The following is a 115,343-nucleotide window of genomic DNA, read 5'->3' on the forward strand; positions in this document are numbered from 1 at the left end:
TGTCGTAAGAGCCTGCCTGGTACCAAAATGGACTATAACTTCGGCTAACATCAAAGAAACTATTTCTGGTTATGTTAAGCAGTGCGTTCACATTTAAACCCTTTGTAATGCCCGACAGATCTTGTTTGGCTTCAAATTGCGCAGACATCATTGATCTGGATGAGTTTTTATAACCCTTTACCAATTCCGAATAAGGATTTAAAAGGTAGCTGCCACTTCCATCATCATAATTACCAAACATAATATGTTTCACATAGGAGTGATCTTCATCAACAGGATAATAAGCAGGAAAATAAACCGGATTGGTACGCATTACCCTTCTGTAAATAGAAGCACCATCACTAATAGGCCCTGTATAATCATCAAAACTACCGCTCATTCTAACGATAACTTCTGTACTTTTAGTCAGGTTTACATTCACATTAGAACGTAGTGTATAACTCTTTAAATCAATATTACTGTTAARRWWAWKTCKMTWNTMNASCKWMMRRMTGSMRWWMTCMNTKWYTRMASSARCMAGCAATRWWRWAMCTGGCTACACCACCACCTCCACTTACGTTTAAATTTGCACGCTGGTTCATGGTATAATCGTTAAAAAGAGCCTTCTTCCAATCTGTAGCCGGATACATATAAGGATTTACACCAGCAATCGTATTGTCTATTTTTTGATCTGTGTAGGGTAAAACACCCAAGGGGTCACGTGTAAGTACGGCCTCATTATTTAAACGCATATAGGTGATGGGGTCCGCAATTTCAACATTGCTTGTTGGTGCTGAAACTGAGTTCTCCAGCCGTACGCTTATAGCGGCTTTTCCTACTGTTCCTTCCTTTGTAACGATTAAAATAACGCCGTTTGCAGCCCTGCTTCCATACAATGAAGTTGCTGTAGCATCTTTCATAATTGAAAAACTAGAAATATCATCGGCCTGTAAACGGGCAAGATCGGTTGTAGCAACCTCAATTCCATCTATCAAAATAAGGGGGTCCTTTTTATATCCAAAAGAGGTCACACCACGAATAAAGAATTCGGCATTATCTGCCCCTGGTTCCCCACTTCGCTGATAGGCTATAATACCTGCTGCCTTGCCGGCTAAAGCGGTGGTAAGATTACTTGAAGGCACCTTTAATTCCGACGGTTTTATTGAGGTAACAGAACCAACCATGTCGGTTTTCTTTTGCTTACCAAAAGCCACCACGACAACCTCATCCAAACCATTATCGGACGATTTAAGTGTTACATTAATTACGTCTTTTCCTTTTACCGGTATTTCCTGAGTCTGGAAGCCTACCATTGAAAATATGAGGATTGCATCATCGTTAGGAATGTCGAGAATGTATTTGCCATTCTCGTCTGTTGTGGTTCCTTTTTTTGAACCTTTTATCGTTACAGATACACCGGGCATTACGCCAAGAGAATCCCGGACTGTTCCTTTAATATCCTCTCTGGGTGCTGTTACTATATTTACGGGTTTAACAATAGCAGGTGGCTCTTGTACTACTATTGTTTTTCCATTGATAACATAGGTTAAACTTTGGCCTGTAAAACACTTATCCAAAGCTTCTTTGAGGTAAACGTTTTTTACCTTAATACTAACTGGTGCAGACTGTTTTAATAGACTCGAACTGATAATAAAACTATATCCCGTTTGTGTTCTTATGTCATCAAAAATCTCTTGTAAAGAGGCTTTTTCTTTATTTAAGCTTATTTTCTGGGCATAAGTAGTGCCATAAGCATGTATAAAGGTGGTGATCATTAATATACAAATTAGCTTCATTACTAAAAGGAATTTAAATGGCATGCGGGGTTTATTACCGCAAGGGATTACATTATAAAATTTATACATTTGAATGTCAGCTTTAATTATAATTGGTTTACGCGAATTGATTTAAGTTACCTCTGGCACAATGCCCCGGGTGCTTCGAACATCCGGGGCTTTTTATTAGGGTAACTGTTATGATTTGATAGTGTACTTATTTTGCCATAACAATAACCCTCCTTCCTTCGATCTTAAATTGAACTTCTCTTGTTAATTCCATGTTTTTCAGTAACTCACTTATATTATCGTAGCGATTAACTTTACCAAAAAAACCTTTATCCTTCATGTTACCCCTGAATTCGACCTCAACATCGTACCAACGGGCGACTTTTGCCATAATGCTATAGATGTCTTCATCCTGAAAAACGAAGTATCCATTTTTCCAGGCAACAGCATCTTCTACATCCACATTCTTAACTTTCATCCCACCGGTTGCCGAAGAGATGCCAGATTGACCAGGCTTCAACATTGCTTCTTTTTTGCTATTCTTTAACTTTACTGAACCTTCTAATAAGGTAGTATTTACATCAGCTCTGTCATGGTAACCATTTACGTTAAAATGGGTACCCAATACTTCTATTTCAGTACCTTCAACCACTACTCTGAATGGCATTTTCTGGTTATGAGCCACTTCAAAATATGCTTCTCCGGATAATTCAATTTTTCGTTCCCTGCCATTAAAAACCGCAGGAAATTTTATCGTAGATTCAGCATTAAGCCAAACTTTTGTATTATCTGGCAATAAAAGCTGATATTCTCCACCCCTTGGTGTACTAATGGAATTGTATGGAACAGATTTAGGGTCTACAAAGCTTGATTGGGATGAGTTATAAATTACCTGCCCCTCTCTGGTTTTTGTAATTACCGTATTTGCCTGGTTTGCAACAATTCCATTTTGAGAGTTATCAAGTATGATTTGCGAACCATCCTGTAAGGTTAATACAGCTTTTTTGCCGCCTGGAGGAATGCTTTTTTTCTGCACGGCTACATCTGTTGGCGCAGAGTTAGTCTTTTGTGATGGATTTATGGATAAATAAACGCCAATTCCAAGCATTATAAGAATAGCAGCAGCGGCAGAAAACTTATGTCTGTTGAACCAGCTAAGCTGGTGTCTTGGATGGATTTCATCATAAAATCGCTTGTACATTCTTTCTGATACTTGCTTCTCATCTCCCAGTTTATTTTCATCCCAGGGAGCGTTATCAATAGAAAATTCATCATTGTATTGCTCAAAGAGTTTTTTTTCCTCCTCAGTGCAAATACCTAATGTGTACTTTTCATACAACAAAACGTATTGTTCTTTTGTCATGGTTTATAGTTGGTAACTCTATAGTGTATAATTATGATTGGCACACACATACTTTTAAAAATTATTTTTTTTTATTTTAAAATGTATAGCTTAGTGACTACCAAATTAAACCAACCTAGTGTCGTTATGGACCATGAACTGTGGGAAGCTATTCAAGGAAATAGTGAGCGGGCTTTTGCTGCATTATTTCATCGCTACTCAGCTAAAATTTATAGCACTGCGTATTCCTACATAAGGGATTCGGTTGTTTGCGAGCAAATTGTTCATGATATATTCATCACACTTTGGTCCGGTCGACATACACTTCAGGTACAATCTTTTAAAGCCTATTTAACATCTGCAGCCCGATACAGAGTGTACAAGCATATGGCCACCAGTAAAATATATCCAATTGATTATAAAGAAAGTATGGAAGATGGTTTTTATGAAGACTGTACCTCCCAAAACGAGGGATATAACAACTTAATCAACAAAGAGATGGAATTGGAGGTGGATTCTTACCTGGCTCACCTGCCCCAAAGATGCAGACAGATTTTTTTGATGAGCCGCAGGCAATTCCTAAGCAATGAAGAAATAGCAAACGAATTGGGTATTTCTAAACGTACTGTAGAAAATCAGATTACATATGCACTTAGACATTTACGTTTCTCATTAAAAGATGTATCTGTTATCCTGATTATTCTTGAAGGATTATCCCGTTTAAATTCTTAGGCTCAAGGATTAAAGCTTGTACCCCAAACAATGAAACTTTTCCAATACTTACCGAAATTGCTTAACCGAAAAGTGATGTACATCATAAATAGTTAAGATCACCATCACTTTTGCGTTTTACTTAAATGCGGAACTTTGAAGCATACTTTCAATATAGATGCTAAAAGAAAACGTAACTTCATCAGAGACCCATTGTTTTCATTGCGGAGAGGATATTATAGTCCGGCAATACACACATAATGACAAACAATTTTGTTGTTCCGGATGCAAAACTGTCTATAACATCTTAACAGAGCATAACCTATCAAACTACTACGTTTATAATAAGATTCCCGGAAAAACTCAAAGTAAGATTACCTCAAATTTTGATTATCTGGAAGTGACACAGGTTGTCAGTAAGCTGGTTGATTTTGAAGATCAATTCAGAACAATTGTAACGTTATATATACCTGCCATTCACTGCAGTTCATGCATTTGGTTATTAGAACACCTCCATCTTTTGCAATCAGGGATATTACAGTCAAGAATTGATTTCCTTAAAAAACAGGTTTCTGTTACCTTTAAAAACGACGAAATTAATTTAAAACAGCTGGTACAATTGCTCTGTTCAATTGGTTATGAGCCATTGATAAGCTTTCAGGATATCGTAAAAAAAGGGCAATCGCGGAAAACCGAAAGAAGCCTCATTACCAAAATTGCTGTAGCGGGATTCTGTTTTGGTAATGTGATGCTTTTAAGTTTCCCTGATTATTTTGGTCTTGGCGATTTCGAACGCGAATTTAAGGATTTCTTTGGATGGCTTAATCTTTCATTTTCTTTACCTGTTGTTTTGTATAGCGGTAAGGAGTATTTTGTTTCTGCGTGGACAAATTTAAAAGCAAAGAGACTGAACCTTGATTTTCCACTAGCGCTTGGTATCCTGGTTATGTTTCTACGCTCAGCTTACGAGATCATCTCGCAAACCGGAGCTGGGTTTGTAGATACACTTTGCGGACTGGTTTTCTTTCTGTTAATAGGAAAGTGGATGCAGGAAAGAACTTTTCATCACATCTCATTTGAAAGAGATTACCGGTCCTACTTTCCTGTAGCTGTAACTACAATCAACCACGGCGTTGAAAGGCCAATACAGCTTAGTGATTTAAAAACGGGCGACAGAATTCTTATCAGAAGTCATGAAATTTTGCCGGCAGATGCCATTTTGTTGAAAGGCGAAGCTGAAATAGACTTTAGTTTTGTAACAGGAGAATCTATTCCGGTAAAAAAGACTCTTGGAGAGATTATTTATGCAGGCGGCCGACAACTATCAGGTTCAATTGAAATGGAGGTATTAAAACCTGTGTCGCAAAGCTACCTTACGCAACTCTGGAATAATAATGCTTTCATTGAATCTAAAAAGCGCATCAAAACATTTAGTGATACCGCCAGCAGGTATTTTAGCATAATACTATTAATTATTGCATTAAGTGCAGGTATTTTCTGGATTTCGACAGACCCTTCTAAGGCATTGGCATCCTTTACGTCAGTTTTAATTATTGCCTGCCCATGTGCTCTGGCCCTAAGTTCGCCGTTTACGCTGGCAGCTGTATTATCAGTTTTTGATAAAAACAGATTTTTTCTGAAGAATACCTCAGTGGTTGAAGAGCTGGCACGTATTAATACGTATGTGTTTGACAAAACAGGTACTATAACTAATCCAAACGCGGCAGGGCTTCAGTTTAATGGGACTATTATCGATGGCCAAATGCAATTAATCAGCGACCTGGCAAGAAATTCTGGACATCTCCTTAGTCGAGAGTTAACAAAATTTATACATAAGCCTGCGATCTATTCAGTGCAGGAATATACCGAGAAGATTGGAAGAGGTATCAGTGGAAAAGTTAATGGAAATTATGTAAAATTGGGAAGTTCTACCTTCCTTAACCTTCCACTGAAAAGCTCTTCTTCCGGCAGTTCTATACATGTAATGATCAATGATGTATATGTGGGTTTTTTCACCATCAGACAGCAATGGAGAAATGGTTTTAAAGAATTGATGCTAAAGCTAAGTATCGAAGCCGATTTACATCTGCTGTCGGGAGACCATGACCACGAAAGAAAGCAGCTCATCCCCTTTTTCGAAGATAGCCGCAAACTACATTTTGAACAATCTCCTCAAGACAAACTTGATTATATCCAGCAACTTCAAAAAGAAGGAAAGAAAGTTTTAATGTTTGGCGACGGACTAAATGATTCAGGTGCACTTAAGCAAAGTGATCTGGGTATTGCCATTACAGACAACATAAACAATTTTTCTCCAGGATGCGACGCCATACTGGATGGCTTATCATTTCATAAAATCCCTCAATTTATTCAACAAGCTAAAGATGGGGTAAAAGTAATCAGAATGTCCTTTATCATTTCCCTGATGTATAACACAGTCGGACTATATTTTGCCGTACAGGGACTTTTATCACCATTGATGGCGGCGATACTGATGCCATTAAGTACCATCACAATAATCCTGTTCACTTCTGTTGCAGTAAGATTATTTGCACATAAAAACAAACTATTATGAACATGATCTATTTACTTATCGGCTGTAGCATTTTATTAGCCTTGTTGTTTCTTTTGGCTTTTTTTTGGGTAATTAAATCGGGCCAGAATGACGACACATTTACCCCCGCAGTAAGAATTCTCTTTGATGATGAGGTAGCCGAAAAGGAAATAGAAATAAGTGACGAAGATCATACTTAGCTAAAATTTTGATCACGTATTGCCAAATCCGGCAGGATTAATTTTACAACCGTTAACTATATTTTTAATATGACTGAAAAATTCTATTACGACAATAAGATCGTCAGGAACTTTGCCGTAGCCACCATTGTTTGGGGCATCATTGGCATGACTGTCGGGCTTTTGGCTGCAATGCAGCTTTTTAAGCCCGAGCTAAACATGGGTTCACAGTATACAACTTTCGGACGCATCAGACCTTTGCATACCAATGCTGTAATTTTTGCATTTGTAGGCAATGCAATTTTTATGGGGGTTTACTATTCCCTGCAACGGTTGTTAAAAGCAAGAATGTTTAGTGACCTCCTGAGTAAAATTCACTTCTGGGGCTGGCAGCTTATTATCGTTTCTGCAGTAATTACACTTCCATTAGGCTTTACATCATCTCATGAATACGCTGAACTGGAATGGCCAATTGATATTGCCATAACAGTGATTTGGGTGATTTTTGGAATAAACATGTTTGGTACGATTATCAAAAGAAGAGAACAGCACATGTATGTTGCCATATGGTTTTACATAGCAACCTTTGTTACCGTAGCTGTTTTACATATCGTAAATTCATTTCAATTGCCAATATCATTGTTTAAAAGCTATTATTTGTATGCTGGCGTTCAGGATGCTTTAGTTCAATGGTGGTATGGCCACAATGCTGTAGCCTTCTTTCTAACTACTCCGTATTTGGGAATGATGTACTACTTTCTTCCAAAAATGGCTAACCGCCCGGTATATTCTTATAAGTTAAGTATCCTGCACTTTTGGTCGCTAATATTCATATACATTTGGGCAGGCCCTCACCATCTCCTATATACTTCTCTACCATCATGGGCACAATCCTTAGGCGTTGTGTTTTCTATTATGCTCATCGCGCCCAGTTGGGGAGGTATGATTAATGGCTTGTTAACCCTTCGTGGAGCATGGGATAAAGTGAGAGAAGATGCCACATTGAAATTTATGGTTGTAGGGTTAACTGCATATGGCATGGCCACCTTTGAAGGCCCCATGCTCGCTCTAAAACAAATTAACGCTATTGCACACTACACTGACTGGATTGTTGCCCACGTACACGTAGGTGCATTGGGTTGGAATGGCTTTTTAACTTTCGGTATCCTGTACTGGTTAATACCTAGAATTTACAGAACACCCCTTTACTCAAAAAAACTTGCTGCATTTCATTTCTGGATAGGAACACTGGGAATTATTTTCTATGCAGTACCCCTTTACTTTGCCGGTTTCACACAAGGATTAATGTGGAAACAGTTTACCGAAGATGGGATGCTTAAATACCCCAACTTCCTTGAAACCTTATTGCAGATCATTCCAATGTACGTATTAAGGGCTGTGGGTGGCGCCATGTATTTGATTGGTGTAATCGTAATGACCTATAACATTATTAAAACCGCCAGGACAGGAAAATTACTTGCAAACGAACCCGCTGAAGCGCTTCCGCTTTCAAAAACTTACGAAGCTGTAGGTTCAGACAAAAAAATTCACAGAATATTAGAACGAAAACCAATGGTATTTATGGTATTGTCTTTAATAGTGATCCTAATTGGGGGGATGATTGAGATGATGCCAACATTTACCATAAAATCAAACATCCCTACTATTAGTAGCGTAAAACCTTATTCGCCGCTCGAATTGCAGGGAAGGGATCTTTATATACGGGAAGGTTGTGTTAGCTGCCACTCCCAAATGATAAGGCCTTTCAGGTCCGAAACAGAAAGGTATGGTGAGTATAGTAAAGCCGGTGAGTTCGTATATGACCACCCATTTCTTTGGGGTTCTAAACGTATCGGCCCTGATTTGGCAAGGGAAGGCGATAAATATTCCAATGCATGGCATTTTAATCACTTACTGGATCCACAAACCATGTCGCCGGGAAGTATTATGCCCCCCTATGATTGGTTGATCAATCAAAAACTCGATACGACTACAACCATTGCTAAGATTAATGCTATGCGAACCCTTGGTGTTCCATATGAACCTGGATTTGAAAATAAGGCGAATAGTCATCTTAACAATCAGGCACAGGAGATTGCTGCAGACCTGGGCAAAAGTAATGTGCGTGTTCAAAGCGACAGAGAAATTATTGCAATTATAGCCTATCTGCAAAGATTAGGTACAGACATTAAAGCTAAGTAGACCTAAAATTCTTAAAGATGTTTAAACAATTTTTAAATCAGGTAGATGGTAGCCAGGTGTATTTAATAACATCACTTGGCATATTCCTATTATTCTTCATTATGGTAGCAGCATTGCTTTTGGTAATGAAAAAGGACAAGATTAAGTATATGAGTGAATTACCTTTAAAAGATGATATACAATGACAGATATGTTTATCTGGGCCTTACTGATTACCGCAGTATTGCTCCTGGCAGTATCAATGCTGCTTCTAAAGGTAATTAAAGTGTATGTGCATGAAAGCCTGAACCCGACTCAGTTCGCAACGCCTGAAGAAAAAAGACTAAGACGTATTGCTGCTGAAAAGGCCGAAATCGCACGACCTAAAAAACCATCAATATGGTTAAAATTAATGGGCTTGCGGCCAATAGCTGAGGAAAAGGATATTGTAATGGAACATCAATTTGATGGAATCGCAGAGCTCGACAATCCTACTCCTGCATGGTTTATGGTTCTATTCTATGGAACCATCATTTTCGCCATTATTTATTTATTAAGCTACCACGTATTTGGCTTAGGCAATTTACAGGAAGAAGAATATGCAATAGAGTTAAGACAAGCTGAAGATGCTAAAATTGCTTTCCTTCAAAAACCAGGAAGCGCTGCAAATAAAATAAATGAGAACAATGTAGAGCAATCCAAAGATGCCGGAGTTCTTACTGCCGGAGCCGGACTTTTTAAAACTGCCTGCGCTCCGTGCCATGGTGAGCATGCAGAAGGTTTGGTTGGGCCAAACTTAACTGATGAGTTTTGGATTCATGGTGGTACTGTGAAGAATATTTTTAAAACCATTAAATATGGAGTACCTGATAAAGGGATGATTGCATGGGAAAAAACACTTAAACCTCAACAAATTGCCGACCTGGCCAGCTACATTATCTCTCTTAAGGGTACTAACCCTGCCGGAGCAAAGGCACCACAAGGTGTAAAACAGAAATAAGAATGTCACAAACACCAGCACATTTTAGAGATCAGGTATCCACACTTACTGATGATGGCCTGAAACGAAAATGGATTTATCCAAAGATAATAAAAGGAAAACTGTACAAATACCGTTCTGTGGTTAGCTATTTTTTCCTTTTATTGTTGATTTCTGCTCCGTTTATAAAATTGAACGGCGAACAACTTGTGCTTTTAGACGTAATAGAAAGGAAGTTTGTTTTTTTTGGAATTATTTTCTGGCCACAGGATTTTTATCTGTTTGCTTTTGCTCTTCTGATTTTCATCGTATTTATTGTTTTGTTTACAGTAATATTTGGAAGGGTATTTTGTGGATGGGCCTGTCCGCAGACCATATTTCTTGAAATGATATTCAGAAAAATAGAAAACTGGATAGAAGGAGATCACAATCAGCAAAGAAAACTCGATGCAGCACCATTAACCTTCAGTAAGTTCCTTAAAAAGACGTCAAAGCATTTTCTTTTTTTCTGTATCTCATTTCTGATCTCAAATGTCTTTCTTGCATATTTGATAGGATCCAATAAACTGATCAGCATTATTACTGAACCCGTAAAAGACCATCTTTCAGGATTTATATCGATATGGTTATTTTCATTAGTATTTTATCTTGTGTTTTCGAGAATGAGGGAACTGGTTTGTACTGTAGTATGTCCCTATGGCAGATTGCAAGGGGTTCTACTGGATAACCAGAGTATTATTGTTGCTTATGACTATGGGCGTGGTGAACCCAGAGAAAAAATAAATAAGGGGCAGGATACTCACTCAGGTGATTGCATTGATTGCAAATTATGCGTTCAGGTTTGTCCTACTGGCATTGATATTAGAAATGGTACTCAATTGGAGTGCGTTAACTGTACTGCATGCATAGATGCCTGCGATATGGTTATGACAAAAGTTAATAGGCCTTTAAGACTTATTGGCTTCAAATCGGAAACTGAGATTAAGGAAAAAACCACCTTTAGGATTAGCAAAAAAATATATGCATACAGTGCAGTACTTACAATTCTGACAATTATTCTATCTTTTATGATAATAAGACGATCAGATGTGCAAACAACCATTTTGCGCGCAAGCGGAACATTATACCAGCTTAGAGATAAAGACCAAACCGTAAGCAATCTGTATACTGCAGAAATGGTAAACAAAACAAATAAAATTGTAGAATTTGAAATAATACCTGATGATGAACATGCACACATTCAGTATATCCAAAAACCAGATGCTATTGGTTATGGAGGTAGTACAAAAGCAACTTTTTTTGTGGTCCTGCCCCAAAGAATAATCAAAAAATATAAAACTAAGATCAGTTTCAAACTGCGATCTGAAAAGAAAGTGGTAGATAGATTTGAAACTACATTTATAGCACCTGCTAACGATTAAAAATATGAATTGGGGAACGAAATTAATTATTGGAATGCTGTCATTTATGGCTTTTATTGTAATTCTGGGTGTACTAATGATTCGTAGCGAAAATGATGCTTTGGTTGATAACGATTATTATGAGAAAGGATTAAGTTACAATGACGAATACCTGCAAAAAGAGCAGGTTATAAAAGATAATGCAGCGCCGGATATAGAATTGTCCGGTGATCATTTAACAATAACGTTTAAGACCCAAGCTACAGGCACATTAAAAATAATGCGTACAGCAAAAAAAAGCATGGACAGGATGATGAATTTTAAGACTGATAGTACCAGCAGTATAATTCTGAAATCTACGGACCTGGCAAAAGGACATTGGAAGTTTATCGTACAATGGAAGACAAACAACGGGAAAACATATTTAGATGAACAGGAGGTTTTAATGCCATGAGTAATGAAAAGCTTGCATTTTTTATTGGATTATTAGGCTCTCTTCATTGCATTGGGATGTGTGGACCATTAGCTTTTGCGGTACCATTAAGGCATTCAGGCTGGGCCCATTTGTTGTGGAATAAATTGATTTATCAATTAGGCCGTCTCATTTCGTATTGTTTGCTGGGCGCATTAGTTGGTTTGGTTGGAAAGCAAATATGGCAGGCAGGGATTCAGCAAGGCATTAGTGTGCTCAGTGGAGTGCTGATCATATTAGCTGCATGTTCAAGATTGTTTAAGTTTTCTTTTCTTAAAGAAACTCCTTTAAAAATATTAAATCCATTCAATAGGCTATTCAACTATGCCTTTAAACATAAATTAAACCACCTAATAATTGGAATGATAAACGGTCTGTTGCCATGTGGATTCGTTTATCTTGCATTAGCTGGAGCATTAAATACAGAGAGCGTTCAACAAGGTGTCATTTATATGTTTTGGTTTGGAGTAGGAACAATACCATTAATGCTGGGGGCGGCAATTATTGTCGGGTTTTCGGGTTTTACTTTTAGAAGGTCGCTTAATAAAGTTGTGCCATATGCTATGCTAATTCTGGGTTTCTGGTTTTTATTAAGGGGATTCGAATTAGACATCCCCTATTTAAGTCCGCAAAAACCAAATTCCAATACAGTAGAATGCAGATAAAACGATATTAATCTGCCAGGCTAAACAATTGAGTGTTGGGTTCATTTGCCCAAAGTCTGGCATCAAAAGCCATGCATATATTCCTTAAAAATCTCTTTCCATACGCTGTAACCCTGACATCATGGTCTGAAAGCATTACCAAGCCATCCTGGGCCAGCCATTTCAATCTTTTAATGCCTTCGTCTACTTTCTCATTCATTTCCTCTGGTTTTTTCCAGGATGTATACCCTCTACACATCAAATTCAAAATATGCTTTCGAATTACAAGATCGGTATCATTTAAAATGTGGCCTTTTGTAATCGGCAATTCTCCATTACTAACAACACCCATATATTCTTCAACATTCTTTATATTTTGCGCAAACGCCGTCCAGCAATCGCTTATAGATGAAACCCCTAATCCAATTAAGACTTTGCTAAATTGTTCAGTATAGCCCATAAAATTCCTGTGTAACTGGCCATTTAATTCAGCATGATATAAACTATCGGTTTTGAGTGCAAAATGATCCATGCCTATCTCCGAATACCCACCCGCAATCAGGTTACGTCTTCCCATCTCATATAAACTCTTTTTCATTTCTGCCGATGGCAACTCTTCTTCTGTGTATTTGCGCTGCCCGGGTTTTACCCATGGAACATGGGCATAACTATAAAATGCAATTCTATCCGGCTTTAACCTTAATACAGATTGTATTGTTTTGTCCAGACCAGTTAAAGTTTGAAGCGGAAGTCCATAAATCAAGTCATAATTAATGGATTGATAGCCAATCTCCCGTGCTTTCTTTGTTACCAGTTCAACTGATCGGTAAGACTGAATTCTGTTGATTATAACCTGTACTTTTTTATCAAAATCCTGAATACCCAGACTTAACCGTCTGAATCCGAGTCTATATAAAAGGATCAGATGTTCTTCGGTAGTATTATTTGGATGACCTTCAATGCTAAATACAGCATCTTTATGTAAATCTGATGTACTTACAAGGCCGTTAATTAATAATTCCAGATTCTGAGGACTAAAAAAAGTCGGTGTTCCTCCACCCAGATGTATTTCCTTAATTACCGGCTTAATTCCAAGATGGTTACGGTAGATTTCCCACTCCTTTAATACAGCAGTAATATAAGGGATTTCTACGCCGTGATTTTTAGTAATCCTGGTGTTACATCCACAATAAGTACACAAACTTTCGCAGTAAGGCAAGTGCACATATAAACTCAGCCCTTCTTTGCTATTCTGAACTGCTGCAATGAGGTTATAGATCCATTTATTCTTATCAAAACGCTGCGCATCCCAAAATGGCACAGTAGGATAGCTGGTATATCTTGGTGCAGCAACGCGGTATTTATCGGTGGTCAAGCTGCTATTTATCATCCCTGTCAGATTTTACGTTAAGTTCTTTATTATGCTGATCACAAGATCTGGAACATATGCAGGCCTCTCCCAAGCATTTGCTACCTTCCCACTTATCCAAATTGTTGATAGTTTGTGATGCAAGTGCCATTGGAAGTTCATTTTCGGGAATACCACTTAGCGCCCAGGGCGGAACGCTGGCAATTTTAATATTATGACTAGAAGCCTCCTTGTGATCTATATGTGAACTATCTATTGATCTGGTTGCAATATATTTAATACCCAGATCAGCTAACTTATGGATTACATTGGCTGAAACATCATCATCAGTAAACACAACAACGGCGTCCTTACCCTCTGCATAAAACACCGTTTCTGCACACAGTGAATTGGATATAAGTGTAATTTCGTGTTTCTTGCGATTGGCTATCGCCAATGGCTCCTTTTCAGTTGACTTAATACTATACGCTACAACTCTCATTCTATTGATTTTATCTATCAAAATTAAGCCGTAGCTTACTTGCAAAGAATGAGGTTAATCACATCAAATTAGTGATCTTCGTCAGTTTTTCATGGTATGTAATTTTAAATGATCAAGAATTAAGATCTGACTCCCCTTTCGTTCAATCAATCCTTCATCCTTAAAATCGCTTAAAATTCTACTCACAGTTTCAGTCGCCATTCCTGCCATTGAAGCCAAATTATCCCTAGACATACTTAGTATCACAGTATCCACTAAAGTTTCCTTATTAGCACTTAACCTGATCAATACNTCKGMMNATSCRNNNTCTCASTKWATSAKASKCYAGCTGAAGCAACTGTTCTTCCTTATCCAATATATTATTGGCTAAGAGTCTGATAAACTGAGATGCAACTGCAGGGTATTTATTTAACAAGGGTTCCAGAAAACCCTTTGGAAGAAGACACAGGGAGGTATCTTCCATAGCCTCACTTGTTTCCCGGTAGTTCTCATTCGCTAATAAAGCGGCAACACCAAAATACTCATCTGCGCTATATATTCCGGTTAATAATTCCCTGCCGTCATCAGCAATTTTAAAAGTTTTTATACTTCCGGAAATTACGAGATAAATACCATTTACTGGATCTCCGTCATAGTAAACAACCTGTTTCTTTTTGATTTGCCTCACCTTTCGCTCAGCAATTAACTTTGAAAGTTCCTCGAGTCCTCTATTACCACTCAAAAGATGATCCAATTTATCAAGCGACTGACTGTATAATTGCTTTTGCAAGTCTCTTTTCTTAATCCGGCTCTCTATGGCATTTAAAAGTTCTACATCATCAAATGGTTTGGTCAAATAATCATCCGCGCCCATTTCCATCCCTTTTCTTATATCAATCCGCTCGGTCTTGGCGGTTAAAAAGATGAAAGGTATAGCTGATGTCTCAGGGGTCTTACTTAACAGATACAATACTCCATACCCGTCAAGTTCGGGCATCATAATATCACATAATATCACATCAGGTACATATTTTATGGCAAGTTCTATCCCCTGCTTGCCATTTTCTGCCTGGAGCACTTCATAATTCCCAAGCATTAAAATTTCAGAAGTGCTTTCTCTGATATCGTTGTTGTCTTCGATAATAAGTATCCTTGTTTTCTCCCTCATCGCTATTTATTGAATGATAATGTGAACTTAGTTCCCTTATTAAGCGTACTGGTGAAACCCACAGTCCCCTTCATTAACGTTGCATACCTTAATACAATATTTAACCCTAATCCGGTGCCGGGAATATTTCCGGTGTTGTTAGCCCTGAAAAAGGGCTGAAAAAGATCTCTTTGATCCGATTCGGGGATCCCGATGCCGTTATCGTTAATCGTTACGATGCATGTTTTATCCGTAATTTCGGTGTTAAATTCAATAAAGGTATGTTCACCGGAATACTTAATTGCATTTGAGATCAAGTTGATCATGCAGTTCTTAAGCAAGTTTTGATCAAGATAAACTATACTATCCAGGCCGGTATGCTGATAAATTATGTTTTGTTCTTCTTTAGCGATCATTTGCATCTCTTCGGTTATTTCTTCAGCTAACTTAACCAGGTCAAATGACTGGAAAGAAGGTTCGACGTTGCCTGCTTCAAGCCGTTCAAGAGAAAGAAAATCATTCAAAATGGTCGTAAGATTACCTACGGCATTTTTTATCTTGCTTACATGCTTTCTAATGTTTTCATTATCATAGGGTGTGGCATATTTTTCGATAAGAACGGAAGACAATTGTATGGAGCTTAAAGGAGTTCGGAATTCATGAGAAGCCATAGAAACAAAACGGCTTTTCATTTGATTCAATTCCTTCTCTTTCACCAGAGAAATACTCACCTCTTCTTTTGCAACTCTTAATGCCTGAACCAACTCTTTTAATGATCTTGTACGCTCGTCAACAAGGCTTTCAAGCTCAGCTGCATATTCCTTTAACCGCTGTTCTGCTTCTTTTTCCTTTGATAGATCATGGATAAAACCAGTGTATATCGTTCGGTGGTCATAACGCACTTCACTTACTGCCAAGCGAAAAGGAAAGGTTGTACCATCCTTGCGCAATCCCCTGACTTCTCTGCCCTTGCCAATGATACGCTTTTCGCCAGTGCTTTGATAACGGTGAAGATACCCATCATGTCCACTTTTATCAGGCTCAGGCATTAGCATTGAGATGTTATTGCCAATAACTTCTTCAGCTGTATAACCAAAAAGCTTTAACGCGGCAGGATTAAGACTTTCTACTATTCCTCTGTGGTCAATMNTKANGAWKKYCANCWATTKNASTMTSAWTWWKNTKMYKTWAGNNGCYTNGMTNCSGTNNATANTYWTYSKTTGTAYMNNTRTWRTARATGNACGAWCWKRNCTRASMKAAYSMRRAWSNTAKYAWRYWSWRWYCAYYGTSRTMTTYWRNAATNYKSTRWYWTAAKNTCWSYYWKCYRMWTAWWWMTTWRTTTATGCAGCACACTTTCCACATTCCAGTACTTGGATTAGGTTATTCTATTGACACTCCACTAAAAGTCGCCAGATACGGTATATCATCGGTTGTATCTATTGTAGATGACGAACTTACTGAGCGAATGCGGAAGTATCATGCTCAATTAAACGGAGAAACTTATGATTTAATAGCTAAAGATGTGCCTGATAGCCGTTCACTAAGAATAACTGAATATTTAAATCTGCTTCATAGACTAATAAATAAGCAGATGGCTGAGCTTAAGACACAGGATTTTGAAGACCACAGTGAATTGAACAACTATTTTGAGTTGTTACCTGAGAATTCTATATTAAAATCAAAATTCAGAGATATGCAGCAATTGGCTCAGGGTGATCAAAAGCAGCAACTTCAAAATGAGCTAAAGGAGCATATTGTCCCAGGGAATATCGATGTAAACATCATGTCAAAAGTAGATAAGGCAAATTATCAGAATGGCACGTATCTCGGCGAGCAAAATACTGATGCTTTGGCTGCACTACGCGGTTTTGCAAAAAGCACGCTTACCTCTTCTGTAATTGTATCGGCCGGTTTAAATCAAAGATTATATGCCTACATGGAAACTTTTAGCGATTTCTTTCCTAATGCTGACGGCTTGTTTACAAAACAAATAATATTGAAGGTAAGTGATTACCGATCAGCAATCATTCAGGCTAAAGTACTTGCTAAAAAAGGGCTCTGGGTATCAGAGTTCCGAATAGAATCAGGTTTAAATTGTGGAGGGCATGCTTTCGCAACAGATGGATTACTTATAGGGCCAATACTTCAAGAATTTAAAGAGAACCGAACAGAATTGTTCACAGAACTATTTGAAATATATCTAGATGTCCTTAAGATGAAAGGAATGGATCATGATAAAAATTGGAAGCCTCAGCAACGTGTTACCTACCAAGGAGGTATCGGAACTGCGCAGGAGCATCAGTTTTTAATTAATCACTACCACCTTGACGCAGCCGGATGGGGAAGTCCTTTTCTTTTGGTGCCAGAAGCGACAAACGTAGATAAACAAACCTTAATTGATCTTGCAAGTGCCTCAGAAAGTGATTTTTATCTAAGCAGCGCTTCGCCACTAGGCGTACCATTTAACAATTTTAGAAAAAGTAGTGCAGAAACCCAAAGAATAGAAAGGATTGCCAAGGGACGTCCGGGTAGTCCGTGTACCAAAAAATATCTTTGCAGCAATATTGAATTTACTGCGGAGCCTATATGTACTGCTTCCAGACAATATCAAAGGCTTAAAATTGAGCAGCTAAAAAATTTAAACCTTCAACCAGATGTTTTAAAGAAAAAAACAGATCTAATTACAGAAAAAACTTGCTTGTGCGAAGGCCTCTGTGCATCTAATTACTTAAAATCAGGTATTCTTAAGCAAAAAGAAAATAAAGCCGTGAGCATTTGCCCTGGGCCTAACATCGCGTACTTCTCCAGACAGTATAGCCTTGCCGAGATGATTGGACATATATATGGGCGAAATAATTTGCTAAATGGCATCAACAGGCCCAATGTTTTCATTAAAGAACTTGGGCTGTATGTTGATTATCTTAAAAAAGAGGTAGAAAATTTCTTTTCCGATTTAGATTTGCAGCTCGATGATTACAGTGCGCAATTACAGGCATCAAATGCTAAGCGAACAAAATACTTTGCCAAATTTTGCAGTCAGCTAATGGAAGGAATCGGTTACTATAATAAAATGTTAGGTATGCCTGATTTAAAACGCAAACTTTGGGATGGAGATCAAGTTAAAAAACTTGATGAGATCATTGACAAACTTGTGCTTCTAAAGATTTAGATAAGGAACATTATCTACAAAATACCGAGTCCCTCACTTATCTCATAGAGGGTACTTAAACTAAAAGAATAGGTTCCGCTTAACCATTTATTGATCACCGATTTATCTTTGCCCATTATCATTGCAAATTCCTCTACAGATATCTGACGTAAGTTCAACACATTCTTAATGGCTTTGGCTAGTTTGATAGAACGGACCTGTTCTTTATATTCTTCCAGATCTATGCTTATTCTTAAGAAGCGAGACTTTGTATGTCTGCGGTGGTTTTTCATAGGTGTACTTTATACTTAAGAATATGTCAGTTATAGTACCAAATAAAAAAACAATTATAAAACAGCCTTTTACCTATTTAAAACGCAGAAGCTTAATTTCTGCCAATTGCTTTTGTGAAGACTTATGAGGCAAATGAACAACTATTTGCGAAAAAAATTGCCATATGTAAACAAGTTATGCGGCTGGACTGCTACCAGTTAAGAAAAAATACAGCTCAACCTCATTGCCAACAATATTTTGCTGCAATTGACTCCCATTTGCCTTGGTGTATTCCCGGCATAACTGCAGTCCAAGACCAGTTCCTGATTCATTGGCTGTCCCAATTGTATCCATCTGGTGTCTATCATCTTCTCCACTTTCTATGGCATTTTTCGCGGCAATTGGGTTTAAAACTACATTATGGACTGCAACTCTCAATCCTTTCGCTTGCCGAACAAGATTTATAGATATCTTATTGTCCTCAGGCGAAAATTTAACAGCATTGTCAATCAAATTTCTTAAAACAAGTCTAACCTGATTTTCATCTGCATATACCGTACTTTCATCACTTGCATTAAGCTCTAGCCTGATGTTCTTCGATAATGCAATTGGTTCATATACTAACATTAAAACCTCAGAAAGTTTTTTGAGATCAAATTCTGTAAATTGTACCCTTACTTGCTTCATTTGATCTTTTGCCCAAAACAATAAATTATCAAGTGTAAGCCTCATTTGATCTATATTTTTTCGGTTCGCATTAAGCAACATTTTCAGTTCTTCAAAATTCAGCATACCCATGTCTTTCAATGAAAATATGCTTACCAGGCTATTAAAAGGAGTTCTTAAATCATGGGCAATAATAGAAAACAATTTATCTTTCACCCTATTTGTTGATTCAAGCTCAACTATAGTTTCACTTAATTTTAAGGTTCGTTCTTCTACCACATATTCTAACCGTTGATTTTGAGTTTGAACAAGCTGCATGAGCCTTTCTCTTGCCTCACGTTCACTGCTAATCAGTATGCTGTAGCGATCACCTAATGCGAATGCAAGCAATAGCATTTCGATAGTTGTAGCAATTGGAAAAATCTGAAAAGTATAATCCCTTAATTCAAGTATGCCAAATAGATTTAAGTTCACAAGAATTACACCCGCTACTCTAAAAAGCCATGCAATAATATAAAACTTAGCCGGCCTATGTCCTTTTCTCCACGACATTATTCCTGCTATTGCTAAGCTTATTGAAATAAAAAGCGCGGTATATTGTATCATAGAGGCTGCTACGCTTTTATAGCCCAATAAGCTTACAATCATCAGGACTGATCCAAAACCCATCATGAGATAATAAACTGGCTTTATACGAGGAATTAATACTTGCAGATTCAGAAATTTCCATGAAAACAAGATGCCTGACATTGATGACAATGCCAGAAAGAAATGAGGATATTTATATATTATTGTTCTGAAATCGTAACCAAATAAATAACCATACCCTCTTAAATACAACACTAAATAAACAAAGCCAGCAAAAAGGTATAATCCATAGAAGAGATACATTTTTTCGTGCAGACTGATATATAAGAAAATATTAAATAGAAATAAAGTTATAAGTACCCCAATATAAACTGATTCAATATGTTCTTTAAAGGATGAACCTGCTATATAACTTTCATGAGTCGCAAGTTTAATCGGGACCAGCATGAAATTATTTGTTTTAACACGAAGATAAACTTCGTTTAAATCGTTGGTATGGGACGGTTCTGGTAAAGAAAATATAAAATTATTACTTGCTATTACGCCTTTCGTTTTCTTGCTAAGGCTGCCGGATCTTATTACCTGTACATTTCCATTAATACCCGTGGTATAACAATCAACGAATTCCAGATTTGGTGCGTCAACTACAAGAAAACTGCCCGAACCCGTATTGTTTTGATAGACTATCTTTATCCAAAAGGCGGATTTACTATTACCAAAATTAAGTATGTTTTCTTTAGAGGGTCTAAATTTACCTGCCTGATATAAATCCTTAACATCTTTAAAATTAAGTTGGCTAGTTGCATCTTCGAGGTAAACTAATTTCTTGCCAATATTTGTATAATCCTGTTGGTCAAGTTTAATTATATCTTCTCTTGCAGCCGAAGATAATGAAAGGGATAATAACAGGATTAAAGTAAAAAATCGCATGAAGGATTGGTTATTAGCCGCTAAATTATTTCAACATTAAGATGTAAAGAAAAATTCAATAAAAAATTCACAGTTAACAACTGTTAATTTTGCGACTTAAGTCCAGATATACCAGTTACTGGTTCTTCCTCCTTATTTTTGCCTTTTTTTCCCTTCTTTTTCTTATTATCTCCGTTTAAACGCTCTTCTTGTAATTTATCAAATTCAGCTATCTGATCCCCTTTTAAAATATTCTTAATGTTATCATTTGTTTCATTTTGAAACTTATAAAATTTGGTAACATCTTCTTCTTTAGAGGAACCCGCCTGTTGCTTTTTCACCAGCTCCAATTGCTGGCGATACATATCAAATACGTAATTATATATCACACTTTTCTGAGTTGGGCTCAGTTCTAATCTTTCATTCAGCTCTTCTATATTCTTCACGGTCAATTCTTGAGCAGTTGGAATCTTCTTTTGAGCATTTGCTACCGTGCTAACGCCTAAGCAAAACAATATTAGTAAAAGGTATATTCTCATTATTTGAATTTATAATGGTGCAATTTAAAATTTTTTTATCAAAATAACGTTGGCACTCATATCAATATATTATATTAATTATGCGTTGCCTGTTTACATTCTTTCTTTCTCTTAATTTTGTTTCAAATATTTTCGGACAATCAAACCCGGGTTTAAAAATTTCACATCTGACTGGCGACTTTTACATTTTCACATCTTACTACTCCTATAAGGGCACTGTTACTCCTGCAAATGGCATGTATGTCGTTACCAATGATGGAGTTATCATGATAGATGCACCCTGGGATTCCGCTCAATTCCAACCCCTACTCGATAGCATACAAGTTAAGCATCATAAAACTGTTAAAATTGAGATTGCCACGCATTCACATGAGGATAGAGCTGGGGGATTAGATTTTTTAAGGAATAGTGGTGCTAAAACCTTTACAAGTGATAAAACCGATAGCATTTTAAAAGAAAGCAACAAGAAACGTGCAGAGTTTACTTTTAAAAGAGATACGACAATAATGCTTGGTCAACACAAACTCAGCACATACTATGCAGGAGAAGGCCATACCAAGGACAACATTGTGGTTTGGTTTGAGAAAGAAAAAGTACTTTATGGGGGCTGCCTGGTGAAAAGTACAGATGCTAAAGATTTAGGCAATACAGAAGAGGCAAATCTTAGTCAATGGGCACTAACAATAAATAAGATCAAACAAAAGTTCCCGAATCCAAAATTTGTGATCACTGGTCATCAGAACTGGGATCATGTGGATGCGTTAGATCATACCTTGAATTTACTAACTAATAGTAAGCGATAGAAACAAAAAAAGCCCTTTATCAAGATAAAGAGCTTTTTCTTACTAATTTTTTATAGTCTTCCAGTAAGGCAATATATTTTTCCATCCAGTAATAAACTGACCCCGGATGGTCAGATTGAATGTCGTTTTTAGGAATCACAAATTCTTCTTTAAAACCAAAACCGTTAAGTTCGCCTTCGAAATCATGAGAAAAATCATAATTTATGACCTTTCCGATTTCGAAAATCACATCTGTATGAAGCTTCTTTTGCCGAAACCAATTATACAAGGTTCGTCTGTTTACATGTAAACGCCTGGATAATTCACTAATATTTACGTTTTGGCGTCGAACAGCCAATTCAACGATCTCTCCGGCATTATGTTCCATAACTTTAATTTAATTTAGTAATCCGTATATTAAACGTTAGGGACGTTTTAATGGTAGCGTATAGGGTAAAAAAAATGGAAGTTTTTTGGATTTGAGCATCAATATAAAAGTTTTCGGCATCTTATAATCAAAGATATTTAACAAAAAAAAATACGTGAACCTACTGATTGTCATAAACTTACTTTTAATGTTCAATAATTTACAATGAAGCAACGTAAATAATCACACCACTCACTTCCTTATTTTCATTATGCCAAAGATTTACAATACATTTAATCACATGTCCATTATTGTAAAAGTCGTAACTCCCTGCACAATCTTCTATCTTCCTGTTATCTATTTTGTTCTTTAGTGTTTCAAGGTCAGGGCTGGTTTCTGAAAATGCATCAAAAAAATTCAGACCAACAGGGTCCGCTTCAGGGAAATCAAATTCTTTCATCCATTGCGCTGATGCCAGTAAATAATTCATGCTCAGATCAAACATTGCAACTGGTAATGGAAATTGGGTGATTAGAATTTTATTCTTTTCATCAATATCTGGAACAAAAGTTCGCTTACCTGTTTTTTCTAGTTTACTGCTTTTATACCGGTTATAACACAGGGTATAGTTTGCCGGGTTTGAAAAGCCTAGCATAAAGGCCATCTGCTTTTTACTGCAGCCTGTTCTGCTTATATATTGTTCTGCAAATTCCATTTGCAATCGTCTGAAATAGAGGTACGGGCTTGTTTGGTATGTGGTTTTAAAATCGCGCATTAACTTAGAAACCGAAATGTTATGCAAAATCGAAAGGTGTTCAACCTTAGGAAAACCAGAAAGAATTACTGTGCCAAGGTAATCCGCAATCTGGTGGCTCTTATTACTTGCTGTGTCATGCCCCAGCATTGCTTCATGGTTAATATTAAATTGATCGTCCAAAAGTTTCWSAYSMYNGCRAAYSKRATWWGYMKWWNAWTATAWAWRYWKRMSARRMWRNCNASTAMAMWSCMGWTTTCAACATCAGGATAATAGATGATGGTTACTGAACATTTTTGACCATTAATCAGCTTAATCTCTGAATTGTACTTTTGTACCTGTCCACCAAGAWCTTWRNTTNCACATATGGCAGGTGATGTTCATGATAGCTACCATTAAACAAAACTCTTAGGCTTATAATGCCTAACAATTCTTCAGGAGTCTTACCGCACCATTTAAAAAACTCCTTATTTGCAAAACGACATACTAAGTCCATGTCCCAATAGGACCATAGACTAATTCCTGCACAGTTTTGCATTATGGAAATTTCATTAATACTTGATCCCATATAAATTCGCTTTTATTTTTTCGCATATTTCTAGGCAGACATACAGATATTAAAAGCAGCAATCTTAGCTCACACCCGGTTCAACACTAACATCCATTAGATCTCCCGTTTCCACATTCACTACATCGATACTCTGATAAGTAGAATTTGCACTGACATATTCAGGAACAATCTCCTTCATTTTCCGAACAACTTCTTTGTCATCGTTCGAGCGGTTCAATGCTAATAACTCCTCTATTTTTCGTTGTACATAGTCGTAGGGGTAATAAATTACGTTCGATATTTTAATTTTCTCATGATAGGTTGGAACAACCTTTTCGGTTTTATTCAACAGCTCTTCATACAATTTCTCTCCCGGTCTTAATCCAGTAAAGCAAATTTTTATATCGGTATAAGGTAAAAACCCAGCTAACTTGATCATATTTATGGCCAAGTTCAAAATTTTGATAGGTTCACCCATATCAAAAATAAATATCTCTCCTCCCTTACCCATTACAGATGCCTCAAGCACCAATTGTACTGCTTCAGGAATCGTCATAAAATATCTTGTTATGTTTGGATGGGTTACCGTAACAGGTCCTCCCATTTCAATTTGCGCCCTAAATCGTGGAACAACTGACCCGTTTGACCCCAGCACATTCCCGAACCTGGTAGTGATAAACCTTGTTCTGTGAACAACATCGGTTTGGTAATTTTGCAGCGACTGAATATAGATTTCTGCGATCCTTTTGGATGCTCCCATCACATTTGTTGGATTAACAGCTTTATCTGTAGATATCATGATAAATTTTTCCACGTCATAATCAATTGCCAGATCGGCAAGATTTTTAGTACCCATTACATTGGTTAAAATGGCCTCAGATGGATTGTGCTCCATCATTGGCACATGTTTTAAAGCTGCTGCATGGAATATTATTTCTGGCCTGTATGTCTCAAATAAGCTTTTAAGTCTTCCATAGTTTTGAATATTTACAATAACCAATTCGCAAACACTATCCTTAAAATTGTCTTCAATCTCTAACTGCATTTGGTGTAATGGTGTTTCTGCCTGATCACATAGAATCAATAACTGTGGATTACACTTTAACACTTGACGAACAATCTCTGATCCTATGGAGCCTGCGGCACCGGTAATCAAAATCCTCTTGCCTTTTAGTTCAGATTTAATATTTTCTCCCTCCATGTTAATAGGTTCACGCTGTAACAGGTCTTCAATTCTTAAGTCAGGGAGTTGACTCAACCTAAGTTTACCCTTTAACCAATAATTTGAAGCTGGTACAGAAATAACTCTTATTCCACATTCCATACACTTTTCTATGGCAAGCTTCCTTCCTTCAATGTTTATGCAATCCTCCATCACAATCATTTTCTCTACTCCATACTTATTTTTCAAGTAATGAATAGAATGAGAACCATAGACTCTTTTTTGTTCTATGTGTTTATTCCTGCGATCGGGATTGTCGTCAACAAACCCCAATATTTCAAAGTTGTTTTCTGAAGATGCATCTAAACCCTGCTTAATTAGCAAAGAAGATCTGTCAGCTCCATAAATCAGCAGCACCTCTTTAGAAACAACCTCCAGATCCTTAAGGTAATGGAACAATTGTTTTACTGTTATCCTCAGCGCGATAAGCATAGAGGCAGAGATAAAGAAATTAATGATCAGCATAGGGACAAACCAATGATTATCGAACCCAAAGTAAGACGATAAAAATAGGTAAGCCACTACTTCAAATAGCAAACTGGCTAATAGCACCGCTTTGAACACACGGAAAATATCGTCAACACTAGAGTATCTGATTATTCCGGTATGTATTCTCATACTCACAAAAACCACCATTGTGATTACATTGTAAACGATCAGATAAAGGAAAAATTTATTGTTAAATATTTCATTAAAATTCTCCTTTTGTATAATCATTAATGATGCAGCAAGAGCAATTGTTACAATGAACTGATCAATTAAAAGAATCAACCATCTAGAGTATACTTTTTCGCAAAATAGAATTTTTTTCATGTCATTAAACGTTAAATAGATGAAGAGAGGTTAAGCTTTGTTAGCTTGCAATCTATAAAGTGGGAAGAAATCAATTTCAGAGTTGAGATCGATCTCTTGTTGAGACAACAATGAGGTATATACTTCCGGATTGGCTATGAAACGCCAACTATGATAATCGAAAGTAAGATTTGAAAAATTAGCTTTCCACCTGAACAAAGAATCTTCTTTAAAACCTAAACCTCCACCCAGATTGTAATATTTCACACCAAGTCGTCTCCCAAGAATCGTGATTTCTTCCGTTAACAATTTGGCAGGAGAATCTCCCAGGTATTCTTCTCTGGTCCCCAATAAATGCGCTTGCATAATCCCGTGTGTGATTACTACTATTGCACCACATATTGGATAATCATTGTGATCATATACAAAGACTAACCTTGCATCGTATTCTTCTGAATCAAGTAACCGCTTAAAATATTCTTCATCAAAATAATAGGTGTTCGACGCATCCACCCTAAGCATATTCGATGTATAGATAGCACTAAAAATTTTTATATCTTCCCCTGTATTCGCCTCCCTAACATAGTACCCCTTTTTTCTCAGGGTCCTGATCTTTCTCAATACCCTTTCCTGGTAAGCGCTTCTCTGCTGCTCTATAGGGAGGCTTAAATCCAGTACCACCACTTTTCCGTTATCTACTACCCCTCCAAAATCTCCCATCAGTTCTACCTGATCAAAGAAAGGATTCAGTCTCGAAAATACGGTAACGATCTTTTCGTCTTTTAAGAAGTCCAGAAGACAACTCCTGAAATTATATACAAGACCTGAAGGAAGTGTATGAAAATCCTTATTAGAGATTGGACCGCTATACCCATATACCGAACTCATATCGTAATATTCAGAATCCCGAATATCCCTTTTCAATAGAGGTATAGCAATAAAATCATTGCCTTCTTCATAAACAAACAACATTGGAATTCCAGAGGTGTTGTCTAATGAATGATAGGTCCATGAATGATAAAAATCATATTTCAAAGCTCTTTTGACAAGATCCTTCCACTCAGTCTCTTGTTCAAGTCTAACGATATACTTCATGCCCGGTAATTTATTTTTAGTTATATAATCCTCTTTTATTACTTCCATTTTCAGGTATTTATCACTACCTGGGATACCAACAAAACCCTGCTTACTATATAGTTTTATGGCCGTATTATGTTCTTTGTTTACTTCAAGTGTTACCTTTTTCAGGTTTAAGGTAGAAAAAGCATAATCAAGAATAAGAGATGTTGCCTTTTCCCCGATCCCTTTGCCCCAGCAGCTTGAATCGCCTATAAAAAGATGAAATTCGGCCTGCTCCTCTGAAATGTCAAGCAATTGCACATTCCCTATATACCTCTTACTGTTTGTTAGGCAAATGGCAAATCTCTTTTGGTCAGTACGCTTTAATACGCCCCTGAGCCAATCCCTCTCTACTTTTAATGTAATGGGCTCCGATGGATTGAAAGGTGTATACTTCCATATATCGGGATTATTTCGCCATTTAAAGGATATCATAGCATCCTCAAGTGCCAAGGGCCTTAAAAATATACTTTCGCTCATAATATTGTTTTTAATACATTAAGTATGCGTTTCATTTCAGAATGTGTATACCTATGGTCTATTGGTATGGCGATAAGATGTGTTGTTAAATAATATTCATACATCTTTTTTGTAGTCCATTCCAGAACATTTGGCCAGTATGTAGCCACATATATTCTTTTTTCAAATAGCTTGTTTTTAATTTCTGTAGAAGAGATCAGGAGTGGATAGATCATCGGTCCGTTCACAGAAGAGGCATCAAATGAATAGTCGTTATAACTCTCCAGAAAATCATGAAGGTACATGAAGTTGGAATTCCTCCTGTACTTACAGGCTTTATAATCTATACCTGATAAAATCGACTGTGATAAGGAAGACATCTTACGTATTGGATTGTTGGAAAGAACAATATTATTTACAATAAAGTCTTCGTATCCGCTTTCAATGCCCATATCTATGCTTTTTATCAGGTGAGAAAACCTGTCTACCGACACATCTTTCTCGAGCTTTAGCCTTACATCACTGGTACATTGAAGATATGCTCCATCAGGTACACCAAAGAACTTTCGGCAAGAATAAAAAGTATCTACACCTTCCAATGGTTCAGAAAAAAAAGCCTGGGAATTATCTACTATCAGATTTTCGAACAGCTTACTCAGTCTTATAACGGTATCCTGTTTTAATCCAAAATAATTGGTATACAGCAGTCCATCCTCAGGGCCCACCTCAAAATCGAGAACCGGATCCATATTTTCATCAATGGTATAATACTGAAATTGAACACCCAACTTCTTAAGTGGCTCCAACATCACCTCACACGTGTAGTAAGGTATGTGAACCAATTTGTAGCGCTTTACTTTGAGAATATATTCAAATGCATTCCTACCAGTATTTAATTTTAACAGCGAGGGATAAAATTCCTCACCTCTGGATAATTGTAATTCTAAATATCCTCCAATAGATTTCATTTTGTTTGAATATTGATTTTGCATTTTGAAAATAAGTTAACAATGGGATTGATATATTTATTCCTGGCCCCTTTGGTACATTCTTTTATGAACTGGCTGGTAATACTCATACAGATCCGTAGGAGTTCTTGCATTGTAGCCGATAACCTGCTTAAGGTGGTCATTAAGTTCCTCACCGAAATCATAGCCTAATAATCTTGGATAATCCAGTTGTTGTTTCATAAAAGGTTTTGTAAAGGCCATTGTAAGGGTCCTCCTTGGCTTATCGGTATAGTTTTTACCGGCAGCATGCCACAGGTTGGCGTCAAATAAAATGATGCTGCCTTTTCTTGCTACGGCTCTGTCGGCATAATCATAAAAATATTGGTCGTCCGGTTTTTTATCATGTTTATGCGATCCGGTAAGCATATAGGTTGCACCATTCTCTATAGTAAAATCATCAAGAATAACCATCATCTGGATCATCAGCTTAAATGATCCTGTAAAAGTTCTAACATCCCGGTGAACATTCTGAACGTATGGTTGTGCGTTTCTTACATTAATTACCGCTCCTAATGAGTTCAAAATATAATTGCCTTTTAAGAAGTGTATAATTTGCTCATGTGCATATTTTTGTTCTAAAAATTTTAGTGTAAACAGCTCCTTCTCTACAAGGTGATGTAAGGTGCCATCCATATTTTGTGCAATACCGTTGGCTTCCTGTATTTTATGCCTTACTTCGTATGCAGGCAATAGCGAGTCGTTGATCTCATCAAGTAATTCATTACTTAAAACATTTTCATATACGATCCAGCCATATTCGCTGATCACTTTATCAAATATTGTAATATCAGCTTCCGAATAATCAAATTTATTGTTCATAATAGTACGTTTTATTTGTTATGCTTTGGTTTGCCTGTAGGCAGGGAAGAAAGTAGACTGCTGATTTAACCCTACACCTTTTTGACTTAAAAGCGCATTATAAGACTCCTGATCATTAACATAGCACCAGATCCTGTCATTAATTCTTAAATCAGAAAAATGACTTTTAAACTTAAACAGCGAATCTTCTTTTCCTCCTACACCACCACCTAAATGGAATATCTTTTTACCCAATCTTCTGCCAATCAAACTAATCTCATCCGTCAATAACTTACTGGGAGATACCTTCAGGTATTTTTCAGAAGTGGCAGATAAGTGATTTCTCACCACATTTTCGGATACCAGGATCAAGGCCCCGCAAATCATTTCAGCGCCGTCATAAATCAGCACCAGTTCATTTTCAAATTCACTTGAATTAAGCAATCCGGTAAAATATTTTTCGTCAAAATAATAGCTTTTACTGGCTCCCAACCGATCCATATTCTTATGGTACATTTCTGTAAATGCGGCTATTTCGCTGGGCCCGGCGGCACTTTTAATGGTATACCCTGTTTCCCGAAGTTTCTTTATCTGCCTTTTTAGCCTCTTGTCGTAGCGTGATCTTTGTTCTTCAATACTTAATGATAAATCCATATAAATGGTACTACCATTAGGAATAACCCCGCCAATATTTTCCAATAAGTAATGCTGATTAAGAAAAGGATATAATCGCGTAAAAACACTTATACATTGTTCGGATTTCAGAAAATTACTGAACTCTTCTTTAAAGCTTTCAACCGTTGATTGCGGAATATCCTTGAAATCGATATTAGATATTGGCCCTGCGTATCCATACACAGAAGTCATATCATATTGAGATGACTCTGCGATATTTCTTTTTATTAGTGGAAATGCTATAAATAAATCTTCTTTTTCGTAAATAAAAAGAATGGGCTCTCCTTCCATATTTAAGGAGTGGTAATACCAGGTGTGATATACTTCATAATTATGAGCCCGCTTAACATAAGCATCCCACTCCGCTTTTGTGCGGACAATTAAGCATTGATAAGACATGTATATTTTTTCTTTAAGGTGCGCTAGTGATCTGATTTTCCTAGGTAGTAGGATTATGCTCCTTCCAGAATATTAACCATAGTCTGGTTCACTTTATTTACGTCAAATTTTTCGCTTGCATATTTTCTTCCATTTAGTCCAAATCTTGCAACATCATCAGTATGCCTGATATAGTACTCCATTTTAGAGGCCAATTGCTGAATGTCTTTTATCGGAACCAGGAAACCATTGGCCTTTCTTAAAAGTGGGTTAATCGTTTCACGGCATCCAACTGAATTGCAGGTAATAACGGCCCTTCCCATTGCCATCCCCTCTAAGAGGCACCTCGGCACTCCCTCTCCATAGTAAGAGGGCAACACAATAACAGAAGATTGATTAATATAAGGTCTTACGTCATCAACCAGCCCAAAATACTGAATGGTTCCATCCGATTTTATTTTTGAAAACAGATCCGCACTAATGGCATCAATATTCTCGTCATATGGTCCAATCAGCTTAAAAACAACTTCAGGGAATTTTTCTTTGATCTGCTTTGCAGCATAATAATATTCTTTAATTCCCTTTGCGTTAATTAATCTGGAAATCATTAAAAAGCTTATGTTATTTAAATCGGGAGGGGAATATTCATAATGAGAAAGGTCTACCCCTGACCCGTTCACTACATGAGCTATATTCTTGTCTGTAATAATATTTGCACGGATCAGCGTATTGTAATCATCCTTGTTCTGAAAAATGATCTGTAATCTTTTACTTGCCCTCAGGCTTAATTTTAACAGAATTCTTGTTATTTTTTGAACTACCGTTTTTCTTGAACCTATGTTTAAAAAATTATACCCGAGCCCGGTCAGCATTGGTGTAATGTGATTTACTCTACAAAACCTGGCAACAAAAGCGCCGTAAATAACTGGTTTAAAGGTGTAAGGAAAAAATACGTCGGGCTTGGTTGCTTTGATCAGCCTGCGCAATTCGAAGAGGTACCGAAGGTCAGAGAGCACCGAGACGTTACTGGGGTTCAATCCATTTTCGTATACCTTTACCCCCATTTCACTTAGCTTACTTTTAATCTCCGGATGCTCAATTTTTGGAGTAAAAATGATCACTTCATGTTTTACAATTAATGCTTCTATCAATTTGCCTCGGAAATCCAGTAATGAACGTGGAGAGTCGCATGAGATCAAGATTACCTTTCTTTCTTTTACCATGTTGATTTAAATTTATAGGTAAATATTTAAGGGCCTGTTTAACAACTGAGTTGCTAAACAGGCCCTTAATACTATGACCATCAAAAAAGATGTTTGTTAAATCAAAAACTATTATTGCTTAAAGGTTCAGGATTGCTCCGGCATTTGCCATCACAGTTGCAGGAACATTTGCTGCTGGAATAAGTTCTGACTTGTATTCATAGGTTGGTACCCATGATGATGCTGCTGTTGAAATTTTGTTTACGCCACCTTTAATAATATTGGTGCTTGCACCGCTAACAAATCCTGGTTTTGAATTAAAATCAGTATAAATCGCATAATGCTGGCTCTCAAAATAGTTATTATCTGTTCTTACTGTTGCACCCATAGTTACACCGATACCGTATCCGCTGCTATTTTGCAAATAGTTGTTAAATACGTGCATCGTTCCAAATCTTGTACAAGGTTGTCTTTCAGAAACGTTATAGAAATAATTCTTATAAACAGTAACACGAAGTTTACCAATATCGTTAGTGTTTGCATCTCCAAAACCGATTAACATCGCGACATTATTATCATGTAATCTATTGTACGATAAAGTAACATAATCTGCTCTGTTGCCAACGTCTAACAGACCATCATAATAGTCCCATCCGTGATTTCTATCAGATGATAGATCGCAATGATCTACCCACACGTGATGCGCACCTTCTTTAATAACTATATTTGAATAGGTTACCACATTTCTGATGGTCATGTTACGGATGATTACGTTACTGGTTCCATAAACTAATAAACCAACACCTTCCAAACTCGAACCTTTCATACCAAGGATTGTTTTGTTGGAACCTACGTTTAAATAGCCTGTACCAGTAATTTTTCCGGACACCTTAACAATCGTAGCTGTATTTGATGAAACAGCATTTTTTAAAGCAGAATAACTGGTTACCGTTATGGTTTGGCCACCTGTACCGCCTGTGGTTTTACCGTCAACCATAGCATAACCAATAATAGCACCGCTTGTTGATGGAGGCGCTACAGGGCTCGTTACCGGAGGGCTAACCACCGAACCTCCAGTACCATCTAAGGTGTAAGTATACTTACGTCCATTGGTCCTTGGATCGCTATTATCTGAAGCAGATATATATACGCTGGTAAGCCAATGACAAAAGCGTCCTTTACCTATGTTCCTGATGTCTGCTGCACTTGAATGCGCAGGACCAAGCTCTTTTCCATCCTCAAAGACCCTCATTGTTGAGAGTTTAGGCTGGCTCTGTGAATCTCCTGACACCGGAAGCTCATACACTCTGTAAGAGAAACCGCCGTCGCTTGCAACTTTAAATACTTGTAATGATTTAATACCACTTGTGGTGCTCGTAGCTGCTAAACCAGTGTCAGTCTGCGTAAGTGGGTTTTCAGGGGTTGCCGCATCCGAGCCTTTTTTACATTTACTAAAAGTTAATACAACTAACAGTAATAGAAGGCTCATGGGCAGTCGATTTGATGTTTTGTTTTTTCTTTCCATTTGATTTTTTAAAAGTATACAATGGTAACGCGAAAAATCGCGTCACTATACACTTCAAAAATTATGGAAAATCGATGATTTTATATAAAGGAAACCGTTTTTCAGGTGCTAATCCAATTTAGCAAATCTCAATGATTTAATTATTATAATGAATAAATTATCACTCAGAAATCAGAATATCTTTTAGCTTAATCAAATATTACTTATTATTATCTCCGGCACTAATTGGTTAAAATATTTTCTGACTACAAATTTTAAATTAATTTAAAATAGTAGTATATTATTAATATCAAGGTATATTTTAACTACAAAAAGCATGTTTAAACATATGAATAAGTGTAATTTTTTTGTCACAAAACACATATCCGACATCAAACTCACAATATACTTCGCTAAAAATTTATAATTATCGATATTTTTTAGTATCGTTTTATAAGAGAAACATCAATGATAAACCACACTTTCTATCTGAGTCTGTCCCTTTTTTGTTACCAAGTAAAAATCCTTATACCAGTTCACGAAATTTCTTACACCTTCTGATACGGAAACCTTTGGTTCATATGCCAGCATTTTCTTCATTACCGATATATCGGCCCATGTTTCTGCAACATCACCATTTTGCATTGGCATAAAATTTTTATCGGCAATCGCACCAATATTTTTCTCTATCTCAGTTATAAATTCCAGCAGGTCTACAGATTCCCCTCTTCCTATGTTAAATACCCGGTAGGGCACATTTGAGCTTGATGGATCTGGAACCGAAGCATCCCATAAAACGCTTTTTTTGGCAGGATGATCGATCACACGAACTATTCCATCTACAATATCATCTATATAAGTGAAATCCCGTTTCATCTTCCCATTGTTAAATATATCAATCTGCTTATGCTCCAGAATTGCTTTTGTAAAAAGAAAAGGGGCCATATCCGGTCTTCCCCATGGACCATATACTGTAAAAAAGCGCAAACCTGTTGTTGGAAGCTTAAATAAATGGCTGTAAGTATGCGCCATTAACTCATTGCTTTTTTTAGTAGCAGCATATATTGACACCGGATGATTTGCCTGATGACTTGGAGAAAAGGGCATTCTTTTGTTTAAACCATAAACGCTTGATGAACTTGCATATACAAAATGTTTAATATTGTGTGTGCGGCAGCACTCTAAAACATTCAGAAAACCAGTAATATTTGAATCAATATAAGCTCTGGGATTAGTTAAACTGTACCTTACTCCCGCTTGCGCAGCTAAATTACATACCGCATCAAAATGGCATCCTTTAAAAAGTTTCTTCATCTTGCCATGATCTGTGAGATCTAGCTTAACAAACTGATAATTTGGATATTTATTGCTTCGAACGGGTTTTCCATATTCTAGCGAAACCCCATTAATTCCAGTTTCCGCAAGCCTGCCGTATTTTAAATTTACATCATAATAATCATTAACATTATCAATTCCGACTACTTCATCCCCTCTTTCCAATAAATATTTTGCCAGATGATACCCAATAAAACCGGCTGTACCGGTAACCAATACTTTCATAACGATCGCTTTAAATTTAGATTTATAGATTTTGGCCTAAAGGTTTTTATGCCACACTTCCAGACTGAATACGCAAAAGAGTATTTTGGCCCTTCTTTCATCAGAAATTTTAATCTTTCTGGCTATAAGGTCCATTATGAAATCTTTTTTTATGATTTTGGAATACAAATTATCCGGAGCCATCAAATAGGTATTGATAATCTCTTTAAGCTCATGATCAACCCATTTCTTTAGAGGTATTTCAAATCCTCTTTTAGGCTGATCAATGAGCTCTGCCGGCAGATATTTCTTCCCAAGCGTTCTCAAAATATCTTTGGTCTGAAGTTTCTTTATTTTAAAATTGTCTGGTAACCCAGGCGCAAATTCAAGAACTTCCTTTGCTAAAAAAGGACTTCTTCCTTCTAAAGAATGGGCCATTGTGGCAATATCCATTTTGGTAAGTAATCTGCTGAATAACATCGAATCAAAATCCATCAGCAGTAATTTCTTTAGGGGCGATATTGAATAGTCATTAATTCTTGCAAGATCACTTGAAATAACCTTCATTTTTGGTTTTTCAATAAAGGCATCTTCAAAGCCTACAAAAAGATCTGAAGAGGCCGAGCAATAGATTTTAACCAGATCAGAATAGCCGCCAAACTTCAATAACCTATATATATACGTGTAGTTACTTTGTTTCTGATTAGCTACGGGCAATAAACTGGTTAAAATTCTTGAACTAATCCTGGTAAACTGGCTTGGATTAAAAAAATCTACGTGTTTAAATGGTACATATCTTCTATAACCACCAAATAACTCATCTGCACCGTCACCATTTAAAACAACCGTTATATGTTTTTTTGCTTCCCTGGCCACATAGTAACTCGGTATTGCGGAATTATCAGAATTAGGCTCACCATGGTTAGATATGATCTTTTCTATATCGTTGGTTAAATCAGAAAAGTCTATTTCAACCACAGTGTGGTCAGTTCCATATTTCTTTGCCACCTTCTCTGCAAGGGCCGATTCATCAAAAGATCCCGGAACCTTAACCGTAAAGGTTTTAAGTTTTGAAGTCTGTTCAGCGGCCATTGCTGTTACTAATCCGCTGTCAATGCCTCCACTCAAAAAAGATCCTACATCTAAATCAGAGCTGTCTATTCTACTTTTAACCGCGGTCTTCAGTATGCCATCAAGTTGCGTTACCGCATCGGAGTAATCTGGGTATCTTTCCGCTTTATAATAATCTTCAATTTTAAACCAGCATTCATCATCGCAAAGGCCTGTTAATGTATCAATCTTTAAATAGTGTCCATTTTCCAATTCGTTAACAAAAAGATATGGTGTAGCTTTACGGTAGTGATGCCCTACATACAGATAATCGGCAAGTGAAGAATAGTCGATCTCAGGTCTGCACTTCTTATAAAGTACATTTAGTTCTGATGAAAAAACAAAGGTCTTTGCTTTATTATAAACATATAAAGGTTTTTTGCCAGCCCTGTCGCGTGCCAGGTACATTCTAAAATTGAGGGTATCGTATAATGCAAATGCAAACATCCCATCAAATTCCTCAAGCATATCCATGCCCATCAACTCAAACATCATCAGTATGGTCAATGTATCAGAATTGGAAGAAGCTTTAAGACCATACTTCTTTCTAAGCTCCATATGGTTATAAATCTCACCATTAAAAACAATCACCAGTCCATTGTGTTCCATTGGTTGCTGCCCGGTTACACTTAAATCCTGAATTGCCAGTCTGGTATGGTAAAGGTTTACATTATACAAGCTATAATGTCCCTGTTCATCGGGGCCTCTATGTAATAAACCATTAAAGATCATGCTGTTCTCTATTGGATATTCATAGTTTATCGTTCCAAATATTCCGCACATATTATGTTAAATCTAAATCGCACTAACCGGCTAACCCGTCAATTAATTGCATCCACTCTCCCATCACTTGTTCTTCACTAAATCGTGCCTTAATGTGTTGCTGCCCTTTGTTTCCAAGAGCTGTTCTATCGGCAGCAGACATATCCATTATCTTTAACATATTACTGGCCATATCATGCTCATTTTGCTTCTCGCATAACAAACCACATTGTGCCTTTTCAATCAGTTCATGATTTCCATCAATATCTGTTACAACCGTAGGTCTCGCATACGCCATGGCTTCCAGGATTGCATTCGGCATCCCTTCTGAAAAAGAAGAAAGCACAAAAGCATCTGATTGACCTAAAAAACTATGTGCTTCTTTCTTAAAGCCTATAATGTTAACATAGTCCCCGATATTTAGCTCTTCAATAGTTTTTTTGGGCCACAACTCTCCATTTAAATCTCCAACTATATCTACGGTAAAATTTCTATGTTTTAAAAGTGCTATTGCTTTAAAGAGCGTTAAATAGTCTTTGTTCCATCTAAAGTGACCAATACATATCCATTTGAAACTCCCGTTTACCAATTCTCCGTCGCTCTTAGTATGTTGCGGTATAGTGATTCCGTTATGAATAACAATACCTCTTTTGCTCACCAGCTTTTGCTTTTCAAAATTCATCATTGAAGCAACCGAATTGTAAACAACAGCATCGTCAAGCCCATCTGTAAGCTTAAAGGGCATGTACCATTTTTTTGGAATTACAGATATTCTAATGGTAGAGATCAGCTTAAATTTAAGCCTCAGCTTTAATAGGCGTGCAAATATGATTGCAATGAACATAAAAGCAATAACCACATCCGGTCTGAATTTTTTAATGGTTTTATAAAGCAACTGTATGTTCGAAAACGGAGAACTAGACCAATTCCTTAAAAACAAAGCTTCTACTCCTGCTTTTCTGATATCACCATTAAATTCATCAATGGGTTTTAAAGAAATGATTAATACCTTATGATGCTTTGATTGCAGAAATGACGCAATTTTTAGCAGCTGGGTTTCAGCTCCGCCCTTGCTCATAGATGGGGTCATCAAGATCACCCGCTTATTCACTTTCATAAACTATTTTATTTGAGAGGAAAATTAATCGAGAACTTAATTAGCTAAGGAATCTTCCAGGTATGCCTTTACCTGTTTATGCTTAATATCAAAAACAACGTTTACGTACTTCACATCCCATGAATTAAATAAGCTGAAATGCTGCTTATAAAAGGCATATGCTTTCTCCTTTAATTCCATTTTAGGGTTCGGCTGATAAAACGGGCTGACTTCAAGATAAATAGGCTTCGTATTCAGGTCGTCATTTTCCCAGGTAACATCAAAAGCACCGGTAGTAATCTTCAATGACTTAAAGGTTTCTATAATATGTGCTCTCCACTGTTCGGGAAAAAAATCAAAATCCACCTTACTTCCATAACTTGTCGAAGTTGGTTTCCATTCTTCATTTAAATTTATTCTCCAATAATGGAGCAAAATTTCGCCTTTAACCAAAATAACCCTAAGGTCTTTTCTCATATTAATCAGCTCCTGTGCTATAATATGCTTGTTCTCTGCCACAAATTTCTTGTTCGAAACAAGGTCTGAAAGATCTCCCGGAGATGCTATTTTATATAACCCTTCTGAAGAAGAAGAATGCTCTGCTTTGATGAGAAAAGGGAAACGGATGTTGGCCTTTACTAAGTCTTCAACTGATTCAAAAATTCTTGTTTTAGGCTCATTGACACCTTCAACATAAAATACCTGATGCATATAGGTTTTATTTTCCCATAACATGGTTTCGCTATGTTTGGGAAATACTGAATTTCCCTGCTGTTCAAGTTGCATGGTAATATGCGACAATATATGGGTATAGTTATCGAACTTATATATATTGTATCGATTGCTAATAGAAAAAAAGATCTTCTTGTTATGGTATTTCCCGATGGCCAGGCTAAACACAATTTTTATCCTTTTATTTTCTGCTATCAATCCCGCAATAGTAGCCATATCCCATATAAATGCATCTGATCCAAAATATTTAATAGACCTAAAGGGTATCCAAACTAAAATATCACTGTTGGCATCATGCAGTCTCCAGAGTTTTAGCCATTTAATTGCTACGATAATTCTGATGATACGCGCTATTCTCTTTAGTACCTTGGTTACTGGTTTCATATGCTGAATTGATTAGTTCTATTTCTTTAATACCTAAGTATTTTATTGGCATTTCCTTCAGTTTCAATATTACTTTTTCGTATAATTTCATCACTCCAGACTCATGACCATAACTCAAATCGTCTATGTAAACAACAGGTACGCCTCTGCTTAACAGTTCATTTATATAGTCAAGCTTGTCTTCAGCCCTTCTAACCAGAATGACACAGTCGGCCTTTAGCCCATTTGCTGCTAGCCATTTACGCGTCGAAAAGTAGTCGAGGTAGCTTCTTGCAGATATAAATATTACTTTCTGCCTGGTCCTGGTTTTATCCAGTATGAAGTTGCGCATCCCGATAAAAATCGATAAAGATCCATATCGATGGTTTTCATTCCTATAAACATAATCTTGTAGTGATGGCCAGGTATCGGCAAGGGTGTTATCTATATCAACAAGGTATATCTCCTGGTTCCGGACGGTATCTTTTATAGACCTTCTAAAACGATATTTGAAGTACAAATTACAAATCCCAAAAACTACTGTCTTAAACAACCGTTTCATTTACCAATTTCAAAACGTCATTCATCTGAATACATGCTTTTATGCTTTGAATTACATAATCGTTCTCATCCTTTGAACGGGATGCTAGTCTTATAAACTGTCCTTTTAATCCAATTTTATCGTCACACGTTCTTACGTAAATACCGTAAGTTATAAGCAGTTTGGCTACAAACTCTGTTGATTTTATGCCCTCTTGCAACTCAATGAGTACAAAATTGGCCATACTTGGATATACCTTAATATTTGGCAACTGCCTCAACTCCTGGATAAACTCCAATGTCTCAACAATATATTTAACCCTTACCTTATCATACCTAAGAGCAAAATCGGCTCTTGTATACAACCGAAAGAAATATTCGGCAAAACCATTTGAATTCCACAAATAACCATTCTTTAATAAAAGATCCACATATTCCTTTCTCATCACACCATATCCGGCTCTTACCCCGGCAATTCCAAAATCCTTCGACATGCTTTTTAAAACAATAACATTAGGATGTTCTTTAACAAGATGTGATAATGATACCAATTGGTAGGATTCACTTTCATATGCGAAGTGAATAAAGCTTTCATCTATGATAATATTGTCTACAAATGAAAGCTCTTCTATAATTCGCTGTACATCAGCAGCTTTTGTATAACCACCATTTGGATTATTCGGATTAATCAATACTATCGTATCTGGCTTATTTAACTTAACAAATGCAATGTATTCCTCTACATTAAGGTTATAATTATTATTCTTAGATAGATTATAATAAACCACCTCTACTCCATCCTTAACATACTCATAGTAAGATGAAAAGGTAGGTATTGTAATGATAATCTTCCTCTTGGTGAAATTATGGATGACAGCCTGAATGATTTCAATAGCCCCATTGCCAATAAAGATATTCCCTGAATCAATTTTTAAAAAATCAGCTAAGATCTCAGCAATTACGCCATTTTGGGAGGGATAGCTCTCCAATAAATCTCTGATATTTCCAGTATGCAGGATTTCCTTATTAAAATATTCAATAAACAGCTCAGTTGCATAAGGATTAGATAAAAAGCAAGCATCTACTTTAATGTCTACCTCTGGGAGTTTCTGTTTAAAAGTAAAGAAACTTGGTGAATGGGAACCCGCCTCATTCTTTAATGCTTCAATTTTCTTTACAACTTTGAGTTCGTCACTAGTAAATTTTATCATCTCTATTTAAGTTAAATCTTAGTAATCATCTGGTATCCTTTCACCATGTTGCTTTTACCCGACATCAACATTGTAGAATAGGTTTTTAAATGGGCATTTGCAGATGCCTGGATGTGGTAATTTAATTTGAAGAATAACCTCCCATTTAGTTTGATCATTTTTTTATCAGGATGATAAAGTGCTTCTTTTAACACATCGTAATAACTTTCTACGCTTACATCTTTACTTAAGAATCCTGTTTTTCCATGTCTGATCATCTGACTAATACCTCCTACAGGTGTGCAGATTGGAATACAACCAACCGATAAGGCTTCGATTAAAGAAATGGGCATCCCTTCAAATATGCTCGAAAGACAAAATGCATCAGCTATACTCAAATAGTCCACAACATTATGTTTTCCACCTATAAATTCTATGTATGGATCGTTATTAACCATTTCCAGTAAATGCTGGTACAAACGCTTTTCTTTAACCTCTCCAATAATGACCAGTCTGCATTTCTTCTCTTCAGTCACATTAAATTTCTTTACGGCCCTGATTAATAAATCCTGATTCTTTTCCGAAACAATCCGCCCTACATGTATTAAGATAAAAGTGTCTTCACCTTCCTTGTATTTTTCATTTAATACAGGATACTCATCAGTTGTCACCAAATCCTGTCTTCCATTTTCAATTAAAATGTCATTATCGAGCTGATAATAATCTCTATAGGTTTTTTTGCCGTCAAATGAGATCGTAACAGGCTTCACCTTATTTAATTTGTACCATAACCTTCTAAAGGTTTTAAGTATGAAATTTGGACATTCGGCTACAGCAATATTATGAATGGTATGAAAGAAAAGTGTGTGTTTATTAGCCAATAGGTATAGAGCCAGATATTCAAAGCCATTTAAATGGGAGTGTAACACATCAGGTTCCTCCCTATTCAGCCATTTGGTTAAGGCCAAAAAAGCTCGTAGGCTAAATCCCCTTCCTTTGTTGAAAGAAACATACCGAACATTCTTATGAACATCTTTTACAAATGTCTCCTGCGGATCATTTGAACAGATGGAAACCAAATAAACTTCACATTGGTCATCCTTGGCAAGTTCATTACACAAATCAACTACGAAGCGCTCTGCTCCTCCTTTGGTTAAATCACCTATAAGGTGCATTATTTTGATTTTCTCCATTGTTATATGTACCTGGAAATCCGATTCAAAAAATTATTTAGTTGCAATACCACTTAGTATATATCTTTTTCTCTTTGGGATGATGAATTCCAATAACCCATCAAGGTGTCCTAAAAGGATCCTTTGCTTTTCGGTCCTGCCAAAGCATCCAAAAAATCCTATTGTTGTATATTTAATTGATTCGAATGCACTAAATAGCTCTGCTACTTCAGTTATTTCCAGATAATTCCATCCAGGAGTACCATATTTGCGTCTTAGGAATCGATGGAGATTAGTAGCAGCCAAATTTTCTGTAAAAAGAAGCATTCCTCCAGGCTTCAAAGCGCCATAAATCTCATTTACTGTTTTTGCTTTATATTCATTTCTATTATTCTGGCTAATTCCACCCAGTATCGATTTGAATACGATGATGTCAAATTGGTTCTTAAAGGGAATATCAGTTGCATCCAGGGCCGCATAATTTATATTAACACTACATTCATACTTACAATGAATTTCACTTGCTATGGGCTCCGGATTTTTAAGGTCTGTACACAGTACAGAATTGCCCCTAAGTGCAAGCCAAAGTGATAACCCACCCCGTGCTGCTCCTAATTCCAAACATTGCTTATTCCTCTCGTGTATCGGCGCATTCTTGTCCAGATACTCAATTGCCCTCCACCAGTTTGTGGTATCCCAGTCTATGATATCTCTAATGATTTCCTTATCCATATCTTCTGTTTTTAAATACGGGGAACAACTACATCTTCGTCCAGCTCAGCTTCTCTGTTCAACAAAAAGTTTAAGTGCAGAATCGCGAAATACAGGAAAAAAGTAGGGCCATTTGCGCTAACAAGCCATGAATTGTGCGATAATGAGTTGATGGAAACGGCTATAAATGAACAACAAAGACAAATCATCAAGGCATATTTCTTCTTCTTAACATTTCGAAATGCATTGATAATGATCTTTGCAATCTTATAATACAATCCGGCCAATATCCCCAGCCCCAAAAAAGGTCCAACATATGTAAGAAACATCAGGTAAGCATTGTGCGAAGTAATCCCTGACGAGAATACCTCATTACGATAAGTAACATCCGACCAATCCTTCCCATAAAATATAAGCCCGTACGGATAATCCGAATAGATTCTTAAATTTTCAGCAGCCAGGGTTGATCGATTATACTCTTCCATATTATGTTCATTCTTGGTAAGAATATTATTATACGAATCTGTATTATCTTTCAAAATGTATGTATAGAATACAAAAGCTGCACATACAGCAAACACCACAATAAAAATCGCTTTGTAGTTGTAATACAATATTAAAAACAAGAAAACGGAAAAAACAAAACCTACAAATACCGAGCGTTGCATACCCAGATAAATAAACAGTAAACAAGCCAAAAGACTAAGTATTTTAATCACAAGGGCTTTATCAAATATTAATGTGAAAATCAATAGAAATGGAACCAGTGCGGCCAGCTGATATCCAAAATTAAATTGGTATGTGGCTATTCCCGAAGGACTCTGTACAACCGGCTCTCCCATTAGCATTGACCTCAGGTTATTTATTTCTGATAAATAAAATGGATTAAGAACCATTACAATTGATGAGAATGTCAGCAAAGCAATAAACACATATACACTAATCGTAAATCGCTCTTTATCTGCACCTACAAAATAATTAAAGTAAAGTGCACACATTCCAATACATAAGGTATTGGCCATAAATACCATGTAATCCGAAAAACCAATTGCATTGTACAAGAAAATGGCACCTCCAAGAAGAAGAAGCTCTCTCTTGTACAAAAATCCCAACCCATCTTTTTCCCTAAATAGAAAAATAAGGGGTAAGCAGAAAATAAGAGGCGTAGGGATTCTAAAGAAATTTGTCATAAAAACCCCGAACGACAGGCTGTATAAGTACAACACTATAAATACAACTGCAATTAATTTCATATGCGTTATAAGCTATTCTATGTTTTGTTTGAAAGTTTTTATGAAGTCTTCGGAATCATTAATCGCCTTAAAAAATTTCTCCTGACCATTTTTTGCGATGTGTTTATAATCATCATAATGAGCTGCCATATGCTCCAGACGGGCTTCAAGTTCTTCTAAATTCCAATTAACAGGAACGTAGGTTTCGTTTTCTATAAACAGATTTGGATAAGTTTCCAGATGATTCATAAGCGGCTTAATCAGTACAGAACCGGAAATAAATGTCTCAAAATCCCGATAGCAGATTTCTCCCCAGCCAAACGGGCTAATACTAAGTTTCGAAGCCCTTAGCTCTTTCCAATATCTTGCCTTACTCACATTTCCGCCACTTGCAATTTGCAGGTTCAACCGATCAAAAAGACTTAAAACATGATTTCTTTGATACGAGATCATGTTCCTATTCCCATTATCTTTATGAATTGTCCCGCGAAAAGCCAAGTCATATCTCCTGTCTTTATCATAAGTAGATAAATGAGTTGGGTAAACCCTATAACTCAAATAATTACTTAGCCTGCTCATTTTATATCCAAAGTACCTGTAATCATTAAACCCGATATTCCAGCCTAGTTTAATTTTATGAAGTTCGGCTTCAGGGCAGGGTACAAAAGTTGTTTTTTGATCATCCGAAATCGTGTTTAACCATATCCTTAAGTCATTAACCTTATTTGAAACGGTGTAATAATCAAGATTTTTTAGTCGCTGTTTCTTCATAAAAACATCAACAAAAGATATGATTGGAAAATCGCTGGATCCAGAAGAGTCCGCAGCATCAAACCAAATCAGTCTACCCGCTGTTCGTTTCATTTCTGTTAAATACGCAATCAGCTCATCTTCATTTTTAGAAGATCTGGTATGTATGTTCTGCCAGCCATCTGCAAAATACCGCGAATGCAAGAGCAAATAATCTGCGCCTCTTAATCCTTTGTCAGCATGATCATAATAAAACTCTACTTTCAAATCGTGTTCAAGAAGGTTCTTTTTCCAGCGATAAAAATGATGTGTCTCGCCATAAAATCTTTTTGATGGCCAATCCAAAATTTTCAATATTTTCATCTTCTAATTATACTTTTCAGGGTATATGAAATGATCTTCAGGTCAACCCAAAGGTTGTGGTGATCAATGTATTTTAAGTTCTGAGTAATTTTTGAAGGAATAATGGTGTTAATATAAAAACTCTCTGGGTCCTCAGCAGCTGCAAGCAGTTGATTTTCATCAATATACTGAATGGATGCCCAATCTGTAATGCCAGGTTTCACGCTAAGTACCTTTATTTGAGAGGCGTCATACAATTCAACATATTTAAGTACTTCTGGCCGGGGGCCAACAAAACTCATTTCTCCCTTTAGAATATTCATAAGCTGTGGAAGTTCATCTATTTTATATTTTCTTAGCCAGCATCCAACTCTGGTAATACGCGAATCATGATCCCCAATAGTCAATAAACCGGCTCTATCTGAATCAGTATACATCGTTCTAAACTTTATCAGTTTAAAATTCTTCTGATTTAAGCCTACCCGAAGTTGCTTGTAAAAAATACTCCCTTTCGAGTCTAACCTTAAAAGAATAACAATCACAATAAAAATCGGCGACAAAAAGATCATACCACCCAATGAGAACACTATGTCAAACACCCTTTTCGCAATCATGTTAGATGATTTTATGACAACACTTTAACTAATTTATTGACTTCCACAACCTGATGAACAGCACCTATAACAGATTCTATGATGAAGTCGACCTCAGGATCAGATAACTGAGGGTATATCGGCAATGAAATCTCGCAGGCAAACTGTTTATAGCTATTAGGGTAATTTTCTATAGCATATCCAATGCTTTTGAAATATGTAAGCATAGGCATTGGTATAAAATGAACGTTCACGATCACACCCCAGTTTACCAGGCTTTCAATAATCTGGTCCCTCTCAGCTTCGGTAATTCCTTTAATACGCAATGGGAAAAGATGGTACGAACCTTCCCTTATCTCGTCTTTTCCGGTGGGTTCAATGAACCAGTCATAAGATTTAAATGCAGCACAATATTTTAGAAATATATTTTTACGGAGCGGAAGTAATGTATTACTGTATTGTCTTATTTGAGCCAACCCAATTGCAGCACAGATATCAGGCATGTTCATTTTGAATCCCTTAAAAAGAATGTCATATCTCCAGTTAGCGCCTTTTGATTTTGCAAATGCATCTTTATTCTGGCCATTTAGCGAGAAGATCTTCAAAAAACTATATTCTTCCTGATTGTCAAAAGGTGGAGGTAAATTCAAACAGATACAGCCTCCTTCAGCAGTCGTAATATTTTTAACAGCATGAAATGAAAAAATAGTTACATCGCATTTCTGAGCAGCAGGCAGTCCTTCGTAGGTTGCACCAATAGAGTGCGCGGCATCAGACATCAACAATATCCTTCCCAGTTCAGATTGCTTTGCTGTAACAGGTTTAAAAATGCTTTTTATCGCAGGATCATTTACAATTTCACGCAATTCGTTATAGTTACAGGGTAGCCCTGCAATATCAACTCCAATTATTGCTTTCGTTTTTGACGTAATCTTACTTTTCACCATTGCCGGGTCTATAGTAAAATCGTCTAAAATATCCACCATTACAGGTATTGCTCCGCAATGTAAAACACATAAAGCGGTGGCGCAATAAGAGTATGCCGGTACAATAACTTCATCTCCATCACCTATGCCGAACCATTTCAGCATCATAATTGCTCCCGAGGTCCAGGAGTTCACACAAACAGTGGCTTTAGATCCCGTTAAATTCAACAACTCATATTCCAGGGCCTTAACTTTTGGTCCCGAAGTAATCCAGTTGGTACGAAGAGAATCAAGCACTTCATCAATCACTGCCTGATCAATAAATGGAGGAGAGAAAGGTATGTTCATATCTTTAAGATTTTAATATTTGGTAAGCCTAATAAATTGATTATTAAATCTCTATGGATTTAAATATGAGTTAGTATTAACTTTTCCCATTTTGCGAAAGTGTTTTCGAGGGAGTTTGTCTGATTGATCAGCTGAGCATTTGCAGACAATTTTATTTTAAGAGCGGGATCACTCATGGTTCTTTCTATTGCTTTAGAAAGATACTTGATACTGTTTGCTTCAACTAGTAAGCCATTTTCCTCATTCTCTATAATATCTGAAGGCCCAAATTCGCAATCGGTAGCCACACAGGCACAGCCTAAACTCATGGCTTCAACAAGTACATTGGGATATCCTTCGTTCCGCGATGAAAGCACAAACATTTCTGCCTGTCTGTAATAGTCCTGAAGATTTTTCTGGTAGCCAATTAGTTTCACCCGGCCGTTAAGGTTTAAATCTTTGATTTGTCTTTCCAGATTTTCGCGCTCACCGCCCTCACCCGAAATCAAAAGATCTACATCCTGCATTTCAAGTTTTTTATAAGCCTTTATTAATAAATCAAATCCTTTCTGATGGTCTAGCCTACCCACACTAAGAATAAATTTACGAGGGTAAACTCTTTCTACACAAGCGGCACTAAACTGACTGACCGGATTATTTATCACTTCAAAATTGCTTAGCGCACTAAATGATTTATTCTTTCTGAAGCCATCAACCATTCCTTTTGAGGGAACAACAATGGCTTTGGATTTACTATAGACCCTGGCCGACAACCACCTTAAGAAATGGTTAAGCTGATGTACGGTATAGTCTGGAGTAATGCGTTCAGAAACCAAGTAAGGTGTCTTTAAAATATTACAGGTAAGGCCCATCCATATATTCGCAGAAGTCATAAATGACACCACACAGCTTGGTTTTTCTTTTATCAGGATAAACAACAGCTTAGAAAGAGTTACTCCCCCATACCATAACCGGNAAAAAAAAGACTGGTTTCGGATATTGCTGACAAGCGAAATAATTTTTATTCCCTTCTCCAGGTGATAAGCAGGTTTAGCCTCATTCAGGCAAACCATTGTTACATCAAAACCTTTATTATAAAAATAATTGCCAAGGTTCGAAATTACACGCTCCGCTCCACCTCCGAAAAGGCTATTTATGGCAAAAATCAGTTTATATTTTCTTACCATAATGAGGTAATTGTTTGGTATGCATTATTGAAATTGAAATACCGGATATCAAATAGAAAATATTGTTTAAAATAGATTTTCAATAATTCTCTTTTTTGAAGCGAGGAGTATTTGAAGTTCTTTATGGTAAGGTTAAAATCGCTTATCATTCTTGATTTCCTAATCTTCGGATCTATCATACTCCATATTCCACCGGTATGGTGCCTGTAGCATGACATCACTTCTGGTAATACATAAATCTTTTTACCTGTATTTGCAACCGCATATAATTTTAAGAGCGTATCTGTACCATAAGTTTCGAAATACCAGCTTTGCTCCGCTACACCCGTTACCTGTTTAATATTCCTCATCATCAAAGAACAGATTCTCGTTTCTTCCCTTTTCCCCAGCAACACATCTTTATAATCAAACTCCAGACTTACGGGCGAATCTTTTACATAAACAAGCTTGTCAAAATCATCAATCACTTCACTATGATGGCAACAGATCACATAATCATCATGGGCTTCCAAAAAATCTACTTGTTTCTGCAGTTTAGACGCATCTGTCCAAAAATCGTCCCCATCACACATCGCTATGTACTTTCCTTTTGCGCGTCCTACTACATCAGTTTGATTCCTTATCGCTCCAATATTTGGGTCATGACTAATCAGTTGGATCAAACCTGGATACCTTGTACAATATGTTTCGATGATTGCTTTTGTGTTGTCTGWMKWMYKATCYTNCACCAATCAGGATTTCAAATTTAAAATTAGTTTCCTGCATCAAAAAACCATCTAAAGCCTGAGCAATATATTTTTCGTGGTTATACGTGATACAACATACTGATACCATTATTTCATGTGTAGGCATAATTATATTATTTTGTTATTATAAGGATTAGACAGCTCCATTTTGTAAGCCGGCGAATACTGGCTTCAGGTTATTTACAGGAATCATATGATTCAATTTTTCGATCTCAGCCGGACGGTCATAATTTTGCACCCTTAAAATTATCCTTGTAATCAGGTCAAGGTCACTGGATGTTAACGTATGATAAAGTGGTAAACAAAGAATCCTTCTTGATACTGAATCGCATACCGGCATATGAGGTGATGTAACAAAAGGTAAGGTTGAAAGAGATGGATAAAAGTACCTTCTGCAATACACCTTTTCATTCTCCAGCGCTTTTAGGCATCGCAGCATTAAATCTTCACTATCAAACAATACAGGGAAATACGCATAATTGTAATCAAGGTTTTCATTAAGTTTTGGATATCTGGCTTCCAGATTAGCTAAAGCCTTCCAGTAATAAAATGACAGCAACCTTCTTTTGTCTAAAATTTCATCAATCTCTTTTAGGTTACATAAACCCATTGCCGCATGGAATTCGCAATTTTTGCCATTTATGCCCAACTCAGAAAATTCATCCGGACCATCGTGTCCAAAATTTCTCATCAAAGCCATCTTTTTCAATAAGTCAGGGCATTGAGTAAATACTGCTCCCCCCTCGATCGTATGAAACACTTTAGTTGCGTGAAAGCTTGTTGTGCTCACATCTCCATAAGCAAATACCGATTTGTTTTTATATTTCGTGCCAAAACAATGTGCAGCGTCATAAATCACCTTTAATGAATACCTGTCTGCAATTTCCTGTATGGCATCAATATCACATGGGTTACCATATACATGGGTAGCCAGAATGGCTGATGTTTGAGGCGTTATGGCAGCTTCAATTTTTTTCGGATCTATATTAAAAGTTTCCTCGTCAATATCTACAAATACCGGTTTGCAGCCTTCCCATACAATACTATTTGTAGTTGCAACAAAAGAGAAAGGTGTTGTAATAATTTCACCTTTCAGGCCAAGTGCTTTAATTGCAATTTGCAATGCCATTGTACCATTCGAAACAAACAGCAAATGTTTAATTTCTAAATAGTTCTTGAGCTTCAATTCAAGTTCATTTACCAATGGCCCATTATTGGTAAGCCACTGACGTTCCCAAATGCTGTGAATGTACTCTTCAAATTCGTTAACTTTTGGAAGAAAAGGTTTGGTTACAGGTATCATCTCTTTAGGATTAATTGTTTAAAATCATGAATTGGTGCAAGTCTTAAAATTGAACTGCTGGCCAGGTAAATCAGAGAGAAAAACAGGCCGTCTATTGTAATTCTGGTAATATCTAATAACTGGAGTGTGCTGAAGCATAGCATATCAGCCAGATAGCATAATATCCCTGCAAAAACAGAAGTTGCAATCATTGGAATAATGTCGATAATTTGCTCTCCTATAGGGTAATTGATCAGTTTTCCGCTATAAATTGAATTGATGTAATACCCTATAAAATTGAACATCAACTGAAAATATAGTAAGCCATATATTCCAAATGGAAACACACACAAAATGCCAACTACACAAATTGATTTTTTAATAAATTCCAGTTTCAGTATCAGATCGCTCCTGCCCTTTACTTTTAATATGTTAAGGTTATAAGCGTGCAAAGGATACATAATACCAGCAATGCATAAGATTTGAAAGTATGGTACTGCAGGCAACCATTTATCAGTAAACAAAAACCTGAATAGAGGTTCTCCTATTACAGCAAGCAGAATTAAGATAGGCGTATTCCAGAAAATAACCTGCTGCATTAGTCTTTTATAAACCATTTTCAACCTCAAATCGTCATCGGCAATCGATGCGAACATTGGGTAGGTAACTTTATTTATTACAGCAGATATGTTTGCAATTGGCAGCTGACTTGCTGAATCTGCTCTCGAATAAAAACCCAGCTGTACAACCGAATAATACTTACCAATAATTAATACATATATATTTCTATAAAGGATATCTAGTAATCCAGTCAAGGTCATTTTATAGCCAAAATAAAAGTGCTTTTTAAAGCATCGTTTACTGAACACAAAACTTGGTTTCCAACCAGAATAAATCCAATGCATTACAGTCGATAAAAAAGACTGAAATAAACCCATCCAAACCAAGCTCCATACACCATAACCCTGAAGCGCTAAAAAAACTCCTAATAGTCCACCTACCAATACTGCAGGGATCTGAATTTTCATTTGAATTTTAAAATTCATCTCCTTGGTTAACCGTGCATTCTGCACTCCGTAAAAGGCATTTATGATAAAGTCTATGGCATAAACCCTAAGAATCAGCGTCAGCACATCCTGATGATAAAACGACGCAATCAGAGGTGCAAGCAGGTAAATAATGGCATACAATACAATACTTCCACCCAGGTTAAAAAAGAAAACCGTAGAGTAATCTTCTTGCCCCAAATCTGACGATCGTATTAGCGACGATGCCAAGCCGCTTTCTAACAAAGAATTACCTATGGCAATAAATACGGTTAGCATTGCGATCAGGCCAAATTCTGCAGGCAATAAAATCCGGGCCAGTATCATGGTAATGCAGAAGCCAATTAACTGCACACTAAACTGCTGCGTAAAATTCCAGATTAACCCTGAAATTGTTTTTTTCTGTAAAGACATGGTAAAGGGTTTATTTCTGAAAGGAACCTGAATACCTGGGTTTATGGAACCTATAGTTCCTTAAAAAATGAAGTATTGGTTTTTCCAAAAACCGGGTTACCAGCCATGCTATGGTTATCATAGAAATGATGCCTATAAAAATTACCAGAAATTCATTAGAAATATATCGCCCTATTTTTCTCATGAGCACAAAACCTATGTTTTGGTGCAGCAGATATAACGGATAGGAAATATAACCCAGAAACACAAAGGGTTTCCAGGTAAGCAGCGTAAGCCTGTCGTAAACAAATAAGTAGAACAAGCAAAATATCGCAGAGAACACACCAAAACAAATCAACGTTGGGTTTTCTATCACTCCAGCTAAAAAACAGAAGCCAATCAAAATGTGTTCTCGCCAGTCCCCTCCATCAAATTTTATTTTGTAAAAAAGAATTCCTGCAAGGAAAAACATCCCATATTGTAAATTCAGCAGGTAAGCGCCAAAAGGTAGTGTAAACAAGCTATTGCTTATCATTAAGGTTAGCCATATTACTGCTATTGTCCTCATTTTAGTTAACAATCTGAGTTGGAACAAAGCACCCATAAAAGCATAGAAAAACAGTTCCGGTACCAGCGACCAGTAAGCCCCGTCAACATTCTTAATTCCGAAAACCCCTTGTATCATACTCATGTTCATCAAAAGAACCGAGATACTGTTTGTCTCCATTTTAGGATCCTGAGAAAGGTTTACAATTAAAAATGTTATAAATACACAAATCCAATAAGTTGGATAAAGCCTCGAAAACCTTTTATAAGCAAAATCCTCCAGTGAGGTTTTCCCTTGCAGAGACATAAAGATTACAAAGCCACTGATCATAAAAAACAGTTCTACTCCGTAACGGCCAATCTCCCAATCGAATTTCGAAGGATAATTATGGCCAAAATTCATTCTGAACTTAGATGTATAATGGAATATAACTACGTTAAGGGCGGCAATTCCTCTTAAAACATCCAGTTCTTTTAAGCGTACCATAATTCTGGGATTTGTCTTAATTGATTAATTCAAGACTGTTAATAGCAACTTTAGTGGTTAAAACACAGCTCAGGCTTTCAATTACTACTACTACTGTTCTTTCCTGAATTTTAATAACCCTGCCTTCTTTAAGGCTCATCAATCCCTCTTTAATTTTTACCCGGTCGCCAATTTCTAAATATTGAAAGGCCATAACTTCAGTGTCAGGGAATATTTCAAGACAATGTTTTATATCCTCTATAACACTGTCTCTAACCTGTGCCGGTTTTCCCATGTAATACACAAAGTTCATTACCCCTAAAGTAACCCTCACTTTAAGCTCTTCTCTGGGATCTATGTAAACAAAAACATAAGAATTAAACAGAGGAAGCTCTACTTCTTTTATCCTGTCTGCCCATTTGTTCTTTACCTTTCTTACCGGACAGTAACTGGTAATACCTTGCAGTTTAAGCAACTCATCAACCTTTTTTTCCCATCTAGGGCGAGTGTAGATTACATACCACCTGCGTGGCATATTGGTTCTGATGGTGGACAGATTTTCCATAATTTTGATTTGAGATTATTAATTAGATTATGACCGGATACAGCTTCGCTACCTCACTTACATGATAAATTGCAGTTTTAGAGAAAAATCCTGTTGCACACCGTCCATTTCTTGAATATATCGGCCCTTTTACCGATCTTTCACTACATCCAACTCACTTAAACTTAATGTATCAGCTAATCCCTATATTAGCCTATCCCGGATAAGCATAGCCCCCATAGCGGTAGGCATTCTTATTCTCTTTTTTAGCATCATTAAATACAATCATAGGATTTATCAATCTTCGGTTCTCACAGATCTCTTCAAATATTGCCAGATCTGCTTTGTTTGTATAATTGTACCGAACCAGATAAATACTCGAATCAGCATACTCTGCAAGCGTAAATGCATCAGCTACATGCCCAATCGGAGAAGTATCTACAATAACATAATCAAACCGTTTTTTAAGCTCATGGAACAAAATTTTCAGTTTATGGCTCATTAGAATTTCAGCCGGGCTCTCAGATATCTCCCCACAACCAATCACATATAAATTATCCGATTGAGGAGCTTTTATTAAAATATCATCAATAACCATGCTGTCAGATTTTAAATAATCAGATAAGCCCAATTTCGTTTTTAGGTTCATGTTATTCAGCAAATCTGGCTTCCGCAAGTCAAACTCCAATATGGCTACCTTTTTTTCAACCAGCGACAAGGTGATGCCCAGGTTGATGCTAAAAAAGGTCTTACCTTCACCTTTTGTGGTAGAAGTTACCAACAGAACTTTGTTGCTTTTATTTGTATTCATGAATTGCAGATTCGACCTTATGTACCTGAACAGTTCCGATATAGTCGTGCTTTTATCTTTATGAACTACAATAGACTCTCCTATTGGTTTATGACTAAGCTCTCCCAGAATCTTTCCATTTATAGCGATGTATTCCACATCATAGATATCTTTCACCTTATTGTTCATTTTATCTTTAACGTAGATTACAGAAAATGGAACAAATAAGCCAGCTATCATCCCCAGCATGTAAATCATTTGTACTTTTGGTTTTGCAGGAGTAGGATTGTAAGCAGGTCTGTCTATGATTTGAGAAGTTGGAATAGTGGCAGACAATGAAAGCTCTGTTTCTTCTCTCTTTTGTAGCAGGTACTGATAAAGTGTTGTCTTCACACTCTGTTCTCTACTTCTTTCCAATAGGCCCCGTTCAATAACAGGAACACTATTTAATTTAGCCGCAAATTGTGATGACTTGCTGTTTAATTTATTTTTCTCTAAAGTTAAACCTCTTCTTATCATGCTAAGGTTCTCTAGCAAGCTGCCTTTTAAGCTGCTTAATTGCTCGGTAAGGTTTATCACCAAAGGATTACTAACGCTACTATTGCGTAACAGCTTTTGTCTTTCAATCTGCAGATTATTATATTTTTCTGTCAGGTTTAGCAAGGTTGGATCCTTTAAGCCCAAAGTGCTGGGAACCAATTCAAATTCACTATCTGCATTTTTCAGGTAAGAAATTATAGACTGAATAAGGCTCAACTGTACTTCGCTTGTCGAAAGCTGATCATTATAATTACCCGACGACTGTAAGCTCATCTGTGCATCTGCACTCAGTTCAGTAATCCTATTGTTTCGTTTGTAGTTTTCTACGTCTTGCTCAACTCCCGATAAATTACTGGTCAACATTTTTAATTTACCGTCAATAAATTTGATGGTATTTAAAGCCATTAAATTTTTATTGCTTACGTTCTCCAGGTTATACCTGTAGATCAGCGTATTCAGTATGTCAACTCCACGTTGAGGTATAGCATCTAAAACACTAAGGACAATGGTGTTGGCATCTTTAATTACTGGCAAAATAACCAGGCCACTAGAGCTGTATGCCTGGGCCAACTGATAAAGATCTACAAAGCCAAAATGTACAGGTTTACCTGAAACCTCAAAGCCTTCCCCCCTTTGGACAACAATAGTAAATTGAGGGCGTGTTATTTTATTACCGAATCTGTAAATTGTTTCCTTATCTTTTTCTCCTAAAACAAACTGGTCATTATTTATAGCTCTTAAAGTAAGTTTTAACGCACGTGCTTTATCGGTAAGTTTATCTACCACAACCTCCATTGGCAGGTTTTTCCCATATAATTCCTGCGTTTTCAAAGGAAGGTTGTAATGATACCTCACATTCATTTTAAGATCAGATAATACTTTATAAATCAAATCTCTGGATCTCATCACCTCCATTTCATCATCAACAGTTTTAGAAGTCTTAAACATATTCAGATCACTAAAGGCCGTCCCTTTTAGCAGGCCATCCCCTTTCGAATCGTCCTGAACAAGCAGTGAACTGGTTACCTTATATTTAGGCACCTGAGTTTGAAGATAAAACCACGCAGTACCTAAACCCAAAAGCAGTGCAAGTCCAAAGAAATACCAATACTTAGCATATTTCATAATCTGAGCCTTTAGGTCGGGGCTGTTCGTCGGATTTTGTTTGTTGTAAGCCATCACAATAAGTTTAAAAGATTAACACTGCCTTACTTATTCAAAAAAGTTGTAGCCAAAACAGCCACAGCAGAGATCGCTGCAACAATGAGTGGCATTAATCGGTTATTACTACTTACTTCAACTGATTTTGCTTTATCAGGCTCTACATAGATTACATCATTTTGCTTTAAATAGAAGTATGGTGAATTAAGCACATCTTTACTATTCAGATTTACCCGCTCCATTTTCCTCTGTCCATCCATTTCTCTAATCAGTAAAACATTTTCTCTTTTTCCGTAAGGTGTCATATCGCCTGCTAAGCCAAGCGCTTCAAGCAGATTTATTTTCTCACTGGTTACTGTAAAAGTTGAGGGGTGGTTAACCTCTCCAATAACGGTAACCCTAAAATTCATAAACTTGATATTTACAATGGCATTCTTCACATACTTATTAAGTTCCGATTCCATTAATGCCTGTGCCTGGCCTACAGTTAAACCTTGCAATTTGACCTGACCCAGAACAGGGAACTTCACATATCCTTGTTTATTCACCCTGTAACCTTCTCTTTCATACATCCCACCGACTGTTGGATTGCTTGGAACAGAAGCAAATAAGATATTAGATTCGGGGCTGGTACTATTAACTGTAATACCTAGCACGTCATTTTGAAGTATGGTAGGCTCTCCGGCATCTAGAACTTGTGAACTACTTTCGTTCGCACCTTTAAGATCACTGAAATAAACTAAATTTCTTTGTCTGGAACAGCCACTTAACATAATTAATATTAAGTAACAGAAGAGGTATTTTAGATTCATAAAATATAATTTAAATTAAACACAATAAATGTTTGATTAAATACTATGATATGAATTTACACACTTATTGTAATCAATGAATCATACTTTAACTAGTTGTAAACCATTTTGTAAAAAGTTCACAGTTTATTGCACATACCTGTGAAATATTTTTCACAATAAGTAGTTATAGGTTTCTCACAACCTGTGTGATTACTCAGTCTGGGTTTTTAGAAAAGTAAAACATTCTGCAAGCTATAATTGTTATTAGTCGCGAATCAAGAGCTAATACATGAAAACGATCATCATTGCCACTGATTTCTCTGCCTCTGCATTAAATGCAGCACGGTATGCAGCATCGTTAAGTAAACAACTTCATGCCAGACAAATCTTGTTATATCACTCCTATGAATTACCTATAGCTACCGAAATTCCCTTCCCTGAGAATAGAGATGCACACATTTTACATGAGAAAAGCATCACATCTCTTAATAATGTAAAAACTGCAATTTCAGATCTATGTGCAGAAGATACCACTATCGAAATCTTTACCGACGACAGCCCCATAATAATGGGCATAGAACAGCTCTCAAAACAATATCCTGACCCCTTTGTTGTCATTGGCATTACAGGAAAAAGCAGAGGGCTTACCGCCTTAATAGGGAGCAACACCATAAGTATAGTTAAAAGCGTATCAATGCCCATTCTTGTTATTCCTAACGAATCCAGTTACACCATCATAAAAAACATGGTGCTAGGCTGTGATTTAAAGGAGGTAAGTGAAACCAGTCCGGTAAATACCATAAAGTCGTTTATGCACGCTTTAAATACCAAACTTCTCTTGTTAAATGTTGATCATGATGAATCAGCTCATTTTAATCCTGATAGCATTACCGAACAATATAACCTCCACAAGTTATGGGATAATGAAATTCCGGAATACCACTATACAGATAATTCAGACGTTGCGTTAGGAATTATGGAGTTTGCAAAACAGCATGCCTCAGGTATAGTCATAATAGTTGCAAAATCGTATGGTTTTTTTGAGGGTCTGTTTCATAAAAGCATGACAAGAAAACTGGCTTTGAATACACAATTGCCCTTATTAATCTTAAAAGAAGCACAACAAAAAGTCCATCAGTAATCTACATGATAATCTTTTTGAAAAGACTTACCGCTCCAGGCGCGCTTTGCTGTCCAGTCTGCAGGGGCTTGCGTCCAGAATAAATTAGTTTCAGGCAATCCCAAAGGCAAAAAAGAAAGCGTAGCCATATAAAGGCTGCCTGTGGAGGTGTAATAATCAGCAATATCGGGTTGATGTCCACAAAAGCCCAGAGTTAGCCAGCCATTCTGATCAAAAGTCCCGGGTATGCTATACATGTTCTGTTTAACCTTTGTTAATGCACATCGAACCTGCGCAGGCAAAATAGCTTCAGGAAGCTTTTCCATTAGCGCTATCTGACTTAAGGCCTGAAAAGCACCGGTTCTGTAGGTAATAGAACGGCCAATTGGCGGGTAAGTACCTTCCGGAGAAATCATTCGTTCCTGACCTACTGCATAACGTTGCATTCTGATTAATGCAAGCTCATAGCTTTTCTCATCTGCCAGGTTATGATCAACTAAAATCCGAAGTGTATCAACCATCATTGGATGTATTACAAAGGAATTGTAGTAATCAAATGCCAGGTTAGGCCCGTCGCCATACCATCCATCACCTTTGTACCAATCATTTAAGCGATTGACTCCATTTGTTAACCTTACCTGATCATACTGCTCTCCAATAGAAAGTAAAAATGCTTCTGTAATCGCACCAAACAGCAGCCAGTTGCTGTTAAATGGCTTTCTGTTTCTTAGTGATTTAAATGAAGATACTATCCGTTGTTTGGTTAACGAATCCAGAGGCTCCCATAAAGCTTTTTGTGCCCTTAAAAATGCCTGTGCCAGGTAAGCAGAATCCACTATAGGCTGATAATCCGTTGAGAAATTCAAAAGATCCGGACTAAGTGGATCAAAGCATTTGTTTAAACCAGCAATAGCCTCGGCTCTCATTTTTTTCCTTAAGGTGGCTTCCCTGGTATGGTCATCCGGCAAAGCGATCCAAGGGGCAATCCCGGCATAAGTGCGACCTACCGCTTCCAGGTAGGTAACACTTAACGATCTGGAATCAAAAGTCGGCGACTGCTCAAGCGGCATATTCTTCTTCAATGTTCCATTGGCCAGATTTGATACCACCGGGCTGGCGATTTTATATAAAAGCTGATACCAGTATTCCCGGTCATTCTTGTATGCCTCAAAGCTTTTAGTTCTGCATTCATCCGCCAGAAGCGGTGTTGGATTAACTGCGCCTGCTACTGCTGCAAATGACATGGCTTCTATAAATTTTCTCCTTCTCATATTTTGGCTTTATCATAACTATTTTCAGCACTGCGTTCCTTTTTCTTTGTTTCCAAAACAATCACAAAGGGCTTGTCCCGATTAGCAGGGTTGGCATAAACAAAGTATTCATTGGTGTGCAGCTCTTCTACTTTCAAAACCTGCTTCTGGTCGGTAAGCAGATAAGATTTGGCAATTGCAGTTTTAGTGGGCAATTTCACACGATAAGCACCTGATACCGGAATATTAAAGACCACCATATATATCTTATCCGTACCTCCTTTTTTTGTTGAATAGCCCCAATCCTGCTTCTCTAAACCACTATATTCGCAGTTGTATATCGCCTCGCTGTTAACTTTCATCCAATCTCCTATCTCCAAAGCAAGCCTTTTCTCCTGCTCACGGATAGCACCATCTCCTTTAGGGCCAAAATTCAGCACAAAATTTCCACCCAATGAAACAGCTTTTGCCGTCATCTCTATCAACTCGGTTGAGGTTTTTATATGGCCCTTCCATGCTTTATTGTAACCCCATTGATTTTCAGGAATCGTCATTACGCAATCCCAGTCGTTGCCATGTATATCGGCAATCGTATTTGGTAGTTTACGCTCCCATCCTTGTTCATAATCGCCCATAAGTACATTATTTGAATCAAAATGCCGTTTTCCGTATTCATCGGCTCTAAAACGACTGCCAATGATCAAACCCGGGCGGAGTTTTCGCATTTCGGCTTCCAAATCGTCAGCAAACTTAGCTTGCTTCACCCATGATTTATCCCAGGTGCCGTCAAACCATAGTCCCTTAGCTTTTGGATACATAGTCAATAATTCTATCAGCTGATTACGCGTAAACTTTTTGAAGCCCTCAAAAGCGATACTGTCCGCCTTGGTTTTGATATCGTAACGCCATCCCGGATGATTCCAGTCCATAATAGAGAAATATAAGATCACATCTATTCCTGCCTTATCATAAGCATCAACCAAGGGTTTCATGATGTCTTTTTTCCATGGGGAATTGGCTACTGTGTAAGCTGTATACTTACTTGGCCATAAACAGAAACCATCATGGTGTTTAGTGGTAATGGTTACATATTTGGCTCCCATGTTCTTTGCAATTGCAGCCCACTGATCAGCGTCGAAATTAACAGGATTAAACTTATAAATTAAGGAATCATAAGCCGGTTTTGGCATTTCATTCCAAGATCTGATCCACTCTGCGGCACCATTATACGGTTTACCATTCCATTCTCCACCCGGAATAGCGTACAAACCCCAGTGAATAAACTGTCCAAGACCGTTTCCTCTCCATTTTTGCATAATCGCATCTGTACGTTTACCCTCTCGATGCGAGCCATGCTTTAGTTTTATCTTACCCGCATTTTGAGCGTAAACAGTGCCAGTAGTGCCTGCTATCAAAACGATTAATAAATGTAGAATAATGACGTTTTTAATTGGTATTCTAACCATAATTCAGGAATAATGTGTGTTTTCTTTTAATTAATGTGTTGGTTTTATTTCCAGTTAGGATTCTGTACCAGATTTTTGTTAAGGATCAGATCCTCGGTAGGAATTGGAAACAAATAGCCTTTGGTTTCGTCAAATTTGCGGCCGGTCGGAATTGTTTTAAAATAAGGTAATATATATCCCTCGGTGCTTAAATAAATATCCTTATTAACCACTACTGTAGGGAACTGCGACTGAACAAATTTAATCCCCTCAACAGGAACATTTATTAATTTACCTGCCTTCCATCTCATCAGATCATCCCAACGGGTATTTTCAAAAGCCATCTCCACACGTCTTTCTCTACGAATTTCTCTTAATAAAGGATGAATTGAAGCTCCAACATAAGTTTGATAGATCCCGTCCAAACGTGAATCCGCAGGCTCATTGCCCATTATTAAATGCGGCATTCCTACACGGTCCCGTAATTTGTTAATTGTCTGATCAATAATAAGCTGATTTGCTTCACCTAGTTCATACTTTGCTTCAGCATAGTTTAACAATACTTCCGCAAAGCGAAATACCGGAGCAGCCTGCTGTCCATTGGTAACTCTTTCCCAATCCACAGGATTATTATAGAACCATTTGGCCAAACGATAACCGGTTGGGCACTTATTACCGTTCATGCCCGGCAAGTTTGGCAATGGCGCATTATTCGCACCCTGTATAGTGGTATTAGCAAGATTATAAGTTCCAAAATTGGCAATAGTTTGCGTTAAACGCGGATCACGGTTTTCCATTTCGGTTTGGATCGATCCTTTTCCTTTGAACAACGGACTTCCCGAAATCGTTAAACCGTCTGAACATAAATATTCATCTACCAGACTACGGGTAGCTCCAAACTGATGTCTTAGATTCTGCGCAAAATAACGGCTAAACGCGGCACCATAAGTCACCGCTGCAGAATATTCTCTCCACATAATCACCTCAGGATTAGATTTATAAGTTTCAGTTGCGAACAAGCTATTGTATACGGTATTGTAATCTCCCTGTACTAAACTATATTTATTAAGCAAGGCTTCGGAAGCTTCCGCAGAATACCTCAGAAATGCATTCGGATCCAACCCCAACGCTGTATGGTATTTTCTGTAAGTGCCTTCAAATAATCCAATTCTGGATTTTAAGAACAATGCCATATCCTTATTTAAACGATTTGTTTCTTCAGTACCTTTCGCGGGCAAGTAATCTATGGCTTTGTTAAGGATAGTCATTACAGAGTCCATTACCTCAGCCCTCGGGGTTCTTGTGCCAAATAGCTCAGGTGAATTTATATTTAACGAATGTTGTATCCACGAAACATCTCCAAATAGCTTCACCTTATTGAAATAGTCCCAGGCTTTAAAAAAATAGATCTCTCCTAAATATTTGTTAGCTATATTATCCGGAAGATCAGCACGTTTATAATTGTCAATAAAGAAATTCAATTGTCTCACGCCTTCAAAATTCCATCCACCAGAACCACTTCCTCCAGAAAGATAGGCGATGTATTCGTCAGTACCTACTTTAGAATAGGTAAGTGGTGCGGCATTGTCCGTAATTACATCTCCATAAACCAATGTATTCACATTTACCCCATAAGGCTGAACCGTGCCATCTGCAAAATCGGTTCCAAATCCTACAATGTATTTTGGGTAAAGGCTGTTTGCATACAGCTTTAAGTCGTTCTCGGTTTTCCAGTAATTTTCATCAGTGATCTGATCCAAAGGATAGCGGTCTAACAGATTCTTTTTGCATCCAAAAAGCAGCAAGCATGATACTACTCCCAGTGTATATATTTTTATATTCTTTTTCATGTTTGTTTAATTTGAGTACTAATTATATTGACCTAAAATGTTGCCTGTAAGCCAAATGCATATGATCTGATAATTGGATAGTTCATACCAACCAATTCTGGATCAAACGTTTTTGGAACACTCTTAAATTCAAATAGGTTATAAGCCGAAGCAGAAAGTCTTACCCTTTGCAATTTAATTTTATCGGTAAAGACCTTAGGTAGTGTATACCCTATGGCTAAATTTTTCATGCGCAGGTAAGCACCATTTTCCAGGTACCTTGTTTGTACCTGTCTGTTCCTGCTCGCATTTTTATAAGCCGGATAAAATGCGTCTGTACGCTCCGGAGTCCACGAGTTATTGTAGGTTTCCCAGGTTCCGGTAGTACCAGCTCCCCAGTAAAGATTGTTTCCAATCCACAAGTCTCTCTTTCCCACCCCCTGTACAAAAATATCCAGGTCTACATTCTTGTAGCTAAAATTGGAGTTAAAGCCAAACTGATACCTTGGTGTACTGTTGCCTATGATTTTCCTGTCTCCGGAATTCCCAACAGTATTATTTCCAAAGTTAATCTCGTTATTACCATCAATATCTTTATACCTCACATCACCTGGAAACCAAAGGCCAGATGAAATTAACTTTTGAGTGGGTGAATTCGCAATTTCTTCTTTAGTTTGAAAAATCCCGTAGGTTTCATAACCCCACATCTCACCCATTTTCTGACCTTCGTATAAATACTGATCGCTTAACAGTTTGTTCGGATTATTATCAAACTTTACTACTTCCGACTGGCTATCTCCCAATGTAAGGGCCAAATCGTAATTTAATCCAAAACCGGTTGAGTTTCTATACTTCATTGTTAACTCCCATCCTTTTGTATCAATGGTTGCCGAATTTCTGGTCGGCGATGAAGCACCCAGCACTGAAGGATATTTTAAGCCGTCAATTAGAATGTCAGAAGTTCTTCTCCTGTACCAATCAAAATTGACTTCAAAGTTTTTAAATGCCGTCAAATCAAATCCAAAATCAATTGTAGTTGCTGTTTCCCAGGTTAAATCCGGATCAACCAGTCCAGGAGGCGTAACGCCCACAGGCCTCACACCGTTGAGTAAGTATTGAAGCTGACTGTTCGTTCCATAATTTAAGATGTATATGTAATTGGCTACGTTCTGATTGCCCAAACTACCATAAGAAGCTCTTACCTTAAAATCATTGATATATGGTTTTATGCCTTTTGCAAAAGATTCTTCGCTTACGCGCCATCCTGCAGAAAATGAAGGAAAAAACTTATAACGTATATCAGAAGGGAACTTGGAAGTACCGTCGTAACGGCCATTTGATTCAAACAAATACTTACCGTCATAGTTATATGTAAAACGATAAAACAGACCACGAACTGCCCATTCCTGCTCACTATCGCCTACCGTTCTTTCTCCCTGTGCCTGCCCCAGAACCGGAACATTTGAATTGATCATGTTTCTCTGGGCCGATACGCTTTGGTCGGTATACCATTCCTGGTTAAAGCCTACCGTTCCATGAAAATTATGCTTATCGGCTATGGTTTTAGCATAATCAGTAAAGATATTTATGGTGTACTTATTAGAATTTAAGTTATAGCGATAAACATAATCAGGGTCAGTATGAACTGCCGTAAATGAACCTACTGTACTCTCCAGGCGCTCTAAGCGTGGTAAAATGGTTTTTTGAATGTTGCTGTTGCTTAAATAAGAAAAGTCTCCTTTTAGCGACCATTCTTTGGTAAGTGTAAAAGTTGGTGCAGCAGCTAATAAAATGTTCGATTTCGTCTCCTTGTCGGTCGAACCATACTCCATAAAAGACAAAATATTATCCGTGTATTTTTGTGGCAAATTTAAAGACGAGGGAACATGTATTGGCATATTTACATTTCGGTTAGGCTCCTGCGACATTGCTGTCCACCAGCCTCCTTTGCCCGAGGGGCTAACTGGTTCTATATAAGTTGAACTGTTATAGGCCGTTCTGAAATCCATTTTAAACCACTGGTTTACTTTGGAACTTACATTTAGCAAGGCGTTATAACGTTTAAAATTATCTGTATTGATCTTGTATAATCCGTCCTGGTCCTGATACCCAATAGAGCCATAAAATGATGTTCTATCGTTTCCACCCGATACTGACAAGTTATGCTTTTGCATAGGCGAAGATTTCAATAAAGCTTCCTTATATGGATTTACATTACCTCTCCAAAGAATATTGGTCTTATTTACATCGGCATCTGCAAAATAATAAGGTTCATTATGTATCGGATCATCCATATACTCCTTAATCTTCTGCAGTTTTAATAATTCATTCGAACCTGCCGAAATACCTTCCAGCTCTGAAGCTTTAATACTTGCCTCCTGAATGGTATAGGCGTCCAATATGTCCGGAACAGCTGTAGGCGAACTCCATTGAAAGGAATTAGAATAATTCACTTTTGTTTGTCCGCTTTTGCCCGATTTGGTTTTTATCAAAAGCACACCAAATGCTCCTCTTGCTCCATAAATCGCGGCAGATGCTGCGTCCTTCAACAACGTAACAGATTCTATATCTTCCGGATTTAATTGATTAGGGTCCATCTCAATTCCATCTACCAATGTGAAAGGCTGTCCCGATGAAAACTTAATCTTGTTACCATCGTTTGCGTCCTTATAAAAGGATGTAGCTCCCCTGATATTGTAAGATGCAGCGGTATTCGGGCTGCCATTAGAAATACTAACATTAAAATTGGGCATCACTCCCTGCAGCGCCTGACCAAGGTTTGCGGTTGGCCTGTTTTCAAGCATCTTTGAATCGATCTGACTAACTGCTCCGGTTAAATTTGCCTTCTTCTGTACGCCATATCCCACTACCACTACTTCATTAAGTTTATTGTTTTCTTCTTCCAAAGCAACTTTTAAGCTTGTTTGCTCATTTTCGATAACAATACGTTTAGTGGTAAAACCGATGGCCGTAAATACCAATACATCATTAGCATTAGCCGTAATTTGAAAATTCCCATTTAGATCGCTGGCGGTGGTGACATTAGATTTTTCTACCTTAATATTCACACCTGGTATTGGCAGGTTACCGGCGTCAACAACCTGTCCTTTTATTAAAGCTTTCTGCCGGCGCTGTTTAAGAGGAGTTGTTTTGGATAATGATAATTTAAGCGGGTCAGTTTTTCTTTCCGCATGCGCGTCTAAAACTAAGCTATTGCTGAAAGTCAGCCAACAGACAAGTCCAGTCGCATAGAAGCGTAGATTTTTTGGTTTCATGAATTCATTGTTTAGGTTTAAAGATTAGTTTGATGTTTTGGTTATAGTGGTTCATTCTGCAAACGTTTTCATATCCCCTCCCTCAGTTGATAATGTTTGCATTTAATGGAATCAAAACTGGCTGTTAATTCTTTCAAAAAAGATGAAAATTCTAAATCATATGGTAGAAAATTCAAAACTAAAGGAGTATTTTCGCACCTTTAATTGATTATGAAGGCATTTTGTCTCTTCTTCCTTCTACTTTTACCATTTCATAACTATGCCCAAAAGGGAGCTACCTTCAGCAATCTTAGCATGGAAAATGGTCTGTCTCAAAATTCTGTTGTAAGTATCACTCAGGATCAAAAACATTTTTTATGGTTTGGTACCAGACGTGGGTTGAATAGATACGACGGCTTTCAGTTTAAGATTTACACAAACAATCTAAAAGACAGTAACAGCATCCCACATAATGTGATCGATTGCCTGTTGGCCGACTCCTTTGGTCAGTTGTGGATCGGTACAATTAATGGACTAAGCCGATACGATAATAAGAACGACAACTTTATTAAAGTCAAAATTCTAAATGACACTATAAATTGTATCTATGAAGATCCTCAGAGAAATCTCTGGGTAGGTACTTACAACGGGCTTGGCTTACTGGATAGGAAAAATGGAAAATTCAAAATATTCCGTTTTAATAAATTAGATAAAAACCAACGGATAAACACCATATACAGCCTATTTAAAGATCATGAGCAAAACCTGTGGGTTGGAACAGGCTTTGGATTGATACGAATGACTATAAATGATGGTCAGCCCAGGGCAATTCTCTTTAAAAACTCAGCCAACAACCCGGCCAGCATCAGCGCTAACTATATCACCGGTATCACCAGTGATAGAGCCAACAACATCTGGATTGGTACTGACAAGGGTTTAAACCTATACCAAACAAGTGGCACATTCGCGCGCTACACCCACAGCTCGAACAACAGTAATACCCTTGTCCATAACGACATACGCGATATCATCCGCAATAAGGACGGGACACTATGGATAGGAACACAGGAAGGCTTAAGCATATTAAACCCTAAAACAAAAATATTCACCAATTACAAACATGATCCTGACGAGAATGGAAGCCTTACCCAGAACTCATTGCACAGCATTTTTCAGGATGTTAGCAACACGGTCTGGATTGGAAGTTTCTACGGCGGGGTTGATGCGGCATTCCCTTATTCCGCCGGTTTTAAGACTTATAGAGCAAGCGGACTGATTTCCAGCCTTAGCAGCAACATCATCAGCACAATTGTTGAAGATTCCCGGCAAAACCTCTGGATCGGAACAGAAGGCGGTGGGCTCAACCATTTTAATCGTAGCAATAACACCTACACTCATTATAAATCCATTCCCGGCAACAACAATACATTACCCTCCAATCTGGTTAAAACCATCCTCAGACAAAAGAACGGCAATCTGATTATAGGCATGCATGAAGGTCTCATTAGCATCTTTAATCCAACAACTAAAAGTTTTACCGGGCAAATAACCAATGTAAAAGATACCAGTAACAATCGGGGTAGCGCAGACATTATGACCATACTTGAAGACAGTAATGGTACGGTCTGGGTGGGCTCCAGAGATGGGCTAAATACGATAAGTTTTTCTAACGATCACACTCTAAAAAGCCCAATTGAGAAAAAACTGCTTTCCAGATATATCCAAACCCTCTTTGAAGACGCTGATAAAAACATTTGGATAGGCACAACCAAAGGTCTGCACCTTTACTATCCAAAAACTGGAAAGCTAGCATATTTCACAAAAAAAGAAGGAAATGCCGACAGTCTGCAGTCAGATTACATCAACTGTATCATACAAACCTCAAGGGGAAAATTTTGTCTTGGGACATACTTTGGAGGGGTTTCCTTATTTGATTCCCGAACTGGGAAATTTAAAACCTATACAGAAAAAGATGGCCTGTGCAACAACAATGTACTTGGCATTATTGAAGATAAAGAGGGTAATTTATGGATCAGCACGGATAATGGACTGTCAATACTCAATCCGATAACCGGAAAATTCAAAAATTATACTAAAAGCGATGGCCTTGCAGGAAACGACTTTAATATGAGGTCCTTTTTTAAGGATCATAATAATGAATTCTTTTTCGGAGGCTACAATGGCCTTACTTCTTTCTTCCCCAACCAGATTGAGATCAATACACATATCGATCCTATTGTGTTTACAGAGTTAAAGCTTTTCAATCAACCTGTTGCTGTAAACGGCCCGGATCAATTGCTAAAAGAAAACATTAACACCACTAAAAACCTTAGGTTCAAACATAATCACAACAATTTTAGTCTGGGTTTTGCCTTGCTAAATTACATCAGACCAGACAAAAATAAATATACTTATAAATTAGACGGTTACGATAAAGACTGGATCAATTCAGCTATTCCAAATGCCAGCTATTCTAATCTTCCATCCGGAGAATATACATTTACCGTTAAAGGGGTCAACAACGACGGGACACCAGGCCATACATCAGCAAGTATCAACATCACCATATTACCTCCCTTATGGGCTACGTGGTGGGCATATTTATGTTACCTGCTCTTATTTTCAATCATACTTTTCCTAACCGTCAGGTATTTATTTGTACGTGCGTTATTAAAACGATCAGAGGATGTGCAAAAGATGAAGTTAAACTTCTTCACCTACATTGCCCACGAGATTCGAACTCCGCTAACATTAATTCTGGCACCACTTGAAGACCTTGCTAAAACATCTCAGGATAATCTGGAAATCAGTCAGCAGGTTATTCCAATAAAAAATAATGCCGACAGGCTAATGAGACTGATAACTGAATTAATGGATTTTAGAAAGGCTGAAACCGGTCATCTCAAATTACACATAACTAAAGGTAACATTGTCGCATATGCAAATGAGATGTTCCTCGCATTTCGGCACAATGCCCTTACTCGAAACATTCAATACGATTTTGTTTATCAAAATGATCAGACAATGTTGTATTTCGATAAAACACAGATGGAAAAAGTACTCTTCAACCTGCTTTCTAATGCATTTAAGTTTAGCAACAACCGTGGAAAGATTACATTATCTATAAATGAATATGACCAATTCGTAGAGATTAAAGTTGTAGACAACGGAAAGGGCATTCCGTATGAAAGTCAAAACAAACTTTTTAGTGATTATTTCCAGGTTGATGAACAGGAATCTAACCATATTGGTTCAGGAATAGGTCTGGCATTATCCAAAAGCATCATTGAAGCGCACCACGGTAAAATAGAAATCCTAAGTAATCCAGCCACCGCTCAAGAACCTGGCTATACATGTTTTATTGTTAAGCTTAGGAAAGGAAATTCGCACTTTAAACCAAATGAGCTTAGTGAAGTTAAAAGTGCAGACTTCCCTTCCAAACTTTATGTACAACAACCGATTGAAGAGAAAGTAGCTGACCAAAATATCGATTCCAAAGCAGGGGAAACTATTCTGATTGTAGAAGATAATGCAGAGATTATGCAACTCATAGCTGGTGCCATTGGTAAACAATATCATAAAAGGGAGTCTGTTGATGGGCTTAAGGGATGGGAAACAGCAATTGAATTACTACCCGATCTTATCATCTGCGATGTAATGATGCCTGTAATGGATGGATTAGCCTTATGCAGCAAGCTAAAAACAGATGAACGTACCAGCCATATCCCCGTAATTCTGCTTACAGCCAGGTCATCTCACATTCATCAGCTAAGCGGACTAGAAACCGGAGCCGATGCTTATATCACCAAGCCTTTCAGTATGGATCTGCTGCTGCTAAACGTGCGCAACTTATTACAATCAAGAGCAACAATGCGCCAAAAATTTATTCAGCAGATAAATCTGCAGCCACAAGACATCACTATCAACTCCGTAGATCATGCATTTATGACAAAAATCCTGGGTTATATTGAAAGTCATATGTCTGATGAAAATTTTGGTGTACCCGAACTGGCCCAAAAAATTGGAATGAGTCAGCCAGTACTTTATAAGAAGATCCGCACAATGACAACGCTTTCGGTAAATGATTTTATCAAAACAATAAGATTAAAAAAGGCCGCTCAACTGTTAGCAGAGCATAGGTATACCATATCAGAAATTTCTTATTTGGTAGGTTTTAATGATCCAAAATATTTTAGCCGGGAATTTAGAAAGCAATATGGTCATACACCACGCGAGTACATGAAGAACCTCTGATCTCAACACTTATATTTCAATTCCGTTGATATCAGTGGTCAGTATCTCACTCATGTAGTCAAAAAATGGGCGCATATTTTTAAAGGTCAGTGTTGCTTCCTCTAAAAACTGCCCATTTAAAACCTCCTCATCCGAAAATCTTCTGATAAGCAAAAACTGTTTGTATCGTAATAAATCAATGTTTTCATGATCTGCATTGAAACCCTTAGGCGCAGTTTTCAACTGTTCTCCTTTCAATGTTTCAAAAGTTGAAATAAATGGGCCGCTCTGTATAATCTCTCTCAATGCTGTGGCATCAAAACCAAGGTGTTCCCTTATTTGTTTTAAATCCTGTGCCGATGGCCCCCAGAATCCGCCTGCAATAAAACTATTCCCTTTCTCTATATGAAAGTAGTATCCTCCTCTGCGATACTTGGTAGCCCGCCTAAAACTACCACTCCAGTGGGTTTTGTAGGGCGTTTTATCTTTAGAAAACCGGGTATCCCTATAAATACGGTACACACTTTTTCGTCCGGAAGGAGTTTCTATTACATCATCTACATTTAGGTTCTGCAACAATCCGTCAGCAAAAGATTCTATAAGCTCTTGCTCTTTTTGAAATTCTTCTTTATGCTCGTTAAACCATTCTCTATTGTTGTTTTGCTTTAATTGGTCTAAAAAATTTAAGCTAGAACGATGTATTTGAGGTTTTGAATGAAGCTTTGCCATATGCAAAACTAAAAAAAACGATCGCCAAAACGAATGTCAGCTAAGTGCTTTTGTGCAAATACTAGATACTTAAACTCAGAATAACTGCAAGGCAACTCAGAATAAGGATAATAAAAACAGCTTTAAATAAGATATAAGTACTCATGAGACGTAATTTAAATTCATATTATTTTATTACCCGAAATTAATTCTTCAGCTAAATATGTGCATAGTAAAAATCGACCGAATTTAAATACTTCTATTTTTTCTTTTTCGCTGTAATCGCTTTAAAGCCCGTCTCAAGTACTTCCTTAAGCAACTCCCTACTATAACTGTTAATGTATAGGCATATATAAGGGTAGTCTTTGTAGTGCGGTGTAATGAAACAGCTTTCCGGATATTCTTCCAGGAACCTTTCTCTGCTTTCAAAATCAGTTCTTACAGCAAGCCATTCACCGTTTTCGTGTAGCCTGCAAAGCAAGTTCTTCTTAATCTTTATAGAAGGGGTATCATAATGCGATAAGCTATCAGACGCGTCGGGGAATTGCAGTGCAATTTGTCTCACAGGTTCAAAATCAACTGGATTGAAATTAATAGCCTTCATACATATAAAGATAGAACATCAAGCACAAACAATAACAGATTGTATAAAAATTGTAACATTTCAATGTTTAGACCATCACAGCGTGTCAATACCTTAAATTTATTTTAATAATGACAGAGAAGATATATTTCATCAGTGGTTTGGGGGCCGACAGGCGCGCATTCAAAAAACTTGTTTTCCCGCCCCGTTTCGAGCTGGTTTATCTGGATTGGATCCCTGCATTAAAAAATGAGTCGCTGGAAGCATACGCGCTCAGATTAGCAGCTAAAATAGATAACTCTTCTCCATTTTACTTAGTTGGCCTATCCTTTGGTGGCATGCTCGCTACTGAAATTTCGAAGAAGCTTAAGCCATCGCATACTTTTCTCATTTCCAGCACACCAATTTTTAAAGAACTGCCATGGTATTATCGGATGGCGGGTAGTTTAAGCTTACAAAAAGCAATCCCTATCAGCCTGTTAAAACGAGGAAACAACATTGGTTTGAAATTTCTTGGCGCTAAAACACATGACGAGATTAAACTACTGAAACAACTTGTGACAGATAGTGACCCATTTTTCATGAAATGGGCGCTAACTTGTATCTTAAACTGGCGGAATAAAGAAAGGCCTGTAAAATTAACCCATATTCACGGCACGGCCGACAGTATATTGCCAATCAGGTATAACAAACCTGATATACAGATCCAAGGCGGCGGACATTTTATGGTTTATGCCAATGCAGATACCATCTCTAAATTAATACTAAAACAAATTGCAGATTTATAAATATAATATGTTAAAAGAATCATTAAAAACACTCCTTACAAGAGATTTAAATAAGGTAAAGCTTGAAATCGAGCAATATCAGCATGAAAAAAATATTTGGCGAACCGAAAATTCAATAAGCAATTCTGCAGGTAATTTATGCTTACACTTAGTTGGGAACCTGAATACCTTTATTGGAGCAGAACTTGGTAAAACCGGATATATCAGAAATAGAGCACTTGAGTTTTCACTAAAGGATGTTCCAAGAGGTGAATTAATTAAACAAATTGAAGATACCATTAAAGTAGTTATCCACTCCATTGACCAATTAACCGAACAGGACCTGGAAAATGAATATCCCGAAGTAAAAGTTTTAGAAAATGACAGGTCAGTAAAATATATGTTGATTTACCTCAGCTCACATTTAGCTTATCACCTTGGTCAAATCAACTACCATAGACGCCTGTTAGATGTCTAATTTACTTTTAAGCTTTCTAATACTGAACAAATTGAATAAACATACCGATTTGAATAATAGTTAAATTAGTTCTAATGCTTTTTAAAGCATCAGGCATACCCTGAAAGGCCTTTAACGAGTAAGGAAATTTATCTTATTGTAAACAAGTATGAAAAAGTTAGAACTAAACAATTTAGGTGTTCAGGAAATGAACTCGGTTGAAATGACAAAAACTGATGGTGGTGGCATAGTATGGAGCTCTTTAGGTGCTTTATTAGGTAATGTTACTACTACTGTAAACGCTGTTCTTGGTGATACAACACAATTTTTATCTAAGCAACTGGCAACTGTTTTCAGTTTTATCCGCACTCTATAGGGGAGTTAGATTTGAAGGCCGGATGATTGAATGTACCACATTGAATTGTCCGGTCTTTTTTTGTCCATAAAATTCTAAATATTATCGCTAAAGTCCAGAACTAATTAATTGATTTTAATTATATTAGTAATGCACTTATGAAGACTTTATCATTTCTGATCCTGCTGTTGGTCATTACCGGATGCGACTTTAAAAATAAGTCTGCTGATACAGCTTTACAGACGCTAACCCCTATTGAAGGCAGTAAAAACCTATATCTAACCACTAAAGAGTTTACAGGTGTAATCTTTGCTCCAGATACTTCTGTCAATGCCGATGAGGGCAGTGTCCAGTTTATGCCCACTGCTGAGGATATTGAAAGCGCGGAGCGCATTTTTAAAATGTGCTTAAAAACAAGTAAAATCGATAAAGATGGTATCATTGTAGATTCTACCAGGATTAGGCCCCCCTCTGAATATTTCAGACAATATCTTGGCTACAAGAATAAAATGGGCGAAAAGGTTATTCTTTTAAATTGTTTTATTAAAAGCGCTGTCCCTAAAGATGAAACCTGGAAAAAAGAAATCATCGCATTTAAGGATGGTGGAAACAATTATTTCAGTGTACATATTAACCTTGCCACAGATGATTGCTTCAGCTTCTTTGTTAACGGAGGTGCCTGATTATACTTTCGTCACATTTGCGTGGTCCTCACCCACTTTTGATCAATATATTCAATTAAAAAGAAGCTTAGCACAATAAAACCCAATATATATCTGCCAAGTTTAATCATAGAAAGCAGGCTTTCAGCCAGTTGTGGATTAAACAGCGACAATAAAGCAAGCGAAAATGCTACAATACCTAAAATAACCATAAAAACAAGCACATAAGTTTTAATACCAAATGGCTTAACCTTTTGGGTAAAAACGTTCCTGGTAACCATCGCAGCAAATCCATAAGGCAAGCTGCTTACAGGCTCACTTTTCAGAGCAGTGGTCAATAATTCTTCCAGCTTCTGATCCCTTTTGTCATCTCTGTTCTCATTCGCTTCCATATCATTCATTTATTAAATAAATTTCCAATTTTTCTTTCAATAATTTCTTTGCTCTGAACAAATAATTTTTGATAGTTCCTTCAGGCATTCCTGTGATCTGCTGTATTTCCAGGTAACTAAACTCCTCCAAATGAAACAAGGTAAGTACTGAGCGGTATTGCAAAGGGAGCTGCAGCAATAAATGCTGCACATAAGCAGCAACATCCTTTTTAATCATAAGTCGCTCTGGTGTTTCCTCGCTAAAGTAATAGTTATCTATTTCAACATCATCTACCACACTCTTGTTTTGCAGTTCCTGTTTGTATTTCCTCAGGTGGTTAATAGAAGTCAGGTAAGCAATTCGGGCAATCCAGGTGCTCAGTTTCGATTGAAAGCCAAACTTGTTCAATCCCTGATATACCTTTATAAAAACCTCCTGACAAATATCAGTCGCATCCTCATCGTTTTTAATTAATCTGCTTGTTACATGAAATACAAGTTTCTCATACTGCTTAACCAGAGCTTCAAATGCTCTTGCATCGCCTCGCAATATTTTGGCAACTAGTTCCTTTTCATTTAACATCGTATAGTAGACACCAGGATGCGGTGTAATGTTGCAGTTTTCACAAAAAAAATAATAATCTTAAAAAGATGTGTTCTTCTGCAACCTTTTTATTGGCAGGCGTGTCTACTTGAGCAATAAATCACATTTAAAAACAGACATCATGGACCATATAGAAAGTATAACAATCTCAATATCACTATTCATTATTACAGCAATCATTGTAATTGCCATTCTCAACTTCATTTTAAAGAACCGTCTGATCAATTCAGGACTAACAAATCCCGAAATACTAAACTCACTTGGCCAATCATTTAACCACAAAGTCGCAGTACTTAAATGGGGACTTATTCTTTTCTTTGGCGGAATAGGTTTAGTGGTTATCAATTACATCCCCGATGCCCAGGTTGATTCGCCCCTGCCTTACGGAATTGAAATGATCTTTATTGCCGCCGGTTTCCTTTCTTATTACTTCCTGGTAAGGAAATCTGAAAAAGACCAAAGCTAAACAACCTAGCCCTAATCTTTAAATTACTGAACACAAAAAAAAGTCTTCAAGGCTAATGGGAAAGCTATGCGCTGTCCAGACCCTAAGGTGCTCCAAAATTCAAAACTCATGAAAAATCTTCAACTACGTTTACTGCTTATCATAGGCTTTTTCGCCATCATAACAAGCTACAGTCAATCGGCTGCGCAAACCATAACACCCAATTTTTCTGTGACCGGAAAACTGATGGATTCCCTTACAAACAAACCAGCTGGCTGGGCTACAATCAACATCATTGGTACAACAAACGCAATTGTTAAAACGGGGATAAGTGACAGCACCGGTATATTTATATTAAGTCAAATCCCTTCCGGAACATATAAGCTTGAAATAGTAAGTGTCGGCTATAAGCCCAAAACATTTGCAATATCACTTCAGGATACTACCAAACAACAAGTTAATCAGGGTTTGGTCCTACTATCCCCAGATGCCAAACAATTAAAAGGGGTAAACATTACCGGCAGTAAACCAATAGTCACTCAAGAGATAGATAGGCTTGTATACGACCTACAGGCCGATCCGGATAGTAAAGGCAACAGTTTACTGGAGATGATGCGCAAAATTCCTTTTGTATCGCTAGATGCAGAGCAGAACATCAGGCTTAAAAACAGCACCAGTTTTAAAATCTTTATCAATGGCAGACCTTCCGGTATGATCGAAAATAACCCTAAGGAAGTGTTGCGCAGCATGCCTGCATCCACTATTGAGAAGATCGAGGTAATCACCAATCCACCAGCAAAATATGATGCAGAAGGATTTGCAGGAATCATCAACATTGTAACTAACAAAAAACCCGCCGATGGATACAATGGTTCTTTAAATTTCAATGAAAGTTTTCCAGCTGGTGGCCCGGGAGTTGGCGGGTCTTTCAATTTTAAGTCGGGTAAACTTATCGCTTCGGTGTTCACAGGTGGCTCTCTTTCGAAAACTCCGGCCACAATAAATAATTTGGTTAGAAATGATTTCGGTGATGATCCGCAAACCTTAATTCAGGACGGCAATAGTAAATCCAGGGGCAGAACCGGATATCTGGGTACCGATGTGAGCTATGAAATCACCCCTTTACAGCTCCTATCCGCTCAGATCAATCTTAATGGCAACAAAAATTCCCAACTGAATAACCAGGTCTCATCGCTCACTCAAAACGGAGACCTGCTGCAAGGCTATCACGTTCAAAATACTTATGAAGGCCACAGCGACTATATAGACGCCTCAGTTAACTATCAGATCTCTTCGAAATCAAAGAAGGGAAAGGCACTAACCCTATCCTATCGCTATACAAACTTTAATAGTAACAACCAAAACAACCTCATTCTCAGTCAAATTACCAACTATCCCTATTCCGGATTTCTGCAAAATAATCAGGCCGGTTCAAATGAGCACACTGCACAGGCCGACTACTCAGATAAGTTTAAAAACTGGGGACTGGAATCGGGCATTAAGGCCATCCTTAGAAGTAACAGTAGTAATTTTGATTACTCGGCAGCTCAGTTTCAGGCCAATGATTTTGAGATCTCTCAGGATGTGTTTTCCGCTTATACCTCGGTAGCATACAATCACGGAAAGAACATTGGGATAAAGGCCGGGTTACGTGCGGAGCAGACCATTGTTGATGGTGATATTTCTCAGGATTATTTAAATTTGATCCCCTCTTTATCCATTGCTTATCAACTAAAGGGGGGCGATAACATTAATTTTGGCTTTTCACAGCGCTTAAGACGCCCAGGCATCAACAGGCTTAACCCTTTTGTAGACAGAAGTAACCCAAATACAGAATCAACCGGCAACCCTAACCTTATGCCCTCGTCTGTTAACAATATACTTGCCGGATATAATCACAATGGTAAAGTTTCTGTTAATCTTGGACTAGCTTATTCCTTATTTAGCAATCTGGATTTCAGGATTTTCACTTATGATCCTACCTCTGGAATTACCAGAAATACATTTGCCAACATAGGAAAAGGCGCTGTTCTGGCTGCAGATCTGAATCTTGGATATACGGCAACCAAGAATCTGAACTTTAGTTTCAATGGCAGCTTTAATTATTTGGATATTAAAACTGAAGGAAATGTGATACCACCTTCTAAAGATTTGTTTTACAATTTCACCTTAACTGGCGGATATCGTCCAACGCCAGAGTGGAGACTAGGTGCAAACCTCAGTGTAATTGGAAAAAACCCTGCTTCCAAAACATTTCAATCTATAACACAAGGTCAAGTAAATACCAGCTTCAGCAGCAGCCATGAACTCATCAAAGGAAAATTGAACTTAACAGCAGCATTAAATAATCCCTTCTATAAATTCAGAACCCTTAAAACCACCACTTCCGGCTTCGATTTTACCGAGTTAAGCAACAACCAGTCTTATCTTCGCTCTTACAGGATCAGTTTAAACTATAATTTTGGCAGGCTGAAAGATGAGGTAAGGAAAACCAGGAGAGGAATTAAAAATGACGATGTTTCTAATTGAGAATTAACATTTGATAATCCGTATCACTTTGTTCATTATGCCTTTGTCAATGCTACCTTAATTCCAAGAATAATAAATACGGCTCCCGAAATTTTGTTCAGCCAATTTTCAGTACTAGGATTTCGGTTAAATAACTTAGCTACATTCCCACCCATCAGCGCCAGAAAAACACACCATGCAAGCGTGATCAAAAAGATAACTACCCCAAGAATGAGGTATGGGAATGGGCTATTTATTGCCGAAGTTAAAACAAACTGGGGAAGGAAAGCCAGGAAAAATATGGCTATTTTCGGATTTAGAACATCACTTAAAAAAGCAGTCCAAAACATTTTTCCCATTCCTGTATATTGAACTGGTATTGATTTTAACGCTGTAGGATCACCTTTGCTGGAAAGTGCCTTATAGCCCATATAAATTAAATAGGCAGCACCTAAATATTTAACAATCATAAAGGCTAAAGCAGATTTCGCGAGAATAAGTGATAATCCAAAAGCAGCTGCGCAGGTATGTACCAGTAAACCCATGCTTACACCTAATGCTGAGTACATACCGGCTTTCTTCCCGCTTGAAATACTTCTTGTTAAAACCAATATTGTATCAATACCCGGGGTAATCACTACAATTATTGCTGACAATATAAAAGCACTGAAATTATCGATACCGGTCATAGTCAAAGAGATTTAGTATTGCTGAAAATATTTTTGCTAAAATAATGTAACAAACTGAAACTACTAAGAAAAAATCGTCCTTTCTGTGCACCTTTGCGATTGCAAAAACGCGCGATGAGTTTATCAAATACAACAACTTCCCCTAATCATACCGTTCCTTTTGGCTGGATAGTCGGAATAACCAGTCTGGCCTTTGTAGTTGCACAATTAGATGTTTCTATTGTAAATATTGCATTGCCTCCAATTGCCAAAACCTATCAGGCCGGTATTACCACATTACAATGGGTAATAGATGCCTATACCCTTGCCTTTGCTGTGCTCATGTTGTCTGCAGGCAATTTAAGCGATCTTTTAGGCGCAAAACGTATATTTCAACTTGGCATCTGTATTTTTGGGATAGCTTCTATAGGTTGTGGATTTGCCGGAAGCGCTGCTACCCTCATTGCATTTAGAGTATTTCAGGGAGTTGGTGCGGCCACTATGATCCCCAGTTCTCTTGCTATACTTAATCAGGCTTTTGCACATGATCCTGCAAAGCGTGTACGTGCAGTAGGTTTGTGGACCGCAGCAGGAAGTGCCGCCATAGCTGCCGGGCCTATCGTTGGGGGCTTACTCATTCAAATCAGCAATTGGCGTTATATCTTTTTTGTAAATGTACCCCTTTGTCTGGCTGGTTTCCTGTTCAGTTTTCGTCTGGCACAAAATAAGATCTCAGTTAACAAAGGATTTGATATCGCCGGACAAATTACATGGATGCTCTCCATCACTGCCCTTATTGCGGTAATTATAGAATGGCCTAACTTTGGATTTAAAGATCCGGTAATATTTGGAGGTCTGCTTTTTAGTGCTGCAATGTTAATCACATTTTTAATGATCGAAAAAAAGGTTCATCACCCGATGCTTCCGCTTCATCTTTTTGACGCTCCCACTTTTAATGTACTTCTTTTACTGGGCGCCGTTTTAAATGGGGCTTATTATGGAACCGTTTTTACATTAAGCCTCTATCTGCAAAATGTACTCCATTATTCATCGCTCAACGCTGGTCTTGCTTTTCTGCCGTTAACTGTGGGGTTCGTTATTTCCAACCTTATTAGTGGTCGTGTAATCAATAAGTTTGGTATACGAAAACCAATTATAATAGGTCTTGTAATGTTTGCTGTTGGGTTTGCAGGGCTATTTATAGCTAAAGACAGTACACCATACTGGCAGCTGTTTCTGCCATTTCTAATTATACCTATGGGTATGGGACTTGCCGTTCCGGCCATGACTAACGGGATATTGTCCAGTGTAGATAAATCGTTGTCTGGTACCGCTTCTGCTGCGTTAAATACCGTAAGGCAAGCTGCCGGGGCCATTGGGGTGGCAATTTTCGGGGCTATCGGTGTAGGGGAAAGTGCTGCAATACTACATTCCATTTCAGTTAGTGCCACAATTACAATCGTGTGCACAGTGGCCATAATTGGCTTAAACTTAAAATATTTGAAGAATAGCAAGCATTAAAACTACCTTATGTTGCCAAAACCAAGTAATACGGTTAATGCAGCAATAAGGTTTCCATCTTTGGTAAGTGTTCCGTCGAAATTTCTACCGAACGAGAAGATCAATTTTTGGTTGCTCGCAATGGCATAATCAACATTCAACACCAACTTCCATGAGGGGTCAATAGCACTGGAAGATAAGATACTCCTATAGATTGCCTCTGCACTGCAGCTAAATTTTGATTTAGTATATATGTACCTGAATCCTGCATCAAATGTTGAGATATCCCCAAAAGCATTAGTTGCATTATCCTGTGCATAAATTTGATCTGGATTATATAACAAACGGGCCAAGCCTAAAAAGGAGCCGCTCTTTTCAGAAGAATACCCTACTGTAGTCCATATTCCACTGTTAAATATTTTTGAGCTGTTAAAACGCTTATTTCTAAACTCTCCACTTATTCCGCCCGCCAAATCCCATGAAAAACCTACCCTGGCTCCGTCAAATTTTGCTACTTCTTTGCTTAAAGAATCTACCAGCATCTTTTTGAAATCATCAATTTCCAGGGTTTCATTTTTCCAGATTTGAAATAATTCCTGGGTTTCTATTTTATTTCGATACAATGTACTGGTGGTGTCTTCCTCCTCCTTAATTATGGCACTTGCGAAGTCAGTTTCTGATGGATTTTCATCTCTGATTCTATTGACAATTGCTGTCCGCTGTGCATCTAGTGCTTTGTATTTAGGGTCAGTTTTCTCCTTAGTTTCTATGTAACTAGAAACAGCCTTGTTTATTCTGATTTGTTTTTGGGTTATGCTATATAAAATCTTCTCGTTTTCCTTTGAATAATGCGGTCTGAACAAAGCGAACTTTATACCCAGGCCACCATAAGTACTACTCGCTTTAAATTCATTAAATGAAGAATCCGGGTTCTTGATTGCAATTGAAATCACTAACGATTGCTTAAAGTAATCCTTAAACTTTGTAGAATTAAGCCCTGCATTCCCGGTAGTAGTGAAATCTGTCTTCGTTCTAAAAAGCCAAAATGGTGCAATATCAATAGCATAATTGGAGGGCAGCTTGGTGTACGACGCACTTGATGATTGTACCGAAAGCATAAAAGATGAAAGATCAGTAGGCTTTTCAATATCTGAAGTTGAAAAACTCAGCAACTGAGAAGCGGGAGAGCTTGGTGATTTTAGCAGATCAAGTTTTACACCAGAACTATCTTGTGTAAAAGCTTTAGCGGGTATCAAAAGGGCCACCACTACTAATCCACTTATAAGAACTTTCATCACCTTAAAATTTAAAGAAATTTAATTCACAAAAATATACTGCTGATTCATTTTCATTCACTTCCTTTCCTAATGCATATTCTCTAAATACAGCCCCACCTTTCAATCTGATAATCAACTCAGTATGATTATGATCTTTAGCCGTATCAGAAATTGTTGTGGTTATGGTTAGCTTCTTCCCTCCCAAATCTTTATTTGCTCCTATTTCAAAATCAAACAGGTCTCCACTTGCTTCTACATTAAGGCTGCCATCATCAAGCCTTACCAGACTGTTTCCTGTTTGGCCAGAGGCCCCAATTAAAAGGGTTAGTGTTACAATTTTGGTTGTTTTATTTACTACGTACGTAGTAGATAAATTTGTGTTATCGCTCATAACCGTTATTTAAAATAGCATACACTTATGCAGGAACCTGATTATCTGGATATACATATACAAATCCAAGCGTTCTCAAGGTATCTCTGTTATTAAGTTTCTGATTCCTCACATTAAAACCCGAGTTGTTTCCATTAGTCATGTCGTTCGCAGAAGTATTCCCTTCAACTGTCCTCATTTGCCCCCCTCCAAGCAGCTCATAGCATTCCATGGCATGTCCTCTTGTCGGATTGTTTATATATTGGGCTAAGGCTAAAGTTCCAATGGTAGGTACCGACGTAGTTAAGCCAGCCACCTTTTCAGATCCCTTCCAGCAATCCACACAATTAGCCGTAGCAGGAACCGGCGATTCTTTTTGATAGAAATCTTCAATTATTGCCACCTTCATCTGTGCAAAATCCAAACACCAGGCATCTCCATTTCCACCCGGTGTAAAACCACCTGTTGTACCTTGTACCTCGCCAACATCAGTTCCGTAGTTGTTTCTCCCGTTTTCCTTAACACCCAATTCTGCCAATGCTTCCTGTACCGCAATGCAAACCGAGCTTAACTTTTTATCCGTCCAGAAATCTGGGACATTCCCGTTTGCAAACAGATAGGCCTCTAATCGCTGGCGCATGTTTGGATGAAGATGCCTGTCTTTCTTATTCTTAATATCCTTGGTAATCAACGGACTATCCGTTATCACCGAAATATCAGACACAACCAGTTTTAACAAGCCTAAAGTTTTAGGGCCTATAACACCTGATCCTTGCAACTTATTTTTTAGCTGTAAAGATATCACAGCCTGTTGGGTATTCATTCCGTAAATTCCATCCGCACCTTTCGGATCGAACCCAAGTTCTATTAATCTTTCCTGCAATATCCTTACGTCTTTTGAAAAACTGCCATAGGCAGGGATTTTAGAAATTGTTAAAGTTTTCATATACATGTAATTAGTGAAAGCTATCACTAATATAGACATGAGCAGAAACTTGATAAATAGTCATTTCTAATCATTTTTAGAGTCAACGATATGCTATATCACACCCTTATGGTATGCAGATGATGCGTTTTTGGAGGATGGTTTAAAATAACTACAATATGTTTGTTGAAACGACTCTTAATAGCACTGTTCGCTACTCCTATCAGTTTATTTAATTTATCTGTAAGTTCTCTAAAATGTTCTTTATCATCCGTGGTTTCAGAATCATCTGCAATAGGCTCAAAGTAAATCACCTCTCTTTTCCGATATATTTTCATTAAATGCTCAGCGGGATTATGATCGATTAAAAACTGCACAATACGATCAATCAGTCTATCATAATGATAATTAATGATACGGTTTTTAATCATTACCGAGGGCACACTAAAGTTAGTGTGTGTATTTACCTTAATCTTATTTTCAGGAACAACTACATTATTAAAATCCAAGGTGTACAAACCTTGTTTATCGTCTATTTCCTTTATAAAAGTATAGACTTCGTCATGTTCAGGTGTAATATAAATGACGCTGGTTGATAGTTCGAAACTCATACACTTGGCCCTTAGTTCAGTATAAAAATACTCTAAAAATTTAAATAATTCACTACCCCTGTTGCTTTTTCATATTGAGGCTCGTTCTATGGGTAATAACGTTAATGGCCATTAACATTACACCATTTTATTTCACAAAAACTTAAAAATGAAAACAACAAAAAACTACCTATCGCCAGTTGCCAAAACTTTAGTGTTTGCCTTAACGTTAACAAGTATCTTTAGTTCATGTAAAAAGGATAAAGATCCTAATCCACAAACGCCTAAGCCGGCAAACTTATCTATAATCCATGCTGCACCAGGAACGCCTGAGCTTTCTTTCTTTGTAGATAAAGTAAAAAAGAACACTAAAGCATTAACGTACAACACAGTAATCGAATATCAATCAATCAGTTCAGGTAAACGGGAATTAAGCGTTACTAAAAAAGATGTAACTGATATTCTGGTAAAGGCCGATGCAACCTTGGCTGCCGATAAATCTTATTCGGTATTTGTTGCAGATAAAACAGGCAATGCACTTGTATTTGTTGCTGATGATCTTAGTGCACCAGCAGCTGATAAAGCAAAAATCCGTTTCATTAACTTAAGCCCTGATGCAGGATCCCTTGATCTGGCTGTCACCGGAAAAACAGAAGTACTTCTGGCTAAAAAAGCATTTAAAGAATCAACTGATTTCACCAATACCACAGAGGTGGGTGCCGAAATCAACTTTGAGATCAGAGAAAATGGCAAGGCAACCGTACTGGCTACACTTCCAAAAGTTAAAATTGAAAAAGGAAAAGTATATACGATCTATGCAAAAGGCCTTAAAGCTGCAACAGACGACACCAAACTTGGTTTAACGGTTCTTACCAACAAATAACCTCCTATTATTTCTGGGGCTGCACTTTCTTACTATAAAAGGATTTGTGTAGCCCCATTTATGAATAGCAGTTGGCGTAGAATATATAAATCCTGGAAGAGTGCTAAGAAACCTCCCGAAGCTTAAGGAAATTATTGCAGGCGTTGCTGATCAAAAAAATGCGTCGAAGGAAGTCATGTATAAAACCTACTACGGGTATTTAATGGCGGTTACCATGCGCTACATCAACAATAGAAGCGATTCGGAAGAACTTGTAAATGACACATTTATCAAGATATTTAATCATATCACGCAATTCCAGCTATTAGCATCTGCAATAGACCCCGAGAAAACATTTCGAGGTTGGATGGCAAAGATCGCCTCACGCAACTGCATTGATTACCTCCGAAAAAGGAGAACCATCAACGAGGAATTTGATGATATAGGTGAACAAAAGCATCCACAGATCTATAGTCGTGCATTAGATCAGCTTTATGTTGAGGACATCTTAAAATTACTGAATACACTGCCTGAGTCGCAAAGGATAATCTTTAATATGTTCGAAATCGAGGGATTCTCTCATGATGAGATTTCAAAATCTTTAGGTATACCCGAAAATATCTGTAGAGTATACTTAGGAAGGGCTAAGCAAAAATTAAGAAAACTTTATAATGAATCTTTAATTGTTGAAGATGGAACATACGGATAGAGGGCTTGAAGTGATTAAATCACTTTTACAAAACAACGAAGAAGCCTACAAAGAAGGCTCATGGGAATCATTTTCAAAACAACAGCCGGTAAAAACTAACGCAACCGGGTGGTATTGGTTCTCAGGAATTGCTGCAGCACTCCTGCTAATTTGCCTTGCTTTTTTATTCAGCTACAATCCCGATCCTAAATCGATACCATTAGCAAAGTTCAAAACTAAACCGGTACAAAAAGAAATTATACAAGAAGTCCTGGTTAAAAAACACAATACTACTAATCATCACCCCGTTCAAATTCACAAAAAACGAGCTGAAATCAGGCATGTAAACAGCACGTCTCCGGAACAAGATAAACCCGCACCTGAAAATACCATGGTAGTGCAGGCCAAACCAAATGAAGAACAAATTGATGCAGATCGTGCGCCTGCTGGCAAAAAAATATTCCCTTATACAGCACACCAGGAAACCGAAAGGGTTAAAAAAACCAAAAAAGAACCCAGTTGGATGGTTGGATTGGGTATGGCTACAGACTTCAGCAATTCAAAGAAACTGGGATTAGCATTTGAAGCAGTAGTAGGTTATGCCTTAAGTCCAAAAATCGCCATAATGTTGGGCGCCGGCTATCGGGAATCCTCTGCTTTTAACGGTAGTGAAGGACAAACCTTAAGCGCCACGGACGAAAAACAATTAGAATCGGCCACCATTAGGTTGTCAGGGGTTGAGATTCCATTAGGACTAAGATATAGCGTCAACCAACGTTTATATGCGAAAGTTGGCGTCTCGGCTTTTGCAACGATAAAACAAAGGGGTGAACTAACTTATGTCAGTACAGTTTCTCACACGCAGAGCGTTGTAGATCCAAACGGAGAAGTATATGATAAAACCTTTACCAGTGAAGAAAGATCCGTGGTAGACATTGAAGACCAACCTCAGGGCAAAGAAAAATACAAAAGCTTTATCAATATCTCTTTCGGGTACAAGTATCCGTTCCTAAAAAACAGAACCATTACGCTTGAACCTTTCTTTAAATTACCTATGCAAAGCTCTAAAATAGAAAATGTAAAGTTTTCGTCTGCCGGATTAAGGCTAGGTATCGATTTTTAGAGCCTTAGCAGATAATAATCTTCAGAACAATGGTTAAATTGCATCTATAAGATTTTGTTTACCATGGAAACTATAGAAATCAACCACGACATTCCAGTAATTTATGTAACGGCCACTTCTTTTCCAGACGGAGTAATGGCCGCTCATCAAAAACTGCATTCACTTGTATCGTTTAATGAAAACCGACAATACTTCGGGCTTTCACGTCCTGAGAACGGAGGAGGCATTATTTATAAAGCCGCAGCCGAAGAATTGCAGCCTGGTGAAGCCAAGGCGCTCGGGTTGGGATCAATATCCATAAAGGCCGGTAAATACAGGTGCGTCACTATTACTGATTTCATGAAAGATATACCAGCCATAGGCAAAGCCTTTGACCAATTAACTGATCTACCGGGAATTGATATGGAAGGATACTGTGTTGAACTCTACCCCAATCAAACAGATGTGAAGTGTATGATAAGGATGCAAGATTAGAACACAGTATCAGACATTGGCGCTACCTTTTACCAGTTTTTGGTCCAAGCGTAAGGAACATTCTTTTACCTTCCAGCTTAGGGAGTAATTCGACCTTTCCTACATCTTCCAGCGCCTGGGCAAATTTAAGAAGAAGTATCTCACCCCTATCCTTATAAACTATGGCTCTGCCTTTAAAATGAACATATGCGCGAACTTTTTCTCCGCTTTCCAGAAATGAAACAGCGTGTTTAAGCTTAAACTGAAAATCGTGGTCGTCGGTATTTGGGCCGAAGCGTATTTCTTTAATAATGGTTTGCTTCGCATTGGATTTGATTTCCTTTTCCTTTTTTTTCTTTTCGAAAAGGAACTTATTGTAATCGATAACCCTGCATACGGGAGGTACTGCGTTCGGGGATATCTCCACCAGGTCCAGTCCTTGTTCTTCAGCTATAGCCAGCGCTTGTGCCAGGGGGTATATACCTGATTCGAAATCTTCACCTGTTAATCTGACCTCAGCTGAGGTGATAAAATTGTTAATCTTGTGTTCCGCTTCTTTCTTTTTAAAGGGCAAGCGCATCCCTCTTTTGAATCCTGCTTTTTTTAATGCCAAATTTGAAATAATTTAATTTAAAAATATAATTATTTGATAAGCGTATATTGCTCATACCCTCAAAATACCAATTTTAAAGGGTTTTTGTTTAAAATAAATCATATGATGACTTTAAACTTAGATTAGAATACCAGCAGTACATTATCTATTTTAGCCCGCTGATCCTTAATACTCTTCTTCATCACCTCTAGCGCATGGTCCGAAATCTGCCAGCCCAATGGCAGCACAGGCCAGTTGCCCGCAATCATCTCCCTTGTGGGCTGAATTTTATTGTAACTCCACCCTTTCATTTTTTGTCGCGTTGACATCACCTTGTTAATCGTATCAGCCTTAAGTGCATTACTGCTTATCGTCTCCAAAATCCCAAGTGCCGGAGCTAATACCTCATACAAATTCTTATCTTGAGTTGGATAGTCAACAGAAAGAATACTATTAGAAATCGACAGCACATTTACCGTAACATTAAGCCCCGCAAACTCATCTTCTGCAAGTACCCGCTCAAATACAGCGATCACCTGCCTTGAGGTTTCTGCGCCAGAATTTTCCAGGGTTCCACCATCAGTAAAATGATGCTTCTCATCAAACTTACCTGTCGGACATACATACGGAAAACGCGCACTCAGGAAAGCAGCCGCAGAAAGCGGCAGATCAAGTTTTTTTGCCCTCATCAAATCCTGTATAAAAATACAGCTGGGAAAATCATCCTTCTCTAACAACACAGGAGCAACAATTCCCTTCTTCCCTGTATTAATATCATAAGTATTGGAAAAAAGCAAGGGCAAGTCCATATTATCCTTTTTCCAGGCCTCTCTTAATGAAATATCATAATCCATTCCAAACTTATCCTTCAGTATACCTTCAAAGCCTCGTTCCTGCAGACGGGAGCGGTCTTCGTACCAATTCCCTCCGATCATGGTCATAAACAGGTCTCTCCCAAAAACACCCACTACATTGGCTGTCAGGTAGTCGTACTCAAATACCTTGGTATTATCGGGGTAAAATCTCCCAGACGAAATACTATCCCTGGCCTTAAGCCTGTCAGCCGTCAAAAGAGAAAAACCAATAGTCCCGCCAGATGCACCTGAAAAAGAAAACACATGATGCTGGAAATCAGCACTTATCCGCTTACTGCCACGTGATTCAAGAAGCAGCGAGTCCAGTTCACCCACAAGCATGGTGGCCCAAACAGAAGCCCTGATCCCACCACCGTAAGAATTCAAAAAAAACACGGGGTAAGGTTTATTATGCTCAGCCTGATACGTTGCAATCTCTCCTCGTCTATGCTCCAGCCAACTGCGGATATGAGTAGATAATGCCACTGGCGCCTCGCCCTTGGCCACAACGGTCTTCACCTTATGAAAATCACTGATCTTTACATACGAGACCAAAAATCCTATTAACAGAAGCAGCGTTATCCATTGCACTTTAGTCCGTTTACCTAAAACAAGCAGATAAGAGAATATCAGCGCATAACAGATCAATGCCGCTATTACAATGGCAATTGTAAAGAACCTAAACCTGGCAATAAGCGTAAAGAGTATCGGGGGGATATTAAACAGGATAAATACCACAGCCAGCAGTAAACCAACAATAAGTACAACAGGCGCAACCTCTATATTTTGCACAAATGAAATCTTAGTGCGATAGGCGGTAGTAATCAGAAAAGCAAAAGATAATAAAAACAGATCCAGAGAAAGATAAGAAAGCCGGCCATACTGTTCCACTTTCATATCCCTGATGAAATAGAAAGCGGTCATCAGGAGAAAAAACAGTACCATCACAATCATATAGCGCAAAGCGGAAAATACCCCATGCGGAGCAAAAAAAGAGTCCAGTGTATTGTGTTTTAACATCTGCTGATAGCCAACTAAGGCAACCAACAATATGACCATCACAGGCACATCATCCAAAAGATAAGGCATATGATACTGCTGCATGGTCTTTAGAATACCCACTGCAGGGATCAAAAAAGTAAGCGCACCTAACAGCCGGGCATAATTTACCGAGTTCTTTCCGGCCATAACAAAGCCCTTGGGTACCGTCAACATCAAATCCGTAAACCCACCAGCATACAGCTTGGGCAGATACCAGTTTAGTGTTGCTAAAACCGAGATAGAAAAAAGAAAGATTATCGTTCCCCAAAAGGAGGTATTAATTGTAATCAGCAGATCCTGACCTTGATCCGAAAAGATCAAAAATCCAAATAGCACAAAAAGAACAATCAGCACTATACGAAACATCCATCCCAAACGTAATCCAAATAAAAAGTTATCCGATAGTCCCGAAAGCCAACCTGTAAGCCGTTTAAAAATACTAATAGACCAACCAAATGAGTATAGGGTTAAAATCAGAAGAATAAACTTAAACAAGGCGGGATAAAAAACATAGGCTGCCACTCCGGATTTCACAAAATCATTAAGCTTATCTGGCGAGGGATCTTCGGGATTTAACCTTTTAAAAAGATCAATAGATTCCAGGATATAGTAATTCTCGATAAGATCCAGTATACCGATCACTATTACCGTTCCCGAAAACAACCAAAACAGTCTACTTGTAATTCTGTCTTTTGAAGGATAGAGATTCCGGTAATAATGCCAAAACAACAGAATCAGTCCAGACATATAAAAAAGTATAAACCAGTAGTCGGCATGTGTCTGACGTTCTACCGCATCCACGCCCCTAATCTTTTCCCCAGGCTCACTATACTTAATCTTTTTACCTGGCGACACAGTGCTATCCATTGTCACCGAATCAGCAGGGTTTGTCCAGTCGCGCTCAAAAACATAATTTTCAGGGCGGTTCCATTCCGAAAAAATCCGGTATTGAATACTATTGGATTTGGTAAGTTCCAGTGAAAGAATACCCGAAGGCGCACTGTCCGAGAAAAGAAGATGATGATTTCTGCTGGTCATACTTCCGGTAACCAACAAACCGGCAATTGCTAGAAGGGATAGCAGTTTGAATAGTTTCATACTGAGAGATTAAGATGATTTATAATAAATCTACTTCATAATAGATTGGTAGCCAACCTGCTCATCGTCAAACAACTATTGCAAATGTCCAAATATGCATTGGTAAACACAACTAAAATATTTTCACTAAAGACTTTAGCTGTGTTAAATCACTTTCCAGGGGTCTTGGTGCAAAAATACTTTTTACAAAATGGTTTTTATCTATCAGTAAATATCTTGGAATACTTGTGATCCCCATAAATTTAGATAGCTCTGATGAGAACTCGTTCTCGACCAGGTACTGATCGTTTTCTATTTTATCATTTACAGTCGCTTTCTTCCAAGCTGCTTTGTCTTTATCAAGTGAAAAGTAAACTACAGCAACCCCATTTTCCGTCATCCATTTCTTTCCTTCGGCAGATTCTGCAATATCTACTCTGCAAGCGGCACACCAGCTCGCCCATAAATCTACATATACAGCCTTTCCAGGATAACCGGCTAGTACTTGTCTTAAACTGCGCTTCATTCCATTTGAATAGGTGGTCAACAAAGTACCATCTAATACCTTATCTGTCAATGGCTTGTTCAGCAAGAGATAATTCAATTCAGATTCCCTGATGTACGCTAAATAGCGGGGGTCCTTTACCTCAGTATAAGCAGACCGGATCACGGAAAATAAAGCGTCGTCATCTATTGGAATTTTTCTTTGCGCACAGGCACCAATTAAACTTGCAATTGCATAATCTTTACTTTTACCTTTTAACTCACTCTTTATTTTCTTTTCAATCTCCTTCAAATTCACCCTGCCCTCAGTTTCCTTAAACCTTACATATCGATTATACACCGCATATTTGTACTCATTAGCGGTTAACAAAGGGTCGTCGTTAAATCCGATTTTTTTCAGATCGTTGAGATACTTCTTTGGAACGCTGTCGGCAGCCATGTCTGAAACCAGTGAATACAAGGAATTGGCATAATAATACCCAATCTTATTTCGGGCAATATGAGTAAGTGATTTAGAGATGGGGTAAAGTTTTAAAAGCGATTCCAATTGTTCGTTTTTATCTTTATACCATTGATCAAGGGTGATTTTATAATTCAGTAAATTGTTTTTATTGTGCCGTAGTTCTTTACTGATAAGATATCTTGGTGGCCTTTCCGGGCCTCCCGTAAAATCAGTTATTTTTGCAAATACCTGATAATTGGCTGCATGTTTTCCAAAAAACTTAATCTTTGCGTCCAGCCCTGCACCATCAATCGTAAATCTTATGGTGTCTCCTGGCATTACATATACCTGCCAATTCCTCAACATTATACTCAAATAAATAAACTGGGGTTTGCTTATGCTAAAAGCGCTCTTAAACAGATTGTTTTGTTTATAACACGTCAGTAGATTTTTAGGCTCCTGTGTATAAAATAACAAAGGTTCATTGATCAAAATATGGTCTATCTTTTCGTGGGTGGCAGTACCGGAGAGGGTTACTTTTTCTTGGCCTTGTGCCATTGGAGATGAGAATATAATCAGGAATGCTAAGAGGAGCGCTATTTTCATGTAATTTATGTCGGTTATCTAAATATAGCGAAAAATAGATACCCAATTTAAATTGACTAATAACAGACCCCTTTTATTATCTAGTTATCTCCTTTTTTACATTTAATTAAAAAGAACGGCTGGTTCTCGCTGATTTCTGTAATTTCAAATAAACCTGCTTGATCAAACTCTGCATGGATCGATTCCCTATCATAAAAATATATGTTTACTCCATCATATATTTCATAGCGATCCTTGCTAATAAACTTGCCCTGTCCGTAGGTATGCGCTTCTTTTGAAATACCTGTAAATACCATATAACCATTCTCTGATAGCTGATTATAGCAATCGAAAACTAGCTTTTCCCTTTCACTACTATCTAATAAATGAATTAAACCATAACAGAATATCCCGTCATATTGGTTTTTATCAAATGGCATATCAGTTACAGAGCCATGATGAATAATCATATCTGTTCCATAATGTTTTCTCGCCATTTCAATGGCAGTTTTTGAAATCTCGATCCCTGTTACCGTGATCCCGTTTTCTTTAAAAATTTGTGCATTCCTTCCGTAACCAATTCCAGGTATCAAAATATTTTTCAGAGATTTCTGAACAAAAAAATCCTTTGTCAGTACAGCAGATTTTGCCGGCTCAAAGCCCCACATCTCCTGTTTTTCGCCAAATGCTGATTCCCAGAACTCTGGTTTTCCGGATTCATTAACCATAATCTTTATATGCTATTGAATATGCAATTTACCAAGAATACTCAATAGCTCACCACACGAGGCTCAATGCAATAGTAATTAAACAATCAAATGACTATGGCCTTCGTTCAACCTGATTTAAATAGAATCAATTTTATTTTCAACTCTTTTCCAGACTTCTGTGAATCCAAGGCTTTCAGCCCCGTCTTTACCTTCTACCATTCCATTCAAAACGAGCAGTTTTTTATCATCGCTAAACTTATATCTTAGTTTATACGTCTTTCCGGCTAAGGCATAGGTAGCGCCCTGGGTTTCGCTCTTAATAATTTCAGAATAGGTCTCATTATCGTTTATTACATAATTACCCTGATGAGTAATAATAGATCCGTTTTGAGTGATCCGCATGTTAAAAAACTTACCATCTGCATCAAAGAATTTCAACAAACCTGGAATTGCAACCCTGCTTTCAGAACCATTAGTTGCCAATCGCGTTAGCTCCCATGCGCCATTAAATAAAGCGGAATTCGATTCTTGTGCAGAAAGTTTGGTAAAAGAGACAAATAGTAATAAAACGATTGTAATACCTTTGAGCGTTAATTTTTTCATGTTATTTGGTTATAACACTAATATAAGAAATCAAACTAAAATCTAGAATTTTTCATAAGTCTGCCGTCATATTACCTCACAGTAGAAATATTTGATTGCAGATTTAGCGGAAGTTACTATTGACTTTGTTAAAAATGTCCGCGCACAGATTACAAAATAGCGGATACATTTCACTTCTCATTCAACCCTTTTCACATTTACATAAAAGTCACTATCAATACTTAACGATGAATTGCTGGTTGGCGTTATACGCAGCTCCTTCCAATCTTTAGTCGGATTAAGCCATTTATCACTTGTAAGATTGGTTTTAATAGGCATTACAAAATCCGACAAACAATTGCTAAAGCGATACCTCAATATATTGTCACGTATGCTGTACTCAAAAGTGGGAATATCTTTCTCCCGCAAGTACTGATTAAAGAATGGCTGCAGATTCTTACCTAAAGTTTTCCCGATAAACCTTTCAACCTCAATTGAGTTCACTGTTTTATGATAAAACTCACGGTTAACAGCCCTTAACATCTTACGGAACTGCTCATCATTATCAACAATGGCCCGAAGCATATGCACAATTGTCCAGCCTTTTAAATACATGTGTCCACCAGCATCCTCATAAATTCCATAGCGTCTTATGATTGGTTCAGTATTCTTAATCCGGCCAATAGTTCTAGCTTCAAAGAACTCTTTGGCTGCCTTTTTACCATATTGACTTTCAATAAAAAGCTCTTCGGCATACCCTGCAAATCCTTCCTGCAGCCATCTGTCAGTAATATCTTTTGTTGTAATGCTGTTTCCGAACCACTCATGCGCCACTTCGTGAACCACCAGCCTATCGGTCTTTAAATCCCACGTACTTAAGTATTTTGCATTTATCCTGCCCAACTTAAATCCATTACCATAGGCTATAGCGCTTTGATGTTCCATGCCCGGATATGGTGCTTCCACCATTTTAAAACTATCTTCGTAAAAAGGATATGGCCCAAACCAGTATTCAAAAGTTTTCAGCGTTTTGTCAACCTCATTTTTGAGGTAAGAATGAACCTTTTCTCTGTTGTAATCAATTACCCAATAGTCAGTACTTAAATTGCCTTTCTCACCTTTATATATTTCTGGAACCCGCACATACTTTCCCACATAAAAAGCCAAACCATAATTGTTTATTGGATTTACTACATGCCATTTATAAGTAACGGTTCCATTACTATTTACTATTCGGCTTTTTAACCTGCCGTTACCAACAGGAACCAAGGTATCAGGAACGCTGATGGCCAATGAAGCACCATTATCGGGTTCGTCGCCTTGATGTAGTTTGCATGGGAACCAAACACTAGCACCAATTAACTGAGATCCCAGGGTGATCCATGGCCTCCCTAACGAGTCAAGTTTCCATGATATACCACCATCCCATGGTGGATTGGTAGATTCTTTAGGCGCTCCTGAATAAAAGATGTCAATAGTAGCCTGCGATTTAACTTTTAAATCAGGAACTTTAAGAAACCATACATTTCCTTCCTTTTCGACGGAGATCTTTTGCTGTTTAAACAGTACGCTATCGATCTCTAGCGGTTCTTGCAAATCAATCTGCATAAACCTATTATGGTTACTTTTTATTACCTCAAAGGTGATACTATTTTTACCCTGAATTGTTTTTTTTCCAAAAACAGGTTCAATAGCCAATGCGTAATATTTTATATCCCACCATTCTCTATCTTTAGTTATACTACCCTTAAGTGTATCTTGTCGGGAAGGGACACTTACATACTGAGCAAATAACCCGGCTTGATGGCAAATTAAAATCAGCAGAAACAAAAGAAATCTTAAAGGCATATAGTTAGCTTACAATAAACAACCAATATATGGATATTGAAACATATTCTGTATGTCGTATTTTCCCCCTAACATTGTCGCATACTCACAGCAACGGTACAGCATTTGGTCCCTAGATTTGTATTGTAACAAAACCTTACAATATGAAAAAGCATATTATAATCAATCTCTCAATTGCTATTGTTGTAGCAGTAATGGCTTCCTGCCAACCGCGTAATAAGGATACACAAGCCGTTTCAACCGAACAAAAAGAAACGGCAAACAACCAACCCATACAGCCAGCCGACAGTGGCTATGCTGATGTAAACGGGCTAAAAATGTACTATGAAGTTTATGGCGAAGGTAAACCAATTGTACTGCTACATGGTTCCTTTATGAATATACCTTTAAACTGGTCGCACATCATACCTGTTTTTGCCAAAAACCGGAAAGTAATTGTTGCAGAGATGCAGGGCCATGGCCGCACAAAGGATATCCCTCGTGAATTTAGCTACGAAAATATGGCCGACGATGTGTCTGGCTTGCTTAAGCACCTCAAAATAGATAGTGCAGACATTTTAGGATATAGTATGGGCGGCGGAGTAGCTTTTCAGTTTGCAGTGCGCCACCCCGAGCTGTTACGAAGACTCGTGATACTCTCTGGTGCCTATAAGCACGACGGGTGGTGGCCAGATGTAGAGGCCAGTTTTGCTACAATGAATGCAGACATGTTCAAAGGCTCTCCTATCGAAAAACAATACGACAGTCTTGGAAACGATCCTAAAAATTTCCCTGCGTATGTAAAAAAGGTTCTTAGTATAGACGTAAAGCCTTATGACTGGTCTAAGGAAGTAAAAAATATAAAAGCTCCAGTATTTATGGCCATAGGTGATGCCGACGGAGTACAATATGAGCACGCGCTTGAGCTGTTTCGTGCTAAAGGCGGAGGCAAAATGGGCGATATACATGGGCTGCCTAAATCCCGGTTAGCTATAATTCCCGGCACAACGCATATTGGTATGATGCAGCATATGGATTGGATAATTCCAATGGTCAATGATTTTCTAGATTCTGATCTAAAACCAACGCCTCCTACGTTTTAAGGCGGGCATTTCGATCACCGCCGTCATTCCGAAGAACTGAGGGATCTCTTGGTTATGCTACTCCAAGAGATCTCTCCAATCGAGACGGCGACTGTAATAACGGCAGCTGCCGCAACAACGCCTTTCTTTTCATTGTAACCTTCATTTAGCTATATTCGTTAAAGGTTTCTCCTTATCGAAATCATTTAATTTGACAACTATGAAAAGTCTTTGTTTGGGTCTGCTTTTCTCTTTAAGTATTTTTACACTTAAAGCACAGTCAGATACTGCCGTTTTTCGCAGTGTTGCGGCTACCATTCAAAAAAAATATGCACCAGATAAGCGTTCAGTTTATTTTAACCTGGAGCTTATTGGTGATTCGGCCAAATTGGAAAGCACCTCTCAGGAAGCGCTGAAAGAATTTGATAAACTAAAGCCAAACACACCTTCAATTAAATTCAGCGGCGTATTGCTGCCAGAGCCCTCCTTACACGGGATGGAATACGGGGTAGCCAATCTCTCGGTTTGCAACAACAGAGCCTTCCCGAAAAATGCGGCAGAGATGATGACGCAAATGTTGCTGGGCACACCAATTAAAGTATTTAAAAAACACGGAGGGTTCTATTTAGTACAAACTCCTGATGGTTACATATCGTGGACAGATGTGGGTGCCATAACCCCCATGAACAAATCAGGTTTTGAAACCTGGCAAAGGGCAAAAAAGGTCGTATTTACTGCAGACTATGGCCATAGCTTCAACACACCCGATGAAAATGCGCAGCGAGTATCTGACCTGGTTGGCGGCAATATCCTCCAGTTACTTGGTGAAGAGAAAAAGTTCTACAAAGTAGGCTATCCTGACGGCAGAACAGCATATTTACCTAAAAGACAAGCCAGCCTGTACCAAGCCTGGGTTACCAGACCCGATCCAAATGCCGAAAAAATTTTAACCACAGCACAAAGCCTGTTGGGCGTTCCTTACCTCTGGGGCGGCACGTCCGGCAAGGGTGTTGACTGCAGTGGCTTCACCAAAATGTCCTTTTTTCTAAATGGCGTGATTATCCCGCGTGATGCCTCTCAACAAGCCTTAATTGGTCAGCCAGTTGATGTTCTAGAAAACGACAGCATTAGCGTAGATAAGTGTTTAAGAAATCTGCAACCCGGAGATCTGTTGTTCTTTTCGGCAGCCAAACGCAGAGGATTCAATGATGGAAGGGTAACTCACACTGCCATTTATATGGGCAAGGGCGAGTTTATCCAGGCGGCTGGAATGGTCAGAATAAACAGTCTTGTACCCTCTGCCGACAATTATGATGGCAGGCAAAGCGCTACACTTGTCGGCGCAAGAAGAATATTAACCGATATAGGCAAACCCGAGATCACCAGAATAGACCAACATTATTGGTATAAATAAATTACTCTATTTTATTGAACCGCAAATGCATAATCCTGCCATCATTAACTTCAAAACCTATGATCTGATTTTTATTGTCACGTAGCATTTTTAGATGACCCATCCACCAATAGTCAGTACCAGCATGATTCTTTCCTATAAGCTTTAATTTACTATCCTCGTATTTGCTATTCGTTAATATCAAATCATGCCCTTTTAAAACAATGCCGTATTTACAGTCCAGTTCCGGACAGTAATACGTTCCTGCATATGCCTGCAACTGCTTATCTGTTTGATTGCTAACTGCATACTTAATCAAAAAACGTTTCCCATCAGGCCACCATTGCTTAACAACGGTATCTCCCTTTGCTGTGCTGAACTCAAATTTAACATCAGGTGAAGAAGCAACCATAAAAGTACCCTTTTCGGCTTCTAATAAAACGTCAGACCGGCCATACCTGTCCCAATACAATTTTTGGTTCTTTAATTTAAAACCAAACTGTGCCCCATCATCAGCAATATAATTACCCTGGAATTTTTTAGCAGCTGTAATATCTTTTAAAACGGCTTTATTGGTATCAACTGGTTTGGCCTCTGGCTTAGTTGCTTTTGCAGTGGTATCTTTAATAAAAAGATCAGCTATTTCGTAACCTTTACCACCAGGATTAAAATCCCCAACGTTGCTAAAAACAATAAAACCCATTTTTAGATCAGGAAAAGTAACAACCGATGTCCTGTAACCAGCGTCGGCGCCGTTATGCGAATACTGCCTCCACCCTTTGTAGGTATTGTTAACAATTCCCAATGCATAGTCAGATTCTTTGCCGTTATTAAATTTCCCCTTTTGCGTTAATAGTTTGATGTCCTCTGCCGTACCCACCGTAGGCTTGTAAAAGTTGATCAACCATTTCGCCATATCGTCAACATTGGTAAACAGACTGGTTGCCCCTGCGTTTGAGTACGATAAAATACTATTGTTAAAACCACCACCTTCGCGTGGGTAATACGAGTAAGACCGATTTTTCACCACCTCCGTATAATCGTCATGAAAGTGTGTATTATTCATCCCCAGAGGCTTAAAAATAACAGAATCTGTAAACTGTCTAAGCGTTTTGCCTGTAACAGATTTTACAATTTCGGCCAGCATGGTAAAACCACTGTTAGAGTAACTATATTCTTCTCCCGGTTTAAAATTCAGTGCCTGTTGCTTACTCAGTACTTTAACGATGTGCTCCTGCGTAATTACATCATCGAGTCTGGTGCCCGATATGGCTAGCAACTGCCATTGGTCTCTAATGCCGCTGGTATGATTCAGTAAGTTCCGGATAGTAATTTTTTCTTTCAGATCCGGGAACCAGGGAAGATATTTATGAATGTCGTCGTCCAGCTTAAGTTTCCCCTGTCCGGCAAGCAAAACAATTGCATAAGCCGTAAACTGCTTAGAAACAGATGCCATATGGTAAATGGTTTCAGGAGTATTGGGCACCCCGTATTCCATATTGGCCAGGCCATAACCTTTAGCATAAATCAAAGAATCATTGCGTACAATTCCAATCACACAGCCAGGTGTATTCGGTGTATTCCATTTCGTAAATAAACCATCTATTTTTTTTGTAATCGCGTCCGGTAACGTTTGTGCACATACCCTTACTACGGGTATTACAGAGCATAAAAGCAGGATGACAAGTTTCTTTTTGTGGATTTGCATGAGCGTGTGTGATTAGTAACTCCTAATATACAGATTGTATTCTATTTTCCTTTTTGGTGTAATTTTTTATCGTTTAGTCTTTCGATAATTAAGGATGAAAAACTCCTGACACCAATTTTTATGCTTTCTTCATCAACTTTAAAGTTAGGTGCATGGTTCATTGCCACAATTCCTTTTTCAATATTAGAACCGCATAAGAAAAAATAAACACCTGGCACTTTTTGCTGAAAGTAGGCAAAGTCATCATTAAAATAAGGAACCTGGCCATAATCCGGCAGAACGAAATTGTCTCCATAGATTCCATTAAGTGTCCTTATTGCACTTTTGGTCAATTTTTCCGCATTAACTATAGTTGGATTTTCCTGTAAAAATGAAATAGTAAGCAGTTTATCTTTATATTTTTCTTCTCCAAGTAATTGTTCAATTTTCGGTATGATTTTTTGGATATTCTTTTGATTTGTCTCGTATAAATACGTTTCTAAAAAAAGCTCGTCCTTTTCTGAATAGATATTAAATTTCTCATCCACAATCATGTAGTCCTTAAAAATCGTATTCGGATTCATCAATCCTATTTTACGGTCAGTCATATGTTGTATTTCCCAGGGCTTACTGTTGCTTTGTGAACGAGATAATGAACTGTATATTTTCCTGGTAAGCCCTTTAACCTCTTCTTTGGATAACTCGTTTTTCAGTTTAATTCTTATTCGCTTTTGATAGGCAAACATTTCATTTGGTTTTACCATAATTTGCCCCACAGGCAATGCAGTTACATGCAAACTATAAATTTCATCAGGGTTGATTATCGAAAACAAGCCTTGTTCAATCATTTTTTTTGCTCCAACAAATGTTTCTTCTTCCGGTTGAAATATAAAATATACTGTTCCATTTATTGATGCTTTGTTTTTTGCAAGTATTTCCGCTATTCCTAATCCAATTGCTATATGTACATCATGGCCACAACCATGCTGCCCATTTGGTAAAGCATCCATTTCAGCTCTCCATGCTATCTTCTTTCCTTTTTTTTCTCCGTTTAGAATGCCTATAACACTATGCCCGTAAGTATCTGTTTTAACTTCAATGCCTAAGTCCAGTAAATATTTCTTTATGATTTCCTGAGTACGTTTTTCATTTCCAGCCAATTCAGGGTTTGCATGAATATCTCTTCTGATTTTCACTAACTTATCATAAATTCTATCAGTTTCAACGCTAACCAATTTATGAGTTAAAGCCTCTTTTTTGTTTTGTGAGTACCCGCTAAGGGTTATTAATAATAAGAACAACAGAAGCTGTATTTTCATGTTTAAATGTTTGGTTTTACAAATTAGATATAATATCGATCTATTAGTTACCGATATATCATAGTTTATTTCCCTCTTCATTGTGAGTTGTATAGACGCATATTTTTAACAAACTTTGCATTACTATGGAATACGTTTTTAGAAAAGCAACATTAAATGATTTGCCCCAAATATGGGTGATTCTGCAAAAAGCAATCCTGCGCAGAAAAGAAGATGGCAGTAACCAATGGCAGGATGGTTATCCAAACCCTACAGTAATTGAAAATGACATAGCTAAGGGAGCTGGTTTTGTAATGGCCGATGGAGATACCATTACTGGCTATTGTGCAATTCTAATTAACGACGAACCTGCCTATGCAGAAATAAAAGGAAAATGGTTAACCAATGGCGATTTTGTTGTATTTCACAGAGTCGCAATTTCCGAAGACTATCTTGGCAAAGGCTTATCGGGAAAGATGCTGAACTTCATTGAAGATTTCGCGCAAAAAAACAACATACATAGCGTTAAAGCCGATACCAACTTTGATAACGGAGCCATGAAACATGTTTTTGAAAAGGCAGGCTACATTTACTGTGGCGAAGTATTTTTTAGAGGCAGTTCCAGATTGGCTTTCGAAAAGGAGCTCTGAGCATCTCCTACCCATTTGTATTTGTAAATGGTGCTCTGCTCCTGCCCGTCTTTGTCTTTCTTATTGTGCGAGATATAAAACAACCCGTCGCCTAGCGGACATAAACCTGTTGCTCCCCATTCAAAACGCCAGCCTCTTATACCCGTATTTGCATCTTTTGGCCCTGCCTGCAATAAAGAAAGGGTTTTAACTTTTATCTTCTCCTTACCAGATGATATTTGGGCGTTAGTAGGCTTTTGATGAGCATCAATTACAAACAAGTCGTAATTCGGAAACTGCGTTTTGGCACCCTTGTATACCGCGGCAAAAAAGTTTCCGGAATAATCATCATAAGCCAGATTCTGAATCCCATAGCGGGTGCTGCCAGTTTTTACAAAGTATTTATCCAAAGGTTTTTCCGGTCCCGAATGGTGTAACTTATCCTGCGACAACTGCTGTCCGTATTTGTTCCAGTTGGCGATATCGTACTTTAATAAAACCTGATGGTCATTGTCGTCTCTGTCGGTATCACCGTAAACACCATACGCAACATACAAGTACTTTTTACTGGTATCAGAACTTCCTATTGCCGGGGCAAAAGCAACACCATCAATTCCGGAACAAGCAAACCTGTGTGGCTTTTTATCATTACCTATCTGTACGCTGTCTTCGTAATCTTTTACTGCTTCCCTTATATAAACAGTACGTAGCAAATCTTCTTTCTCTGCACTCATATCAGGACGAACAATGCGCGAACCATCAAATATGGCGATATAGAAGCCATTTTCATTGTTGTTTTGTACCCCTAATGATTTCCTTATGCCTTTACCAATAGCATCATTTTTATACTCAAGCGAACCATATATCTTTCCGTCGGATGTATTAAAATCCAGATCGCCAAGGTGTCCTACAAAACCGGTCACACTGCCTATCAGTTTTCCCGAAAAATCCATCTTGATCAGCCTATCTGTAAAAGAAAAATACACATATCCGTTGGCTTTATCTACGGCAACACCTTGCACATGCATCTTCCCCTGTTTTCCTGAATAAATTGAATCTGGTAAGCTTGTTGTATTTTGAGATCGAGCACTCAATGCCAGGATTATAAAAAAGATGGGTAGCAGGAATATTTTTTTCATATGAATCGAAGATATTATAATTTTTCAATCCGTTCTTAAAAAGACTTGAGCTCACCTCGTCATCCCGAGGAAACGATGGATCTCTTGATTATGTCAATTAATTCGCATCAACTTCATGATCAAGAGATCTCTCCTAACGTCGAGATGACGACAATGAAGTTTTTATACTATGTAAAAGTGAATTTCAAATCACTAAATTGCATTACACAAAATTAATGTTTCTCTCATGCGCCTTATCCTAGCCTGTATACTGTTCACTTTTTTCAATACATCAACAGCATTTGCCCAAATCTTCGAACTCAATGATGACTGGTCAAATATTGAAAATTCCATAAGAACAAAAACCCAACTGGAAGAAACGCTTAAAGCCGTCAACGCAAAAAAAGAAGAATCTGTCCGGAACAACAATGATATTGCTTTAGTGCGATGCTTGTATTATACCATGCTCATCAAGGACTTAAAAACTGAAGACAGTCTGTATTTCAGGAACAGCGCTTTTATTGATAGTTTACTCATCAGCAAAAAGTCATCAACTTTACTAAAAACTGCAATGCACCTCATGCAGGCGCGCAGGGTACTTTTGTTTGAGCTCAAGCGGTTAAAATTTCGGCCCAGCACCTACGAAACAAAGAACCTCCAACCTAATTATGGTGCAATGAATGTGTCGCAGCGCGACAGCATTGTAAGGTTTCATTTCAAAGAAGCATTACGGCTCAGTAGCTCAGCCATAACGGCTAAAAACGTAGATATCTCATGGCTCTCCTCCAATGCCGATAAGTTATTGTTTAAAGCCGACCTTACAGACATTGCCCTTGCCGAGCGCATTGGCTTCGAAGCAGGAAAAACCAACGAATTAAAGCTGTCCGATCAAGATATTCAGACACTTATAGCATCTGAGCCCAAAGGATTTCAACAAGCCTTGCAATCGTCACTAGATACCGCCAAAATCCATTCAAATTTGATGGATACTTATGCATTATGGATGCGAAAACACAATTCGAAACCCGAAGAACTGCAATACATTCAGATGCTTATCAAATATTATTTCTATTCCCGAATGCCCAATATCTTGTCGGACGCGTGGATAGCTTACCTCCAAAAAAACCTATCCTCTCCTTTCAACACTGTACAAGCCTCAGCTACTTTCTACTTGTTTCAGTATCAGTATTACAAGGGAATCAAATACGGACAAAGATTTGAGCCTCAATACAAAGGCTACCTTAAACAGGCGGTACAATTGTATCAGCAGCATCAAAACGTTGTAAATGAGTTTCCAGGGTATAAAAAAACACTGGAAACCTTGCTTAAAAAGATTAAAAATCAAGAGATCAATGTTCAGGTGACAGATCGCCAGATGACGGAAGCACCAATCATGCTAACAGCCAGGTATAGGGGTATACAAAAAATCTATTACCGAATCGTTAAAATTGGTATCAAAGAGAAAATTCCGAACTTAAAAACAGAACGAATAGAAGTCCTGCTCAACCGCTCTGCTATCCGCGATTCCAGCTTCCTCTTACCTGCCGGAACTGATGATTTCGACAAACATGCGCTCTACTTAAAGCTCGAAAGTTTGCCAATCGGCACCTATAATGTAGTTTTCTCACCTTCCGAGATTAAAACTACAGCCAAGCTGAGCCAGATGGAATACATTCAATTTCAGGTATCTGATCTGGCTGTTGTGAATACCAGAGATCAGTTTATCGTGTTGAACAGAAAAACGGGTTTCCCGATGAGTGGCGTAAAAGCAGTAGCAACAGAACAGGTTAGCACCAATTTTAAGGGTTTTGTGCCCATAAAAAAAACCTCCACTTCAAAAGAATTCATGTTCGTTTCTGGCAAAGATACCCTAATGCACGATTTTAATAAAGCAAAGGATAACCTGCCTCGGGAGATATACAATACCGACGATTATGATGATCTGGAAGAGTTCTATGACGACCAGGCAAAATTGCAAATTTATACCGACAGAGGAATTTATCGCCCGGGGCAGCGTGTACAGTATAAAGTCATTATGCTCACCAGAGATCCCTCAACGGGTCAAAACATCGTCTTCAGTAAAGCAAATAAGTATCTCCAGCGCTGGTTGGCAGAAAATAAACCCCTACTAGAATTAAAAGACCCTAACTACAGAACGGTTGATTCTATAAAGCTTATCCCTGATGATTATGGAAGCTTTTCGGGTTCTTTCCTTATTCCAAAAAATGCGATGACCGGGCAATGGTCTATTAATGGCGATGAAATTGATGGCGATAATGGTTATTTTAAGGTTGAGGAATACAAACGGCCAACAATGGAAATAACTATGGAAAAACCTGTCGATGCCCCATTGCCAGGCGATCCTTTTGAGCTAAAGCTTAAAGTGAAGTCGCTAAGCGGTGCAGATCTTAACCATGTAAAAATTGCTTACCAGATAATAAGAGAGTCTAACTATTTTGGAAATGCCCCATATATCAATCCCATAGTAACGGATACGCTCGGTTATACCGATGAAAAGGGCTTGCTGGTGATAAAAGTAAATGATGTAAACCTGCCGAAAAAAAATCCTTTTCCCGATAAGGAATGGGCTATCACTTACAGGTTATCAGCCATGGCCACAGAAGCCACTGGCGAAACCACCAGCCAGGATAACACATTCAGCGTATCTTCATGGCCAGTCAAGATCAACATTCCGGCAGTAGATCAGTACGATAGAAAAGACTTTCCAAAGCTAAGCATCACTGCAAAAACAGAAAACAGCAAGTTCAAACCTAAGGAAATTCACATTAGCATTTTTCAGAATATTATAGTGCCCGATACCACTCGTAGTGAAATTGTAGATCAATGGCAGTACACTAAAGATCAATTAAAAGCATGGTTCCCAAACGAGGAAATCCTTAAAAGGACAAGCTTGGAAAAGAAATCAATCTTTGAAAAAACAATACCAATAGACAGTACCGTTCAGTTTCAATTAGACAAAACCTTGCTTAAAGCCGGCAAGTATGAATTCGTTGCAACTACAACCCAATCGGGTAAAACATCGGGTCTTACCAGCACCAATTTTGATGTATTCGATACTGAGCAAAGAGCTACTCCCGGTAATTTAGAAGACTTTAACTACCTGTCCATCAATACTGCCAAACCCGGCGATAAAATAGATTATCAAACTGCTACTATAGACAGCGCCTATGTGGTGTATGGGCTAACTTACTATGTGCGCCAAAAGCAGAGCATTGCGGTAAAAACTACTTACCAGACACAATATCAGGCTAAGGGAATGCAGGCGTATACTTTCACGGTACCAAAAGATGCATTAGAATCATTGGTGCTCACAAAAGCTTATGTACTAAACAATAAACTATATATAAATGACCAAAACATTTATCTAGTCCCTCCTACTTCGGCAAAGCCAGAAATTATCATAGAAAAATACAGGAAAGTGCTGGCCCCTGGTACAAAAGAAACTTTTACCGTATCGGTAAAAACAGCCGAAGCAAATATTGCGGCACAACTGATGACGGGAATGTACGATGCCGCACTAGACAAACTTGCTTCCCATCAATGGAACATACCAAACAACCGTTACTTTAGCGGTTACTTGTATGGTGGTTGGAGTCAAACAATCAATAACAGTAGGCCTTATTATCACTATTGGCCAGGTAATAACGAATACAATAATCAAAGCGAATTCATAAATGAATATGAAGGCGATATTATGTTGCAGCAACTAAGAGGCCGAGTACCTGGATTGGCAGCACCTTCAGTGAGCTTTGCAAGCTTAGAAGATGGTCAGCTGAATGAGCTTGTAGTAAGGGGCTATAACACAGCCGACGTAGTGAGGTATGCCACTACGGGCAGCGCGATTTACATAAGGGGTACAAATTCTCTTGTTCAGAATGCGCAGCCTCTAATTATAGTAGACGGTGTTCCATTTTCCGGATCATTAAATGATTTTAATGCCGCTTCCATAACCGAAGCTATGGTATTAAAAGGTGCCGATGCCACAGCTATCTATGGCTCAAAAGCTGCAAATGGCGTCCTGATTATTAGCACGAAAGGAAAAATCATACTGCCGGGAACCCCAGAGCCACAGCCAATGGCGCGTAAAGATTTCAGCGAAACAGCATTCTTTTATCCAAAATTATACGCTGATAAAAACGGACTATATACCTTTAGTTTTACCATGCCTCAAACAGCAACCGCATGGAACTGGAAGCTAATGGCACATACAAAAAGCGGGCTATTTGCATATGCAGAGCGAAAACTAAATACGCGTCTGGACCTGATGGTTCAACCTAACATGCCACGCCTGCTATATCAGGGCGATGAGATCGTATTAAAAAGCAGGATCAGCAATCTGGATAGTGCAACTATGGATGTAAAACTTAGCTGTAAAATAGAAGATGCCGTTACGGGTGAAGACCTGACTGCAAAAATACTGAAAGAGCCTGCCTTTAAAATAGTTAAAGTAGCCGGAAAGGTAACTGAAACAGCAGGTTTTGCTTTTAAAGTGCCCGAAGGACAGCTGAACCCATTAACAATAGTAACCACTGTAAATGGAGGCGGACTGGCAGATGCCGAAGAACACACTTTGCCGATACTGCCCAAAAAAGTGTTTATGCGTAAGCAAGTGCCTCTTGTATTTTCAAAGAAAGACAGTTTGATACAAGCTCCTAAGCTACCAGACGATGCAGATTTATATGGCCTTAGTCTCTATGCAGATGCCAAGCCACAAGCAGCCTTAGTCAACTCATTACCATTTTTAGTCTATTATTCATTTAATTGTTCTGAACAGGTATTTAATAAACTCTATGCCAGAGTAACCGCAAATCAGCTGATGCGTAATGAGCCCGAACTTGCAAAATCATTTAAAATGCGTTCACCGGATGCCATTTCAGATACTACTGAACGCAAACTTCCGGATGAACTTGCAGAAGTAGCCATGCCTTGGTTAAATCTGGCAAACCAAACCGCTAAGCAGCAAAAACAATTGTATCAGGTTCTCGATACCATAAGCAACAAATCTATAATTTCCGAACATCTAAATAAGTTGTATTCCATGCAAGATTTCTATGGCGCGCTTCCCTGGTTTGAAGGTGGAAAAAGCAATATTTGGATATCTAATTATGTCCTAAGAGGATTTGGAAAACTAAATCAGCAGGGATGGCAATCGAACGATTATCAAAGGCATTCAATTTTCATCAAGAGATTAATTACATATACAGATTCTTTATTCGCTACAAATGGTACAGATGTCAACCTTTTTTCTGCCTACTCCCGGTCATTCTGGAAAACGGAGTATCCCCTTAATCCCGGTGTTATCAAAAAAATAACTACCACGCTCGAACTTGCCGAAAAAGACATAAATAGTCGGCGGTTATATGATCAGGCGTTATGGATCATTGTTTCATTAAAATATACAACTCCAGATCACCCGATCTATAAAAAGGCCCTTGCCCAATTGAATAACATACAACAACGCGCAATAAACGACGAACGCAATGGAATGCGCTGGAAAGAAATTTCAGATGGTGATGATTTGAGCCATTCAAAAGAAGAAACCATTGCAATTCTTTATGAGGCCTTTACGCAGGCCGGGCAAAATACAAAGATTGCTGATGGGTTAAGCAAATGGATGATGTCGGCCAAGCAAGATTACAGTTGGCGCACAACCACGGGTACTGCTGCAGCTATCGAGATGCTTAAGGAGTCGGCCACAATAAAGGCCAGTTTTGTGCCAGATTCTGTTTCCGCTCAAGTTGATAATCAGCAGATGAATAGTTCAAATGGTCTTCTGGCTGGTCAGCGCAACCAATTTATCAGTCTTAACAAGGTATCTCCGGTTACGGTGTCAGCAAACAGCACGGTTAGCGGTGGCATTACATGGCATTATTTCAGTGCCGAAGGGCAGACAGATAATGCTAATAATAAGGTAAAACTGAAAAAAACTTTATTTAATTATGATCAGCAGAAAAATGTCTGGGTTCCACTTTCAGATAACCCTCTTTTAAAAATCGGTGAAAAGATAAAAATTGTCTTAACGGTAGAAACAGCAGTAAGCTTGCGCTTTGTACAACTGGAAGATAAGCGTGCAGGTGTGTTCGAACCTCTGGATGGTAGTAGCGGTCAGCAATATCAGGATGGCACAAATTATTACAGGTCTGTAAGAGATGCTGGTCAGCAGTTATTTATAGATCTACTGCCCTCAGGCAGAACTGAGTTTAGCTATGAAGTGACTGTTACGCAAGAAGGAACTTTTAAAAACGGAGCAGCTATGCTTCAATGTCTTTATAATCCGGGGGTAACGGCATACAGTAATGCAATGACAATTATTTCCAAACCCTAATATACACTATGGCATCAGATCAGAAATTTGTTGATTTTATTGTTGATCAAATACAAGGAGCAGGAACGATCAGCAGCAGGAAAATGTTTGGAGAATACGGCCTTTATGCAGACCAAAAGATCTTTGCTTTGGTTTGTGACAACAAGCTGTTTATTAAACCCACAGAAGCTGGAAAGCAGTTTATAGGAGACGTAGTAGAAGCCCCTCCTTATCCTGGAGCGAAACCCAGCTTTCTGATCGAAGAACAAATAGAAGACCGGGAATGGATTAGTGAGCTGGTAAGGATTACAGCTGCAGCACTTCCAGAGCCTAAGCCTAAAAAGTCCGGGAGCAAAAAGAAATAAGTAATTAATAGAATATTGCTATTTTACTATCATCAAATTATAGCTCTTTATTATGTACTTTAAAACCGTTCATTTTCCTCCAAACTTAAATCACACTCAAGTAGAAACTGCCCTAAGAAAAGCATCAATGAAAGAAACCATGTCTCTTGATTTTAAATTTAAGAGTGTCGACATCGGTACCGACAAAATATTTTGGGGACTTGAAGACAAAAAGGGCTTAAAATTTACCAGAATCAAAACATCCTTTGAGTTCTTTCTGCCTAAACTTATTATTAGTCTTTCAAAAGATCCCTCTGTAAATCATTACAGAATTAGACCTGGTTCAGTATCAATTGCAATCATTGGCCTGCTGGCATTTGGAACCTTTATTGGTCTCATCGGAATACTAAGAGGCAAAACTAATATTGAATCATTTATACCTTTCCTGCTGATGATTATTATTTATGTATTAATATTTCTATTTGAGCTCAAACTAACTAATTCAAGAGTAGTAAAGGCATTATATCAGATATAATATATTTTAAACGCTGCCCGCCGCAATTGGGCAGCGCTTAAATACTATTTCAGTGAATGAAAACCAATCTGGTTACCTTCAGTATCTTCAGCGACACCACAGAAACCATATTCTCCAAGAGACATTTTTTCGGCAATCACCTTACCTCCTGCTGCTGTCACTCTTGAAAGCTCAACTGTGCAGTCATCAGCATGAAAATAAACCAATGTGCCTCCCTGACCTGGCTTGCTCATACTAGATTTACACAATGTACCGCTGCTCCCTGGGGCCATCATATCTGCGGGGAATGCGAGCATTTCAAAGTAACAAGGATCATCTTTGTCAACTTTCATATTCTCAGGCGTTGGTAGTTCAGATAATTGAACCTGCAATACCGCCTCATAGAATTTCTTAGCTCTGGCCAGATCGTTTACACTGATTTCTGTCCAGACAAATGGGTTTTTAACTGTCATGATTCTAAGTTTTATAATGGATTATTTCCATTAACACTAAGATCCTAAAATATAGCTTCAAAGATGAGGGGCAACTATGACAAATGAGCGGGTAAATTGTGTCAATATCTGAATCTGTTCTATATGCCTAATACTCATACCAGGCAATAATTTTACCAATTGCTTTTGCTCTATACCATTGCGCTACAAGGAAGCCTGCTACAGCAACAAAAAACACCCAATTATTATACTTAATGTCCGAATAAATAAATGGACTGCTTACAATTACCCATTCCAGGAATAATTTTCTTAGCAAGTACTTCCTATTCATGTTTAGCAAGATCAAATCCAAAATAAACATGATCGTTATAAAGCCTAGCCAGAAATAAAATCCAAAGACAATAATTCCAATAAAACTACCGAGGAATCCCCATATCAATGAATTGCCTAAATCATTAAATGTAGAAACTTGGCTCAAGGCGGTTATAATACCATAGATGTAAACCGCAGTAAAGATCCCAAGTAAATTAATCCAATTTGTCCGAAAAAACATGAACTTTAAATCCATAATATTAAAGTTATCAAATTAGTTCCTTTTCAGGATAATGGAATAAGTATTTGTATTTCCTTTACTTTCATGTTTCTTGATCACAATAATACCAGTCATCCTCTTTAAAGCGATCTGGATGGAATTCCCACTAAAAACCCAACCTTTATCAGCAAAAAATTTAGTTATTTGCCTTATTTCTTTAGGCTCTTTTAAGAATTGGCTATTCAGTAAACTATATTTAATGCAGTATACTAAAGTCGGTTGCTGATTTAAAATAACACCGACAGTCACGTCCTCCTCATACACTCTAATGAGCTTCTCTCTATAATTATCGGGTAACGAAAAATTCATTTTACTTAAATCTGATAGATTAAACTTAGTAAAATCAATAATTCCATCTAATAGATTTAAGCGATACCCTGTAGAACCTGCCTCAATTTTAATCAGACTTGCACGTGATACGCCTACTAGAATCGAAAAATCCTTTTGTGACAATCCAATTGATTCGCGAATTGACTTGATATTTTTGCCAACGATTGCTGTAGATACTTTTGCCATCCGACAAATTGAAACTTACAAATCGTAACATTTTGACTTTTTTATTTGCTATTTTGATACAATTTATGTAAAATTGTGTAATGAGTTACTAACTCAAGTGATTTTAAACTAAGGCATTAGATAAAGAGTCTCGACTACAAATTCCGACAATTTGCATTCAAAACGAGACGATAGATTAATGCCCGTAGTAATATGCGTACTTTTGTACCGCTATAGTGCTATGGGCTCTGTCGTTATTCCGTTTTTGAAGGTGTCGGAACCTTGTAGTGCGGAAGATAGAGCCCACTATAGCATAGCTCTAAATACCCGCGAAGACTCGTATAAAATACGAGCTATGAAATACAACAGATTAACTGAAAACCAACATTATTTCGACAAATTCAGTCAGGGTGATGAAAAAGGCTTTGAATACTTTTACAATTGCCTCTACCCCTCCTTGTTTTATAAAAGAATGCGGTACATTAAAGATGACACCAATGCAGCCTGCATTGTGAGCGAAGCATTTCTACGCCTCTGGCTAATCAGGAACAGCATCACCAACCCCAACCATATCGAAACCTTTCTCCGTGATACCACATTCGATGCCTGCAAAGCCTATTACAGAACCTCTAAACACAATTTCCAGCGGAATATGCTCAGGCTTGATGAGATCGAAAATTACCAGGAATTCATAGGAGGCTATGATCCTGAAGAGGAATTAGATCAAGATGACATCCTCTATCAGGAAGAACTTGATGACCACTTAAAACTCCAGTGGCAGCAAGTTGAGGCAGTCATCGCCAATCTGACTGAAAATCAGCAACTGTTTATCAAACTCTGTCTAAAATACGCTTTCAACTATGAGCGCATTGCCTGGCATATTGGTGGCATTTCTGATTATCAGGTAGCCAGAACGGTTGAAAAAACACTGGAAACCTTAAAGTCCATCCTGACCAGTTCACAAAAACTGGAGGTTACGGGCAAAACCCACAAGTTCAAGTTCGAAGGTGACCTCTGTGAAGAGCAATCCAGGGTCCTGCATATGCGCTATGAACTCCAATACAGCTTTGAAGAGATTGCCAGGCTATTGAATTTAAGTCAGCAGCACATTCAACGAACCTTCGCTCAGGCTTGCACCAAAATCAAAAGAATCAAAAAATAAGCTATGGAAAAAGATACCATGATCCTAACCCGTAAGATCCAGCTGCTGATTGATTCCGAAGATAAGGAAGTCGTCAAAGCCGCAAAAGATCAGCTTTATAGCTGGCAGCGGATTTGTTTCCGTGCAGCCAACATGATCATGAGCCACCATTTCGTCCAGGAACAGGTCAAAGATTTTTTCTATTTGACAGAAGAAATCAAACTTAAAATCGCTGATGAAAAGAAAGAGGAAAACGGTATTTTAAATTCCTCCCGGCAAAACACCACCTACCGGCTGCTCTCCAATCATTTTAAAGGACAGATTCCAACAAATATTCTAAGTTATTTGAACAACACCCTGATTCCTTCTTTTAACAAGGAAAAGGTGGCCTATTGGAAAGGTGAAAAGTCGCTCAGGAATTATAAAAAGAATATCCCTTTGCCTTTCGGGGCGGAAGTGATTTCAAAGCTTAGCCATACGTCCGATGGACGTAATTTTTGCTTTAGATTATTTCAGATTCCATTCAGAACTTATTTGGGTAAAGACAGATCAGATAAAAAAATCTTGTTGAACAGAGTACTGAACGGCACGCTAAAACTCCGGTCAAGTCAGATCCAGCTGGATCAGGGTAAAATCTTTTTGCTGGCAGCCATTCAGATCGAAAAGGAACAACATCGTTTGGATACCTCTGTTATTRCTGARSSAYTYYTNAYCTWTYSAAYASSCCGTTACCGTTAAAATTGGCAGCCATGAACACACCATTGGCAACAAGGAAGAGTTCCTACACCGGAGATTGGCCATACAGGCGGCGATCTACCGGGTAAAGAAGGCGGTTACCTTCAATCGGGGTGGCCACGGCCGCAAGCGAAAAAGAAAATCTCTGGAAGATTATCAACATCAGGAAAGAAACTATATTGATTATAAACTCCATGTGTATAGCCGCATGCTGATAGACCTGTGTGTAAAGCATGAGGCGGCAACCCTTATCCTTGTCAACCAGGAACTAAAGGAAGAAATAGCCAAGGATGATCAATTTTTATTGCGAAACTGGAGTTATTACAGCCTGAAAGAAAAAATTGCCTATAAAGCCGACAGGGCAGGCATTCAGCTAGTAGTTGAGTAGAGGTGTCAGGCCTGTGCTTGATGTTGATAGGGTTAGTTCTTTGAGAAGAAGATATTTAATATGGAGGCTGCTTGCACAGCCATAGGGTGAGGGTACTTTAACACTCACTGAATTGTTTAAGTAGAAATGTCTATTAGTTGGCATCACCTATCTTGAAAGCAATATGCAATGCTCTATTGTAAGTCCGTTTCAGAAATGCATGTCCTCTGGGCATGACAAAATGTAGATCCTGGTAATTGATTAGATCCTGGGTTGATAGATATGCCATCCGGGAAGATTTTATCTCTTTTCGAATGCCACGGAATACCAGGCTGTTTGTATAGAAATAAGAGGCTGCTTGTACAGCCATAGGGTGAGACTAAAACTGTGCTCACTAAGTTCCTGGCAGCATTTGGCAGTACCATTGCCTGCTCCATCGCGAACATACCATGCCCGGGTAGCTTATTTCAAATCCCCTTAGATATATGGATCAGAAAAAAAATTAGCATCAGAGGTTGCTTGTACAGCCATAGGGTGAGACAAAATGGACTCACTAAGTTTAAAAGATAATACAACCAACATGGGCTCTATTATATTCTTGAAAGTTAGACTGTCGCGGTGCCAGATTCAATTTAATATGATTTCAAATTAGAATGATTGTTTCAATAGAAACATTTGAGGCTGCTTGTACAGCCTTAGGGCTAGGCAAATTATGCACTCGCTAAATTTAATTATAAATACAACCAATGGGGACACTTGTATTATCAGGGCTAAAATGGTAGGTTTGGGTTGATAGGTATGCCATTGGGATGTCTTATCTTTTTTCGAATACCATGGAATAATACGCTGTTTGTATAGAAATGACAGGCTGCTTGTACAGCCATAGGGTGAGACTAAATTCGTGGTCACTAAGTTCCTGACAACATTTGGAAGTGCCATTTGACTGCTCCATCGCAAACATGCCATGTCGGGGTAGCTTATTTCAAATCCCCTTGAATATATTAGATGAGCAAAAAATTAGCATCAGAGGCTGCTTGTACAGCCATAGAGTGAGTCGAAATATGCACTCGCTAAATTTGATAAATATACAATAGATGGGCTCGCTTGTGCTGTTGTTTATCCTTAGTGACAAACAAAACAATAGTTTTAGAATTCACAGGAGTTACAACACCCCTGCTAATAGCTTGATGGCTTTGGTAGCCCCAAAGTTGAGCTAAAGTCGGTCTATCATACGAATCGCCAACAACAACATTTCTAAAGTCAACATTAATTGCCATCTTTTTGTTTGAATAATTCAAAATTAATGAACTATTCCACAAAACATTGAGATTTGTAAAATCAATTTATTTAATATTCAAGCTGAATAGATTTTGTCATTAGTGCAATTTTGTATTAAAGAAGTAGAGCAATTCATGTCGCCGGAAAATCTGAATATCTATTCGTTTGCTGAATTACAATGATCAATATTTTTCTGCTGTCTTAAACGCTTATTATCTTAAGCTATCTTTTTTCTTTACCACTTGTTCAAAAAAGATTTAAAATCACAAAGTATTTACTAAATGGCTTCCCTTGGCCGGAACTCGAATCCGACAACTTGCGCAGAGGCGCATATTTTACTTAAAACACAAGGTTAGCCATATCTTTAGTATTTTTTTCACCCATTAATTGGGGAATTCTTTTTTTATTTGTCCATTTTTTAACAAAACTTTTGTTCTGCCAATATCCTGCTAAAGTTTCAGGCCTCAACATATCTTTTCTCAATTCAACGGCCGATTTGATTTCCAGTAAATCCTCCCCCTTCAAAAAATGCTCGGCTCTAATAGTGAGGCCCGCCATAAAACTCACAATCCGCTTTTGTTTAGCTATTTCACCTATAAATACACTTCTTTCTTTGTTTTGCAATAATGAGTTTCCCATTTTTTGCTGATAATATAAGCTCGCAATAATCAGTATTTTAAAAGCAGCAAGATATTCCCCGGCAAGCGACAGTTTAAAAGCCTCTTTCTCCAGCACGTAAGACGAATGGGCCAAGCTATACATCGTTGCTTGTGAGTCATCCTTATATAATAGCAGGTCAATTTTTTTGAGTTTTGGTATCATATCCCTAACCTCGTCTTTGCTCATACTTCTCATTGAAGGTGATAGCCCTTCAGAAAAATAATGCAATATCCCTTTACGCTTATTAAGGTAGAACCCATCCTTCAATTGAATGTCATACTTCTTTCTTTTCTTAAACCTATTATAAGTAAGATCGGCGCCTTTCATCAACGGAATGGATCTCGCAATGGAAGGAATAAAAAAAAGAAAATAACTAAATGAGAGACCCAATTTTATGAACTCCCTCCTTTTCATAGAGAAAGCCTGCTCTTGACCGAAAGACGTAGATAGCGCAATCGGCTTTAACCATAGCAAAATCAAAAAAGTACTTAAWSWTMKSWKKAYTWYWMWRAAAACTTCAGGATAAAAATCAGTGAAATCATACATCACAAACACATGCCATGAAGTCCAGGCGACGTAAATCTGCAGAATAATAATAACCAACAAAAGCGTTAAACCAAGAAAATTCACCAATGTCACTGAACTCCATCCTAGCAATGCTTTAAAAATCAAGCGATCTTCATCATTTTTTACTTTAAAGGGCACCATCCATATTGGAAGCTGAAGATCAAGCATTCTCCATTCCTCTAAATTATTGCCAATCTCATTTTTTTTATATCGGTAGATATCCTGCAGATACACAATCATCTTCATACGTGTCAAAAATAGATAGAGCAAAAGCACAAAATTCAGGACTTGCCAGAAAACAAGCCCAGCCGTATATTTCAGGTTGATTGCATTAATTCCAGGTACATTAAATGGGATATCTTTATTTAAAATCCTCTCTCTTTTTACCTCTGCTTCGGCTTTTTTTACCCCCAATTGAGCTAATGCAAAATCCTTAGGGAAAAACAATCCTCTTAATGAATCGCGATAAGCTTTCTTTTCCTCTCCTTTATATTTTTTTAGGGTGTCTAAAAACAATTTAATTGTTTGAAAATTCTTACTTGATTGCTTTGCTTTTCCTAGATTAATTGCGAGCTTATCCATTCTACTATTCAAGGCTGTATCAATACCTTTGGAGGTCTTATGATTCGAGTCAAGCCTTAGCGAATCCATATAGTATTTATATTTATAATCGCCAAAAATCTGTCTGCGTTCTGTCTTCAATTTTCCGTAAAGCGCCTTAAAATAAGCTCCTTCATTAATGGTTGTGACGTAATTCTTTACGTCCTTTTCGTTGGAATAAATAGAAACAAACCAAGTAATAAACAGCGTAATAAGGTAGAACAATGTCCACTTGGTCGTAGCAGAACTCAAGACCTTAAACCTTTCTACTATAATTACAGAATGATCTTTATCAAATGCAGGCATCGTTTTAAAGTTAAATCTTCACTTAAACAGTCTTAAAGAGCTAATACTGATTATCCAGTTTCTTACTTTTTAGCAGATTTCGATCTCAAAATCTATCACCTATCAAATTCCTAATTTTAAATTTGTCAATTCTTTACCCGATTTATCTGTTACAACTAAGTTAAATTCAGTTTTTTCCTTGTCCTCAGATGCTACTGTATATGTGAATTTGATTAATGATGAGGTAATTACGAGGTCAGTTACAGCTTGTCCATTCATTTTGACGATTAAGTTTTTCGGGTCTAAATTTACTCCGGGTATGGTTATTTCATTAGGATGAAGAACATCTATTTTTTCAGGTTTGATATTTTTCTGATGTATTTTCATCGCTGGGTCATGCGCTAGGATCGGATCTTTATTTGGCTTGATGATGACTTCAAAAATATCTTTCAATTTAGACATTGCGATATCGGTAAACAATCCTGTCAGTGCTGCCATTGCTATAATTAAGTTGAGATTGATAGCTTTTGCACTACCATCAGAAAAATCGTTAATGGCTAAGTAAAAGATAACGGCTAATGCTGCGGCAGTGAATGGTTTAACAAAATACCATAAAATCCAGCTTCGATTGAATTTTCTGACACCAATGAATGCTGTGAAAGATTTGGCAATATAGATCATGTTGCCTAAAAATCCTGCAGCAG

Annotated in this window: 93 protein-coding genes and 5 pseudogenes (1 of these 98 running past the window's edge); 31 read left to right on the forward strand and 67 right to left on the reverse strand. The window is 37.8% G+C overall.

What is annotated here, in order from left to right:
- The 3 genes and pseudogenes from N824_RS34300 to N824_RS14330 all read right to left on the reverse strand — a co-directional run.
- A pseudogene (locus N824_RS34300) lies at positions 1-421 on the reverse strand (SusC/RagA family TonB-linked outer membrane protein); the annotation flags it as partial.
- A 40-nt stretch (positions 422-461) separates the two neighbouring features.
- Positions 462-1,775: pseudogene (locus N824_RS34305) on the reverse strand (carboxypeptidase-like regulatory domain-containing protein).
- Between the two features lie 196 nt (positions 1,776-1,971).
- Positions 1,972-3,126, reverse strand: coding sequence for a FecR family protein (locus N824_RS14330; protein ID WP_048905848.1), 1,155 nt, complete (start codon positions 3,124-3,126; stop codon positions 1,972-1,974).
- 126 nt (positions 3,127-3,252) lie between these two features.
- On the opposite strand from N824_RS14330, the gene N824_RS14335 reads away from it, so the two are divergent.
- The 8 genes from N824_RS14335 to N824_RS14370 all read left to right on the forward strand — a co-directional run bounded on the left by N824_RS14335 (position 3,253) and on the right by N824_RS14370 (position 12,246).
- Positions 3,253-3,837: an RNA polymerase sigma-70 factor gene (locus N824_RS14335; RefSeq protein ID WP_235207132.1), complete on the forward strand. Its 585-nt coding sequence runs from the start codon at positions 3,253-3,255 to the stop codon at positions 3,835-3,837.
- Between the two features lie 157 nt (positions 3,838-3,994).
- Entirely contained in the window at positions 3,995-6,391 is a 2,397-nt protein-coding gene (locus tag N824_RS14340; protein ID WP_048905849.1) for a heavy metal translocating P-type ATPase metal-binding domain-containing protein, read from the forward strand.
- Positions 6,388-6,570, forward strand: coding sequence for a cbb3-type cytochrome oxidase assembly protein CcoS (gene ccoS, locus N824_RS14345; protein ID WP_048905850.1), 183 nt, complete (start codon positions 6,388-6,390; stop codon positions 6,568-6,570). The genes N824_RS14340 and ccoS overlap by 4 nt, the downstream gene beginning before the upstream one ends.
- 69 nt (positions 6,571-6,639) lie before the next feature.
- A complete protein-coding gene (gene ccoN, locus N824_RS14350) occupies positions 6,640-8,751 on the forward strand; it encodes a cytochrome-c oxidase, cbb3-type subunit I (protein ID WP_048905851.1) in 2,112 nt (703 codons plus the stop codon).
- A gap of 181 nt (positions 8,752-8,932) precedes the next feature.
- On the forward strand, positions 8,933-9,730 hold the full coding sequence (locus N824_RS14355; RefSeq protein ID WP_048905852.1) for a cbb3-type cytochrome c oxidase N-terminal domain-containing protein: 798 nt from the start codon (positions 8,933-8,935) through the stop codon (positions 9,728-9,730).
- A gap of 2 nt (positions 9,731-9,732) precedes the next feature.
- A complete protein-coding gene (ccoG, locus tag N824_RS14360) occupies positions 9,733-11,130 on the forward strand; it encodes a cytochrome c oxidase accessory protein CcoG (protein ID WP_048905853.1) in 1,398 nt (465 codons plus the stop codon).
- Between the two features lie 4 nt (positions 11,131-11,134).
- On the forward strand, positions 11,135-11,563 hold the full coding sequence (locus N824_RS14365; RefSeq protein ID WP_048905854.1) for a FixH family protein: 429 nt from the start codon (positions 11,135-11,137) through the stop codon (positions 11,561-11,563).
- Entirely contained in the window at positions 11,560-12,246 is a 687-nt protein-coding gene (locus N824_RS14370; RefSeq protein WP_048905855.1) for a sulfite exporter TauE/SafE family protein, read from the forward strand. Before N824_RS14365 ends, N824_RS14370 begins: the two co-directional genes overlap by 4 nt.
- Positions 12,247-12,253: 7 nt before the next feature.
- Here N824_RS14370 and hemN read toward each other — a convergent pair whose 3' ends face one another.
- From hemN to N824_RS14390, 5 genes and pseudogenes are all read right to left on the reverse strand, one after another.
- Entirely contained in the window at positions 12,254-13,615 is a 1,362-nt protein-coding gene (hemN, locus tag N824_RS14375; RefSeq protein ID WP_048905856.1) for an oxygen-independent coproporphyrinogen III oxidase, read from the reverse strand.
- Positions 13,605-14,075 (reverse strand): lactate dehydrogenase, encoded by a 471-nt coding sequence (locus N824_RS14380; protein WP_048905857.1) that lies wholly within the window; start codon positions 14,073-14,075, stop codon positions 13,605-13,607. The genes hemN and N824_RS14380 overlap by 11 nt, the downstream gene beginning before the upstream one ends.
- A gap of 81 nt (positions 14,076-14,156) precedes the next feature.
- The gene (locus N824_RS37360) at positions 14,157-14,309 is read right to left on the reverse strand and encodes a helix-turn-helix domain-containing protein (protein WP_306413899.1); all 153 of its coding nucleotides are present in this window, start codon (positions 14,307-14,309) and stop codon (positions 14,157-14,159) included.
- A gap of 34 nt (positions 14,310-14,343) precedes the next feature.
- A pseudogene (locus N824_RS14385) lies at positions 14,344-15,222 on the reverse strand (response regulator).
- A gap of 2 nt (positions 15,223-15,224) precedes the next feature.
- Positions 15,225-16,364: pseudogene (locus tag N824_RS14390) on the reverse strand (PAS domain S-box protein).
- 179 nt (positions 16,365-16,543) lie between these two features.
- Here N824_RS14390 and N824_RS14395 point away from each other — a divergent pair.
- Positions 16,544-18,370: a hypothetical protein gene (locus N824_RS14395; protein ID WP_048905858.1), complete on the forward strand. Its 1,827-nt coding sequence runs from the start codon at positions 16,544-16,546 to the stop codon at positions 18,368-18,370.
- 14 nt (positions 18,371-18,384) lie between these two features.
- Here the strand turns inward: N824_RS14395 and N824_RS14400 are convergent, their stop codons facing one another.
- The 3 genes from N824_RS14400 to N824_RS14410 form a co-directional block, all read right to left on the reverse strand.
- Complete coding sequence (locus tag N824_RS14400; RefSeq protein WP_048905859.1) at positions 18,385-18,642, reverse strand: helix-turn-helix domain-containing protein; 258 nt, start codon at positions 18,640-18,642, stop codon at positions 18,385-18,387.
- A 175-nt stretch (positions 18,643-18,817) separates the two neighbouring features.
- Positions 18,818-20,806 (reverse strand): sensor histidine kinase, encoded by a 1,989-nt coding sequence (locus tag N824_RS14405; protein WP_048905860.1) that lies wholly within the window; start codon positions 20,804-20,806, stop codon positions 18,818-18,820.
- An 83-nt stretch (positions 20,807-20,889) separates the two neighbouring features.
- The gene (locus N824_RS14410; RefSeq protein WP_048905861.1) at positions 20,890-21,324 is read right to left on the reverse strand and encodes a hypothetical protein; all 435 of its coding nucleotides are present in this window, start codon (positions 21,322-21,324) and stop codon (positions 20,890-20,892) included.
- Positions 21,325-21,404: 80 nt separating this feature from the next.
- On the opposite strand from N824_RS14410, the gene bla reads away from it, so the two are divergent.
- Positions 21,405-22,127, forward strand: coding sequence for a BlaB/IND/MUS family subclass B1 metallo-beta-lactamase (gene bla / locus N824_RS14415; protein WP_048905862.1), 723 nt, complete (start codon positions 21,405-21,407; stop codon positions 22,125-22,127).
- Positions 22,128-22,146: 19 nt separating this feature from the next.
- Here bla and N824_RS14420 read toward each other — a convergent pair whose 3' ends face one another.
- The 29 genes from N824_RS14420 to N824_RS14560 form a co-directional block, all read right to left on the reverse strand.
- Positions 22,147-22,494 (reverse strand): hypothetical protein, encoded by a 348-nt coding sequence (locus N824_RS14420; RefSeq protein ID WP_048905863.1) that lies wholly within the window; start codon positions 22,492-22,494, stop codon positions 22,147-22,149.
- 199 nt (positions 22,495-22,693) lie between these two features.
- Entirely contained in the window at positions 22,694-23,410 is a 717-nt protein-coding gene (locus tag N824_RS14425; RefSeq protein WP_152542299.1) for an AraC family transcriptional regulator, read from the reverse strand.
- 449 nt (positions 23,411-23,859) lie between these two features.
- Positions 23,860-25,812: a nucleoside-diphosphate sugar epimerase/dehydratase gene (locus N824_RS14430; protein ID WP_048905865.1), complete on the reverse strand. Its 1,953-nt coding sequence runs from the start codon at positions 25,810-25,812 to the stop codon at positions 23,860-23,862.
- A gap of 30 nt (positions 25,813-25,842) precedes the next feature.
- Positions 25,843-27,390, reverse strand: a complete 1,548-nt coding sequence (locus N824_RS14435) for a GNAT family N-acetyltransferase (RefSeq protein ID WP_235207135.1) — start codon at positions 27,388-27,390, stop codon at positions 25,843-25,845.
- Entirely contained in the window at positions 27,387-28,361 is a 975-nt protein-coding gene (locus N824_RS14440; protein ID WP_048905866.1) for a hypothetical protein, read from the reverse strand. Before N824_RS14440 ends, N824_RS14435 begins: the two co-directional genes overlap by 4 nt.
- Positions 28,362-28,394: 33 nt before the next feature.
- On the reverse strand, positions 28,395-29,198 hold the full coding sequence (locus tag N824_RS14445; RefSeq protein ID WP_048905867.1) for a phytanoyl-CoA dioxygenase family protein: 804 nt from the start codon (positions 29,196-29,198) through the stop codon (positions 28,395-28,397).
- 18 nt (positions 29,199-29,216) lie between these two features.
- On the reverse strand, positions 29,217-30,251 hold the full coding sequence (locus tag N824_RS14450; protein WP_048905868.1) for a GNAT family N-acetyltransferase: 1,035 nt from the start codon (positions 30,249-30,251) through the stop codon (positions 29,217-29,219).
- Positions 30,252-30,304: 53 nt separating this feature from the next.
- Positions 30,305-31,453, reverse strand: coding sequence for a glycosyltransferase family 4 protein (locus tag N824_RS14455; RefSeq protein WP_048905869.1), 1,149 nt, complete (start codon positions 31,451-31,453; stop codon positions 30,305-30,307).
- 118 nt (positions 31,454-31,571) lie between these two features.
- Entirely contained in the window at positions 31,572-32,921 is a 1,350-nt protein-coding gene (locus N824_RS14460; RefSeq protein WP_048906024.1) for a polysaccharide lyase family 1 protein, read from the reverse strand.
- A gap of 480 nt (positions 32,922-33,401) precedes the next feature.
- A complete protein-coding gene (locus N824_RS14465; protein WP_048905870.1) occupies positions 33,402-34,496 on the reverse strand; it encodes an NAD-dependent epimerase in 1,095 nt (364 codons plus the stop codon).
- 36 nt (positions 34,497-34,532) lie between these two features.
- Positions 34,533-36,368: an asparagine synthase (glutamine-hydrolyzing) gene (gene asnB / locus N824_RS14470; RefSeq protein WP_048905871.1), complete on the reverse strand. Its 1,836-nt coding sequence runs from the start codon at positions 36,366-36,368 to the stop codon at positions 34,533-34,535.
- Positions 36,369-36,390: 22 nt separating this feature from the next.
- Positions 36,391-37,464 carry a glycosyltransferase gene (locus N824_RS14475; protein ID WP_048905872.1) on the reverse strand — a complete coding sequence of 358 codons (1,074 nt, stop codon included), beginning with the start codon at positions 37,462-37,464 and terminating at the stop codon, positions 36,391-36,393.
- Between the two features lie 36 nt (positions 37,465-37,500).
- On the reverse strand, positions 37,501-38,559 hold the full coding sequence (locus N824_RS14480; RefSeq protein ID WP_048905873.1) for a RimK family alpha-L-glutamate ligase: 1,059 nt from the start codon (positions 38,557-38,559) through the stop codon (positions 37,501-37,503).
- Positions 38,495-39,100 (reverse strand): hypothetical protein, encoded by a 606-nt coding sequence (locus N824_RS14485; RefSeq protein ID WP_048905874.1) that lies wholly within the window; start codon positions 39,098-39,100, stop codon positions 38,495-38,497. The genes N824_RS14480 and N824_RS14485 overlap by 65 nt, the downstream gene beginning before the upstream one ends.
- Positions 39,084-40,289: a histidinol-phosphate transaminase gene (locus tag N824_RS14490; protein WP_048905875.1), complete on the reverse strand. Its 1,206-nt coding sequence runs from the start codon at positions 40,287-40,289 to the stop codon at positions 39,084-39,086. The genes N824_RS14485 and N824_RS14490 overlap by 17 nt, the downstream gene beginning before the upstream one ends.
- Before the next feature lie 11 nt (positions 40,290-40,300).
- A complete protein-coding gene (locus N824_RS14495; RefSeq protein ID WP_048905876.1) occupies positions 40,301-41,461 on the reverse strand; it encodes a glycosyltransferase in 1,161 nt (386 codons plus the stop codon).
- 33 nt (positions 41,462-41,494) lie between these two features.
- Positions 41,495-42,172 (reverse strand): bifunctional 2-polyprenyl-6-hydroxyphenol methylase/3-demethylubiquinol 3-O-methyltransferase UbiG, encoded by a 678-nt coding sequence (locus N824_RS14500; RefSeq protein ID WP_048905877.1) that lies wholly within the window; start codon positions 42,170-42,172, stop codon positions 41,495-41,497.
- An 11-nt stretch (positions 42,173-42,183) separates the two neighbouring features.
- The gene (locus N824_RS14505) at positions 42,184-43,404 is read right to left on the reverse strand and encodes an O-antigen ligase family protein (protein WP_048905878.1); all 1,221 of its coding nucleotides are present in this window, start codon (positions 43,402-43,404) and stop codon (positions 42,184-42,186) included.
- 12 nt (positions 43,405-43,416) lie between these two features.
- Positions 43,417-44,496: a hypothetical protein gene (locus N824_RS14510; RefSeq protein ID WP_048905879.1), complete on the reverse strand. Its 1,080-nt coding sequence runs from the start codon at positions 44,494-44,496 to the stop codon at positions 43,417-43,419.
- Positions 44,493-45,089, reverse strand: a complete 597-nt coding sequence (locus N824_RS14515) for a sugar transferase (RefSeq protein ID WP_048905880.1) — start codon at positions 45,087-45,089, stop codon at positions 44,493-44,495. The genes N824_RS14510 and N824_RS14515 overlap by 4 nt, the downstream gene beginning before the upstream one ends.
- Before the next feature lie 11 nt (positions 45,090-45,100).
- Entirely contained in the window at positions 45,101-46,342 is a 1,242-nt protein-coding gene (locus tag N824_RS14520) for a DegT/DnrJ/EryC1/StrS aminotransferase family protein (RefSeq protein ID WP_048905881.1), read from the reverse strand.
- 59 nt (positions 46,343-46,401) lie between these two features.
- The gene (locus N824_RS14525; RefSeq protein ID WP_048905882.1) at positions 46,402-47,508 is read right to left on the reverse strand and encodes a glycosyltransferase family 4 protein; all 1,107 of its coding nucleotides are present in this window, start codon (positions 47,506-47,508) and stop codon (positions 46,402-46,404) included.
- Positions 47,502-48,236, reverse strand: coding sequence for a glycosyltransferase (locus N824_RS14530; protein WP_235207136.1), 735 nt, complete (start codon positions 48,234-48,236; stop codon positions 47,502-47,504). Before N824_RS14530 ends, N824_RS14525 begins: the two co-directional genes overlap by 7 nt.
- Positions 48,237-48,387: 151 nt before the next feature.
- Positions 48,388-49,557, reverse strand: coding sequence for a DegT/DnrJ/EryC1/StrS aminotransferase family protein (locus N824_RS14535; RefSeq protein WP_084498336.1), 1,170 nt, complete (start codon positions 49,555-49,557; stop codon positions 48,388-48,390).
- Positions 49,554-50,996, reverse strand: coding sequence for a lipopolysaccharide biosynthesis protein (locus N824_RS14540; RefSeq protein WP_048905883.1), 1,443 nt, complete (start codon positions 50,994-50,996; stop codon positions 49,554-49,556). Before N824_RS14540 ends, N824_RS14535 begins: the two co-directional genes overlap by 4 nt.
- Positions 50,997-51,006: 10 nt before the next feature.
- Positions 51,007-52,008, reverse strand: a complete 1,002-nt coding sequence (locus N824_RS14545) for an acyltransferase (protein ID WP_048905884.1) — start codon at positions 52,006-52,008, stop codon at positions 51,007-51,009.
- A gap of 16 nt (positions 52,009-52,024) precedes the next feature.
- Positions 52,025-52,552 carry a UpxY family transcription antiterminator gene (locus N824_RS14550; RefSeq protein ID WP_048905885.1) on the reverse strand — a complete coding sequence of 176 codons (528 nt, stop codon included), beginning with the start codon at positions 52,550-52,552 and terminating at the stop codon, positions 52,025-52,027.
- Positions 52,553-52,745: 193 nt separating this feature from the next.
- A complete protein-coding gene (locus N824_RS14555) occupies positions 52,746-55,040 on the reverse strand; it encodes a tyrosine-protein kinase family protein (RefSeq protein ID WP_048905886.1) in 2,295 nt (764 codons plus the stop codon).
- A gap of 29 nt (positions 55,041-55,069) precedes the next feature.
- Complete coding sequence (locus N824_RS14560) at positions 55,070-55,834, reverse strand: polysaccharide biosynthesis/export family protein (protein ID WP_048905887.1); 765 nt, start codon at positions 55,832-55,834, stop codon at positions 55,070-55,072.
- A gap of 271 nt (positions 55,835-56,105) precedes the next feature.
- On the opposite strand from N824_RS14560, the gene N824_RS14565 reads away from it, so the two are divergent.
- Positions 56,106-56,957: a universal stress protein gene (locus N824_RS14565; protein WP_048905888.1), complete on the forward strand. Its 852-nt coding sequence runs from the start codon at positions 56,106-56,108 to the stop codon at positions 56,955-56,957.
- Here N824_RS14565 and N824_RS14570 read toward each other — a convergent pair.
- Genes N824_RS14570 through N824_RS14585 form a run of 4 tightly spaced genes read right to left on the reverse strand, consistent with a single transcriptional unit; the run spans position 56,951 to position 64,735 of the window.
- A complete protein-coding gene (locus N824_RS14570) occupies positions 56,951-58,207 on the reverse strand; it encodes a DUF2264 domain-containing protein (RefSeq protein WP_048905889.1) in 1,257 nt (418 codons plus the stop codon). The genes N824_RS14565 and N824_RS14570 overlap by 7 nt on opposite strands.
- On the reverse strand, positions 58,204-59,652 hold the full coding sequence (locus N824_RS14575) for an alpha-L-fucosidase (protein ID WP_084498337.1): 1,449 nt from the start codon (positions 59,650-59,652) through the stop codon (positions 58,204-58,206). The genes N824_RS14570 and N824_RS14575 overlap by 4 nt, the downstream gene beginning before the upstream one ends.
- A gap of 44 nt (positions 59,653-59,696) precedes the next feature.
- A complete protein-coding gene (locus tag N824_RS14580) occupies positions 59,697-61,481 on the reverse strand; it encodes a RagB/SusD family nutrient uptake outer membrane protein (RefSeq protein ID WP_048905890.1) in 1,785 nt (594 codons plus the stop codon).
- A gap of 32 nt (positions 61,482-61,513) precedes the next feature.
- Positions 61,514-64,735: a TonB-dependent receptor gene (locus tag N824_RS14585; protein ID WP_052334147.1), complete on the reverse strand. Its 3,222-nt coding sequence runs from the start codon at positions 64,733-64,735 to the stop codon at positions 61,514-61,516.
- A gap of 210 nt (positions 64,736-64,945) precedes the next feature.
- Between N824_RS14585 and N824_RS14590 the strand changes: the two genes are divergently transcribed.
- The gene (locus tag N824_RS14590; protein ID WP_048905891.1) at positions 64,946-68,968 is read left to right on the forward strand and encodes a hybrid sensor histidine kinase/response regulator transcription factor; all 4,023 of its coding nucleotides are present in this window, start codon (positions 64,946-64,948) and stop codon (positions 68,966-68,968) included.
- 9 nt (positions 68,969-68,977) lie between these two features.
- On the opposite strand, the gene N824_RS14595 is transcribed toward N824_RS14590, so the two are convergent.
- Positions 68,978-69,676: a DUF2461 domain-containing protein gene (locus tag N824_RS14595; protein WP_048905892.1), complete on the reverse strand. Its 699-nt coding sequence runs from the start codon at positions 69,674-69,676 to the stop codon at positions 68,978-68,980.
- A 238-nt stretch (positions 69,677-69,914) separates the two neighbouring features.
- Entirely contained in the window at positions 69,915-70,259 is a 345-nt protein-coding gene (locus N824_RS14600) for a hypothetical protein (RefSeq protein ID WP_048905893.1), read from the reverse strand.
- A gap of 110 nt (positions 70,260-70,369) precedes the next feature.
- Here N824_RS14600 and N824_RS14605 point away from each other — a divergent pair, with 110 nt between their 5' ends.
- The 4 genes from N824_RS14605 (at position 70,370) to N824_RS14620 (ending at position 72,500) form a co-directional block, all read left to right on the forward strand.
- Positions 70,370-71,026, forward strand: coding sequence for an alpha/beta fold hydrolase (locus tag N824_RS14605; protein ID WP_048905894.1), 657 nt, complete (start codon positions 70,370-70,372; stop codon positions 71,024-71,026).
- A 7-nt stretch (positions 71,027-71,033) separates the two neighbouring features.
- Complete coding sequence (locus tag N824_RS14610) at positions 71,034-71,483, forward strand: DUF1572 family protein (RefSeq protein ID WP_048905895.1); 450 nt, start codon at positions 71,034-71,036, stop codon at positions 71,481-71,483.
- Between the two features lie 148 nt (positions 71,484-71,631).
- Positions 71,632-71,838, forward strand: coding sequence for a hypothetical protein (locus N824_RS14615; protein ID WP_048905896.1), 207 nt, complete (start codon positions 71,632-71,634; stop codon positions 71,836-71,838).
- A 137-nt stretch (positions 71,839-71,975) separates the two neighbouring features.
- On the forward strand, positions 71,976-72,500 hold the full coding sequence (locus N824_RS14620; RefSeq protein ID WP_048905897.1) for a hypothetical protein: 525 nt from the start codon (positions 71,976-71,978) through the stop codon (positions 72,498-72,500).
- 11 nt (positions 72,501-72,511) lie between these two features.
- Here the strand turns inward: N824_RS14620 and N824_RS14625 are convergent, their stop codons facing one another.
- Both N824_RS14625 and N824_RS14630 read right to left on the reverse strand, forming a co-directional pair.
- Positions 72,512-72,871, reverse strand: coding sequence for a hypothetical protein (locus tag N824_RS14625; protein ID WP_152542301.1), 360 nt, complete (start codon positions 72,869-72,871; stop codon positions 72,512-72,514).
- 1 nt (position 72,872) lies between these two features.
- Entirely contained in the window at positions 72,873-73,433 is a 561-nt protein-coding gene (locus N824_RS14630) for an RNA polymerase sigma factor (RefSeq protein WP_048905899.1), read from the reverse strand.
- 142 nt (positions 73,434-73,575) lie between these two features.
- Between N824_RS14630 and N824_RS14635 the strand changes: the two genes are divergently transcribed.
- Both N824_RS14635 and N824_RS14640 read left to right on the forward strand, forming a co-directional pair.
- Positions 73,576-73,920, forward strand: a complete 345-nt coding sequence (locus N824_RS14635; RefSeq protein WP_048905900.1) for a hypothetical protein — start codon at positions 73,576-73,578, stop codon at positions 73,918-73,920.
- Between the two features lie 108 nt (positions 73,921-74,028).
- On the forward strand, positions 74,029-76,428 hold the full coding sequence (locus N824_RS14640) for an outer membrane beta-barrel protein (RefSeq protein ID WP_048905901.1): 2,400 nt from the start codon (positions 74,029-74,031) through the stop codon (positions 76,426-76,428).
- A 35-nt stretch (positions 76,429-76,463) separates the two neighbouring features.
- Here N824_RS14640 and N824_RS14645 read toward each other — a convergent pair whose 3' ends face one another.
- Positions 76,464-77,096, reverse strand: a complete 633-nt coding sequence (locus N824_RS14645; protein WP_048905902.1) for a LysE family translocator — start codon at positions 77,094-77,096, stop codon at positions 76,464-76,466.
- Between the two features lie 114 nt (positions 77,097-77,210).
- On the opposite strand from N824_RS14645, the gene N824_RS14650 reads away from it, so the two are divergent.
- Positions 77,211-78,596 carry an MFS transporter gene (locus tag N824_RS14650; protein WP_048905903.1) on the forward strand — a complete coding sequence of 462 codons (1,386 nt, stop codon included), beginning with the start codon at positions 77,211-77,213 and terminating at the stop codon, positions 78,594-78,596.
- 2 nt (positions 78,597-78,598) lie between these two features.
- On the opposite strand, the gene N824_RS14655 is transcribed toward N824_RS14650, so the two are convergent.
- From N824_RS14655 to N824_RS14670, 4 genes are all read right to left on the reverse strand, one after another.
- Positions 78,599-79,870 (reverse strand): hypothetical protein, encoded by a 1,272-nt coding sequence (locus tag N824_RS14655; RefSeq protein WP_048905904.1) that lies wholly within the window; start codon positions 79,868-79,870, stop codon positions 78,599-78,601.
- Positions 79,871-79,874: 4 nt separating this feature from the next.
- Complete coding sequence (locus tag N824_RS14660) at positions 79,875-80,243, reverse strand: hypothetical protein (RefSeq protein WP_048905905.1); 369 nt, start codon at positions 80,241-80,243, stop codon at positions 79,875-79,877.
- Between the two features lie 25 nt (positions 80,244-80,268).
- Positions 80,269-81,168: a peptidoglycan-binding protein gene (locus N824_RS14665; RefSeq protein WP_048905906.1), complete on the reverse strand. Its 900-nt coding sequence runs from the start codon at positions 81,166-81,168 to the stop codon at positions 80,269-80,271.
- 98 nt (positions 81,169-81,266) lie between these two features.
- Complete coding sequence (locus N824_RS14670; protein WP_048905907.1) at positions 81,267-81,758, reverse strand: hypothetical protein; 492 nt, start codon at positions 81,756-81,758, stop codon at positions 81,267-81,269.
- A gap of 148 nt (positions 81,759-81,906) precedes the next feature.
- On the opposite strand from N824_RS14670, the gene N824_RS14675 reads away from it, so the two are divergent.
- The 4 genes from N824_RS14675 (at position 81,907) to N824_RS14690 (ending at position 84,884) form a co-directional block, all read left to right on the forward strand.
- Positions 81,907-82,620, forward strand: a complete 714-nt coding sequence (locus tag N824_RS14675; protein WP_048905908.1) for a DUF4397 domain-containing protein — start codon at positions 81,907-81,909, stop codon at positions 82,618-82,620.
- 100 nt (positions 82,621-82,720) lie between these two features.
- Positions 82,721-83,308 carry an RNA polymerase sigma factor gene (locus tag N824_RS14680; protein WP_052334148.1) on the forward strand — a complete coding sequence of 196 codons (588 nt, stop codon included), beginning with the start codon at positions 82,721-82,723 and terminating at the stop codon, positions 83,306-83,308.
- Positions 83,292-84,410 (forward strand): outer membrane beta-barrel protein, encoded by a 1,119-nt coding sequence (locus tag N824_RS14685; RefSeq protein WP_048905909.1) that lies wholly within the window; start codon positions 83,292-83,294, stop codon positions 84,408-84,410. The genes N824_RS14680 and N824_RS14685 overlap by 17 nt, the downstream gene beginning before the upstream one ends.
- 63 nt (positions 84,411-84,473) lie before the next feature.
- Entirely contained in the window at positions 84,474-84,884 is a 411-nt protein-coding gene (locus tag N824_RS14690; RefSeq protein WP_048905910.1) for a hypothetical protein, read from the forward strand.
- 22 nt (positions 84,885-84,906) lie between these two features.
- Here the strand turns inward: N824_RS14690 and infC are convergent, their stop codons facing one another.
- The 6 genes from infC to N824_RS14720 form a co-directional block, all read right to left on the reverse strand.
- The gene (gene infC, locus N824_RS14695) at positions 84,907-85,476 is read right to left on the reverse strand and encodes a translation initiation factor IF-3 (RefSeq protein WP_084498340.1); all 570 of its coding nucleotides are present in this window, start codon (positions 85,474-85,476) and stop codon (positions 84,907-84,909) included.
- A gap of 122 nt (positions 85,477-85,598) precedes the next feature.
- Complete coding sequence (locus tag N824_RS14700) at positions 85,599-88,448, reverse strand: hypothetical protein (RefSeq protein WP_048905911.1); 2,850 nt, start codon at positions 88,446-88,448, stop codon at positions 85,599-85,601.
- Positions 88,449-88,560: 112 nt separating this feature from the next.
- Positions 88,561-89,931, reverse strand: coding sequence for a TlpA disulfide reductase family protein (locus N824_RS14705; RefSeq protein WP_048905912.1), 1,371 nt, complete (start codon positions 89,929-89,931; stop codon positions 88,561-88,563).
- 128 nt (positions 89,932-90,059) lie between these two features.
- Positions 90,060-90,686 (reverse strand): bifunctional 2-polyprenyl-6-hydroxyphenol methylase/3-demethylubiquinol 3-O-methyltransferase UbiG, encoded by a 627-nt coding sequence (locus tag N824_RS14710; protein WP_048905913.1) that lies wholly within the window; start codon positions 90,684-90,686, stop codon positions 90,060-90,062.
- Positions 90,687-90,803: 117 nt separating this feature from the next.
- Positions 90,804-91,271, reverse strand: coding sequence for a DUF4488 domain-containing protein (locus N824_RS14715; protein ID WP_048905914.1), 468 nt, complete (start codon positions 91,269-91,271; stop codon positions 90,804-90,806).
- Between the two features lie 177 nt (positions 91,272-91,448).
- Entirely contained in the window at positions 91,449-93,098 is a 1,650-nt protein-coding gene (locus N824_RS14720) for a M1 family metallopeptidase (RefSeq protein ID WP_052334149.1), read from the reverse strand.
- 143 nt (positions 93,099-93,241) lie between these two features.
- Here N824_RS14720 and N824_RS14725 point away from each other — a divergent pair, with 143 nt between their 5' ends.
- Together N824_RS14725 and N824_RS14730 are read left to right on the forward strand one after the other, a co-directional pair.
- Complete coding sequence (locus tag N824_RS14725) at positions 93,242-94,180, forward strand: alpha/beta fold hydrolase (protein ID WP_048905915.1); 939 nt, start codon at positions 93,242-93,244, stop codon at positions 94,178-94,180.
- Positions 94,181-94,379: 199 nt separating this feature from the next.
- Positions 94,380-95,573 carry a C40 family peptidase gene (locus N824_RS14730; RefSeq protein WP_048905916.1) on the forward strand — a complete coding sequence of 398 codons (1,194 nt, stop codon included), beginning with the start codon at positions 94,380-94,382 and terminating at the stop codon, positions 95,571-95,573.
- Between the two features lies 1 nt (position 95,574).
- Here the strand turns inward: N824_RS14730 and N824_RS14735 are convergent, their stop codons facing one another.
- Entirely contained in the window at positions 95,575-97,260 is a 1,686-nt protein-coding gene (locus tag N824_RS14735; RefSeq protein WP_048905917.1) for a serine hydrolase, read from the reverse strand.
- A gap of 41 nt (positions 97,261-97,301) precedes the next feature.
- Positions 97,302-98,558, reverse strand: coding sequence for a M20 family metallopeptidase (locus tag N824_RS14740; RefSeq protein ID WP_048905918.1), 1,257 nt, complete (start codon positions 98,556-98,558; stop codon positions 97,302-97,304).
- Positions 98,559-98,683: 125 nt separating this feature from the next.
- Between N824_RS14740 and N824_RS14745 the strand changes: the two genes are divergently transcribed.
- Positions 98,684-99,187 carry a GNAT family N-acetyltransferase gene (locus tag N824_RS14745; RefSeq protein ID WP_048905919.1) on the forward strand — a complete coding sequence of 168 codons (504 nt, stop codon included), beginning with the start codon at positions 98,684-98,686 and terminating at the stop codon, positions 99,185-99,187.
- Here the strand turns inward: N824_RS14745 and N824_RS14750 are convergent.
- On the reverse strand, positions 99,127-100,305 hold the full coding sequence (locus tag N824_RS14750; protein ID WP_235207137.1) for a hypothetical protein: 1,179 nt from the start codon (positions 100,303-100,305) through the stop codon (positions 99,127-99,129). The two genes, N824_RS14745 and N824_RS14750, sit on opposite strands and share 61 nt — an antisense overlap.
- Before the next feature lie 226 nt (positions 100,306-100,531).
- On the opposite strand from N824_RS14750, the gene N824_RS14755 reads away from it, so the two are divergent.
- From N824_RS14755 to N824_RS14765, 3 genes are all read left to right on the forward strand, one after another.
- Complete coding sequence (locus N824_RS14755) at positions 100,532-106,630, forward strand: MG2 domain-containing protein (RefSeq protein ID WP_048905921.1); 6,099 nt, start codon at positions 100,532-100,534, stop codon at positions 106,628-106,630.
- Between the two features lie 8 nt (positions 106,631-106,638).
- Entirely contained in the window at positions 106,639-106,974 is a 336-nt protein-coding gene (locus N824_RS14760) for a TfoX/Sxy family protein (protein ID WP_048905922.1), read from the forward strand.
- Positions 106,975-107,101: 127 nt separating this feature from the next.
- Positions 107,102-107,488 carry a hypothetical protein gene (locus tag N824_RS14765; protein ID WP_235207138.1) on the forward strand — a complete coding sequence of 129 codons (387 nt, stop codon included), beginning with the start codon at positions 107,102-107,104 and terminating at the stop codon, positions 107,486-107,488.
- A gap of 44 nt (positions 107,489-107,532) precedes the next feature.
- On the opposite strand, the gene N824_RS14770 is transcribed toward N824_RS14765, so the two are convergent.
- From N824_RS14770 to N824_RS14780, 3 genes are all read right to left on the reverse strand, one after another.
- A complete protein-coding gene (locus N824_RS14770; RefSeq protein ID WP_048905924.1) occupies positions 107,533-107,940 on the reverse strand; it encodes a VOC family protein in 408 nt (135 codons plus the stop codon).
- A 127-nt stretch (positions 107,941-108,067) separates the two neighbouring features.
- Positions 108,068-108,250 (reverse strand): hypothetical protein, encoded by a 183-nt coding sequence (locus tag N824_RS30290; protein ID WP_152542303.1) that lies wholly within the window; start codon positions 108,248-108,250, stop codon positions 108,068-108,070.
- Between the two features lie 255 nt (positions 108,251-108,505).
- Positions 108,506-109,027, reverse strand: coding sequence for a helix-turn-helix domain-containing protein (locus N824_RS14780; RefSeq protein WP_048905926.1), 522 nt, complete (start codon positions 109,025-109,027; stop codon positions 108,506-108,508).
- 334 nt (positions 109,028-109,361) lie between these two features.
- On the opposite strand from N824_RS14780, the gene N824_RS14785 reads away from it, so the two are divergent.
- Both N824_RS14785 and N824_RS33160 read left to right on the forward strand, forming a co-directional pair.
- Positions 109,362-110,168 (forward strand): sigma factor-like helix-turn-helix DNA-binding protein, encoded by an 807-nt coding sequence (locus N824_RS14785; protein ID WP_161662325.1) that lies wholly within the window; start codon positions 109,362-109,364, stop codon positions 110,166-110,168.
- Between the two features lie 772 nt (positions 110,169-110,940).
- Positions 110,941-111,270, forward strand: coding sequence for a hypothetical protein (locus N824_RS33160; RefSeq protein WP_200869886.1), 330 nt, complete (start codon positions 110,941-110,943; stop codon positions 111,268-111,270).
- Between the two features lie 1,596 nt (positions 111,271-112,866).
- Here the strand turns inward: N824_RS33160 and N824_RS14805 are convergent.
- Both N824_RS14805 and N824_RS14810 read right to left on the reverse strand, forming a co-directional pair.
- A pseudogene (locus N824_RS14805) lies at positions 112,867-114,660 on the reverse strand (hypothetical protein).
- Between the two features lie 102 nt (positions 114,661-114,762).
- On the reverse strand, positions 114,763-115,343 hold the 3' portion of the coding sequence (locus N824_RS14810) for a hypothetical protein (RefSeq protein ID WP_048905931.1). Its footprint extends 496 nt past the window's final position; the window shows 581 of its 1,077 coding nt (coding positions 497-1,077); its start codon lies beyond the right edge, outside the window; it ends in the stop codon at positions 114,763-114,765.

The organism is Pedobacter sp. V48 (assembly GCF_000523515.1).
In the GTDB taxonomy this organism is placed as follows: domain Bacteria; phylum Bacteroidota; class Bacteroidia; order Sphingobacteriales; family Sphingobacteriaceae; genus Pedobacter.

What these genes read in the sequence shown, in the direction of transcription:
- N824_RS14765 (WP_235207138.1), top strand. Translation starts at nt 107,102, where the DNA reads ATGAAAGAAACCATGTCTCTTGATTTTAAATTTAAGAGTGTCGACATC.
- N824_RS14380 (WP_048905857.1), bottom strand. Translation starts at nt 14,075, where the DNA reads ATGAGAGTTGTAGCGTATAGTATTAAGTCAACTGAAAAGGAGCCATTG.
- N824_RS14335 (WP_235207132.1), top strand. Translation starts at nt 3,253, where the DNA reads ATGGACCATGAACTGTGGGAAGCTATTCAAGGAAATAGTGAGCGGGCT.
- N824_RS14455 (WP_048905869.1), bottom strand. Translation starts at nt 31,453, where the DNA reads ATGGTAAAAGAAAGAAAGGTAATCTTGATCTCATGCGACTCTCCACGT.
- N824_RS14405 (WP_048905860.1), bottom strand. Translation starts at nt 20,806, where the DNA reads ATGCGATTTTTTACTTTAATCCTGTTATTATCCCTTTCATTATCTTCG.
- N824_RS14585 (WP_052334147.1), bottom strand. Translation starts at nt 64,735, where the DNA reads ATGAAACCAAAAAATCTACGCTTCTATGCGACTGGACTTGTCTGTTGG.
- N824_RS14600 (WP_048905893.1), bottom strand. Translation starts at nt 70,259, where the DNA reads ATGAAGGCTATTAATTTCAATCCAGTTGATTTTGAACCTGTGAGACAA.
- N824_RS14705 (WP_048905912.1), bottom strand. Translation starts at nt 89,931, where the DNA reads ATGGCACAAGGCCAAGAAAAAGTAACCCTCTCCGGTACTGCCACCCAC.
- N824_RS14520 (WP_048905881.1), bottom strand. Translation starts at nt 46,342, where the DNA reads ATGAACATACCTTTCTCTCCTCCATTTATTGATCAGGCAGTGATTGAT.
- N824_RS14655 (WP_048905904.1), bottom strand. Translation starts at nt 79,870, where the DNA reads ATGAAAGTTCTTATAAGTGGATTAGTAGTGGTGGCCCTTTTGATACCC.
- N824_RS14750 (WP_235207137.1), bottom strand. Translation starts at nt 100,305, where the DNA reads ATGAAAAAAATATTCCTGCTACCCATCTTTTTTATAATCCTGGCATTG.
- N824_RS14560 (WP_048905887.1), bottom strand. Translation starts at nt 55,834, where the DNA reads ATGAATCTAAAATACCTCTTCTGTTACTTAATATTAATTATGTTAAGT.
- N824_RS14430 (WP_048905865.1), bottom strand. Translation starts at nt 25,812, where the DNA reads ATGAAAAAAATTCTATTTTGCGAAAAAGTATACTCTAGATGGTTGATT.
- N824_RS14355 (WP_048905852.1), top strand. Translation starts at nt 8,933, where the DNA reads ATGACAGATATGTTTATCTGGGCCTTACTGATTACCGCAGTATTGCTC.
- N824_RS14670 (WP_048905907.1), bottom strand. Translation starts at nt 81,758, where the DNA reads ATGAGTTTCGAACTATCAACCAGCGTCATTTATATTACACCTGAACAT.
- N824_RS14570 (WP_048905889.1), bottom strand. Translation starts at nt 58,207, where the DNA reads ATGAGAAGGAGAAAATTTATAGAAGCCATGTCATTTGCAGCAGTAGCA.
- N824_RS14445 (WP_048905867.1), bottom strand. Translation starts at nt 29,198, where the DNA reads ATGAACAATAAATTTGATTATTCGGAAGCTGATATTACAATATTTGAT.
- N824_RS14735 (WP_048905917.1), bottom strand. Translation starts at nt 97,260, where the DNA reads ATGCAAATCCACAAAAAGAAACTTGTCATCCTGCTTTTATGCTCTGTA.
- bla (WP_048905862.1), top strand. Translation starts at nt 21,405, where the DNA reads ATGCGTTGCCTGTTTACATTCTTTCTTTCTCTTAATTTTGTTTCAAAT.
- N824_RS14720 (WP_052334149.1), bottom strand. Translation starts at nt 93,098, where the DNA reads ATGCCTTTAAGATTTCTTTTGTTTCTGCTGATTTTAATTTGCCATCAA.
- N824_RS14400 (WP_048905859.1), bottom strand. Translation starts at nt 18,642, where the DNA reads ATGAAAAACCACCGCAGACATACAAAGTCTCGCTTCTTAAGAATAAGC.
- ccoG (WP_048905853.1), top strand. Translation starts at nt 9,733, where the DNA reads ATGTCACAAACACCAGCACATTTTAGAGATCAGGTATCCACACTTACT.
- N824_RS30290 (WP_152542303.1), bottom strand. Translation starts at nt 108,250, where the DNA reads ATGAATAGGAAGTACTTGCTAAGAAAATTATTCCTGGAATGGGTAATT.
- N824_RS14635 (WP_048905900.1), top strand. Translation starts at nt 73,576, where the DNA reads ATGGACCATATAGAAAGTATAACAATCTCAATATCACTATTCATTATT.
- N824_RS14755 (WP_048905921.1), top strand. Translation starts at nt 100,532, where the DNA reads ATGCGCCTTATCCTAGCCTGTATACTGTTCACTTTTTTCAATACATCA.
- N824_RS14760 (WP_048905922.1), top strand. Translation starts at nt 106,639, where the DNA reads ATGGCATCAGATCAGAAATTTGTTGATTTTATTGTTGATCAAATACAA.
- N824_RS14730 (WP_048905916.1), top strand. Translation starts at nt 94,380, where the DNA reads ATGAAAAGTCTTTGTTTGGGTCTGCTTTTCTCTTTAAGTATTTTTACA.
- N824_RS14450 (WP_048905868.1), bottom strand. Translation starts at nt 30,251, where the DNA reads ATGTCTTATCAATGCTTAATTGTCCGCACAAAAGCGGAGTGGGATGCT.
- N824_RS14595 (WP_048905892.1), bottom strand. Translation starts at nt 69,676, where the DNA reads ATGGCAAAGCTTCATTCAAAACCTCAAATACATCGTTCTAGCTTAAAT.
- N824_RS14565 (WP_048905888.1), top strand. Translation starts at nt 56,106, where the DNA reads ATGAAAACGATCATCATTGCCACTGATTTCTCTGCCTCTGCATTAAAT.
- N824_RS14545 (WP_048905884.1), bottom strand. Translation starts at nt 52,008, where the DNA reads ATGGTACGCTTAAAAGAACTGGATGTTTTAAGAGGAATTGCCGCCCTT.
- N824_RS14675 (WP_048905908.1), top strand. Translation starts at nt 81,907, where the DNA reads ATGAAAACAACAAAAAACTACCTATCGCCAGTTGCCAAAACTTTAGTG.
- N824_RS14510 (WP_048905879.1), bottom strand. Translation starts at nt 44,496, where the DNA reads ATGAAAATATTGAAAATTTTGGATTGGCCATCAAAAAGATTTTATGGC.
- asnB (WP_048905871.1), bottom strand. Translation starts at nt 36,368, where the DNA reads ATGTGCGGAATATTTGGAACGATAAACTATGAATATCCAATAGAGAAC.
- N824_RS14640 (WP_048905901.1), top strand. Translation starts at nt 74,029, where the DNA reads ATGAAAAATCTTCAACTACGTTTACTGCTTATCATAGGCTTTTTCGCC.
- N824_RS37360 (WP_306413899.1), bottom strand. Translation starts at nt 14,309, where the DNA reads ATGTCTAGGGATAATTTGGCTTCAATGGCAGGAATGGCGACTGAAACT.
- N824_RS14665 (WP_048905906.1), bottom strand. Translation starts at nt 81,168, where the DNA reads ATGAAAACTTTAACAATTTCTAAAATCCCTGCCTATGGCAGTTTTTCA.
- N824_RS14420 (WP_048905863.1), bottom strand. Translation starts at nt 22,494, where the DNA reads ATGGAACATAATGCCGGAGAGATCGTTGAATTGGCTGTTCGACGCCAA.
- N824_RS14660 (WP_048905905.1), bottom strand. Translation starts at nt 80,243, where the DNA reads ATGAGCGATAACACAAATTTATCTACTACGTACGTAGTAAATAAAACA.
- N824_RS14645 (WP_048905902.1), bottom strand. Translation starts at nt 77,096, where the DNA reads ATGACCGGTATCGATAATTTCAGTGCTTTTATATTGTCAGCAATAATT.
- N824_RS14535 (WP_084498336.1), bottom strand. Translation starts at nt 49,557, where the DNA reads ATGATACCTGTAACCAAACCTTTTCTTCCAAAAGTTAACGAATTTGAA.
- N824_RS14485 (WP_048905874.1), bottom strand. Translation starts at nt 39,100, where the DNA reads ATGAAACGGTTGTTTAAGACAGTAGTTTTTGGGATTTGTAATTTGTAC.
- N824_RS14540 (WP_048905883.1), bottom strand. Translation starts at nt 50,996, where the DNA reads ATGTCTTTACAGAAAAAAACAATTTCAGGGTTAATCTGGAATTTTACG.
- N824_RS14340 (WP_048905849.1), top strand. Translation starts at nt 3,995, where the DNA reads ATGCTAAAAGAAAACGTAACTTCATCAGAGACCCATTGTTTTCATTGC.
- N824_RS14490 (WP_048905875.1), bottom strand. Translation starts at nt 40,289, where the DNA reads ATGATAAAATTTACTAGTGACGAACTCAAAGTTGTAAAGAAAATTGAA.
- N824_RS14500 (WP_048905877.1), bottom strand. Translation starts at nt 42,172, where the DNA reads ATGGATAAGGAAATCATTAGAGATATCATAGACTGGGATACCACAAAC.
- N824_RS14505 (WP_048905878.1), bottom strand. Translation starts at nt 43,404, where the DNA reads ATGAAATTAATTGCAGTTGTATTTATAGTGTTGTACTTATACAGCCTG.
- N824_RS14555 (WP_048905886.1), bottom strand. Translation starts at nt 55,040, where the DNA reads ATGGCTTACAACAAACAAAATCCGACGAACAGCCCCGACCTAAAGGCT.
- N824_RS14395 (WP_048905858.1), top strand. Translation starts at nt 16,544, where the DNA reads ATGCAGCACACTTTCCACATTCCAGTACTTGGATTAGGTTATTCTATT.
- N824_RS14650 (WP_048905903.1), top strand. Translation starts at nt 77,211, where the DNA reads ATGAGTTTATCAAATACAACAACTTCCCCTAATCATACCGTTCCTTTT.
- N824_RS14700 (WP_048905911.1), bottom strand. Translation starts at nt 88,448, where the DNA reads ATGAAACTATTCAAACTGCTATCCCTTCTAGCAATTGCCGGTTTGTTG.
- N824_RS14575 (WP_084498337.1), bottom strand. Translation starts at nt 59,652, where the DNA reads ATGGTTAGAATACCAATTAAAAACGTCATTATTCTACATTTATTAATC.
- N824_RS14785 (WP_161662325.1), top strand. Translation starts at nt 109,362, where the DNA reads ATGAAATACAACAGATTAACTGAAAACCAACATTATTTCGACAAATTC.
- N824_RS14515 (WP_048905880.1), bottom strand. Translation starts at nt 45,089, where the DNA reads ATGATTGCGAAAAGGGTGTTTGACATAGTGTTCTCATTGGGTGGTATG.
- N824_RS14475 (WP_048905872.1), bottom strand. Translation starts at nt 37,464, where the DNA reads ATGAAAGTGAATAAGCGGGTGATCTTGATGACCCCATCTATGAGCAAG.
- N824_RS14615 (WP_048905896.1), top strand. Translation starts at nt 71,632, where the DNA reads ATGAAAAAGTTAGAACTAAACAATTTAGGTGTTCAGGAAATGAACTCG.
- ccoS (WP_048905850.1), top strand. Translation starts at nt 6,388, where the DNA reads ATGAACATGATCTATTTACTTATCGGCTGTAGCATTTTATTAGCCTTG.
- N824_RS14480 (WP_048905873.1), bottom strand. Translation starts at nt 38,559, where the DNA reads ATGAAACCAGTAACCAAGGTACTAAAGAGAATAGCGCGTATCATCAGA.
- N824_RS14370 (WP_048905855.1), top strand. Translation starts at nt 11,560, where the DNA reads ATGAGTAATGAAAAGCTTGCATTTTTTATTGGATTATTAGGCTCTCTT.
- N824_RS14770 (WP_048905924.1), bottom strand. Translation starts at nt 107,940, where the DNA reads ATGACAGTTAAAAACCCATTTGTCTGGACAGAAATCAGTGTAAACGAT.
- N824_RS14605 (WP_048905894.1), top strand. Translation starts at nt 70,370, where the DNA reads ATGACAGAGAAGATATATTTCATCAGTGGTTTGGGGGCCGACAGGCGC.
- N824_RS14495 (WP_048905876.1), bottom strand. Translation starts at nt 41,461, where the DNA reads ATGGAGAAAATCAAAATAATGCACCTTATAGGTGATTTAACCAAAGGA.
- N824_RS14710 (WP_048905913.1), bottom strand. Translation starts at nt 90,686, where the DNA reads ATGGTTAATGAATCCGGAAAACCAGAGTTCTGGGAATCAGCATTTGGC.
- N824_RS14550 (WP_048905885.1), bottom strand. Translation starts at nt 52,552, where the DNA reads ATGGAAAATCTGTCCACCATCAGAACCAATATGCCACGCAGGTGGTAT.
- N824_RS14745 (WP_048905919.1), top strand. Translation starts at nt 98,684, where the DNA reads ATGGAATACGTTTTTAGAAAAGCAACATTAAATGATTTGCCCCAAATA.
- N824_RS14590 (WP_048905891.1), top strand. Translation starts at nt 64,946, where the DNA reads ATGAAGGCATTTTGTCTCTTCTTCCTTCTACTTTTACCATTTCATAAC.
- N824_RS14740 (WP_048905918.1), bottom strand. Translation starts at nt 98,558, where the DNA reads ATGAAAATACAGCTTCTGTTGTTCTTATTATTAATAACCCTTAGCGGG.
- N824_RS14715 (WP_048905914.1), bottom strand. Translation starts at nt 91,271, where the DNA reads ATGAAAAAATTAACGCTCAAAGGTATTACAATCGTTTTATTACTATTT.
- ccoN (WP_048905851.1), top strand. Translation starts at nt 6,640, where the DNA reads ATGACTGAAAAATTCTATTACGACAATAAGATCGTCAGGAACTTTGCC.
- N824_RS14330 (WP_048905848.1), bottom strand. Translation starts at nt 3,126, where the DNA reads ATGACAAAAGAACAATACGTTTTGTTGTATGAAAAGTACACATTAGGT.
- N824_RS14465 (WP_048905870.1), bottom strand. Translation starts at nt 34,496, where the DNA reads ATGAAAGTATTGGTTACCGGTACAGCCGGTTTTATTGGGTATCATCTG.
- N824_RS14365 (WP_048905854.1), top strand. Translation starts at nt 11,135, where the DNA reads ATGAATTGGGGAACGAAATTAATTATTGGAATGCTGTCATTTATGGCT.
- N824_RS14625 (WP_152542301.1), bottom strand. Translation starts at nt 72,871, where the DNA reads ATGGAAGCGAATGAGAACAGAGATGACAAAAGGGATCAGAAGCTGGAA.
- N824_RS14620 (WP_048905897.1), top strand. Translation starts at nt 71,976, where the DNA reads ATGAAGACTTTATCATTTCTGATCCTGCTGTTGGTCATTACCGGATGC.
- N824_RS14435 (WP_235207135.1), bottom strand. Translation starts at nt 27,390, where the DNA reads ATGAGCGAAAGTATATTTTTAAGGCCCTTGGCACTTGAGGATGCTATG.
- hemN (WP_048905856.1), bottom strand. Translation starts at nt 13,615, where the DNA reads ATGATAAATAGCAGCTTGACCACCGATAAATACCGCGTTGCTGCACCA.
- N824_RS14410 (WP_048905861.1), bottom strand. Translation starts at nt 21,324, where the DNA reads ATGAGAATATACCTTTTACTAATATTGTTTTGCTTAGGCGTTAGCACG.
- N824_RS14610 (WP_048905895.1), top strand. Translation starts at nt 71,034, where the DNA reads ATGTTAAAAGAATCATTAAAAACACTCCTTACAAGAGATTTAAATAAG.
- N824_RS14440 (WP_048905866.1), bottom strand. Translation starts at nt 28,361, where the DNA reads ATGCAAAATCAATATTCAAACAAAATGAAATCTATTGGAGGATATTTA.
- N824_RS14630 (WP_048905899.1), bottom strand. Translation starts at nt 73,433, where the DNA reads ATGTTAAATGAAAAGGAACTAGTTGCCAAAATATTGCGAGGCGATGCA.
- N824_RS14780 (WP_048905926.1), bottom strand. Translation starts at nt 109,027, where the DNA reads ATGGCAAAAGTATCTACAGCAATCGTTGGCAAAAATATCAAGTCAATT.
- N824_RS14460 (WP_048906024.1), bottom strand. Translation starts at nt 32,921, where the DNA reads ATGAGCCTTCTATTACTGTTAGTTGTATTAACTTTTAGTAAATGTAAA.
- N824_RS14580 (WP_048905890.1), bottom strand. Translation starts at nt 61,481, where the DNA reads ATGAAAAAGAATATAAAAATATATACACTGGGAGTAGTATCATGCTTG.
- N824_RS14685 (WP_048905909.1), top strand. Translation starts at nt 83,292, where the DNA reads ATGGAACATACGGATAGAGGGCTTGAAGTGATTAAATCACTTTTACAA.
- N824_RS14725 (WP_048905915.1), top strand. Translation starts at nt 93,242, where the DNA reads ATGAAAAAGCATATTATAATCAATCTCTCAATTGCTATTGTTGTAGCA.
- N824_RS14690 (WP_048905910.1), top strand. Translation starts at nt 84,474, where the DNA reads ATGGAAACTATAGAAATCAACCACGACATTCCAGTAATTTATGTAACG.